This window comes from Nitrobacter sp. Nb-311A, assembly GCF_000152905.1.
In the GTDB taxonomy this organism is placed as follows: domain Bacteria; phylum Pseudomonadota; class Alphaproteobacteria; order Rhizobiales; family Xanthobacteraceae; genus Nitrobacter.
The window spans coordinates 1-96,675 of record NZ_CH672418.1 but is presented as its reverse complement, the minus strand read 5'-3'; the positions used below and the strand labels follow the sequence as shown (position 1 = coordinate 96,675).

Annotated in this window: 80 protein-coding genes, 1 tRNA gene and 3 pseudogenes; 34 read left to right on the top strand and 50 right to left on the bottom strand. The window is 59.9% G+C overall.

Annotated features, from left to right (window positions below; translation table 11 throughout):
• Positions 1–289: 289 nt before the first annotated feature.
• Together NB311A_RS13760 and NB311A_RS13755 are read right to left on the bottom strand one after the other, a co-directional pair.
• Complete coding sequence (locus NB311A_RS13760) at positions 290–1,069, bottom strand: ABC transporter ATP-binding protein (protein ID WP_009799209.1); 780 nt, start codon at positions 1,067–1,069, stop codon at positions 290–292.
• A gap of 2 nt (positions 1,070–1,071) precedes the next feature.
• Positions 1,072–2,202 carry an ABC transporter permease gene (locus NB311A_RS13755; protein ID WP_040675304.1) on the bottom strand — a complete coding sequence of 377 codons (1,131 nt, stop codon included), beginning with the start codon at positions 2,200–2,202 and terminating at the stop codon, positions 1,072–1,074.
• Positions 2,203–2,365: 163 nt separating this feature from the next.
• Here NB311A_RS13755 and NB311A_RS13750 point away from each other — a divergent pair, with 163 nt between their 5' ends.
• Positions 2,366–2,773 carry a hypothetical protein gene (locus tag NB311A_RS13750; protein ID WP_009799207.1) on the top strand — a complete coding sequence of 136 codons (408 nt, stop codon included), beginning with the start codon at positions 2,366–2,368 and terminating at the stop codon, positions 2,771–2,773.
• A gap of 36 nt (positions 2,774–2,809) precedes the next feature.
• On the opposite strand, the gene NB311A_RS13745 is transcribed toward NB311A_RS13750, so the two are convergent.
• The 3 genes from NB311A_RS13745 to NB311A_RS13735 form a co-directional block, all read right to left on the bottom strand.
• Positions 2,810–5,503: a bifunctional acetate--CoA ligase family protein/GNAT family N-acetyltransferase gene (locus NB311A_RS13745; protein ID WP_040675301.1), complete on the bottom strand. Its 2,694-nt coding sequence runs from the start codon at positions 5,501–5,503 to the stop codon at positions 2,810–2,812.
• Between the two features lie 172 nt (positions 5,504–5,675).
• A complete protein-coding gene (locus NB311A_RS13740; RefSeq protein WP_009799205.1) occupies positions 5,676–6,119 on the bottom strand; it encodes an HPP family protein in 444 nt (147 codons plus the stop codon).
• Between the two features lie 84 nt (positions 6,120–6,203).
• Positions 6,204–6,677, bottom strand: coding sequence for an Hsp20/alpha crystallin family protein (locus NB311A_RS13735; protein WP_040675398.1), 474 nt, complete (start codon positions 6,675–6,677; stop codon positions 6,204–6,206).
• A 164-nt stretch (positions 6,678–6,841) separates the two neighbouring features.
• Here NB311A_RS13735 and NB311A_RS13730 point away from each other — a divergent pair, with 164 nt between their 5' ends.
• Positions 6,842–7,825: a zinc-dependent alcohol dehydrogenase family protein gene (locus NB311A_RS13730; RefSeq protein WP_009799203.1), complete on the top strand. Its 984-nt coding sequence runs from the start codon at positions 6,842–6,844 to the stop codon at positions 7,823–7,825.
• A gap of 264 nt (positions 7,826–8,089) precedes the next feature.
• Complete coding sequence (locus NB311A_RS13725) at positions 8,090–8,932, top strand: CHAD domain-containing protein (RefSeq protein WP_009799202.1); 843 nt, start codon at positions 8,090–8,092, stop codon at positions 8,930–8,932.
• Between the two features lie 89 nt (positions 8,933–9,021).
• Here the strand turns inward: NB311A_RS13725 and NB311A_RS13720 are convergent, their stop codons facing one another.
• Complete coding sequence (locus NB311A_RS13720) at positions 9,022–9,849, bottom strand: universal stress protein (RefSeq protein ID WP_009799201.1); 828 nt, start codon at positions 9,847–9,849, stop codon at positions 9,022–9,024.
• Positions 9,850–10,105: 256 nt separating this feature from the next.
• Between NB311A_RS13720 and NB311A_RS13715 the strand changes: the two genes are divergently transcribed.
• The gene (locus NB311A_RS13715) at positions 10,106–10,834 is read left to right on the top strand and encodes a CBS domain-containing protein (RefSeq protein ID WP_009799200.1); all 729 of its coding nucleotides are present in this window, start codon (positions 10,106–10,108) and stop codon (positions 10,832–10,834) included.
• A 290-nt stretch (positions 10,835–11,124) separates the two neighbouring features.
• Here the strand turns inward: NB311A_RS13715 and NB311A_RS22055 are convergent, their stop codons facing one another.
• Complete coding sequence (locus NB311A_RS22055; protein ID WP_009799199.1) at positions 11,125–11,274, bottom strand: hypothetical protein; 150 nt, start codon at positions 11,272–11,274, stop codon at positions 11,125–11,127.
• 257 nt (positions 11,275–11,531) lie between these two features.
• On the opposite strand from NB311A_RS22055, the gene fixL reads away from it, so the two are divergent.
• The 3 genes from fixL (at position 11,532) to NB311A_RS13700 (ending at position 14,135) form a co-directional block, all read left to right on the top strand.
• Entirely contained in the window at positions 11,532–13,067 is a 1,536-nt protein-coding gene (gene fixL / locus NB311A_RS13710) for a sensor protein FixL (RefSeq protein WP_009799198.1), read from the top strand.
• Complete coding sequence (gene fixJ / locus NB311A_RS13705; protein WP_009799197.1) at positions 13,057–13,674, top strand: response regulator FixJ; 618 nt, start codon at positions 13,057–13,059, stop codon at positions 13,672–13,674. Before fixL ends, fixJ begins: the two co-directional genes overlap by 11 nt.
• Positions 13,675–13,739: 65 nt before the next feature.
• A complete protein-coding gene (locus tag NB311A_RS13700; protein ID WP_040675295.1) occupies positions 13,740–14,135 on the top strand; it encodes a response regulator transcription factor in 396 nt (131 codons plus the stop codon).
• Between the two features lie 125 nt (positions 14,136–14,260).
• On the opposite strand, the gene NB311A_RS13695 is transcribed toward NB311A_RS13700, so the two are convergent.
• Together NB311A_RS13695 and NB311A_RS13690 are read right to left on the bottom strand one after the other, a co-directional pair.
• Entirely contained in the window at positions 14,261–15,511 is a 1,251-nt protein-coding gene (locus NB311A_RS13695) for an MgtC/SapB family protein (RefSeq protein ID WP_009799195.1), read from the bottom strand.
• A 40-nt stretch (positions 15,512–15,551) separates the two neighbouring features.
• On the bottom strand, positions 15,552–16,295 hold the full coding sequence (locus tag NB311A_RS13690; RefSeq protein ID WP_009799194.1) for a CBS domain-containing protein: 744 nt from the start codon (positions 16,293–16,295) through the stop codon (positions 15,552–15,554).
• 8 nt (positions 16,296–16,303) lie between these two features.
• Between NB311A_RS13690 and NB311A_RS23215 the strand changes: the two are divergent.
• Positions 16,304–16,435 (top strand): annotated as a pseudogene (locus NB311A_RS23215) (hypothetical protein); the annotation flags it as partial.
• Between the two features lie 75 nt (positions 16,436–16,510).
• Here the strand turns inward: NB311A_RS23215 and NB311A_RS13685 are convergent.
• The 5 genes from NB311A_RS13685 to NB311A_RS13670 form a co-directional block, all read right to left on the bottom strand.
• On the bottom strand, positions 16,511–16,957 hold the full coding sequence (locus NB311A_RS13685; RefSeq protein ID WP_009799193.1) for a universal stress protein: 447 nt from the start codon (positions 16,955–16,957) through the stop codon (positions 16,511–16,513).
• A gap of 321 nt (positions 16,958–17,278) precedes the next feature.
• Positions 17,279–17,431, bottom strand: coding sequence for an aa3-type cytochrome c oxidase subunit IV (locus NB311A_RS20660; RefSeq protein WP_083780466.1), 153 nt, complete (start codon positions 17,429–17,431; stop codon positions 17,279–17,281).
• A 647-nt stretch (positions 17,432–18,078) separates the two neighbouring features.
• A tRNA-His gene (locus tag NB311A_RS13680) sits at positions 18,079–18,155 on the bottom strand.
• A gap of 279 nt (positions 18,156–18,434) precedes the next feature.
• On the bottom strand, positions 18,435–18,848 hold the full coding sequence (locus NB311A_RS13675; protein ID WP_009799191.1) for a phasin: 414 nt from the start codon (positions 18,846–18,848) through the stop codon (positions 18,435–18,437).
• 199 nt (positions 18,849–19,047) lie between these two features.
• Positions 19,048–19,428: a phasin family protein gene (locus tag NB311A_RS13670; RefSeq protein ID WP_040675291.1), complete on the bottom strand. Its 381-nt coding sequence runs from the start codon at positions 19,426–19,428 to the stop codon at positions 19,048–19,050.
• Between the two features lie 262 nt (positions 19,429–19,690).
• Here NB311A_RS13670 and NB311A_RS13665 point away from each other — a divergent pair, with 262 nt between their 5' ends.
• Positions 19,691–22,657 (top strand): PAS domain-containing sensor histidine kinase, encoded by a 2,967-nt coding sequence (locus NB311A_RS13665; RefSeq protein ID WP_040675288.1) that lies wholly within the window; start codon positions 19,691–19,693, stop codon positions 22,655–22,657.
• Positions 22,658–22,718: 61 nt separating this feature from the next.
• Here NB311A_RS13665 and NB311A_RS13660 read toward each other — a convergent pair whose 3' ends face one another.
• Entirely contained in the window at positions 22,719–23,369 is a 651-nt protein-coding gene (locus NB311A_RS13660) for a 3-oxoacid CoA-transferase subunit B (protein ID WP_009799188.1), read from the bottom strand.
• A 56-nt stretch (positions 23,370–23,425) separates the two neighbouring features.
• Positions 23,426–24,136 (bottom strand): CoA transferase subunit A, encoded by a 711-nt coding sequence (locus NB311A_RS13655; RefSeq protein WP_009799187.1) that lies wholly within the window; start codon positions 24,134–24,136, stop codon positions 23,426–23,428.
• Between the two features lie 298 nt (positions 24,137–24,434).
• On the opposite strand from NB311A_RS13655, the gene NB311A_RS13650 reads away from it, so the two are divergent.
• On the top strand, positions 24,435–26,378 hold the full coding sequence (locus NB311A_RS13650; protein ID WP_040675286.1) for an AsmA family protein: 1,944 nt from the start codon (positions 24,435–24,437) through the stop codon (positions 26,376–26,378).
• 34 nt (positions 26,379–26,412) lie between these two features.
• On the opposite strand, the gene NB311A_RS13645 is transcribed toward NB311A_RS13650, so the two are convergent.
• Genes NB311A_RS13645 through NB311A_RS13635 form a run of 3 tightly spaced genes read right to left on the bottom strand, consistent with a single transcriptional unit; the run spans position 26,413 to position 29,290 of the window.
• Entirely contained in the window at positions 26,413–27,231 is an 819-nt protein-coding gene (locus NB311A_RS13645) for an ABC transporter permease subunit (protein ID WP_207382387.1), read from the bottom strand.
• A complete protein-coding gene (locus NB311A_RS13640) occupies positions 27,231–28,145 on the bottom strand; it encodes an ABC transporter permease (RefSeq protein ID WP_009799184.1) in 915 nt (304 codons plus the stop codon). Before NB311A_RS13640 ends, NB311A_RS13645 begins: the two co-directional genes overlap by 1 nt.
• The gene (locus tag NB311A_RS13635) at positions 28,142–29,290 is read right to left on the bottom strand and encodes an ABC transporter ATP-binding protein (protein ID WP_009799183.1); all 1,149 of its coding nucleotides are present in this window, start codon (positions 29,288–29,290) and stop codon (positions 28,142–28,144) included. The genes NB311A_RS13640 and NB311A_RS13635 overlap by 4 nt, the downstream gene beginning before the upstream one ends.
• Before the next feature lie 153 nt (positions 29,291–29,443).
• Between NB311A_RS13635 and NB311A_RS13630 the strand changes: the two genes are divergently transcribed.
• The gene (locus NB311A_RS13630; protein ID WP_009799182.1) at positions 29,444–30,547 is read left to right on the top strand and encodes an NAD(P)/FAD-dependent oxidoreductase; all 1,104 of its coding nucleotides are present in this window, start codon (positions 29,444–29,446) and stop codon (positions 30,545–30,547) included.
• Positions 30,548–30,693: 146 nt separating this feature from the next.
• Here the strand turns inward: NB311A_RS13630 and NB311A_RS13625 are convergent, their stop codons facing one another.
• Positions 30,694–30,879, bottom strand: coding sequence for a YdcH family protein (locus tag NB311A_RS13625; protein ID WP_009799181.1), 186 nt, complete (start codon positions 30,877–30,879; stop codon positions 30,694–30,696).
• A 283-nt stretch (positions 30,880–31,162) separates the two neighbouring features.
• Here NB311A_RS13625 and NB311A_RS19770 point away from each other — a divergent pair, with 283 nt between their 5' ends.
• The 4 genes from NB311A_RS19770 to NB311A_RS13605 all read left to right on the top strand — a co-directional run bounded on the left by NB311A_RS19770 (position 31,163) and on the right by NB311A_RS13605 (position 35,296).
• On the top strand, positions 31,163–33,043 hold the full coding sequence (locus NB311A_RS19770) for a caspase family protein (RefSeq protein ID WP_131522915.1): 1,881 nt from the start codon (positions 31,163–31,165) through the stop codon (positions 33,041–33,043).
• 238 nt (positions 33,044–33,281) lie between these two features.
• Complete coding sequence (locus tag NB311A_RS13615) at positions 33,282–33,488, top strand: YdcH family protein (protein ID WP_009799179.1); 207 nt, start codon at positions 33,282–33,284, stop codon at positions 33,486–33,488.
• A gap of 210 nt (positions 33,489–33,698) precedes the next feature.
• Complete coding sequence (gene purE, locus NB311A_RS13610) at positions 33,699–34,187, top strand: 5-(carboxyamino)imidazole ribonucleotide mutase (RefSeq protein WP_009799178.1); 489 nt, start codon at positions 33,699–33,701, stop codon at positions 34,185–34,187.
• The gene (locus tag NB311A_RS13605; RefSeq protein WP_040675386.1) at positions 34,184–35,296 is read left to right on the top strand and encodes a 5-(carboxyamino)imidazole ribonucleotide synthase; all 1,113 of its coding nucleotides are present in this window, start codon (positions 34,184–34,186) and stop codon (positions 35,294–35,296) included. The genes purE and NB311A_RS13605 overlap by 4 nt, the downstream gene beginning before the upstream one ends.
• 242 nt (positions 35,297–35,538) lie before the next feature.
• On the opposite strand, the gene NB311A_RS13600 is transcribed toward NB311A_RS13605, so the two are convergent.
• From NB311A_RS13600 to aqpZ, 4 genes are all read right to left on the bottom strand, one after another.
• The gene (locus NB311A_RS13600) at positions 35,539–38,013 is read right to left on the bottom strand and encodes a TonB-dependent receptor (protein ID WP_165475265.1); all 2,475 of its coding nucleotides are present in this window, start codon (positions 38,011–38,013) and stop codon (positions 35,539–35,541) included.
• 140 nt (positions 38,014–38,153) lie between these two features.
• Entirely contained in the window at positions 38,154–39,134 is a 981-nt protein-coding gene (locus tag NB311A_RS13595; protein WP_009799175.1) for a FecR family protein, read from the bottom strand.
• Positions 39,135–39,229: 95 nt separating this feature from the next.
• Positions 39,230–39,730, bottom strand: a complete 501-nt coding sequence (locus NB311A_RS13590) for an RNA polymerase sigma factor (RefSeq protein WP_009799174.1) — start codon at positions 39,728–39,730, stop codon at positions 39,230–39,232.
• A 276-nt stretch (positions 39,731–40,006) separates the two neighbouring features.
• Positions 40,007–40,723: an aquaporin Z gene (gene aqpZ / locus NB311A_RS13585; protein ID WP_009799173.1), complete on the bottom strand. Its 717-nt coding sequence runs from the start codon at positions 40,721–40,723 to the stop codon at positions 40,007–40,009.
• Positions 40,724–40,986: 263 nt separating this feature from the next.
• On the opposite strand from aqpZ, the gene rpsU reads away from it, so the two are divergent.
• Entirely contained in the window at positions 40,987–41,274 is a 288-nt protein-coding gene (gene rpsU / locus NB311A_RS13580; protein ID WP_009799172.1) for a 30S ribosomal protein S21, read from the top strand.
• A 436-nt stretch (positions 41,275–41,710) separates the two neighbouring features.
• Here the strand turns inward: rpsU and NB311A_RS13570 are convergent, their stop codons facing one another.
• The 6 genes from NB311A_RS13570 to NB311A_RS13545 all read right to left on the bottom strand — a co-directional run bounded on the left by NB311A_RS13570 (position 41,711) and on the right by NB311A_RS13545 (position 47,782).
• Entirely contained in the window at positions 41,711–42,175 is a 465-nt protein-coding gene (locus tag NB311A_RS13570; RefSeq protein WP_009799170.1) for a DUF3606 domain-containing protein, read from the bottom strand.
• A 28-nt stretch (positions 42,176–42,203) separates the two neighbouring features.
• Positions 42,204–43,601, bottom strand: a complete 1,398-nt coding sequence (locus NB311A_RS13565; RefSeq protein WP_009799169.1) for an NAD(P)(+) transhydrogenase (Re/Si-specific) subunit beta — start codon at positions 43,599–43,601, stop codon at positions 42,204–42,206.
• Between the two features lie 158 nt (positions 43,602–43,759).
• Complete coding sequence (locus NB311A_RS13560) at positions 43,760–44,077, bottom strand: proton-translocating transhydrogenase family protein (protein WP_009799168.1); 318 nt, start codon at positions 44,075–44,077, stop codon at positions 43,760–43,762.
• Between the two features lie 117 nt (positions 44,078–44,194).
• Entirely contained in the window at positions 44,195–45,325 is a 1,131-nt protein-coding gene (locus tag NB311A_RS13555) for a Re/Si-specific NAD(P)(+) transhydrogenase subunit alpha (RefSeq protein ID WP_009799167.1), read from the bottom strand.
• Between the two features lie 95 nt (positions 45,326–45,420).
• Complete coding sequence (locus NB311A_RS20655) at positions 45,421–45,573, bottom strand: aa3-type cytochrome c oxidase subunit IV (RefSeq protein WP_009799166.1); 153 nt, start codon at positions 45,571–45,573, stop codon at positions 45,421–45,423.
• A 331-nt stretch (positions 45,574–45,904) separates the two neighbouring features.
• Positions 45,905–47,782: a M3 family oligoendopeptidase gene (locus NB311A_RS13545; RefSeq protein ID WP_009799165.1), complete on the bottom strand. Its 1,878-nt coding sequence runs from the start codon at positions 47,780–47,782 to the stop codon at positions 45,905–45,907.
• Positions 47,783–47,929: 147 nt separating this feature from the next.
• Here NB311A_RS13545 and NB311A_RS13540 point away from each other — a divergent pair, with 147 nt between their 5' ends.
• The 3 genes from NB311A_RS13540 (at position 47,930) to NB311A_RS13530 (ending at position 54,015) form a co-directional block, all read left to right on the top strand.
• Positions 47,930–49,426 (top strand): sigma-54 dependent transcriptional regulator, encoded by a 1,497-nt coding sequence (locus NB311A_RS13540; protein ID WP_009799164.1) that lies wholly within the window; start codon positions 47,930–47,932, stop codon positions 49,424–49,426.
• Between the two features lie 334 nt (positions 49,427–49,760).
• Entirely contained in the window at positions 49,761–52,160 is a 2,400-nt protein-coding gene (locus NB311A_RS13535; RefSeq protein WP_040675279.1) for a L,D-transpeptidase family protein, read from the top strand.
• Between the two features lie 271 nt (positions 52,161–52,431).
• A complete protein-coding gene (locus tag NB311A_RS13530) occupies positions 52,432–54,015 on the top strand; it encodes a DUF882 domain-containing protein (protein ID WP_040675381.1) in 1,584 nt (527 codons plus the stop codon).
• A 194-nt stretch (positions 54,016–54,209) separates the two neighbouring features.
• Here NB311A_RS13530 and pyk read toward each other — a convergent pair whose 3' ends face one another.
• On the bottom strand, positions 54,210–55,646 hold the full coding sequence (gene pyk, locus NB311A_RS13525) for a pyruvate kinase (protein ID WP_009799161.1): 1,437 nt from the start codon (positions 55,644–55,646) through the stop codon (positions 54,210–54,212).
• Positions 55,643–56,170 carry a DUF1036 domain-containing protein gene (locus NB311A_RS13520; RefSeq protein WP_009799160.1) on the bottom strand — a complete coding sequence of 176 codons (528 nt, stop codon included), beginning with the start codon at positions 56,168–56,170 and terminating at the stop codon, positions 55,643–55,645. Before NB311A_RS13520 ends, pyk begins: the two co-directional genes overlap by 4 nt.
• 234 nt (positions 56,171–56,404) lie before the next feature.
• Here NB311A_RS13520 and NB311A_RS13515 point away from each other — a divergent pair, with 234 nt between their 5' ends.
• From NB311A_RS13515 to NB311A_RS22045, 3 genes are all read left to right on the top strand, one after another.
• Complete coding sequence (locus tag NB311A_RS13515) at positions 56,405–56,707, top strand: DUF1244 domain-containing protein (protein ID WP_009799159.1); 303 nt, start codon at positions 56,405–56,407, stop codon at positions 56,705–56,707.
• A gap of 189 nt (positions 56,708–56,896) precedes the next feature.
• On the top strand, positions 56,897–57,166 hold the full coding sequence (locus NB311A_RS13510) for a DUF2312 domain-containing protein (RefSeq protein WP_009799158.1): 270 nt from the start codon (positions 56,897–56,899) through the stop codon (positions 57,164–57,166).
• Positions 57,167–57,401: 235 nt separating this feature from the next.
• The gene (locus tag NB311A_RS22045; RefSeq protein ID WP_009799157.1) at positions 57,402–57,563 is read left to right on the top strand and encodes a hypothetical protein; all 162 of its coding nucleotides are present in this window, start codon (positions 57,402–57,404) and stop codon (positions 57,561–57,563) included.
• A gap of 170 nt (positions 57,564–57,733) precedes the next feature.
• Here NB311A_RS22045 and NB311A_RS13505 read toward each other — a convergent pair whose 3' ends face one another.
• Entirely contained in the window at positions 57,734–58,405 is a 672-nt protein-coding gene (locus tag NB311A_RS13505) for a tetratricopeptide repeat protein (RefSeq protein WP_207382382.1), read from the bottom strand.
• A gap of 252 nt (positions 58,406–58,657) precedes the next feature.
• Positions 58,658–58,783 carry a type B 50S ribosomal protein L36 gene (gene ykgO / locus NB311A_RS13500; RefSeq protein ID WP_009799155.1) on the bottom strand — a complete coding sequence of 42 codons (126 nt, stop codon included), beginning with the start codon at positions 58,781–58,783 and terminating at the stop codon, positions 58,658–58,660.
• A 344-nt stretch (positions 58,784–59,127) separates the two neighbouring features.
• Here ykgO and NB311A_RS13495 point away from each other — a divergent pair, with 344 nt between their 5' ends.
• Both NB311A_RS13495 and NB311A_RS13490 read left to right on the top strand, forming a co-directional pair.
• On the top strand, positions 59,128–59,427 hold the full coding sequence (locus NB311A_RS13495; RefSeq protein WP_009799154.1) for a hypothetical protein: 300 nt from the start codon (positions 59,128–59,130) through the stop codon (positions 59,425–59,427).
• Positions 59,428–59,682: 255 nt separating this feature from the next.
• Positions 59,683–60,897, top strand: a complete 1,215-nt coding sequence (locus tag NB311A_RS13490; protein ID WP_009799153.1) for an EAL domain-containing response regulator — start codon at positions 59,683–59,685, stop codon at positions 60,895–60,897.
• 28 nt (positions 60,898–60,925) lie between these two features.
• On the opposite strand, the gene NB311A_RS13485 is transcribed toward NB311A_RS13490, so the two are convergent.
• Positions 60,926–61,225 (bottom strand): hypothetical protein, encoded by a 300-nt coding sequence (locus NB311A_RS13485; RefSeq protein ID WP_009799152.1) that lies wholly within the window; start codon positions 61,223–61,225, stop codon positions 60,926–60,928.
• A gap of 124 nt (positions 61,226–61,349) precedes the next feature.
• Here NB311A_RS13485 and NB311A_RS13480 point away from each other — a divergent pair.
• From NB311A_RS13480 to hemE, 3 genes and pseudogenes are all read left to right on the top strand, one after another.
• Positions 61,350–61,652 (top strand): annotated as a pseudogene (locus tag NB311A_RS13480) (hypothetical protein); the annotation flags it as partial.
• Between the two features lie 75 nt (positions 61,653–61,727).
• The gene (gene wrbA, locus NB311A_RS13475) at positions 61,728–62,327 is read left to right on the top strand and encodes an NAD(P)H:quinone oxidoreductase (protein WP_009799150.1); all 600 of its coding nucleotides are present in this window, start codon (positions 61,728–61,730) and stop codon (positions 62,325–62,327) included.
• 164 nt (positions 62,328–62,491) lie between these two features.
• Positions 62,492–63,544 carry a uroporphyrinogen decarboxylase gene (gene hemE, locus NB311A_RS13470; RefSeq protein WP_050752125.1) on the top strand — a complete coding sequence of 351 codons (1,053 nt, stop codon included), beginning with the start codon at positions 62,492–62,494 and terminating at the stop codon, positions 63,542–63,544.
• Positions 63,545–63,558: 14 nt separating this feature from the next.
• Here the strand turns inward: hemE and NB311A_RS13465 are convergent, their stop codons facing one another.
• Positions 63,559–63,852 (bottom strand): sulfurtransferase TusA family protein, encoded by a 294-nt coding sequence (locus NB311A_RS13465; RefSeq protein WP_009799148.1) that lies wholly within the window; start codon positions 63,850–63,852, stop codon positions 63,559–63,561.
• Positions 63,853–63,981: 129 nt separating this feature from the next.
• On the opposite strand from NB311A_RS13465, the gene mobA reads away from it, so the two are divergent.
• Positions 63,982–64,665, top strand: coding sequence for a molybdenum cofactor guanylyltransferase MobA (gene mobA / locus NB311A_RS13460; RefSeq protein ID WP_009799147.1), 684 nt, complete (start codon positions 63,982–63,984; stop codon positions 64,663–64,665).
• A gap of 80 nt (positions 64,666–64,745) precedes the next feature.
• On the opposite strand, the gene msrA is transcribed toward mobA, so the two are convergent.
• A complete protein-coding gene (gene msrA / locus NB311A_RS13455) occupies positions 64,746–65,288 on the bottom strand; it encodes a peptide-methionine (S)-S-oxide reductase MsrA (RefSeq protein WP_009799146.1) in 543 nt (180 codons plus the stop codon).
• 454 nt (positions 65,289–65,742) lie between these two features.
• On the opposite strand from msrA, the gene NB311A_RS13450 reads away from it, so the two are divergent.
• The 3 genes from NB311A_RS13450 (at position 65,743) to narH (ending at position 69,254) form a co-directional block, all read left to right on the top strand.
• Positions 65,743–65,973: a hypothetical protein gene (locus tag NB311A_RS13450; RefSeq protein WP_009799145.1), complete on the top strand. Its 231-nt coding sequence runs from the start codon at positions 65,743–65,745 to the stop codon at positions 65,971–65,973.
• Positions 65,974–66,617: 644 nt separating this feature from the next.
• Positions 66,618–67,391, top strand: a complete 774-nt coding sequence (locus NB311A_RS13445) for a hypothetical protein (RefSeq protein WP_009799144.1) — start codon at positions 66,618–66,620, stop codon at positions 67,389–67,391.
• Positions 67,392–67,712: 321 nt separating this feature from the next.
• Positions 67,713–69,254: a nitrate reductase subunit beta gene (gene narH / locus NB311A_RS13440; protein ID WP_040675268.1), complete on the top strand. Its 1,542-nt coding sequence runs from the start codon at positions 67,713–67,715 to the stop codon at positions 69,252–69,254.
• 44 nt (positions 69,255–69,298) lie between these two features.
• Here narH and NB311A_RS13435 read toward each other — a convergent pair whose 3' ends face one another.
• The 7 genes from NB311A_RS13435 to NB311A_RS13405 form a co-directional block, all read right to left on the bottom strand.
• Positions 69,299–69,493, bottom strand: coding sequence for a hypothetical protein (locus NB311A_RS13435; RefSeq protein WP_009799142.1), 195 nt, complete (start codon positions 69,491–69,493; stop codon positions 69,299–69,301).
• A gap of 163 nt (positions 69,494–69,656) precedes the next feature.
• The gene (locus tag NB311A_RS13430; protein WP_009799141.1) at positions 69,657–71,177 is read right to left on the bottom strand and encodes a GNAT family N-acetyltransferase; all 1,521 of its coding nucleotides are present in this window, start codon (positions 71,175–71,177) and stop codon (positions 69,657–69,659) included.
• Positions 71,178–71,241: 64 nt separating this feature from the next.
• The gene (locus NB311A_RS13425) at positions 71,242–72,588 is read right to left on the bottom strand and encodes an HlyD family type I secretion periplasmic adaptor subunit (RefSeq protein ID WP_083780479.1); all 1,347 of its coding nucleotides are present in this window, start codon (positions 72,586–72,588) and stop codon (positions 71,242–71,244) included.
• Positions 72,589–72,625: 37 nt separating this feature from the next.
• Positions 72,626–74,632: a type I secretion system permease/ATPase gene (locus NB311A_RS13420; RefSeq protein WP_009799139.1), complete on the bottom strand. Its 2,007-nt coding sequence runs from the start codon at positions 74,630–74,632 to the stop codon at positions 72,626–72,628.
• 42 nt (positions 74,633–74,674) lie between these two features.
• Positions 74,675–76,588: a hypothetical protein gene (locus NB311A_RS13415; RefSeq protein ID WP_009799138.1), complete on the bottom strand. Its 1,914-nt coding sequence runs from the start codon at positions 76,586–76,588 to the stop codon at positions 74,675–74,677.
• A gap of 134 nt (positions 76,589–76,722) precedes the next feature.
• Entirely contained in the window at positions 76,723–77,634 is a 912-nt protein-coding gene (locus NB311A_RS13410; RefSeq protein ID WP_009799137.1) for a hypothetical protein, read from the bottom strand.
• A gap of 279 nt (positions 77,635–77,913) precedes the next feature.
• Positions 77,914–78,474, bottom strand: a complete 561-nt coding sequence (locus NB311A_RS13405; protein ID WP_040675375.1) for a hypothetical protein — start codon at positions 78,472–78,474, stop codon at positions 77,914–77,916.
• 183 nt (positions 78,475–78,657) lie between these two features.
• Between NB311A_RS13405 and NB311A_RS13400 the strand changes: the two genes are divergently transcribed.
• The 3 genes from NB311A_RS13400 (at position 78,658) to NB311A_RS19765 (ending at position 81,391) form a co-directional block, all read left to right on the top strand.
• Positions 78,658–79,194, top strand: a complete 537-nt coding sequence (locus NB311A_RS13400; RefSeq protein ID WP_009799135.1) for a hypothetical protein — start codon at positions 78,658–78,660, stop codon at positions 79,192–79,194.
• A gap of 231 nt (positions 79,195–79,425) precedes the next feature.
• Positions 79,426–80,445: a response regulator transcription factor gene (locus NB311A_RS13395; RefSeq protein WP_050752118.1), complete on the top strand. Its 1,020-nt coding sequence runs from the start codon at positions 79,426–79,428 to the stop codon at positions 80,443–80,445.
• A gap of 154 nt (positions 80,446–80,599) precedes the next feature.
• Positions 80,600–81,391 carry a 4'-phosphopantetheinyl transferase superfamily protein gene (locus tag NB311A_RS19765; RefSeq protein ID WP_207382381.1) on the top strand — a complete coding sequence of 264 codons (792 nt, stop codon included), beginning with the start codon at positions 80,600–80,602 and terminating at the stop codon, positions 81,389–81,391.
• A 205-nt stretch (positions 81,392–81,596) separates the two neighbouring features.
• Here NB311A_RS19765 and NB311A_RS13380 read toward each other — a convergent pair whose 3' ends face one another.
• From NB311A_RS13380 to NB311A_RS13360, 6 genes and pseudogenes are all read right to left on the bottom strand, one after another.
• On the bottom strand, positions 81,597–82,901 hold the full coding sequence (locus tag NB311A_RS13380; RefSeq protein WP_009799131.1) for a lysine N(6)-hydroxylase/L-ornithine N(5)-oxygenase family protein: 1,305 nt from the start codon (positions 82,899–82,901) through the stop codon (positions 81,597–81,599).
• 22 nt (positions 82,902–82,923) lie between these two features.
• On the bottom strand, positions 82,924–83,985 hold the full coding sequence (locus NB311A_RS13375) for a GNAT family N-acetyltransferase (protein ID WP_050752123.1): 1,062 nt from the start codon (positions 83,983–83,985) through the stop codon (positions 82,924–82,926).
• A gap of 183 nt (positions 83,986–84,168) precedes the next feature.
• On the bottom strand, positions 84,169–85,869 hold the full coding sequence (locus tag NB311A_RS13370; protein WP_050752117.1) for a cyclic peptide export ABC transporter: 1,701 nt from the start codon (positions 85,867–85,869) through the stop codon (positions 84,169–84,171).
• Positions 85,866–86,123, bottom strand: a complete 258-nt coding sequence (locus NB311A_RS21575; RefSeq protein ID WP_131522913.1) for a hypothetical protein — start codon at positions 86,121–86,123, stop codon at positions 85,866–85,868. The genes NB311A_RS13370 and NB311A_RS21575 overlap by 4 nt, the downstream gene beginning before the upstream one ends.
• The gene (locus NB311A_RS13365) at positions 86,120–87,133 is read right to left on the bottom strand and encodes an alpha/beta hydrolase (RefSeq protein ID WP_245257000.1); all 1,014 of its coding nucleotides are present in this window, start codon (positions 87,131–87,133) and stop codon (positions 86,120–86,122) included. The genes NB311A_RS21575 and NB311A_RS13365 overlap by 4 nt, the downstream gene beginning before the upstream one ends.
• A pseudogene (locus tag NB311A_RS13360) lies at positions 87,130–96,654 on the bottom strand (amino acid adenylation domain-containing protein); the annotation flags it as partial. The pseudogene NB311A_RS13360 and the gene NB311A_RS13365, both read right to left, overlap by 4 nt.
• Between the last annotated feature and the right edge of the window lie 21 nt (positions 96,655–96,675).

Sequence of the window (96,675 nt, the reverse complement as noted above, 5' to 3'; positions counted from 1 at the left end):
GTCAGCTCGCACCGGCGTCGTCGATGTCACGGCAATTGCCGCATTGACGCGGCGCGGATCGTCCGGCGCAAGACTAAGCTCGGTCACCTCGCCAACACGAATGCCCATTGAAGAGGACGGCCGCTCCAACCAGCAAACCAGGCACAGAGCCCTCGAATTGCACGTGGTAGGTTGTTCGCGGACCAAGGCCGCCGGTGTTGTGGAGCCAATAGACGAAGCCGAAAACCGCGGCGATGGCAGCGAGCACGAAGGCGCCGATAATGACAAAGGGGGCACGGGTTTCCATCTTTCAACTCGCTTTCGGCTGCAGCATCAATGAGCGCTTGCCATGGAAATAGGCGCGAACCCACGGATGGTCGGATTGGAGCAGCTCGCGCATCGGCCCGATGGCGACAATGTTTCCGTCCGCCAGGGCCGCGACCCGGTCGCAGACTGTATTCAGACTGGCGAGATCGTGGGTCACCATGAACACCGTCAGGCCAAGGGTTTTCTGTAATGTCTTGATCAAGGCATCGAAATCTCCTGCCGCGATGGGATCAAGACCGGAGGTCGGCTCATCGAGAAAGACGATCGCCGGGTCGAGCGCCAGCGCCCGCGCCAGCGCCACCCGCTTCGTCATGCCGCCAGACAATTCGGAGGGAAACTTGTCGCCGTCCTCCGGGGTCAATCCGACCATTTCCAGCTTGGCCGTGGCTATCTCGTCCAGTAATGCGCTGGACAGAACAAGATTTTCACGCAGTGGAAACTGGATATTCTGCCGCGCGGTCAGCGAGGAGAACAACGCTCCCTGCTGGAACAGGATGCCCCACTTGCCGGCGGCCCGCTGCGTTCCAACGTCATGGGGCGAGCCGATCCTCGCGCCCATGACCTCGATCCCGCCGCTCCGTCGCGGGATCAGGCCGATGATGGTGCGCATCAGCACCGACTTGCCTCCGCCGGAGGCGCCTACCAGGCCGAGGATCTCGCCACGGCGCACATCAAGCGAGAGATGATCAAGAATGACGCGGTGCCCGAAACCCACGACGAGGTCGTTGACCCGAATTGCGAACTTTCCGACCGATGTATCCATCGCTACATTCCAATCGACGCGAAGAACACCGCGAACAATCCATCCAGCACGATCACCAGGAAGATCGACTTCACCACAGAGGTCGTCGTCTGCTTGCCGAGCGATTCGGCGCTGCCTTTTACGCGCAGACCCTCGCTGCAAGCGACGATGCCGATCACCAGGGCCATGAAGGGCGCCTTGATCATACCGACTTGGAAATGCGTCACGGAAACAGCGTCGTGCAGCCGCGCAATGAATATCGAGGGGCCCATGCCGCCGTAGAACCATGCGACCAGACCGCCTCCGTAAAGCGCGGCCATCGATCCGATGAACGTCAGGATCGGCAGCGCAAGAACCAATGCCAAGACGCGCGGCAGAATCAAAACGACGACGGGATCAAGTCCCATGGTGGAGAGTGCGTCGATCTCTTCGCGCATCTTCATGGAGCCGAGCTCGGCGGTGTAGGCGCTACCAGATCGGCCGGCCACCATGATCGCAACGATCAACACGCCGAGCTCGCGCAGCACGAGGATTCCGACCATATCGACGACGTATGAATCGGCGCCGAACTTGCGAAAATGAAAAAATCCCTGTTGAGCGATGATCGCGCCGATCAGAAAAGTGATGAGTAGAATGATAGGGATTGCCTGCCAGCCGACCCGATACAATTGATAAACCAGCGACGTGAGCCGCAGCGAACGCGGCTTGCGAATGATGCCGAGCAATGCGACGCAGAGAGAACCGAGCATCTGCAGGAACACGGCGACGTCTTCGCGGGAATTCCAGGCAGCGCGCCCGACCTCCTCCACTTTGGCAATCACGGGATTGCGCGCCTTGGGTGGCGGAAGATTGTGCCGGTTGACGTGCCGGACCTCCTCGATCAGGCCGGCGTAGTTTTCAGAAACCCCGACGATTTCAGCCGGATGACCGGCAATTTGGCGCGACAATTTTTCGAGCAGCCAGGCCCCCAGCGTATCGAGTTCGCTGAGGCCGCTCATATCCATTTTAAGCGACTTCGCACGCTCGACCTGCGGCGCAGCGGCATCTGCGAGTGCTTCCAGGACGGTCACATTCGCCGCGATCCAGAAGCCGTCGGGGCGCAGTTCGAGCGCATCACCTCTTGAGGTCACCGCCAATTGAGGTTCTGTCGCCAAATGTAAACCTCCAGCTCTTTACGCCGTCCATAGACTGCACCCCGGACGTCGACATTGACGCAAGTCAACGGCGCGCCGCGCTACGCGTATAGATTTTAGTTCGGCTGGGACAGGTAGAGCCGCGGACCGGCTCATCGTTCGAAGCCATCCAGACGCAAGGACCATGATCATGCATCTCAAACCGATCCTGAATACGTCTCTACCGCAGCAATTCCGGCAGATCCGCCTCGAGCTGGCGCGCGAACCCGATCACCCCCAAGGAGACAGCAGCGTCGGCTACATCGTTATCGCTCCGCTTACTCCCGATGGCCGCATCGACCATGAATTATGGAAGGATCATCGCGAGGCATGTCGGGTGACACGTTTACGGCCGGATGAAAATAATGATTCCGGCCACCTCATTCGTCGTCCCGGCGGCACCTGGGCATTCCGTTACGACGACGCGGCCAGGCTGCCCGACGAAGCCGGCTATCATTTCGCGGACGAGCATTTCGTGCCTGGTGAATATGTTTCAATCAACGAAGGAGGAACCATGCACACTTATTGTGTCAAATCGATCGCCCGCCTCTAACACAAACGACGACTGGACGTGGCGTATACGCCTCGGCTAAAGCACAAGCCTGACATGGCGAATATCGCGCTCGGCGGGATCGTCCGAGATCTCGAAACCGAGATCCCGGCACATCGCCAGCATCACCGTGTTCTCCGACAGCACATCGCCGTCAATGTATTTCAATCCTTCGGACTTGGCATACTCGATGATCAATTGCATCAGCGTCCAGCCTAGTCCTCTGCCCTTCAGGTCCGAACGAACCAGTATCGCATACTCTCCGGTCTCATAAATCGAATCCGAGTGGATTCGAACGGTCCCGACCATCTCGTTAGTCGTCTTGTCGAAAGCCACGAAGGCCATTGCGCGCGCGTAATCGAGTTGCGTCAACCGCGCAATGAATTCATGGTTTAACGGATTCATGGCAGCAAAGAACCGGGATCTCAGATCCTGCTTGGTGATGCGGCGCAGGAAGTCACAAAATAGCGGCTCGTCATCAGGCCGGATCGGCCGGACCATAATCGGCCGATTATCCTTCAACACAAGATGTCGTAGCCATTGCGACGGATACGGTCGAACAGCAAAGTTGACGTTTCCGGGACCGATAAACTTTCGCACGGGGGACCCCACCGCGACGCGAGCATCGACCGTAAGAGCTCCGGTCTCATCGGCGAGCAGCGGATTGAGATCCAGTTCTCTGATCTCGGGAACATCTGCCGCGAGTTGCGCCAGTTTCACCAACGTCAAAGGTATCTCGTCCTGTTTGACAGCAGGCACGTCGCGATAGGCGCGCAACAGCCGGGAAACGCGGGTGCGTTCGACAAGATCGCGGGCGAGCTTGAGATCGAGCGGCGGCAGAGCCAGCGCCTTGTCGTTGATCACCTCCACGGCGGTGCCGCCATGGCCAAATACAATAACGGAGCCGAAAGTCGGATCGCTGGCGATTCCCAGGATGAGTTCACGAGCCTTCGGCCGCAGGACCATCGGCTGCACCATGAAACCGTCAATCCTGGCATCCGGCAGCTTCGCCTTTGCCTTCGCAAGGATGCTGACCGCCGCAGCGCGAACCGAATCGACAGTCATCAGATTGAGAACCACGCCGCCGACATCAGATTTATGCAAAATGTCGCGCGAAAGCACCTTGAGAACGACGCTCTCACCGCGCGCGAGCAGGGCTTGCGCATGAGCAGCGGCCTCATCGGCATTGGCTGCCGCCTGCGTCGGAACGCTGGCAATCCCGTAGGCATCCAAGACGCCTACGACCTCAATCGGATCAAGCCACCGCCTGCCCTGCGCTACCGCCGACTCGACAATTCGCCGCGCCGCCGGGATATCCGGTACGAATTCATGTGTCAGGCTCGGCGGCACCGCCGCAAGCGATTCAACCACCTCGCGGTGATGAACGAGATGCATGAATCCACGCACGGCGTCATCTTCCGTCGCATAGTCGGGAATGCCTGCGTCGATAAACGTTTTCGAAATCTTTTCGTCGGCGCCGACCCATACCGCCAGCACCGGTTTAGCAAAAGCAGTATGCTTGCGCCGATCAGCGTCAACGACGCGGGTCACCGCCGTGGCGATGGCATCCGAATCAGCAATCGCCGTTTGCACATTAATGACGAGGATGGCGTCACTCTCGTCATCCGTCAGCAGAATCTCGAGCGCTCCGACATAACGCGACGGATCCGCATCACCAATAATATCGACCGGATTGGAGCCCGACCATGTCGTCGGCAAAATAGCGTCGAGCTGTTGTTTGACGATAGGATTGAGTGCCGCCAGAACACCTCCCAATTCGACAAGCCGGTCCACTGCGAGGATGCCAACGCCGCCCCCGTTGGTGAGAATGGCCAACCGCTTTCCAAACGCGAATTTGACTCGACTCAATGTCTCCGCACAATCGAACAACTCCCGGAGATCGAAGACCCGTAGTATGCCTGCGCGGCGAAACGCTGCATCATAGACGGCATCCGAACCGGCCAGCGCCCCGGTATGGGTTGCAGCCGCCTTGGCTCCTTGCGCCATGCGTCCCGACTTGACCACAACGACCGGCTTGACCCGCGCCGCCGCCCGCGCTGCCGACATGAATTTACGGGCATCCTTGACCGCCTCGATGTACATCAGGATCGCTTTGGTCTCGGTATCGAGCGCAAAGAAATCCAACAGATCAGCCACGTCGACGTCGAGCTGATCGCCGACCGATATGATTCCGGAAAATCCGACGTTACGGCGCGCTGCCCATTCTATCATCCCGGTCGCTATCGCACCGGATTGTGAGATCAGGGCCAGATTCCCCGCGCGCGGCATGTGAGCCGCAAAGCTCGCGTTCAGATCTATCGTCGGCATTAATATGCCGAGGCAATTAGGACCGATAAGCCTCATATGATGAGCGCGCGCTGCGCGCTCGGCAGCTTCCGCCAATGAGCCCGTTCCCTGGCCGAGGCCCGCGCTGATAATGACGGCACCAGCCGAGCCGATCCTTCCTGCTTCGGCAACAATCTCAGGAACGGTTGCCGCCGGCGTGGTGACGATGACCAGTTCCGGGACAAACGGCAGCTCAGCCAAACGCTTGACCGTCGATATACCTTCAATTTCCTGATAATGCGAATTGACGACGCCGAACGGGTTTTCAAAACGAGCTGCGCAAATGTTCTTTATAATCGCCCGCCCGACCGAGCCGCTACGCGTGCTTGCACCGACCAACGCCACCGAATTTGGCGCAAGCAAACTATTCAATCGATAAGTTGACATGGAGCCTTCATACCGAAAGATGTCTACGCAGAAATCTCAATGGCCTCTAGCGGCACATGATAACACCGTAATCGCGAGATTCGAGCTGATCTGTTCTCGAGTCCCGCACCGGCAGTCCTACGGTAATGACGTTCAGGATGACCAGATTAGCGCTGACAAACAGTTTCAGACGTTACACGGCAAGCTGCTCGCCACGCGTGCAGTCTCGCAAAGCTCGCATGACATCCTCGCGCGAGATAATGCCGACCAGATGCTGTTCCGTATCCATAACGGGAACGCTGCGAAGTCGATGCTCGACCATCAACTGCAACACACGCACCAACTTCGTCGTTGCGCTCACATAGATGAATTCGTGAACCATTGTATCGGAAACCGTTCGCTTCATAAGCTCGTCATAGCGCGGAACCATTGAGCTCAGCGTTAGGGCAAAACATTTGAGGAAATCGAACTTTGTCACCAGGCCTACGGCGTCCCCTTGGTCGTCGACGACCGGATAGGCATTGAAATCATCGCTGGCGAACAGATCATTGAGTTCTTGCATCGTAACGTCGCACGATACCGTCTTGACTTGGCGTGTCATATAACGGTCGACGGTTTGTTCGATAAATTGATACAAGATATCATTCCAATCTCGTTGCGTCTCGCGATAACGACCTTGGACGCGCGCAGGTCCATGCCACGCGCGCCCTAACCATTCAGATCACGCTGCCGTTTTGACTTCGATCGTTTTGGTCTGCGCGGGCGCCGGCTTCGGCACCGTGACCTTCAAAACACCCTTCGACATCACAGCTTTGATGCTATCGATATTCACACCCGGCGGCAGATCGACAGTTCGTACAAAGGAACCGTAGCTTCGCTCGACAAGATGATAGTCTTTCTCTTTTTCCTCTCGCTGATTCTTCTTCTCGCCGCGAATCGTCAAATGGTTATCTACGACGTTCAACTGCACGTCTTTCTCTTCCATTCCTGGCAGTTCCGCGGTTAGTTCAATCTCCTTATCAGTCTCGGCAAGATCCATGCTGGGCATCAACGCCCGTGACGTCAGACCGGTAAAGCTTCTGCTGAAGCCATCGATCAGACGGTCCATTTCTTGCTGGAACAACGCTAACGGATTTGCTTCGGTGCGCGTCAGGGAACTATCCCGCCCTACCGGGATGAGCGGCGACTTCATCATGATTGATCCTCCAAACAAGGGCTTTGAGCGGGTCATCTCACCACGGGCCAGCGGGAGTGTTTTGATCGAGGTCAAACCGGGGTAAACTATCGCGGTGCAATGAATACCCGAGTTACGTTCCGAGCTGATCGGACATACTGCGTCGCCTTGCTAGGAGGCATTCCATGCGCGCGATGGTGCTCCCGGCCTCAGCCACACCGCTCCAGATGCAGGAGCGCGACGATCCAATCCCTGGCGAGGGAGAGATCCGCGTCAAAATCGGTGCATGTGGAGTTTGTCGCACCGACCTCCATGTCGTGGATTCTGAACTCCCCGATATCCGCTATCCGATTATCCCTGGCCATGAAATCGTTGGCCGCATCGACCTGATGGGTAACGGCGTAACCGGTCATCAGATTGGTGACCGCGTCGGGATTCCCTGGCTTGGGTCCACCTGCGGCGTGTGCCGCTATTGCCGCCTCGGCATGGAAAATTTGTGTGACCGCCCATCTTTCACCGGCTACACGCGTGATGGCGGCTTCGCAACTCACACCATTGCCGACGCGCGCTATGCTTTCAGCATCGGTGGAACCGGCGACGACGTATCAATCGCGCCACTATTATGCGCCGGCCTGATAGGCTGGCGGTCGCTAGTCATGGCGGACAATGCCGAACGGCTTGGCATCTACGGATTTGGTGCAGCAGGTCATATCGTCGCTCAAATCGCCGTCTGGCAGGGACGCTCGGTATTTGCCTTCACTCGCGCCCGCGACATCGCGGCGCAAGACTTCGCCAGGCAACTCGGCGCCGTCTGGGCCGGCGCATCCGACCGGCGCCCGCCAGAGGAACTGGACGCCGCCATCATTTATGCGCCGGTTGGTGAATTGGTTCCTCTCGCCCTGCGAGCAGTTCGCAAAGGCGGCCGGGTTGTGTGTGCGGGAATTCACATGAGCGATATTCCCTCGTTTCCATATAGTCTCCTTTGGGAGGAGCGAAAGTTGCTGTCCGTTGCCAATCTGACGAGGCAGGACGGCATTGATTTCTTCAAGATCGTTCCTCAAGCCGGAATTCACATTCGTACGACGACTTTTTCCCTGGACAAGGCCAACGACGCCATTGCCATGCTGAGAGCAGGAAAACTGCTTGGAGCCGCCGTTCTTCAACCGTGACCGAATCCGGACATGACAAACCCGACCACACGAACGCAGTCATTCAACGGGAAGTCTTTTCCTTCCCGAGTCACCCTCGCAACGCCCAGGCAAACTCTGCAATGCTGCAAGCAAGAAAGAGCTTGGTATGATTGAAACCCACTATTTGCCAGCATCACTGGAGCCACCGTGACTGGCGCTCGACAATCTCGCTTGAACCGCTCACGCTCCAAGCAGCAACGGGGTAGGCATCGCTGTTACAAACTGCCGCGACTGTCTGCAACCATGACATGCCAGGAAGCATTCCGTGCGATTGCACGCGGTTGTCTCGATGATCTGGCGGCAAATCAACAAGCAACGTGCGAAGGAGATCCCGAAGCGCTACATCAGATGCGCATTGCGCTCACCCGCCTACGGACTGCGAGATCCTTCTTCTCTTCTTTCATTCCTTCTTCAGAATGGTCCAACGTGAAGGGTGAATTGAAATGGTTGAACAAACACCTGAGTCGAGCCCGCGACCTGGATGTCACGATTGCACGGCTGCTTTCAGCGGATGACAAGAGTCCGAAACAGTCGCTTGGTCGGGCTTGGCGAAAAACGTGGAGCACCAGCCATCGAAAACTAAGCCTGACGCTTCGCTCAAAGCGATACCGGATGTTGCTGCGCGATATGTCAATCTGGATTGAAAACGGAAAGAAATCGTCGGCGACCCCGCAATCATCAACCTCGCTCGCGACATATTCCGCCCGCCGTCTAGACCGATGGCATAAGAAACTCATCAAAAAGAGCCGCGCCTTTGAGAATATGAATTCAAGTCAGCGCCATCGACTCAGAATAAAAGCCAAACGACTTCGTTATATACTCGAAACCATCGAATCACTTCTCCCAAGTCAATCGCTCGGGAAAATACAGGAATTGCTGAAGTCCCTACGCAAGATACAAAAACTCCTGGGGCATCTAAACGACGCTGAGCAAGGCCACGCTATCGCAGCCACTTTTGTAAAGCCGACACATGACAACGGAAAGAGATGGCGCTCGCTGTTTCCGGCTGGCCAAAAATCCAGCAAACGAACGATCAAGGCTGCTGCACTCATTCTCCGGCAGATGGCGGAACTAAAGCCGTTCTAGCTGGGTTGCTCCCTTTCAAAATTTGATCACTCATGAACGCGGAGCGATTGATGGCTTATGTCGGCTCCGCAGACTCACGTGTCGCCAGATCAGCGTGATAGCAACACACAACGCGTCGATTCAGATGTAAGATGTCGCGTCACGCCGCCGAGTACCCACTCGCTCAATCGCGAATGGCCATAGGCTCCGGCTACAATTATCCCTGCTCCAACACTGGATGCAATTCTATTCAGCGCAACCCCGGCATGAGACTTTTCATCGGAAACGATTGCGCTCGCTGCGATGTTGTGATGCTTCAGCCACGTGACTACATCATTGGTGCGGCTCAACGCGGCCTCGCGACTGCCGTCTTCGACAATCTCGGCGATCGTGACGTCTTTGGCCTTGTGCAGGAGCGGAAGCGAATCAACGATCGCCCGTCGGGCTTCGAGGGTGTCTTTCCATGCGACCAGCACACTTCGCAGATCGAACGAACCAGCCTCTTCCGGAACAATGAGCAGCGGCCTGCCCGCCTGCATAACCAGATCACCCGGATTGACCCCGGAGAACGGGTCCGTAAATACGCCGCCTCCACCTTGCCTGATCACGATAATATCCGCGGCGCGCGCTTCGCGCGCAACAAACCGAAGAGGAATCTCCATGTTGGAGCGCCATTCGACGCGTTTCGCGCTTCTATTCATAGCTGTTCGGAACTCGGACTCCAGTTCTGACAACCGCGTCTTGATTGCGTTCCGTCCTTGCTCAATCATCTTGTCGGCTTGCTCACCGGTGGTGAAATAAAGCGGCGGACTGAACTCTTCGGCCGCGATTCCGATAGCACGAGCGTCAAATCGATCGACCATTTCGCTGGCAATAGCGAGACAACGCTTGTTCGACTGATCTGACGCAAGGCTAACCATGATCGTTGCGTAAGTCATTCGTTGCTCCTGCGGCTAGATCAATAATTTCAACAGGTGTTACGCGCCAGTATGCATGGATCTGAGATCTTGAATCGGAGATGATCCAGATCAAAATACTTGCAAATGATGCTGATGGGCTACGAACAAATAATCAGGCCTGTAGCCGCACCGAAGTACTCTGGTATTTTACGTCGGCCATTGCGTTTGACTTAGGTCAATCCGGTTCGATGCATTGGCGATAGCATTACGCTCATCCAAATACGAGGAGCTCAGCATGCGCGCTCATCAGATCATGACCAGGCGGGTCATCACAGTCCACCCCGACACGACCGTTGTTGATGCCGCCAACACCATGCTCAGACAGCACATCAGCGGCCTCCCAGTGGTCAACGCCGAGGGAAAGATGGTCGGCATCATTTCAGAAGGCGATTTTATTCGCCGCGCCGAAATCGGTACGCAACGCAGGAGAGCGCGATGGTTAGCATTTCTGCTCGGTGCAGGCAGGGACGCATCGGACTTCGTTCACGAGCAAGGCCGCAAGGTCGGTGAAATCATGACACCTGATCCCTACACTGTTTCAGAGGATGCATCGCTGGAAGACATCGTGACAATGATGGAACAGAAGCGCGTCAAGCGCTTGCCGGTGATGCGGAACGACCAGATTGTCGGAATCGTCACACGGTCCAATCTACTTCAGGCCGTCGCAGGGCTCGCCCGCGAGGTCCCAGATCCGACCGCGGATGACGACCATATTCGCGACCGCGTCATTACGTCCATCGAGAAGAACGACTGGTGTCCATTTGAATTTAGCGTCATTGTACGCGGCGGAATCGTTCATCTTAGCGGGATCATTACCGACGAACGGGCTCGACAGGCTGCCGTGGTCGCGGCAGAGAATGTCGCCGGCGTGAAGGAAGTGAACGATCATCTTTGTTGGGTAGACCCCATGTCGGGGCTCTGCTTGCTTTCTCCGAAGGATGAACAATTAGCAGTGACGGGTTGATTGCTCCTGAAAGTGAAACACTATTGTCGGTTGTGAGACGGATTGGACATTGGACCGCTGCCGGACCGCGCTCCGATGCAATCAAAAGAACGCACCTAAGGGAAGTTCACCGCTTCATGGATGCGGTGAAATACTCCGGTTGTTTGATTAGACCCGTCTTCTTCACGCGAAGCGGATTCCACGGCGCTTGGAAGCGCTATAGGTCATTCTGAACGGCAAAGTTGAGGCGCCGCCTTCGTCGACGCCCGCTGAGGACCGGCCTAGTAATCTGCAAGCCGATCAAGAACAACCTAGTTTCTCTCAGCAGAAAGAGGCTGCAGCTCTTTTGCTTCCTCCTCCGCCAGCAATCTTAAAATGATCTTTCGCTTTTCCTCATCCGTCGTTTCTGCAAGCAGCTTGCGGCAGAGAAGAATATTTTCCTCGCGAACATAGCGTTGCATTGGAAAACTCCTTGCACGGGAGCGAAAGCAAACCAGCGGGTTTGTCGGCAAACGCCGGAGCCGGTTACAACGATGACGGATTTTAATAATGTTCTTGAGCCGGATAAAGCTTTATCATTCAGCTTTCAGAGCCAATGCTCCTACCATGGGTAGCGGTCACGATCCCGGGTAGCCTCATTAGCTGGGAAAACGAGGCAATACGGGGATACAGTAGATTTTTTAGCTAAGCTTTCCTTGCCGTGCCGGGAAGTGAAACCGTGTCGAGTAACGATCAGTCGTCGTCAAACAGCCTGTTCCGTGATGAGGAGTTGCAACGCGGAATTGACAAATCCGGGGTTGGCATCTGGGATCTCGATCTCTCGACCCGGAATCTGTTCTGGTCCAGCCCAGCGCGCATGCTTTTTGGAGTCTCGGAAAATGCTCCGGTCAGTTACGATCTTTTCCTCTCCCTGCTCCAGCCGGAGGATCGCGCGCGCACGGAATCGGCTATTCAGCGCTCGATCAAGACCGGGTGCAGGTTTGATCTCCAGTACCGGATCCTCGGGGCATCGGAAAGAGATCGCTGGATTCGAGCACGGGGTGGCCTCGTCACCAACGAGGGCGGAGTACCACGGCGCCTGAGTGGCGTGATACTCGACATTGACGATCAGAAGCTGATTGAAGAAGCTCTGATTGCGCGTGAGGATCACTTGCGCTCGATACTCGATACCATTCCCGATGCGATGATTGTTATTGATGATCACGGCATCATGCAGCACTTCAGCAGCGCAGCCGAACGTCTGTTCGGCTATTCAGAACGCGAAGTCATTGGCCGGAATGTCAGCATTTTGATGCCTGAACCGGATAGCAGCCGACACGACCACTATTTGGCCCGCTATCAATCCACCGGCGAGCGGCACATCATCGGCATCGGACGGGTTGTCACCGGAAAACGTCTGGATGGGGCCACCTTTCCAATGCACCTGTCCGTCGGCGAGATGCATTCAGGCGGAAAGCGGCATTTCACCGGATTTGTCCGCGATCTTACAGAGCATCAGCAAACCCAGGCAAAACTTCAAGAATTGCAATCCGAACTGGTTCACGTATCTCGCTTGAGTGCGATGGGCGAGATGGCATCTACTCTCGCACACGAATTGAACCAGCCGTTGGCCGCGATCAGCAACTACATGAACGGAGCTCGTCGCCTGTTGACCACCGATGCAGATCGCAACATCACGAAGATCGAACGGGCGCTGGATTGCGCTGCGGATCAGGCCATCCGTGCCGGTCAAATCATTCGACGGTTGCGTGATTTCGTCTCCCGGCGGGAGTCAGAGAAACGCGTCGAAAGCCTGGCGAAGCTGATGGAAGAAGCCGGAGCTCTCGGTCTCGCAGGCGCCCGCGAGCAGAACGTCATGCTGCGGCTTGAACTAGATGCGGAATGCGATCGTGTCCTGGTCGACCGCGTCCAGATTCAGCAGGTCCTGGTCAATCTCTTTCGAAACGCCCTGGAAGCAATGGCGGAATCACCAAAACGGGAACTTACCGCCTCCAGCAAGAAGTTGTCAGACGAGATGGTTGAACTGTCCGTATCGGATACCGGACATGGCTTCAACGAGGCTGCCGCTGAAAGCCTGTTCGAGACTTTCTTCACGACCAAGAAAACCGGTATGGGCGTGGGTCTCCCCATCAGCCGGTCGATCGTGGAGGCTCATGGTGGCCGGATGTGGGCCGAAACGAACGACTCCGGTGGCGCCACCTTCCGACTGACTTTGCCTATAGCGGCAACCGGGGATTTGCCAGATGTCGCATAGGGGAAATGTCTATGTCATCGATGACGATCCAACGATGCGGGACTCGCTCGATTTCCTGCTTGGCTCGGCAGATTTTAACGTCACGCTGTTCGATACTGCCGCCGACTTTCTCGATGCTCATTCCGGTCTTCTTTTTGGTTGCGTTTTGTCTGACGTTCGCATGCCTGGCATCAATGGAATGGATCTGCTTCGACGCCTCAAGGCCAGTGCTTCGCCCCTGCCCATCATCATCATGACCGGGCACGGGGATATCCCCCTCGCCGTCGAAGCGATGAAGTTAGGAGCGTTCGATTTTGTCGAAAAGCCGTTTGAAGATGAGCGGCTGATTGGAATGATTGAGGTCGCTCTCCAACAGAACCCGAATCATACGAAAAGTGACACTGTCTCGGCGGAGATCGCATCAAGACTAGCGACTCTCAGTCAGCGCGAACGTCAGGTCATGGACGGCCTCGTCGCAGGACTATCCAACAAGCTGATAGCCCGTGAACACAATATCAGTCCCCGGACGATCGAAGTTTACCGCGCAAATGTTATGACCAAGATGCAGGCACATAACTTGTCGGAGCTAATCCGGCTCGCCTTGCGCGCCGGCATCTTAAACGATTGAGATAAGTCAAGTCGCCCCATCCCTACAACCGTATTGTAGGTGATCATTGGGCTTCGTGGCATCAAATGACAGGGTCCACAATCATAAAGCACAGAGTATGCATTCTCGATGACGATCCTGCAGTGCTTCGGTCAATGCGATTTCTTCTTGAAATCCATGGGTTCACGGTTCGCACGTTCAGCGCCGCCAGGACGTTATTGGCTTCCATTGGTCCGGACGATGTCGACTGCCTGGTGATCGATTACAAGCTGCCCCAGATGAATGGACTGGATGTGGCAGCGCAACTCCGTCAACAGAATGTCGCGGTACCGATCATTCTCATTACCGGCTACCCCCCTCAGCATATGGCGGAGAAGGCCGCGGTCGTCGGAATAGACTATATTCTATTCAAGCCTCATCTCGAGGACAGCCTCGTGATGCGCATTCGGGAAGCCATTTTCCGCCAACGTCAAAACCACTAGAACTCCTCGCGGGGAAACTAAAGTCCGCCTTCGGACATTCCCGCTACCAAAAGAAGGAAGCGGGGCGAGCTATTTGTAGATAAGAGGAACGGCCGGATAAAATACATATCCCCAACTTCTGGCATTCAGGCCTCCCAGGCAGCCAAAACGAGTCCTCCGGCAAGCGCTACAGCGCTGATTCCTCCAACCAGCAGCCCGACTCTCCTGTTTCCTACCCAACCGGCCATGATCGCCTTGGAGATGGTGTTGACTGCAATTGCGACCATGATAGCATGAGCCGCTGTCTTCAAATCTACATCGCCCCCGGCCATGCGAGCGATCGAGATCGTGAGGGCGTCGACGTCCACGATTCCGGAAAGCGCGGCCACAACGAAGATGCCGACGCCCCCGAACATTCGACGCACCAGTTCCACGGCCAGCATCACGGCTACAAGCACCGCGGTCAACTTGATTGCGGTTCCAACGGCGAGAGGATTTTTGATCTGGAGTTCAGGCGTCTCCTGTTGGACGTTTCTGAACAAAAAGATAGCGGCCCCGATGCCGAGCACAGCGGCGGTGGTCAAGAGCGGCGGCAAAAGCGATACTAGCAGCGCGCCATTGAGCGCCACTGCAATGACGCCAGCACGCAGCATCATGACGACGCCAGCGACCAGAATACCTGCGCTCAGCAATCCGGACGATGATGGATGCTCGCGAGCCAGCTTCGCCAAAGCAAGAGTGGTGGCCGTGGATGATGCAAGCCCTCCGGCAACAGCCGCCATGACGACTCCAAGCCGATTTCCGAATGCTTTAATTCCTACGTAACCGGTAAATGAAATTGCCGCGATCATGATCGCGAAAAGCCATGTCTGATAGGGATTGATCGCTTTCCACGGATCGATCGTCCGATTTGGCAGTAGCGGCAACAGCAGGAATGACATCGCGAGCAAGGTCAGCACCGCCCGGATTTCCTGCCAGTTCAACGAACTGATCCACCGATGCAACGGCTCGCGTAACGCCAGCAGAACCGTCATGCCGACGGTGCAGGCGATGGCAAGTTGCAGATCTCCAACAACTGCCATGGTGCCGAGCAGGAACGTAAGCATTCCCGCGACAACCGACGTCACGCTGACACGGCCTTCGTTCCTGGCTTCCAGCCAATGAAAGGCCGTGAATGCTGCGATATATCCCAGAAAAACCCACCCGATGACCGAAGCGGTCGTTTGAAGCGCGATGACACCCGCAACGCCACCCAGGAGTCCGGAAAGCGCGAAAGTACGAAAGCCAGCGGCCCGCCGATTGTCTTCCGCATCGCGCCTTTGCCAGCCGCGCTCCAGGCCGACAAGCAGCCCAATGGCCAGGGCAACCGTAAGGCGACTCAGAGCTTCAGCATCCATGCCGGTCAACTTTCGCCCGAATCGACCCGGTCTCCATCGCTCAAAGCGGCAGCTCATCTCTGAGTTTCAGATGATCCACGATCCGCTCGGCCCCTGCAACATTCTCAATGAGCGCCTTCAGCGCCTTGCGTTGATTATTGTCGACAATCACACCCCATATTTGGACTTCACCGTTCGTTACCACGACGTCAACGATAGCTCCTGCCGCCCAGCGTTCCTTCCGAATCGCAGCAAGAATGTTGTCGCGGACACCTTGGCCGATATGGATGCTTTGATCGAACCTGCGCGCCACCGTTGCAAGGAGTTCGGCTTTCGAGATCATTCCCAGGACAGCGCCTTTAAGGACGACAGGAATCTGCGCAACGTGATGGCTCTCCATCAACGCAATCGCTTCGATTAGATCTGCATCCGGCGCTACGCACATCGGGTCTCGCGTCATAATCTCATCGACGCTTCGGCCATACGCGCGCGCAAAAGCCACTGCGCTCTCTCCTATCCCAAAAAATGCGTCGAACCATGGCCGATCTGTTGGCTCCGTCTCAAGTTCAACACGACGCAAAAAGTCGCCTTCCGACACAATACCGACGATAATGCCGGAATGATCGACGACCGGTAGCCCCCTCCGATTGGTTTCCATCAGGAGCCGAGCCGCATCAATCACCCGACAATTCGGCGCGACAGTTACCGCTGGCGCTCGCATCACTTCCGAAGCCTTCATGTGGACAACCCAACCATCGTTTTCTTTGCTTATCCGGCACGACGAGGCTGACGTCTTGATCCACATCAACGCGCATGCGCATGGATGGAAAGACTTTACGACGTCTTGAGCCTGAGCGCCGAGGCACGAAACTTTCGGATCATGGGCCGGACGAAACCGCCTCAAACTGGCTCGACGCGGTGTTCGAGGCAACTGACGCGTCTGGATGGAGCCCACCGAGCCTTTACGATACGCATCTGGCTCAGGACGTCCGTGTCATGGATCCTGAGCGAGCATCTCTGTTAGTGGACCACCAGAACCGGAACGTGCGCAGTAGCAACGACCTCGGCAGTCTGGCTGCCCAAAAGAACCCTCTTGATCCCACGGTACCCATGGGAGGCCATGACGATCAGGTCGCACCCCTGCTTCTTCGCCGCATCAACGATAGCCGCGGCCGGTAAGGCATTCGGGATATGGAGTGTCTCGACGGTCAGTCCCATTTCTTCTGCCGCCGCTTTCGCTGCGGAAAGAATAGCTTTTGCATGCCGCGTGTTGGCATCTTCGAACCGATCCGGGTCCATACCTGCCATACCCCACCTGCTTGCGCCAATGGAGGGAACCGGAAACTGCTCCGTCACAGTGATGATTGTAACCTTGCTGCCGTTTTCGTCGGCCAACGATAGACCATGGTCGACACCTTTCCACGCCAGCTCAGAGCCGTCAGTGGAAATAAGAATGTGAGTGTACATGGTACCTCTTCGCATTCAGCAATCCTGCGACGATCATAGCAATCACATCTGACCTCAACAAGAAGCCGCTGTGCCGTCCGCTTGGTTGTCGCGGTTTGACAATACGCCATGCAATGCCATCGCCTTATTGCCGCGGCCTCGTGCTCCTGCGTGTGTAGCCGGGGCGTTCTGACGAAAATTGTTTGAACCTTTTATCGGGCTCGAGTGCCTCATCATTACTGGGAATTTCAGAACCCAGTGCGTATTAGCCAGCGCCGCGCGGCGAACATAGTTCGCCACGCGGCGTTGTGCGTTTCGGATATGAGAATGACGATCAGATCATCAGATAAGAAAAATCGCCAACAGCACGACAATGGTGGCGGCGATACTCGCGAAGATTGTTCCCAATTTGATGAAGGCCTTATACGTTCTTTCGTGTTCCGGATAATCCATGCCTTCCGCCGTCGAATACACAGCTTCACTATGATCAGCCATTCACGTCTCCCGAAGTACGGTTGATCTTGCGTCCCTTCCGGCAGTGACCGGCGTTCCTGCGGCCGCCACCATGCGACGAGCCAATGATACATACATTTATTATGTATGTTTTGTTCTAGCACAAAGACACCAGTCGCCCTTCTCTCGCTAAAAATAAAAGGGGAGTTGAAGCCGTTGATCTCTTCATAAACGGCAGGAAAAATTCAAATGGCGATGGCGACTAACCCCGCTTCGGCGAGATTACTTCTGGCAACACCTACGTCGGCTAGATGATGCGACCATAAATGAGATCGCGACGGAAAAGCATCCGGCTTGGATCTTCCGGTTCGCATATCTTCCCGATGCGCGAACCGATAGACGATGACGAAAGTGGGGCTGTGGACATCGAAGCTGGATCGTCGCTCGATTTCCTCCAAACAGTCTACCGCGATCCATGCCAGCCAATCTCGCGACGGATGCGAGTCGCTGTTGCTGCGCTTCCGTTCGAGCTTCCGAAGTTGGCTGTCACGGCGACCCTGGGTCCGAATAGCGGATTTGCCGCTAGGTTCGAAGAGGCCATCGCACGAAGCGCGAAGAACTCAACCCGAGGATGGGGTAGCCATACAAATCTCGGGGCTTGTAGAATTTCAGTAAGCATTTGATTTCGTTGGTACAGTTGGGTGGGCTCGAACCACCGACCTCCTGTTCCACAGACAGGCGCTCTAACCAACTGAGCTACAACTGCATCCTGCTCGCGCACCCCAAAAAAAACAGTGCGAACGGGGCGGAAACTAGGTGCAACACTCCGCTTTGGCAAGGCCACAACGATCCGTTATCGCGGTGCCGCTTAGCCAATTTTATTTAGCGAAGGAACCCCGCCCTTTTATACCTGAATCTTATCGCGAGCTTGAGTCCCGCAGCGATCAGGCGTGGCTGGTCCAGCCGGTTTGGATCGGCAGGGAGGCGACACTGAAATAGTAAACCCGGGCCGAGAAGCCCGGGTTGGCAGCGGACGGCCGTTGGATCACGCAACCGGCTGAAACAGTTTCGACGCGCCAGTCCTGATCGGCTGGGCCGTTTCAACCGCGATTTTCTGAGTCAGTTCAGTCAATTCCTTGGCCTGGGCTGCAAATGTTCCGAATTGATTGCGGGCATGGGCGCTCCATAATTCGGTCGCGTCAGACAACGACTTGGCGCCGACCAGTGCCTGCAAGAAATCGAAGCCGGCGTTGGTGTTGGCCTGACCGAAATCGAGCAGTTTGGTGGAATAGGCATGAGCGCCTTTCGTTGCAGCGTTAAAAACGGCCTCGATAGCGCCGTTGCCGTCCTGCGCGGCTTCCTTGAACTTCGCGTAGTTATCGCGCGCCTGCAGGACACCCTTCTCGGCGAATGCACGCACCTCCTCGGGAACTTCAAAAGCATCGGTTGGATTAGCCATGTCAGTAATCCTTTTGCAGCTGTGAACACAGTGTGGCCTTGCAAACAACGATCGCCCTGCATCTCGGCTTGATTGCGAAGTGACGAGGCCAAGCACCTGCTTACCATGACATCTTTGTGCGACGCAATAATATATTGCGACGCAAAACATACCCGCCCGGCAAAAATCCTACGTCGGGATTTTGCGGTCTTGGACGCTCTTAAGCTTGAGGCTTCCCGGCTCCCAGGGCGGCCTGGCCCATCCTCTGCCCTATTTCGCTGGCCTGCTCGGTCAGGGCCTTCATTTGATCCCGCACATACTCGGTATTCAGCCGCATCACCTCCGATAGGTCCCTCGCGCGGAGGAGTTTCTCAGCATAGTCCAGTGACGCGGTCATATTCTGCTGGGCAAAGGAGATTGCCTTGCTGCTGATATCCCGAACGCTATCGCGAACCGCCTCGTTGCGCCCATCGATCGAATTGGCCGTTTGCTGGGCGCCGTCGAGAAAACTTTCAAGCGCCCTGCGCGCCTGCTCGAAACCCGCCTCTGCCATCGACTGCTTCTCGTTCGAACCTTCAAAATGCCGTCCCTGCTCACTCATGGTCGCCCTCTCCCTTTGTGGCTGTTTTTCCTGGATTCCGGTCCTCCGGTCTCCTGCACCACTCAACGTGCCGCCGACCCTGGAGGTCCATGACAACAGCCGAATTAAGGTTATCCCGGCTTTGGCGGGGATTGTGGGGCGCGAGCCGTGGACCTGAGCCGGGCCGGACGCGATACTGACGGTCTGTTAGGACTCCGGCCAATGAAAGCCGACATACGCAGCCGCGGAAGGCAAAACCTGAGACATTTCACGCGCGGTGCCCATGACTAGCGCCGACTTCCAGTTGCAGGGCATGATTGACCCACGGCTGGCCGCTCATGCAGCGGGCGCGCTGCCCGCATGGCTATGGTCGCCGGACGGCGCCCGCATCCTGTGGGCCAACCCGGTGGGAGTCTCTATTGTCGGAGCAATCAACGCCTCCGCTCTTGCTTCGCGAAACTTCGAGCCCGGCGATCCTCGCCGATGGCAGGTCGCGCAGCTCGCAAGCCGGCTGTCGCCCACAGGCGCCGAGCGGCTCGAACGAATGCGGGGCTATGCCGGGCTGGGAAACCTTCTCACCTGCGCCTGCTCGCGGCTCGATTTTCCGGGGATCGGCAGCGCCATTCTGGTCCGGGCCGTAGAGCCGGCCGGTCGCGGCATGCCGCTGGTCGAGCGATTGCAGCGGCTCGTGGACGGCGTCGATCGGCCTGTGGCGGCATTCTCGCGCGACGGCCTGTTCCTCGCCGCCAGCGACGCGGCACGGCCACTATTCGGCTTCCGCAGTCTCCCCGAGGCCGGGCTGGACAGCTTGCGCGATAACGCGCTACGCGAGGGGCGCGCCGAGACCTCGACCGGAGTGTGGCGGTTAGTGCTGCAACGTGTCGGAAGCGACGGCGATATCGGGCTTGTCGCCCTGCTGGAGCCGAACGTCCCGGGTCGTTTCTCGACTCACGCGCCAGCAGGGTTGACTGAACCGGAGGCCGAGCTTCCATTGCCGAACAGCGCGACGGTTTCACCGATGCGAGCCGTGGGGCCACGGCCCGAGCCGGACCATCGCCCATTGCGTGATTCTCCGCTGCGGAGGCGTCATCCCTTGCGCTTCATGTGGCGGATGGATGCCGAAGGCCGCTTCTCGTTCGGATCCGACGAATTCACCCGCATCATCGGAATGCGAACAACATCAGTGTTCGGCCGGTTGTGGAGCGAGATCACGGAGATATTCGGATTCGATCCTGAAGGCCGTGTCGCAAAAGCGGTTGAAACCCGTGAGACCTGGAGCGGCATTTCGTTGCTTTGGCCCGCGGATGGATCGGACACAGGCCTGCGTGTCGAACTGTCGGGGCTTCCGGTCTACGACCGCGCGCGCAATTTCGTCGGCTATCGTGGCTTCGGCGTCTGCCGCGATCGTGAAGGCTTGGCTCGGCTCGCGGCAAACCGGCGCAACGATTTTCTGTTCAGCGAAACCTCCCATCCGGCGCCGGCAAACCCGGCGACTTCCGCCGACGCCCGCCCCTCCGAACCCCTTCAGCAACCAGCAGAACCGGACACCACCGTGGAAACGCCCAAGAATGTCCTGCCGTTCAGGCCTCCGGTCGACTTGAACCCGCCCCCCCTCACGCCTGTCGAAAACAACGCCTTCAACGAACTGGCGCGCCAGCTCTCAGCCCGACTGGAGGGCGAGGCCGACGATGCCGCCGCGCCTGGAACGGACGCCGAGCAGCCGGGTGTGTCCGAGCCGCCCGACGCCAGCCGAGAGCAATCAGCGACCGAACCCACACCGCAAGCCACCCTCGCGAGCGACAACCTGATCTGCGACCTGCTTCCAAGCGGCGTGATGATCTACCGAGCCGGCCGCGTGCTATACGCGAACCCGGCGTTTCTCGCGCAGGTCGGCTACGGCAGTTTTCAGGCGCTGCAAGAGGCGGGCGGGCTCGATGCCCTGCTGGTGCAGGCCGACATGCCCGACGCCGTCAACACGCCGCCCACAGGCTCTCACGTCACGGTCTCGGCAACGCCGCCGTCGGGCGCGCCGCAACAGCCGATCACAGCCCGGCTTTTCGAGGTCTCCTGGGATGGCGAGCCCGCGAACGCCTTGATATGCGGCGGCACATCAGCGCCCTCTCGTATCGGACATGCGAACGCCGAGGAGCTTGCCACCATCGTCGACATCGCGGCCGAAGGCATCCTGATGTTCGACGACGGCGGACGCATCACCGCTTGCAACCGCAGCGCTGAAACGCTGTTCGGGCATTCCGGCGACAATCTCACGCAGCACAATCTTGTCGATCTCTTTGCGCCCGAAAGCCAGGGCGCGGTTCGGGATTACCTCAAGAGCCTCATGCACGACGACGACGCAAGCCTGCTCGATCATGGCCGCGAGGTGTTAGGCCGCGCGCGCGAGGATGGCCTGATCCCGTTATCGATGATAATGGGCCGGACCCAAGCTGAGGGCCCCAACTTTTTCGCCGTGTTCCGCGACCTCTCGCAGTCGAAGAAAGCCGAGACCGAGCTTTCACAGGCGCGACGTCAGGCCGAGCGCGCGGCGAACGCCAAGGCCGACGTGCTGGCGCGGATCAGCCACGAAATCCGGGCGCCACTGAATTCCATCATCGGGTTCGCCGAGGTGATGATCGATGAAAAATTCGGCTCACTCGGAAATGAGCGTTATGTCGAGTACATGAAGGACATTCGCGCCTCGGGCGAACGCATCATCGCCTTCATCGACGACCTGCTCGACCTGTCGCGGATCGAAACCGGCAAACTCGATCTCGCCTTCGTGAATCAGAATCTCAACGAGATCGTCGAGCAATGCGTCGCGGTGATGCAGCCGCAGGCCAATCGCGAGCGCATCATCATACGGACCTCGCTCGCGCACACGCTGCCGCCGGTCGTCGCCGACGCACAGGCGCTGCGTCAGATCACGCTTAACCTGATCGGAAATTCGATCCACCTGGCCAACGCCGGCGGACAGGTCATCGTCTCGACAGCAATCACTGATTTCGGCGACGTGGCATTGCGCGTCCGAGACACCGGACAGGGCCTCAGCGAAAACGAGCTGGCCGCGGCGACGGAGCCGTTCCGCACGCCCGCGCCGAGTGACCAGGCTTCGAAGAGCGCGGGCGTCAGCCTGTCGCTCACCAAGGCGTTGGTGGAGGCCAATCGCGCTCAGTTCCATATCAAAACCGGACCACACTCCGGCACCCTGATCGAGGTGGTTTTCGCACAAACGGACGCGCCGGCCCGGAGCTGAACTCCAAGTTGGATGCGTTTTCTCGCAAATCCCTTGTAGCGCCGCTGTCGCGTCCCCGTCCTCAAGCGCTCTTCAGCGCGACGCGATATTCAGCTTCGGTCTTGGCCCTGACCTCATCCAGCGTGACGCTGTCGGCGAGTTCGATCAGCGTCATGCCATCCTCGCCATGCTTGTCGATGGTGAACACCGCAAGATCGGTAACGACCATATCGACAACCCTTTCGCCGGTCAGCGGCAGCGTACACCGCTTGAGCAGCTTGGGACCATCCTTGGCGGAATGCTCCATCACGACGACGACGCGCTTGACACCGGCAACGAGATCCATCGCGCCGCCCATGCCCTTGACCATCTTGCCGGGGATCATCCAGTTGGCGAGATCGCCGTTCTGCGCCACCTGCATCGCGCCGAGGATCGAGAGATCGATATGGCCGCCGCGCACCATGCCGAACGAGTCGGCTGAAGAGAAGTAGCTGGTGGTCGGCAATTCCGTGACGGTCTGCTTGCCCGCGTTGATAAGATCGGGATCCTCCTCGCCTTCATATGGAAACGGCCCCATACCAAGCATGCCGTTCTCGCTCTGGAGCTGAACGTCGATATTGTCGGGAATGAAGTTCGACACCAGCGTCGGAATGCCGATTCCGAGATTGACGTAATAGCCATCGCGCAATTCCTTGGCGGCGCGCGCCGCCATCTGCTCGCGGGTCCAGGCCATGGGGCTCTCCTGTCACCTTGTCATCATTGCAAGGAGCTTAGCGTGCTTCCCGGGGATCATGCCGCCGCCGGGCGTGGACGGGTATTGCGGAATTCGATGTGCTTCCTGGCGCCGCCGACCTCGACGATGCGCTTGACGAAGATGCCGGGAGTATGGATGTGATCGGGATCGATCTCGCCTGCGGGCACCAGATGTTCGACTTCGGCGACGGTCACCTTCGCGGCGGTCGCCATCATCGGGTTGAAGTTCCGCGCCGTCTTGCGATAGACCAGATTGCCGGCAGTGTCGCCCTTCCAAGCGTGGACGATGGCAAGATCGGCGAACAGCCCTCGCTCCATGAGATATTTCTCGCCGTCAAATTCCTTCACCTCCTTGCCCTCGGCAATGAGAGTGCCGACGCCGGTTCTTGTGTAGAATGCCGGAATGCCGGCGCCACCCGCGCGAATGCGCTCAGCCAGCGTCCCCTGCGGATTGAATTCAAGTTCCAGATCGCCTGCGAGATACTGCTGGGCGAAAAGCTTGTTCTCGCCGACGTAGGACGAAATCATCTTCCTGATTTGCCGGGTTTCGAGCAAACGGCTCAGTCCGATACCATCGACGCCGGCGTTGTTCGACACGAAGGTGAGTTCCTTGACTCCTGAGTCACGAATGGCATCGGACAGCGTTTCCGGGATGCCGCACAAACCGAATCCGCCGGACATGATCATCATGCCGTCTCTAAGGAGGCCATCGAGGGCCGATTTGGCGTCAGGGTAGACTTTGTTCATGAGCTGCGACCTGCAAGGAGGAAGGCGCCATTACCGGCGCGGGGCAGGATTAGAGAGGAGTATTAGGCAAAATCCTACTGGGGCGTCAATTGGAGGCAGAACCGTCCTGGGGGAACGAATTCGACATCCGTATGCCCACATTGCAGCAAATCCCGGCAGGCGAACGTATGTATAAATGTCAAAATCGAACTATTGGTGGCCTTGAAAGCGTCAAGAAAACCAATCAAATTGCGGGCGCTGCAGGACGGCGTCGGACCGGTCTTGCGACCGTCAACCAACTCCGGACATGTCATTGACGATGGCCCAAGGAATGAAGCGCCTGGGAATATCGGTCGCGGCCATTCTGGGAGTTGCGGTGATCGGCCTGACGGCGCTGATCTCCATGTCGCGGCTGCTCGACCACGACGCCTTGCGAGACGCCGTCGAAAGTCAGATCCGCACGGTGACGGGGCTCGACTTCATCGCAAATGGCCGCATCGACGTCTCGGTTTTTCCCGCCAGCTATGTTTCCTTCCATGATGTCCGCATCAAGGGCAGCGACGCCGATGCTCCGGCGCTCAGCGTCGAGGTGCTGACCGCCAATCTGCGCCTGCTTCCGCTGCTCATGCAGCATTTCCAGATCGCCGACGTCATGTTGCTGCACCCTTACATCCGCGTTAAGCGCGCTGCCGACGGCCGCAGCAACTGGACTCCCTTTGTGGAAACGATTGCCCGAAACATGAAGCCGGGCGCCGACAGCCCGGTCTCGTTCTCGGAAATCCAGATCCAGAATGGCGAACTCAGCTATGAGGATGCCGCCGGTGAGATTTCCGAAAACCTCGGCGGTATCGACCTGTCACTGGCGTGGCCGTCGATTTCCCGCTCATTCGCAGCGACTGGACAGTTCGACTGGCGCGGCGAACGCGTCGACGGCAGCATCGGCCTCAGTGATTTTCTCGCAGCGCTATCTGGCGAACGATCCGGCCTGAAGATCAAGGTCACCAGCCCCCGGCTGAAATTCGCGTTTGAAGGCACGGTCGCCAATCCGATCAGCCTCATGATGGAAGGTACGCTCTCCGCCGATAGCGCTTCCTTGCGCGAGGCGTTGCGCTGGATCGGACGGCCTCCTCCCGGCAGCAGCGGGTTCGATCGCTTCGCTCTGAAGGCGCGCGCCAGCTTGATCGGCTCGTCGCTTGCGCTTACGAACGTCAACCTCGAGATCGACGGCAATGTCGCCGAAGGCGTGATGACCTACGCCAACAACGGACGGCAGACCCTGCAGGCCACGCTGGCTGCCGGAACGCTGGATTTCACGCCCTATGTCAAAACGATCCGGCTGCTCGCCGGAGGAGCCCGCGACTGGAACCGGCAGATGTTCGATCTGCAAGCGCTGTCGGCGACTGACCTCGATATGCGGCTTTCGGCGGCGAAAGTCATCGTCGGCTCCACCAGGCTCGGCAAAACCGCGCTTGGCGCCAATCTCCGCAACGGATCGCTGGCGCTCAGCATCGGCGAGGCGCAAATCTATGACGGTATCGCGAAGGGATCATTCGGCATCTCGCATGCCGAGGCGGCCGCCGATGTGAAGGCGCAGTTTCAGCTTATCGATGTCGATCTGCAAGCCTGCGTCAGCGATCTGTTCGGCACCGGCCGGCTCTCCGGGCGGGGAAACCTGAATGTTTCGCTAGAGGCCAACGGATCGAGTCCGTATGGGCTGGCGCAATCGCTCGACGGAACAGCGACTTTAACCGGTCATGACGGCGCCATCAGCGGATTCAATGTCGAGCACCTGCTGAAGCGGCTGGAGCGGCGGCCGCTTTCCGGCGGCGGAAATTTCCGCAGCGGAAAGACGCCGTTCGACAACCTCAGTATCGCCCTCAATTTCAACGACGGTGTCGCGGTCGCGACCGACGTGCGCGTCGAGGGGCCGAAGGCGCGTCTCATCCTAACTGGCACCGCCTCGGTGCCCGCGCGAGACTACGATCTCAAGGGCATCGCGAGCCTGACGTCATCAGCGGGCGCCGACAGTTTCGAACTGCCGTTCGTGGTTCAGGGACCATGGGATGATCCGCTGGTCTTTCCCGATCCGGAAAGCCTGATACGGCGATCCAAGGCGTCGGCGCCGCTGCTCGACGCGGTCAGGGACCGCAAGACCCGCGACGCGGTCCGCTCGGTGATCGAGCATCTGACGGATCAGAAGGCGGTCCCCGCGGCAGCCGTTCCGGATTCCCCGACCGGAGCCGGAACATCGCGCGCAAACTGACGTTCCCCGCAAGCTCTTTTCCTCAAACTGACATCTACAGCGGTGCGGCGCTTTCACCCTGCCGGCTCGAGAGCTTTGAAGCCAGCGACGCCGCCACGATGATGACCGCGATCGATCCGACGATGAGTGTGCAGATCGCATTGATCTCAGGCTTCACGCCGAGGCGCACCTCCGAATAAATCCGGATCGGGAGCGTCGTGGAGCCGGGGCCGGTGGTGAAGCTCGCAATCACCACGTCGTCCATCGACAGCGTAAACGCAAGCATCCAGCCCGCGACGACCGACGGAAGGATCAGCGGCAACGTCACTTTGACGAACGCCCGAAAGGGGTCGCAGCCGAGGTCCATCGCAGCCTCCTCCAGGCTTCGATCGAGCGATCCGAGTCGCGACTGCACCACCACGGCGACGAAGCACATGGTCAGCGTGGTATGAGCAATCGTGACCGTCCAGAAACCGCGCTGCGCATCGACAGCAACGAACAGCAACAGCAAGGACAGTCCCGTGATCACCTCGGGCATCACCAGCGGGGCGTACAGCATTCCCGAAAACAGCGTGCGTCCATGGAAGGCGCCGGCACGCGTCAGGGCCACGGCAGCCAGTGTTCCGAAAACCGTCGCGGCCGTGGCCGACACCGCGGCAACGCGCAGGCTCATCGCAAGCGCTGACAACATTGCCCCATCGTTGAAAAACTCAACATACCAGCGCACCGACCATCCGCCCCAGACCGTCACCAGCCGCGACGCATTGAACGAATAGATCACGAGAATGACGATAGGCAGGTACAGAAACGCCAACCCGAGCGCGAGCGAGGTAATGTTGAAAGGCGACAGCCTGGCGAGCGCGGACGTTGCCATCATTGCGCCCCTTCCAGCCGGCGACGTTGAACTCGCTCGTAAACAAGAAGCGGCGCCAGCAGCAGCACCAGCAGCACGACGGCGAGCGCCGACGCCACGGGCCAATCGCGGTTGGTAAAGAATTCCAGCCACAGGGTCTGCCCGATCATCGGCGAAGCCGACCCCGCGAGCAGATCCGGAATCACGAACTCCCCGACAATCGGAATGAAGCACAGCAGCGCGCCCGCGCCGATCCCCGGAAGCGACAACGGCGCCGTCACCAGCCAGAACGTCGTCAGACGCGAGCCGCCGAGGTCGGCGGAAGCCTCAAGGAGCGCGGGATCGATCTTCGCCAATGTCGCGTAAAGCGGCAGGATCATGAAGGGCAGATAGGAGTAGACGATTCCGACATACATCGCGGCGTCGGTGGACAGCCACACGAGGGGGGCGCTGACGAGGTGCAGCGCCACCAGCACCTTGTTCAGGATGCCGTCGTGCTGGAGAATGTTGATCCACGCGTAGACGCGGATCAGAAAAGAGGTCCAGAACGGCACGATCACCAGGATCATCGCAACTGGTTGCGAGCGCGCCGGCAGGCGCGACATGCCGTAAGCAATCGGATAGCCGACCGCGAGCAAAATCGATGTCGAGACCAAAGCGACGACAACGCTTCGCAGGTAAGACAGGGCATAAAAATGATCCGACGCCAGCAGCCGGAAATTGTCGAGCGACAGCGCCGCGATGGCTGCCTTGAAGGCGGCCACTCCTCCGGCCGGATCGAACACCGGCAGATAAGGCGGCTGCGCTATCACCGCGTGCGACAGGCTGATCTTCAGCACGAAGCCGAACGGCAGCAGGAAAAACAGCAGCATCCACAGAAACGGCGCAAGCGCCGCCCTGCGCGCGGGAACGGAAAAAAGACGCCGCCCGCTCATCGGTCGAGCACCATGCAATCGTCTGGCGCGAAATACGCCACCACGCGCTGCGCCGTATCGTAAGCATTGGTCTCCAGCCGGACGGTGTTGGCGACCGACGCATGCAGCAGCGCGCCGCGATCAAGCCTGATCTGATAGCGAGTCTGACCGCCAAGATAACTGATGCCGGCAATGACGCCTTCCATGCGGTTGATCCCATCCGCATGGCCCGCATCGGGTGTCGCCTCGCCTCGCGACAGGCGAACCTTCTCCGGGCGTATTGCGACGCAGACCTGATCCGTCGTCAGCGCCTGCAAGGGCACTGCCGCCGTCACCTGTCCGGCTGCCTGCGTTGCGACCGTCACGCGGCCGGCGACGCGCGACTCCACCTCGCCATCGATGATGTTAATTCCGCCGACGAACTCGGCAATCCAGCGGGAATTCGGCGCCTCATAGAGCTGTCGCGGCGTCGCCACCTGTTGCAGACGCCCCGCATTCATGACCCCGATACGGTCCGCCATCATCATCGCCTCCTCCTGATCGTGGGTGACGATGATGAAGGTCATGCCGAGCTGGCGCTGCAGCCGCATCAATTCGGCTTGAGTGTTCTCGCGCAGCTTCTTGTCGAGCGCGGCCAGCGGTTCATCGAGCAGCAAAAGCCGTGGGCGCCGGGCAAGCGCGCGCGCCAGCGCCACGCGCTGCCTCTGGCCGCCGGAAAGCTGCTCCGGCTTGCGCTTTTCCATGCCCTCCAGACTCACCAGCGCCACCATCTCCGCGACGCGCGCATCGATCTCGGCACGCGGCAGGCTCGCACGCCTCAGCCCGAACGCGATGTTGTCCCGCACGGACAGATGAGGAAACAGTGCGTAGTTCTGGAACATCATGTTGACCGGACGCCGGTGCGGCGGAACATTGGAGATGTCCCGACCGTCGAGAAGGATGCCCCCGCTATCGAGCGTCTCGAATCCGGCAAGCATCCGGAGCAGCGTGGTCTTGCCGCAGCCGCTCGGCCCCAGCAGAGCAAAAAACTCTCCCGCCTTGATATCGAGCGACAGACGATTGACCGCGGTAAACCCGCCAAAGCGCTTGACGACCGCATCGACCTGTAACAACGGCAGATCGGCCGGTGCGGCCGCTTCAGAGCCATGTCTTGCCTCGTTCGTCATTCCATCCCGTCTCGTTCGCAATGAAGGCTATAGCGTTTTCAAGCGAAGCATGTCTTTGGGTCAAGCCTGAGGACATGCTTCACCTGAAAACGCTATAAATGACGGGCCGGCGCGAATCGCGCTCCGGTGATCGGAAAACAGTCCGGATTACAAATGGACAGGGTTGAGTGTGTGGTCGTGGGCGCAGGCGTGATCGGGCTTGCGGTCGCGCGGCGGCTCGCGCGAGCCGGCCGCGAGGTTGTCGTTCTCGAAGCTGCGGACAACATCGGAACGGCAACGTCGTCGCGCAACAGCGAGGTGATCCACGCCGGCATTTACTATCCCGCCGGCAGCCTGATGGCGCGGACCTGCGTCAGCGGCCGCCCGGCCCTCTACACTTATTGCCGGGAGTACGGCATTCCACACCGCATTTGCGGCAAGCTGATCGTCGCGACCACCGAATGCGAGGTCGACAGGCTGCGGGCCATCAGAGCACACGCGGAGGCCAATGGCGTCAAGGACATCCAGCTCCTGAGCGCTGACCAGGCTCGTGCGCTCGAACCGGCGCTGCACTGCGTCGCCGCGCTGCTATCTCCGTCGACGGGCATTATCGACAGTCACGCCTTTATGCTGGCCTTGCGCGGTGACGCCGAGCGGGACGGCGCGACGTTCGCATTTCTGACCCCCTTATTGAGCGCCAGGGCGACGCCTCATGGGCTGGAAATCGAAACCGGCGGCGACGCGCCGATGACGCTCGCCTGTGATCTGCTGATCAATGCCGCCGGCCTGAGCGCTCCGGCGGTGGCGCGCCGGATCAAAGGCATGCCCGTTGGCCGGATTCCGCCGGCCTATCTCGCCAAGGGAAGCTATTTCAGTTGTAGCGTCCGTGCGCCGTTTTCGCGCCTGATCTATCCGGTCCCCGAACCCGGCGGCCTTGGTGTGCATCTCACGCTCGACCTCTCCGGCCAGTCCCGCTTCGGCCCCGATGTCGAATGGATCGAGATACCGAATTATGACGTCGACCCGGAGCGGGCGACCCGCTTTTACCCGGCGATCCGGCGCTATTGGCCTGAACTGCCTGACGGCGCCCTGATCCCGGCTTATTCTGGAATTCGCCCCAAGATCGTGCCGCCGGCGGTGGCCGTGCAGGACTTCATGATCGAGGGACCCGCGGACCATGGCTTGCCCGGGCTGATCAATCTGTTCGGAATTGAGTCGCCCGGCCTCACCTCGTCACTTGCGATCGCCGATCATGTCGCTGCCTTGGCCGTGAAATAGCGGACAAAGCAGGCGACAATTATCAGACGGAGCCGTCCCCCTGGGCGATAGCTGGCACTATCGTCCGGGCGGCTCTGCCCGTGCGAACGGCAGCAGCAGCAACGACGCTCCTGACTCCGCGACCCTTGAAGTGAGAGGCTGGGAGTTTAGTGGACGGTCCCCGCCGTGCAGAACTTGAGTCTTTCGATCTCGTCCTTAAGCATCAGTTTTCGGCGCTTCAACTCGGCAATCCTCAGGTCGTCGGTGGAAAGGTGCCTGAGAGCATCGTGCAATTCGCTGTCCAGGATTCGATGTTTCCGTTCCAGTTCAGCGAGATGCGCCTGAATTGCCATTCGAACCTCCTCGGTGAGATGAGACCTCAGATTCGCCCGGAACGGTAAAGTCTACATGAACCGCGACGACTGTCGATAGGCCAAAAAAGCCCACCAATCATATTTGCGGGATTGTGAGAACACGCCACCGGCTAAAGCCGGTGGCTTCGACGAGCGAATTTAGCGCTCAGAATTTTATACGCATCCACAACGAGTTCAGTTGACGCCCGGCTGCTACCTCCAGGATTGCATCTCAACAGTTGGCCGTTATGAAATGCTGGTGGTCGGGCGAGGGAGGTGAGCGTTGATCGCGGTAGGAACTGGGTTGCGTTGCGGTCTCGCCGGGATGTTGGTGGGACTGGTCCTGGCGGGCGGAAACATGGCAGCACGGGCGGCCCCACCGGGCGCGTGCAAGCAATCAACTAACATAGACAAGAAAATCGCAAGCTGCACGGCGTTTCTCGCGCGCAAGACCAGCGTGCTCGACCGCATTCTCGCGCTTGATTGGCGGGCAAATGCGTGGGTCGAAAAATCGCAATACGATCGCGCCATCGCCGACGTAACCGAAGCGCTGGCGCTGGTGCCGCGCACGCGTGGACTGCGCGGTCTCCACGTAATCTACGCAAAACGCGGAGAGGCATTCGCAGGAAAGGGCGACCTTGAAAGTGCCTTGCAGGATTATGGAGCTGTCCTGCGGCTCAAGCCAGGCGATTATGGTGCACGTAACAATCGCGCGCTTATCTACAGGCGGCAGCGCAAATTCGCCTTAGCGCTGGCCGATTACGATGCCGTGCTCAAGGCGAATCCGCGCTATGCGATCGCTTTCAATAATCGCTCCATTGTTCACAATGAACTTGGAAATTTTGAGAAGGCGATTGCCGACGCAACGCGGGCCATTCGCATTGATTCGAAATTTGGAAATGCTTACGCTAGCCGCGCCGGGTACTTTCAGCGCCAGGGCGACCTCGTGCGGGCGCTGGCGGACGCCGATCAGGCCGTCAAATTGCGGCATCCCCGCGCCAGTCATGGTCGCGCACAGGAGGGGGCGCTAGCGACGCGGGCCGATATCCATCGGACGATGGGGAATCTGCCGCTGGCGCTGGCCGATTGCGAGCGGATGCAAGCGATCGACGCGGACTACGTTCCCACGCTGGTCTGCTTCGGCAAGACCTATGAGAAGATGGGGGACATCGACCAGGCGCGGACCTGGTATGAACGGGCCATCGCCTCGCGAAACGAGCGCCGGTTTGAGTCAACGTCCACAGATGATCGTAAGGATGCCGAAGCGCGTCTCGCCGCGCTCAACAGCGGCGTGCCGCCACCCGCTCCTGTTGTGACCTCGGCGCCCGTGACGAAGATGCCGGCCAACGCCAAGAGCGTGGCCACGGCTCCAATCACTGCCAAGATCGTCAACGAGCCGATTGCCAACGAGCGGCTGGAAACCTCTGCCCGACAGGGCCGGCGCGTCGCGCTGGTGATCGGCAATTCCGCCTATCGCAGCGTCTCGGCGTTGACGAACCCGAAAAACGACGCCACTGTCATGGCGGCGGCGCTGCGCAATATGGGGTTTGCGTCCGTCACACTTGCGCTCGACGCCACGCGCGAGACCATGGTGGATCATCTGCGCCGCTTTGCTGAGGAAAGCGAGACCGCTGACTGGGCAATGGTCTACTACGCCGGCCATGGCATCGAGGTGCAGGGCCAGAACTACCTGATCCCGGTCGACGCCAGGCTTGCTGCCGACCGCGATGCACAGTTCGAGGCCGTGCAACTCGATCAGGTCATGGGCGCGATGGAGAGCGCGAAGAAGCTCCGACTGGTGATCCTCGATGCCTGCCGCGACAATCCGTTCGCGGCAAAGATGCGCCGCGTCGCCGCGCCGCTGGTCGCCTCGGTACGCGGCGCGGTCGGGGTTGCGCGGGGCCTTGGCGAGGTGTCGGTGAGCGGCGCATCACTTGTCGTCTTCGCCGCCAAACACGGCCAGACCGCGCTCGACGGCGACGGAGCCAATTCGCCGTTCGCTTCGGCCTTGGTCCAGCGTATTGCGACGCCGGGCGTCGAGATTAACAAGGTTTTCCGGCTGGTGCGTGACGATGTGCTGGACGCCACCGCCGGCCGGCAGGAGCCTTACACTTATGGTTCACTGCCTGGACGCGAGGATTTCTTCTTCGTCGCGGCGAAGTAGGATCCCCAATCGGGGCATCGCCGTTCTTCCTTCGACGCTGTCGATCCATACCTCCAAAGACATAGCGACGTGGATCTGGATCAATAGAGCGTCGGGTTGATCCCAGAAAAGGGACGCTAAAAATGAGCCGGGCGCAGGGAACCCGCCAACTTGCGCGCGGCGCGAGCAAGGGAGATAATTCGCGAGCTGGAATTCCAACCCTTCGCAAACCGTTCGCGATTCGAGTCAGTACGTCATCATGACCGACGAAGAAGAGCGCGAACTCGGAGCTGAGCTCGCGCGGCTGCAACAGGAACACCGCGACCTGGACGCCGCCATTGATGCACTGCATCAATCGCCTGCGCCCGATTTGCTGCGGCTACAGCGGCTGAAGAAGCGCAAGCTGCAGTTGCGCGACCGCATCTCCTTCATCGAAGACCAGATCACGCCAGATATCATTGCCTGAACGGCCCCGCTCGTTCCGCTCTCACTCGTTCCGCCGCCGTTGCGCCTTGCGACGGTCGGGGACCTAGCCGCTTTAGGTGTCTTTTTCATCATTGCAAGGCTTGCCGCCGTTCACCAAGAAGGGATAGTTCATTCCCGGCTGGTTGCCTCGCCAAAACGCCTTCCCGTAACCCGAATCAGTTTCTGGATTCCCGACGAAACAAATAAATAAATGACCGCCGTTGTCGCCATCATCATGGGAAGCCAGTCGGATTGGGAGACCATGCGCCACGCCGCGGAAACATTGGCCGCGCTCGGCGTCGCCAGTGAAAGCCGGATCGTCTCCGCGCACCGCACCCCTGACAGACTGTTTGCATTCGCCAGGGGCGCCAAGGCCGAGGGGTTCAAGGTCATCATCGCGGGCGCGGGCGGCGCGGCGCACCTTCCCGGCATGACGGCATCGCTGACGGAGCTTCCGGTGCTCGGCGTGCCCGTCGAATCCAGGACGCTTGCCGGGGTCGATTCACTTTATTCCATGGTGCAGATGCCGGCCGGCGTCCCGGTGGGAACGCTCGCGATCGGCAAGGCCGGCGCCATCAATGCGGCACTGCTGGCGGCGAGCGTGCTGGCGCTCAATGACCCGCCGCTCGCCGGCCGCCTCAAGGCATGGCGCAGGCGGCAGACGGATGCGGTGGCCGAGCGCCCGGAGGAATCAGCGTGAGCGGTTCCCGGCGGCTGGCTCTAAAACCGGGCGGCACCATCGGAATTCTCGGTGGCGGCCAGCTCGGCCGGATGCTGGTTCTGGCGGCCGCACGCCTCGGCCTCAAGTGCCAGGTGTTCTCGCCGGACCCGGACTCCCCGGCGTTCGACGTCGTGCAGAACGCCACCTGCGCCGAATACGCCGACGTCGAGGCGCTGGAGTTGTTCGCGGCCGACGTCGACGTCATCACCTATGAATTCGAGAATGTTCCGGCGGCGACCGCGATGGTCCTCGCCGCGCGCCGGCCGGTGCTGCCGGATCATCGCATCCTGGAAACCGTGCAGGACCGCCTGCTTGAAAAGAATTTCGTCACCGGCCTCGGTATCGCAACCGCCGCCTATGCCGCCGCGGCGTCGGCGCAGGGGCTTCGCGAAGCCGTCAAAGCCGTCGGCCTGCCCGCCGTGATCAAGACCCGCCGCTTCGGCTACGACGGCAAGGGCCAGGCCATCATCCGCGCGGGCGACGACCTGGACCAGGTGTGGAGCGATCTCGGCACCAAGTCGGCGGTCGTGGAAGCCTTCGTGCCGTTCGAACGCGAGATTTCCGTGATCGCCGCGCGCGGGATCGACGGCGGCGTCGAATGTTTCGACGTGACCGAGAACGAACATCACGATCACATCCTGAAATATTCGCGCGCGCCGGCCGCAATTCCCGATGCGCTCGCCGCGCAGGCGCGCGACACGGCCGGGAAAATTGCCGCCGCGCTCGATTATGTCGGCGTGCTGGCGGTGGAGATGTTCGTGGTGCCCGGCGCGAGCGGGCCGACGCTGCTCGTCAATGAGATCGCGCCGCGCGTCCACAACTCGGGCCACTGGACGCTCGACGGCGCCTCGGTCTCGCAATTCGAGCAGCACATCCGCGCGGTCGCCGGCTGGCCGCTCGGCAAGCCGGTCCGGCACGGCAGCGCCGTCATGACGAACCTGATCGGCAAGGAGGTCCTCGATTACGGGAAGTGGCTCACCGTGCCCGGCGCCGCCGTTCATATCTACGGCAAGGGCCCCCCGCTCCCCGGCCGCAAGATGGGCCATGTGACCGAGGTGCATGTGACGGAGGCCGAGGGCCGCGACTGACAATGGTGCTCACGCTGAAACGCTCGTCATGCGCGGACAGGTCACCGGCTCTCACGGATCAAGGATGATCGGAGCGAACGGCAGCCGATGTTGGTGACGACGGCGCGGAATGAGACTGGCGCGACAAGGTAACGGAAACCATCATTCCTGTACGGCGTTTTCGAGCAGAGGGATACCGGTTCGCGTGAAGAAAACGCGTCAAATCAAAAAGCGAGAGTCTTTCACCGTTTCCGTGAAGGATTTTAGAACTGGAACGTCGTCGACAGCAGGAACGTGCGCGGTTCGCTCAAATTCATGTACCATGTGTTTGAAGTTGCCCAGTAGTTCCTGTCGAGAACGTTGCGGATGCTTGCCCGGACGATGATCGGTTTCCAGCCCGGCTGCCTGATCGTATAGCGCGCGTTTAGATCGATCCGGTACCAGCTATCGACCCTCTGGGTGTTCGGCGCGTCCCGGTATGTGAACGATTGCCATTGTCCCGATGCGCCTACGGCTAGATCTTTGATCGGCGTATCCCAATCCAGGCTAAGCGTCGCGCGATATCTGGGCAAGCCGGGAAGCCACTTACCGACATTGGTTCCGTCGGGAGTTTCAACCAGCATTGTATCGAGAAACGTGAAACCGCTGATGAAGCGCAAGCTCTCGGTGGCCTCACCGAAGGCGGCCACCTCGATTCCCTGATAGCGGACCTTGCCCGTCTCACCGAACATGAATGTGTTGGGATCCCGAGCATAGGTCGGCTGTGCCGTGGTGAAGGCGGCGAGCGTCGCCGCGATGCGGCCGAAATCGATCTTCGCGCCCACTTCCTGCTGTTTTGTCTTGAACGGCGCAAAGATCTCGCCGGCATTCAACGCATTGCTCGGCGCGATCTGGCCGGCCTGCAGCGCTTCCATGTAGTTGACGTAGAGAGAAACGTTCTCCAGCGGTTTGAAGATCAGCGCGGCTGCCGGCGACAGAGCGTCCGCATTATAGAGCGTATTGCTGAGGAAGGACTGCTGCTTCACTTTCTGATGCCTGATGCCCAACATCAATTGGACGCGCTCGTCCAAGGTCGAGATGGTGTCGGCAAGCGCGAAGCCCAAGTTCTCGTTGCGGCTTGCGCGGGGCGCTTCCGCGGGCGAAGCGAACACACCGAAATCCGGCTGGGGAAGAAAGACAGGATTATACAGGTTTGAGTCCGGAAGCGTCGACGAATACCTGTACTCGCTCCCGACCTCCTGGGTTCCCCATCCCGCCGCCAGCGCCAAAGCATGAGTCACGGGACCGGTCTCAACGCGCCCCCGCAGCCCAGTCTCCGCAGCGCTGCTCTGCATGTAGTAAGTGAACGCATAAGGACCATAGGGATTCGACAACGTGCCCGCGGCATCTTGAATCGACATGGAATTCCACGCGGCCCTCTCGCCTGCAACGCTGCGCCCGACCGCGGCATAGGCGGTGAGGTTCTCGGTGATGTCCCACTCGGCGCGCGTCGCAGCATACTTGGTCTCGATCTTGCTGAACTCCCACGGCTGCGACCAGTTGATGCGGCTGTCCGGCGGTCGCGGAACCGGAATATTGTCCGCAACCGACAACGAAGTCCGGAGCCCCGTGACGTGCTGATAGTGATAGCCGACGTCGGCGGACAGCCGGAAGTTCTCTCCCCGATAATCAATGCCAAGCGTCGTCAGTCGGGTCTCACGCCACTGGTGGTTGATGGGAGTGTCGCCATTGCGATACACGCCGTTGAAGCGGATGCCGAATTCCTTGTTGTCGCCGAAGCGCTGAGCCGCGTCCAGGTGCCCGCCGAGCTGACTGTTCATGGCGTATTCCGGTGTGAAGGCGATCAGCGGCTCGTCGCCGGCGCGCTTCGGCACCAGGTTGACAGTACCAAGGCTCGCGCCCTGACTCGGCGGAATGCCGTTGAGCAGCGCGCTCGCGCCCTTCAGCACCTCGACCCGCTCCAGCGATTCCACCGCTACGGCGCTGGTCCCTGTCCCCATGATTCCGTACAGGCCGCCGAAGGAAGTGCTTGCGGCGTTGCTTCCGATTCCCCGGATGAACCATTGATCGCGACTGAATCCGCCGCTCGAGTCATACAGCTTGGCCACCGACGGGTCGTTATTGAGCACATCGCCGATGCTTCTGGCCTGCTGGTCCTGGATCAGTTTCCGCGTGTAGCTGGTCTGATTGAACGGCGTGTCCATCATATCCCGGTTGCCGAGTATGCCGAGCTGGCCGCCGCGCGCCACTTGTCCGCCGGCATAGGCCGGAGGTAGCGACATCGTGGAGTTGGGATTCCCGGCCCCCTCCACATCGATCGTATCAAGCGCGATCGCGCCGGCCGGCATCGATCCTCCACGGACCGAGCCGCCTTGCTCTCCCGTATCGATCGTGACCGTGCGCGGGTTGGTAAAGCGGTAGGTGATGCCGGTCCCCGCCAGCAGCGCGGCGAGCGCCTGCGAGGACGTGAGGTTGCCTTGCACAGGCCGGCCGGTGACATTGAACGGCCGCTTGCCCGTGAAGACCACGGCAAGGCCGGTCGTGCGTCCGATTTCGTTCAGGGCCTGAGGCAACGGCTGCGCGGGAATATCGAAGCGGAACAGCCCGGCAGCGCCGGATTGCCGGGGAGCTGTACGCTGCTGAGCCTGCGCAGCGACGGACACAGACGCCGCCGCCATAATCGCCAACGTGGTTGCAAGCAAACCGCGCGCGCGTCCCCCAAACTTCGATCGCCCCATGTCTCGTTCCCGCTCGTGAATCATCGCCCCGGCCGATCGCGCATGGCGTCGGCTCTCATTCTGATTCACGGGCGAGCAGGCGATTACCTTACCCCGTCGCAGATATTTTTAGGCAGGAGGGCGACGCCGTCGGACGAGCGTCAGCGCAAGACCGTGAGACGGCCCAGAATGGAATAGGTCTCGAAGTTCACTGTCGACCGGAGGGATTCCAGCGCCGCATCGGGATCATCCAGCGTAAAGCTGCCGCTGACCCGACTGTCGGCCAGCGCCGCGCTGGCGATGACCATGCGGCCCGGCCGATAACGTTGCAGTTCTCCGATGACATCGGCGAAACGCGCCTGGTAGAAGACGAAGCGGCCCTCGTGCCACGCCATGGATGCCGCCAGGTCCGCGTTCCGCACGGGACCGACGCCGACCTTGTCAAACGTCACCTGCTGGCCGGGCTCCAGCAAAGCGCGTTGCATACTTGGAGACGTTACGGCGACTCGACCCTGCGCCACCGTCACCACGGTATCATCGTTCGATAACCGCACGTCGAATTTGGTGCCGAGAACCTCGACCGTTCCGCTGGAGGCTTCGACGACAAAGGATTGCGCGGCCTTCACGACGGAGAAGTAAGCGCCGCCGCGCAACAGAACGACACGGCGCTCCCCGTTCGTGAAGCGCTGCGTCAGGGCGCTGTCGGCATCGAGCAGAACCGTCGATCCGTCCGGAAGCTCAATGGTCCGCCGCTCGCCGCGGGCCGACACGGCATCCGCCCGCATGTCCTGGAACAGATTGGGCCGCTCCAGTGCGATGACGCCGCCGAGAACGGCCAGCCCCACGATAACGGTCGCCACACCGCGCTTCCTGGCTTTGCGGCGAGTCTTGGCGCGGTCCATTGCGTCGAGGTAGGCGGACAGGTTTTTGCTCTCTTCCTGTGCGACGCGCACGCCCGGAGATTCCGCCGCCGACCACAAGCTCTGAACACGGCGAAACGCCTGGCGGTGACTGGGGCTGGCCGCGACCCAGCGCTCGAACGCCGCGCGGTCGGCCGCCGATGTTTCGCCGCGCAGGCGCGTGAACCACTCCAGCGCCGTATCGTCGATATCCGTGGGCTTCGTGCGGGACTCGCGATCCATGGCGCGGAATTCTGAAGTTTGAGAGTTACATGGTGCGAAATGCGGCCGTTCTATCAGATCTGACGGGCGGCGGCGTCAAAACCTCATGCCGGGCGTCAGAAATCCTCGGCGCCGGCTCGGATCGCTTTCAGGGCGCGTATCATATGCTTCTCGACTGCGCCTGTGGAGATGCCAAGGGTGCGAGCGATCTCCCCGTAGTTGCGGCCGTGGATGCGGTTGAGAAGAAAAATGTGACGGCTGCGTTCCGGCAGCGCCCGGATCACATCGTCAATGTACCGTAGATGATCGCGTGCGGCGACGATGTCATGCGGCGAAGACGGCATGACGAAGCGTTGCTCAGGGACGGTGCGCTCGATGTATTGGGCGCGGATCCGCTCACTGCGTAGATGATCGATCGCAGCATTGCGGGCGCTCTGGCTGAGATAGGCCGAGGCTTCGTTCATCCCGTCCTGCTTGCGCTTCCACAGGCGCAGAAAGATATCGTGGACGATGTCCGAAGCTGTCGTGCGGCAACCGACTATCCGGCTGATCCGGCGCTGTAAACGACCACTCTCAGCCAGATATAGTTCCACGAACTGGGCAGCCGAATCTTTCATCCAGCACTCGAAGTTCCTGCCTGGCCGCCGTCTGTGACATCCGCCCAAAGCATCCCGCCGACGCCGCCTTTCAGGCGCGTCGTGCTGATCACCGGCTTAAGGGAGCCGAAACCTTATCGCAATCGCAACGGCTTAGATTTACTCTAACTGAATCTCTCGAAGCAGGAGCGAGCGGCCCGCTCTGACTGCGATCCCTTATTTGGTTGCTCCGGATATCTCCCCTCCCAAAACGACGGATTGCCGGGTCTGACCCGGCAATCCTTACGACGGGTAACGCTACTTCTTCCCCGCGACGACGCCTTCCGGCTCGCTGCTGAGCCCACGATAGACCACGCCGCCGATAACACCGCCGATCAGCGGCGCCACCCAGAACAGCCAGAGCTGCTCCAGAGCCCAGCCGCCGACGAAAAGCGCCGGCCCCGTGCTGCGCGCCGGATTGACCGATGTGTTGGTGACGGGAATGCTGACGAGATGAATCATCACCAGCGCGAGCCCGATCGCCAGCGGCGCGAAACCCGCCGGGGCCTTGCCGTGGGTCGATCCCATGATGACGAACAGGAACATGGCCGTCATCGTCACCTCGGTGATGAAGCCAACCGTGAGATTGTAGTGACCGGGCGAGTGCTCGCCATAGCCGTTCGACGCGAAACCCTTGGCGACATCGAAGCCCGCCGCCCCGCTGGCGATCACATAGAGCAGTGCCGCGGCGGCGACTGCCCCGATCACCTGAGCGATGACATAGGGAATTACCTGCCCGGCCGGAAACCGGCCACCAGCAGTCAAACCCACCGTGACCGCCGGATTGAGATGACAGCCTGAAATATGCCCGATCGCATAGGCCATGGTGACGACGCTCAAGCCGAAGGTCAAAGCCACGCCCAAGAGCCCGATGCCGACCTCGGGAAAGGCCGCCGCGATGACGGCGCTGCCACATCCCATAAAAGTCAGCCAAAAAGTGCCAATCAGTTCGGCCGCGTATTTCCTGACATCCATGACACGCCTTCCTTTGTTGACGAATCAACCACCCCGAGCAGGCTTATAAAACTCCGATGTGAGGTGTTCCTGAACCTCAATCACGCATCTTTGGGGAAATTCCACCCGAATTTCGGTGTCTTCGGCGAGCCAAACGATCGTCTAACATTGGACATCCGCGCCTTGAACTGGTATATGGGCGGCCTTGACGCTGAGGCCTGGCCTTTGTCGGCCCTTCACTGTCTGACAAATCTCACTCTGTTTAATTGAAAAGAGGATGCCGCGTGCAGGTTCTCGTTCGCGATAATAACGTCGATCAAGCCCTCAAGGCGCTGAAGAAAAAGATGCAGCGTGAGGGAATTTTCCGCGAAATGAAGCTCCGCGGCCATTACGAAAAACCCTCGGAAAAGAAGGCTCGTGAAAAGGCCGAGGCCGTGCGCCGCGCCCGCAAGCTCGCACGCAAGAAGATGCAACGCGAAGGCCTGCTGCCGATGAAGCCGAAGCCGGTTTTTGGCGCGGGACCCGGCGCTGGCCGGGGCGGCCCAGCCGCTGGCCCTCGTGGGCCGCGCTGAACAATCACTTGCAATCGACATGGAATTTGAGCGCGGACTTCGGACCCGCGCCGTGCGTGCTGTAGCGTTTTCGAGCGAGGCATGTCCTCCGGCTTGACCCGAGGATGGAATCCGGTTCGCATCAGGAAAACGCTATAACTGGCATTCTGTTGACCGCCGCGGCAACACTGTCCGGAAGACCAATTTCGTGGCCGAAACATATCGTCGGCGTTCAGGCTGAACTCGCGTCGCATGTGGCCTTAAGATCGAACGGCCGAGACGCTTGCCGGATGTTTCAGGAGAACTGGCAGCCCGTGGACAGGCGGTTTGGGTCAAAAGACATCCCTCCCCTGATCCGGTCGGATCAAATCCATTTGTTTCGATACCGGACGCGAAACGACCAGCGCGGTGAAATCCACGCTGACCGCGACGTTGATAAAGACTCTCAGGGATAGGGCTATCTGGCGCGCTTACCGGCGCCCTTTTTCGCTTTCTTCGCCTTCGCTGCCTTCGCTTTTACTTTCTTCGCCTTGACCTTCTTCACCGTCGTCTTCTTTTTGACGGTGGTTTTCTTTTTGGCGGTTTTCCTGGCCGCGAGAAAGGCACCAACGTTCTTCGAGGAACGTCCGACCTCGCCGACCGCGGCTCGAAGCCTTGCCGGCGTCACCTTGAACTTCTTCGACCAGTAGCGGACTTCATAGGGCTGGGTCAGCGCGATCAGCGCCCGGTCGTTGGTCCCGCGCTTTTGCAGCTTGAGGTAGGCTTCGACTGTCCTGGCAGAGCGGCCGACGGCCTTGACTGCGGCCTTCAGCTTCAACGGCGTGACCTTGAATTTTTTGGACCAGTAACGGACCTCATAGGCCTCACGCAACGCGATCAAACGACCATCACTTCCGCCGCGCTTCGCCTTGTCATCCGCCATGCTGGCCTCCACAATTGAATACGCCGAGTTACATCCCCTTGACGATATTCTCCGTCATCTTCTTGGCGTCGCCAAGCAGCATCATGGTGTTATCCCGATAGAATAGTGGATTATCGATGCCGGCATAGCCGGATGCCAGCGAGCGCTTGATGAACATCACCGTGCCCGCCTTCCAGACCTGCAACACCGGCATGCCATAGATCGGCGATGACTTGTCCTCCTCCGCCGCCGGATTGGTAACGTCGTTGGCGCCGATGACGAACGCCACGTCGGCCTGAGCGAATTCGGAATTGATATCCTCCAGTTCGAAGACTTCGTCGTACGGAACGTTGGCTTCCGCCAGCAGCACGTTCATATGGCCGGGCATTCGCCCCGCCACCGGATGGATCGCATATTTGACCTCGACGCCTTCCTTCTTCAGCGCGTCCGCCATCTCGCGCAGCGCGTGCTGCGCCTGCGCCACCGCCATACCGTAGCCCGGCACGATGATGACTTTCGAGGCGTTCTTCATGATGAAAGCCGCGTCGTCAGCCGAGCCGAGCTTCGCCGGCTTCTGTTCGCCGCCGCCACCGCCCGCCGCCGCGGTCTCTCCCCCGAAGCCACCGAGGATCACCGAGATAAAGGAGCGATTCATCGCATGGCACATGATGTAGGACAGGATCGCGCCGGAGGAGCCGACCAGCGCGCCGGTGATGATCAGCGCCGAATTGCCGAGAGTGAAGCCGATGCCGGCCGCCGCCCAGCCGGAATACGAGTTCAACATCGAGATCACGACCGGCATGTCGGCGCCGCCGATCGGAATGATCAACAGCACGCCGATCACCAGCGCCAGAACCGTGATCAGCCAGAAATCGAGCACGCTGCCCGACACCACCAGCCCGTACATAAAGAAGACCAAGGCGAGAGCGAGCGCGATGTTGATGATGTGACGCGCAGGAAGGAGGATCGGTGCGCCGCTCATCCGGCCCGACAGTTTAAGGAAAGCGATCACCGAACCTGTGAATGTCAGCGCGCCGATGGCGACGCCGAGCGACATCTCGATCAGGCTCTGCGCATGGATATTGCCGGGTGTGCCGATTCCAAAGGCCTCGGGCGCATAGAATGCGCCGGCGGCCACCAGCACCGCCGCCATGCCGACCAGCGAATGGAACGCCGCGACCAGTTCCGGCATCGACGTCATCGGGACCCGGCGCGCGATCACCGCGCCGATGCCGCCGCCGATCGCAACACCAAGGATCACCAGCACCCACGCTACGGCGTCGGCGGGCGGATGCGCGGCAAGGGTGGTCGCGACCGCGATCGCCATGCCGGTCATGCCGAGAAGATTGCCCCGGCGGCTCGACGCCGGACTCGACAGCCCGCGCAGCGACAGGATGAACAAAACACCTGCGACGAGATAAAGCAGCGCGGAAAGATTGGCGTTCATAGAGGAGCCCCGACGTCTCGTCCCGGGCGCGACGCAACGTAGCGCGATACGTCGCAGAACCGGGACCGTCCCAAATTGTGGCGGTCCCGGATCGGCGATTCAGCACGGCGTGCCGCATCGCATCCGGGACACTGGAAGTAACCCTGCATCGAAGAAATCTACTTCTGCTTCTTCTTGTACATCGCCAACATTCGCTGGGTGACGAGAAAGCCGCCGAAGATATTCACACAGGCGAAAACGAGGGCAACGAAACCGAAGGCCCGCGCCCAACCGGAGCCTTCCGAGATCATGGCGACGCCAACTGCGAGCAGCGCGCCGACCACGATCACCGACGAGATCGCATTGGTGACGGACATCAGCGGCGTATGCAGCGCCGGCGTCACCGACCACACCACGAAATAGCCGACGAATACGGCCAGAACGAAAATCGACAATCGAAAAACAAAGGGATCGACGGCCTGCACGACATGTTCCATGGAGGCATTCCTATTCGTCGTTTCCAAGCGTGCGAGAGGCGTGAACGGCAAACCCGGAGCCGAACGCGCACGTCGTGTTCTCCGGAACAATCCGCTGACCGGCTGGGCTCGTGATCATCATGCGCTTTTCGGCAGGAAGTTCGGATGGATGATCGCGCCATTCCGGGTCAACGCGGTGGCCTTGACCAGTTCGTCGTCCCAGTTCACCGCAAGCGCCTTGGTCGTCTTGTCAACCAGCGTCTCAATGAACGAAAACAGGTTGCGGGCGTACAGACTGGACGCCGAGGCGGCGACGCGGCCGGCGACGTTGGTGAAGCCGATGACCTTCACGCCGTTGAGATCGACGACCTTGCCCGCCTGGACCCCCTCGACGTTGCCGCCGCGCTCGACCGCGAGATCGACCAGCACCGAGCCCGGCTTCATCGAGCGCACCATCTCCGCAGTCACGAGCCTCGGCGCGGGCCGTCCGGGAATCAACGCCGTCGTGATGATGATGTCCTGCTTCTTGATGTGGTCTGCGGTCAGCGCCGCCTGCTTAGCCTGATACTCTTTCGACATTTCCTTGGCATAGCCGCCAGCGGTCTGCGCGTTCTTGAACTCCTCGTCCTCGACGGCGAGAAATTTGGCGCCGAGGCTTTCAACCTGTTCCTTGGTCGCGGGGCGAACATCGGTTGCGGTAACGGCGGCGCCAAGACGGCGCGCGGTGGCGATCGCCTGGAGGCCAGCAACACCAACACCCATGACGAATACTTTCGCGGCGGGCACGGTGCCGGCGGCGGTCATCATCATTGGAAATGCGCGGCCAAACGCCTCGGCCGCCTCGATAACAGCCCGGTAGCCGGCCAGATTGGCCTGGCTGGACAGCACGTCCATCACCTGCGCGCGTGTAATTCGCGGCATCAATTCCATGGCGAAGGCCGATACGCCGGCATCCGCAATCTTCTTCAGCGCCGCCTCATTGCCGTAAGGATCCATGATCGCGATCACCAACGCGCCACGCTTGTAGCGCGCCAGTTCGGATGCCTCGGGCCGCCTTACCTTGATAATGACGTCGGCGTCTTTCACGGCCTCGGTGCTGACCTCCGCTCCGGCGGCGATGAAGTCCGAATCCGGCACACCCGATTTGGTCCCGGCGCCCGGCTCGATTGCGACATCCGCGCCGAGCGCCTTGAACTTCTTCACTGTATCGGGTGACGCGGCCACCCGCGGTTCCGACTCATCGATTTCTTTCGCTATGGCAATCTTCATGATGCCTCCCGCAGCCGACGGCCACGCATGACTAAAGCACCAGCCACATTGCTAGCGAGCGGAAATCCAGAACGGCCGGAACGATAGATTGACAATCAGGTGAGGAAAATTGCCATCAACGAGACGATGGTGACCACAATCACCGTGCCGACCGTCCCGAATTTGATGAAAGCTTTGTACGTATTCTCGTGCGCCGGGTAATCCATGCCTTCCGCCGTCGAGTAAACGATTTCACTATGATCTGACACGTCAAGTCTCCAGCCAGGGTTGATCTGCACTTGAGGAATTAGCGCAATCGCGCGGACAGAGCAACGGTGTGGCGGTCACCTTGGCAAAGTCCTCGTCTTTTTTGACGTTCAAAAAATATACAAGCTCCGCCTTTTCCATTCCGGGGCCGCCAAGTTTTCCCGGCTCACGGCCCGCCCTGGTCGCCCCATGCATCCGTCGTAGCAGGCCGCGCGCCTGAAATTCGCCCCGCGGGAAAATACACGCTGTGATTGTAATTCAACCTCGCTGACGGGGCTCCCCGATACAGACTGCGCCATTTTGCCGCGCAGAACCTGAGCCGCCCGCAAGAACCTACCCCATCCTCTCAAGCTCATCGATCATTCCGGCGATGACCGACAATCCGCCATCCCAGAATTTGGGATCCCTGGCGTCGAGGCCGAACGGGCTCAGCAATTCGGAATAGTGCTTGGTGCCGCCGGCCGCGAGCATGGCGAGATATCGCTCCGCGAATCCCTCGGCGGCGTGCTCATAGACCGCATAAAGGGAGTTCACGAGGCAATCGCCGAAGGCATAGGCGTAGACATAGAACGGCGAGTGGATGAAGTGCGGGATATACATCCAGAACGTCTCGTAGCCTGGCTTGATCTCGATCGCGGGCCCAAGGCTCTCGCCCTGCACGCTAAGCCAGAGCTGTCCGAGCCGCTCCGCGGTCAGTTCGCCGTTCTTGCGCTCGGTGTGGACGGCGCGCTCGAACGTATAGAAGGCGATCTGCCGCACCACCGTATTGATCATGTCCTCCACCTTGCCGGCCAGAAGCGCCTGCCGCTGCTTCGCGCTCTTCGTCTGCGCCAGCAGCCGCTTGAAGGTCAGCATCTCGCCGAAGACTGATGCGGTTTCCGCAAGCGTCAGCGGCGTCGGCGCCATCAGCGCGCCCTGCTTCGCCGCCAGCACCTGATGCACGCCGTGACCGAGTTCGTGCGCGAGCGTCATCACGTCGCGCGGCTTGCCCTGATAGTTCATCAGCACATAAGGGTGCGCGGACGGCGTGGTCGGATGCGAGAACGCTCCAGGCGCCTTTCCGGGACGCACGGGCGCGTCAATCCAGCGGTCGGTGAAGAAGCGTTCGGCGATGCCGGCCATGACAGGCGAAAATTCGTCATAGGCAGTCAGAACCATCTTGCGCGCATCGTTCCACGAAATGGCGCCGGTCGCCGCGAACGGCAACGGCGCGTTGCGATCCCAATGCGCGAGCTTCTTCTTTTTGAACCAGCGCGCCTTCAGCGCATAGTAACGATGCGACAACCGCGGATAGGCCGCGCGCACGGAAGCCACCAGGGCGTCCACCACCTCGCGCTCGACGCGATTGTTGAGATGGCGTGAATCCGCGACGTCCTGAAAGCCGCGCCAGCGGTCGGAAATGTCCTTGTCCTTGGCAAGCGTGTTGGTGATCAGCGCGAAGGTTCGCTCATTGGCCTTGAACGTCTTCGCCAGCGCCTGCCCCGCCGCCTTGCGCTTCTCCGGCGAGCGATCCTGCAACAGATTCAGCGTCGGCTCGATCGCAAGCTCTTTTGCGCCGACCTTGAAGCGCAACCCGGCGATAGTCTGATCGAACAGCCTGTTCCATGCCGAGTAGCCGGTCTGCGACTTCTCATGAAAGAGCTGCTCGAGACGATCCTCAAGCTGGTACGGCTTGTCCTTGCGGCTATCCTCGATCCATGGGCGATAATGTGCGAGCTCGGGCGCGTGCATGGCGCGCTCGATCACCTCGTCGTCGATACGGTTGAGTTCCAGCGGAAAAAACAGCAGATGCAGCGACGCGGCCGTCAGACGCTCCGAGACGTCGCCATAGAACTTCGAGATCGCGGGATCGACGCTGTCGCCGGCATGGGCCAGTCCGGCGTAGGAGCCGAGCCGGCCGGCGAGATCGTCGATCGCCTCATAGCGGCGCACCGCCTCCGCCAGCCATGTGCCCCCTTCGGGGTTCGACGTTTCCGTCGCGAGCTTGCCTTTGTAATCCGCTTCAAACGCCTTACACTCAGCATCGATCCTGTCGAGATCGCGCACGACCTCGGGCGCACCAATCCCCGCATAAAGATCCGCGAGATTCCACTCCGGCAAACCGCCCGCACCCGATTTCACGGCGGCCGCCTTTCTGGCCGGCTTGCGGCGGAAGGCGTGTTTGCGAACAGTCGCGGGTTTGCGTGAGGCGGAGGAAGTACGCGCAGCCATTATCGATCCAGACTTTCTCTATGAATATCGATCAACAGAAGAGCAGTTGCGACATGACGGCGCGAAGACAAACCTTAAGGACGCATTAATCCCCGTCCGCCAAAGTGCCCCGATTCAATACAGATAAGTTGTAGTGCGAGGAATGCCATGACTGCCACCATTTTGATCGTCGACGATGACGCGGTGCAGCGTCGTCTCGTCGAGAACATGGTGCGGCGGTGCGGCTATGAAACGATGGTGGTCGAAAGCGGCGACGCCGCCGTCGCCGCGGTGACGGCAAGCGACGGACCGGCGATCGATGCTCTTGTCCTCGACCTCGTGATGCCCGGCCTCGACGGCATGGGCGTGCTGGCGGGGATCCGCGAGGCCGGCCTCAACATCCCCGTCATCGTCCAGACTGCGCATGGCGGTATCGACAATGTGGTTTCGGCCATGCGGGCCGGCGCCCATGACTTCGTCGTCAAGCCGGTCGGCATCGAGCGCCTTCAGGTCAGCTTGCGCAATGCGCTCAATGCCAGCGCGCTGAAGAACGAACTGCAACGTGTCCGCCACAGCCGCGAAGGTCGCCTCACATTCGCCGACATCATCACCCGCAGCGAGACCATGGCCGACGTGATGAGGGTCGCGAAAAAGGCGGCAAATTCGTCGATCCCGGTGCTGATCGAAGGCGAATCCGGTGTCGGCAAGGAGCTGTTCGCACGCGCCATTCACGGCACCAGCGACCGCAGCACCAAACCGTTTGTTGCGGTCAATTGCGGCGCTATCCCCGATAGCCTCGTCGAATCGATCCTGTTCGGCCACGAAAAGGGATCGTTCACCGGCGCGACCGAGCGCCACACCGGCAAGTTCGTCGACGCCTCCGGCGGCACGCTGTTTCTGGATGAAGTGAGCGAGTTGCCGCTGGCCGCGCAGGTCAAACTATTGCGCGCGTTGCAGGAAGGCGCGGTCGAAGCGGTCGGCGGTCACAAGCAGGTCAAGGTAGATGTCCGCATCATCTCGGCCACCAACCGCCGCTTGCTCGATCGCGTCAAGGCCGGACATTTCAGGGAAGATCTATTCTACCGCCTGCACGTGCTGCCGCTGACCATCCCGCCGCTTCGGATGCGACGCGGCGATATCCCCAATCTCCTGCGGCACTTTCTGGCGCGCTTCTGCGCCGAGGAAAACCGGTTGATCAAGGGCATCAGCGGCGAGGCAATGGCTGCCCTGTCGCAACTCGACTGGCCCGGCAACATTCGCCAACTCGAAAACGCCGTTTACCGCGCCGTCGTCCTGAGCGAGGACACGCACCTTGGCCCCTCGGATTTTCCGTCCATCGGCCAGCAACCCGCCACGGGTGATCACCGGGCTACGGACGCCGAAGCTGGCGAGCCCCTTATCATGGAGCCGATGCCGCAGCGAACAGCCCCGGACAGGGTTCCCGGTAATGAAATACCTCTCGCGCCTGCGCCAGATGCGGGCAGCCTGCCATTGTTCGCTCAAGATGGCGAAGTCCGCCCGCTCGAGGAGTTGGAAGCCGACATCATTCGCTTCGCAATCTCGCATTATCGCGGACAAATGTCCGAAGTGGCGCGTCGATTGAAAATCGGACGATCCACACTCTACCGCAAACTCGATGACATCGCCGCGAAAGAGGAACAGTAACAGGCTGGATCGCGTTCACGTCGCAAAGGTGCACGGCATGCATTGCCCTCATCACGTGAGAGTGCGCAGGTGAGGATGAACCGTTGCGGCGTAGTGACAGACCAACGGAAAATACGCGTCAAAACAACGGATCGCGTTGCCAACGGCGTCTTTTGAGGTCAGTTTGTCGTGAGTTGCCCCTTGCGGCGCTGGCTGCCGGAATCACGTGTGCGTGGTTTATCCGCGTGTCGTAAAGGCCGAATCAAAACCTCGGCGGACGCAGGACAAAAATTCACCAGCAAATTGTTCCGTGAGGACAATTTCACCTGAACAGTTTCACCCGAGGGGTGCGAGAATGCGAGACTACCCGACTAACCGGACAGGATTTGATCGCATCCTGTCAGTGCTTGCAGCCACCTTTTTAGCGGTTTCGACCTCGGCCGCCTTTGCTCAGGCGGATACAGCAAAGAAGAGCGCGGCAGAACTCGCGATCGACGCAGCGGTGCCAACGCCAGAGCCAGCCAACGTTCCGCCCCCCACGGCAGCCGATCTCAAGACCGATGACGCGCAGCCCGCACCGCCCGTCGTCAGCGAATCGAAGCCGGACGACCAAAAGACCGACAGGAGCGCAAACGATACAAGCGCAGCCGATCCGAAGCCTGCGGATACAGCGGCGGCCGCCTCGAACTCCGATACGTCTTCAAACGCAACGTCTTCGAACGCAACGGCGCCGTCGAACGAAACAGTTTCTTCCGATTCGAGCTCTTCCGATTCGAAGCCCTCGGGCGTTCAGCCGCAGTCAAGCTCCAAGCCCGAGATTGCCGAAACCAAGTCTGGCGAGCCCAAGCCGGGCGAGCCGGAGGCTACTGACGCCAAGCCTGCCGATGTCACTGCGGCTCCATCGGACGGCATCAAGACAGGCGAAAAGCCAAGCGAAGCAGCAAAGGATGCGACCGCGACGATTCGTCCCGATGTGACGCCTCGCCCAGAGGCCGGCGCCGCGGCAAACTCCGAACAGCCCGGCGAACCGGTCAAAGCCGCAAGCCACGTCCCTCCGGCGGATCAGCCGGCGGCCGAAAAACTGCATGAATTGCTCGATGCCAATGCAACCAAGCTTTTTTCCCGGAAGGCTGAGCGGGCGGCGGTTGAAAAATTCTATACCGCGCGGAGCTACGCGCCTCTCTGGACGGCAGGCGGCACGCTGAATACGCAGGCTCAAGGCGTGATTGCGCGTCTCAGGGACGCGGCAGCCGACGGCCTTAACTCTTCCGACTATCCGGTACCGGATTTTGCGGCGGCGTCATCGCCGGAGCAGCTTGCAGAGGCCGACCTGAAGCTGACCGCAAGCATGATGGACTACGCCCGTCAGGCGCAGAGCGGCAGGATGCACTGGTCGCAGGTCACCGCTGATGTTCAGTATCCCGAACACCCCATCGACCCCGAGCAGGTTTTGACGAACGTCACCACCGCCAAGGATTCCTCCGCGGCGCTCGACAGCTACAACCCGCCGCATGAGCTTTATCGGGAACTGAAGCAGAAGCTCGCCGAACTGCGCAAGGCGTCCGAAGGACCCCTCATCGAAATTGCAAACGGTCCGGGTCTGGTATTCCGCAAGAATGCCGTGATGGAGGATCCGCGCGTGCCGCAGATTCGCGCACGATTGGGCATGACTCAAAATCCTGACGACACCCGTTTCGATGCCGACGTCGCCGCCGCGGTGCGGGAATTCCAGGCTCGCCATCATCTCAAGCCCGACGGCATCCTGGGCAACAATACGGTCCGCGCCCTGAACGGTCCGAAGAAGGATCACACCATCGACACCATCATCGTCAACATGGAGCGCTGGCGCTGGCTGCCGCGCGAGCTTGGGGCTCCATCGCTGGACGACGCCTATGCCATCCTGAACATCCCGGATTATTCGCTCAAGGTGATGCAGCATGGAGCGCAGATCTGGAGCACCCGCGTCGTCGTGGGCAAGCCGGGACTCCATGCGACGCCGCTTCTGACGGAAACGATGAAGTACATCACCGTCAATCCGACCTGGAACGTGCCGCCCTCGATCATCTACAAGGAATACCTTCCCGCCCTGCAACAAGATCCGACCGTGCTGTCGCGTATGGGCCTCAAGCTGGAGCGCGACCGCAACGGCGGCATCCACATTTCGCAACCGCCAGGCGAACGCAACGCGCTGGGCCGCATCCGCTTCAATTTTCCAAACAAGTTTCTAGTGTACCAGCACGATACGCCGGACAAACACCTGTTTTCAAAAAACAAGCGCGCCTTCAGCCACGGCTGCATGCGGGTTCAGAACCCGGATCAGTACGCCGCCACGTTGCTCAACATCGTTCTTCCGCAGGAGCACTACACGCCGGAAAAAATCCGGAGCATGTATGGGCGGAACGAGTTCAACATCAATTTCCCAACTCCGGTTCCGGTGCATATCACCTATCAAACCGCGTTTGTGGATCAGGCCGGTAAATTGCAGCTTCGCGCGGACGTCTACGGCCGCGACGCCAAGATGCTGGCCCTGCTCCGAAACTCCAATGGACGCGATCTCGAGACGGTTGTCGCTCACGCCCAGCCGAACTATTCCCGTCCCCGGGGCAATATTCCGCAAGGAATGGCCTTCAATGAAAACCGCGGGTTTGGAGGCGGTTTCGACAATGGCGGCCCATCGTTCTTCGAGCGGCTGTTCGGTTTCCAGACCCCGCCTCCGCAATACGACGACCGCCGCCGGCCGATATACCGGCGCTAATTTCCTTCATGCGTTGTCTAAAACTAGATTACTTGATTAAAAACAAGGGCTTCATCGCGTGATGAAGCCCTTGTAACGTTAACCCTTATCCACCCCTCCTCAACCACCTGGCTCTTTTTTGCCACAGTCAGCGAGCTAGTTATATTCTAGAGCAGGACGGTAAGATAAATCTGCGTTAACCCTCCTGCCCTACGACTTGGGTTTATGCCCTTTCACATGGGGTTTTGTGGAAGGGCCTTCCGACTTGATCGTCTTCCGGGTGGGCTCATACGTGCTTGCTGGTTTTGCACGCGGCTTGAAATCGTTGTCGATTTCACGGACCGGTTATCGCATCGGTCTGTCGTCGCTTCTTCTGCTTGCGGGCGCTGGATCGGTGCATGATGCCGCCGCGCTGAACGAAACGCGCACCCTGTCGTTTCATCACACCCATTCCAAGGAGAACCTCACGGTCACCTTCAAGCGCGACGGCCGCTATGACGAAGGCGCGCTGAAACAACTCAATCATTTTCTCCGCGACTGGCGCAGCCAGGAGCAGACCACCATGGATCGTCATCTCTTCGACATCCTCTGGGAGGTCTATCGCGACGTCGGCGCAAGGCAGCCGATCAACATCATTTCCGCCTACCGCTCTCCGGCCACCAACGCCCTGCTTCGCCGCCGCTCCAAAAACAGCGGCGTCGCGCGATTCAGCCAGCACATGCTGGGCCACGCGATGGACTTCTTCATTCCCGGTGTGCAACTCGAAAAGATCCGGTTCGCCGGACTTCGCCTCCAGCGCGGCGGCGTCGGCTTCTATCCTAAATCGGGTTCGCCGTTCGTCCATCTGGATACCGGGCATGTGCGACACTGGCCGCGCATGACCCATGATCAACTGGTGCGTGTCTTCCCGAACGGCCGCACCGTGCACATTCCCTCGGACGGCAACCCGCTGCCGGGCTATCAGATGGCGATGGCCGATATCGAAAAGCGGCGGCGGCACGGCGGTGAGGAAAGTGCTGCAAACAGCAGTCCATCGAACTTCCTGATGGCGCTGTTCCGCGGCAAGTCGGCCGACGAGGATGACGAATCTGACGACACCCCGGCTGCCCCGCCGGATCAGATGATCGCTACCGCCGTACCCGCAGCCTCAGCAAACCCGATCCCGCTGCCGCGATCGAAACCGGGAGCTTTCAAGCTGGCGGCCGCCGACGCGCAACCAATTCCGCCGTCGCCGCCCGCGAAACTGGCGACCGACAGCAAACCCCAGACCCCCGCCGATATCATCAATTCCCGCGGGTTCTGGGATGAAATCCCGTCGGCCCCGAATCAGGCTACGCCCAAGCAGATCGCAGCCGCCGTCAGCGCGCGCCAGGCGGTCACCGCAGCCGACCGGCACCCGACCGGCAGTGTTTCCGATCCCTTACAGGCATTGGCCTATGCGTCGGAGAAGGACATCCGCCGCACGCCCATCATCGCCGCGACCGCATCGATCCCGCCTATCCGGCCGGCGGCGCGCCCCGCGCGTAACCCGATGGCGGTGGACAGCGTGACCACCGTCATTGCCAAAGGCGCTCAAGGCCAAAAGTCCCCCGTATCGATATCCCGCCGTTTAGCACCGGCAACAGCACGCCACGGCGATGCCTGGATGCGGGCGATGATCCTCTCCCCAAGCGCGAGCCGCACAATGTTGGCGACTGCCATGGGCGAACAGGACATGACCCTGATGCAGGTCTATTTCGATAAGCCGGACCGAATGATCACGATGGCTTTCTCCGATGATTCGCAGATGGGCATGGTCTGCGATCGATTTACCGGATCCGCTGTTGCCAGGTTGACGACGACCGCGCTGGTGGCGCGCGCGGGCTCGCCGCGCTAGAGCATTTTCCGGCGAAGTGGGCACCGGTTCGCGTGAAGAAAACGCGACAAAACAAAATCATAGAGCCCGCTTGTGATTCTATCAGAAGCGGAAGGGCTCGAGAGTCTGTTTCAACTGCGTTGAAGGAGCGTGATCTTTTCCGAAAACCGGTTTCCACTTTGCGCTGGCGCGGCCCTTCGGGTCGGGATCATGCTCTAAACACCGGTTTCACCGTTCGGACCGACGAAGGCGATGCGGACCATGTTAGTCGCGCCCGGCGTACCGAGCGGCACACCGGCCACGATGATGATGCGCTGGCCTGCCTTGGCAAATCCATCGCGGAAAGCAATTGAGCCGGCTCGGTCGACCATGTCGTCTTGGTCGTGAGCGTCTTCCGCCACCACGCAATGCACGCCCCAAGCCACGGCCAGCTTGCGCCCCGTCGCAAGGTTCGGGGTAATGGCCACCACCGGCGGCTTCGGGCGCTCGCGTGCCATACGCAACGCTGTCGAGCCTGAGCTGGTCCAGCATATGATCGCGGAGAGATCGAGCGTCTCTGCGATCTGCCGGGCGGCGTCGGCGATGGCGTCCCCGACGGTAGGCTCCGGCTCGGCGCGCTGCGCGTTGAGCACGCCCCGATAGATCGGGTCGCGTTCCACCTCTTCGCCGATCCGGTTCATGGTCGAGATGGCTTCGACGGGATATTTTCCGGCCGCTGATTCGGCGGAAAGCATGATGGCATCCGCGCCTTCGTAAACCGCGGTGGCGACGTCGGAGACTTCCGCGCGGGTGGGCACCGGCGACAGGATCATGGATTCCAGCATTTGCGTCGCGATCACCACAGGCTTGCCGGCGCGCCGCGCCATCCGTGTCATCTGCTTTTGCAGGCTGGGAACCTGTTCGAGCGGCAATTCGACGCCAAGGTCGCCGCGCGCGACCATCAGGGCATCGGCCATTTCGATGATTTCGGGCAGTCGGTCAATCGCTTGCGGCTTTTCGATCTTGGCCATCACCGACGCACGGCCGCGGATCACCTTCTTGGCCTCGGCGACATCGTCCGCTCGCTGCACGAAGGACAATGCAATCCAGTCGACGCCGGCTTCCAGCGCCGCATCGAGATCGGAGCGGTCCTTGGGTGTCATCGCCGACACCGGCAAATCGGTATCGGGCAGACTGACTCCCTTGCGGTCGGACATCCTGCCGCCGACGACGACGCGTGTCACTGCGCGCTCGGGCGAAGTTTCTTCGGCGATCAGACGCACCTTGCCGTCGTCGAGCAGCAGAGTGTGACCGGGACGCAGCGCCGCCAGGATTTCTGGATGCGGAAGGTGAACCCGGGTTTTGTCTCCGGGACTTTTGTCGGAATCCAGAACGAAGGTTTCTCCGTTGCTCAACTGGATCGGGCCGTCAGCGAATGAGCCGAGCCGGAGCTTGGGTCCTTGAAGATCGACCAGAATGCCGATCGGACGACCGTAGCTGCTTTCGACGTTGCGGATCGTCGCTACCAGTTCGCGCATCTTGTCATGCGTGGTGTGGCTCATGTTGATGCGGAAAACGTCCGCTCCAGCCTCGAACAGGCGGCGCACCATCGCGCTGTCGGATGAAGCGGGCCCGAGAGTGGCGAGTATTTTGATACGGCGCAGGCGTCTCATGGCTTGCGTCCGGGCAACGCGCCTGGCGTCAGTCCAGACGCGCCCGGAGGCGGGCCGCCAGTGGTGTCGGACGCACCAGGCATTTCACCTTGTGCAGGCAGCCCGGGCACGCGCTGCGGCCCGTGTTCGCCGGACTCCGTCAATTGTACAGTCCATGCGCGCTGGTCTCCGGTATCGATCTCGAAGAAGCCGGTGCGGTCAAAGCCCCGCGCGAGACAATTGTCGGTGCCTTTGATTGTGAATTCTTTATCGCGCGAGCACATGAAAGCCTGTCCCGACCATTCGCCGCCGTGGTCGTAATCTAGAGCATAAATATAATAATAACGTGCGATGAGCGTGCCTCGCAGCAACGTCTCGCAAGCATGCGATGAGACATTCCACCAGCCCTCCGTGGTCCAGCCATCTGCGTCCTTGTAGCCAAGGGCGATGCCGACGCGGCTGGAGGTATTATTGCAAAGCCGGAAGTCTGCGGCTGCGGGCGCCGACCACAGACAGACGACAAGGATGCCGAGAGCGGGCAACATGCCCGCGATGCTCGCGCGCCGCGAGAATGTAGGAAAGAGGGGGTGGTCTGATATGGTCATTAGTCGGGCAAATCGTTTCGCGCTGATTTCGCGTGACCCGCCGCGCCTGTCAACGGTCGGAGCTGGCTTTTCATGTCAAGGTGCTCATTTTCCGGCCTGAGAACTCCTTTTTTGCCCCACGATATGGTAAAATCTGTGAAATGCTCCACTCACAGGCGATGGCGAGATCAGTCCATGACCATTGATGACAGAACGAGAACCGAACTGGAAGCGGCGGTATTCCGTCGACTGGTCGAGCATCTGCGATCCCGTAGCGACGTTCAGAATATCGAGCTGATGAATCTGGCCGGTTTCTGCCGCAACTGCCTGTCAAACTGGCTCAAGGAGGCCGCTGACGCCAAAGGCGCCGTCCTGACCAAGGACGAAAGCCGAGAGGCGGTGTATGGCATGCCCTATGAGACCTGGAAGGCGAAACATCAGAGCGAGGCGACGCCGGAGCAACTCGCAGCGATGAAGACGAATCCTGGCGGTCATTGATTTCATTGGCGATGGCCCGATGGGTCGCTGTGGATGAGGGTCGCTGTGGATGAAAGCGATGGCCGCCTTGACGCCGGGCGCGCCGCTCGGGAGTGTCGGCCTTCAAATGTGACCGGCGGCGAGCTTGTCCGGGCTCACATTCCCCGACGTCGTCTTTCATATCAGTCATCGTTAATCAGGAGTAACAGGATGGCCACCGCTGTCGCCGCCAAGGAAGAGCCCGCGACCAGATTCGCGAAGGATCAGCTCAGGGCCATCATCGAGCGCATCGAGCGGCTGGAAGAAGAAAAAAAGACCATTTCCGACGACATTCGCGACGTCTACGCCGAGGCCAAGGGCAACGGATATGACGTCAAGGCGCTGCGAACGATCGTGCGGATGCGCAAGCAGGACGCCAATGAGCGTCAGGAGCAGGAAACAATCCTCGAAACCTATATGCATGCCCTCGGAATGCTGTGAGGACCCGGCGCGGGAAGCTGCCGATCCCTGACTGGCAGGATAATTGAGTCAAGTATCTACGCTGGCATTTTAGGAAGCATATGCGGAATTCCATCCTGGCCTAATGGATCAGGATCGAATCGGTGTGCCTCGACCTCGTCCGCTTATCCTCATTATCCACAGGAACCCGAATCGGCTTGCAGAAATTATTCACGTTCTTGATGGAAGGTGGAGGACTTCAACCGGAGTGGATCAGATGAGTTTTGAAGCAGGCGAAGCCGTTATAGACGAGATCGTGGCGTCATGCGACGGCGACATTCGCGGCGCGCTGATGGCGCTCCTGATGATTAACGAGCAACTGGAGGATGAGTTACAACGGCTTTATGCGGCAGTTCGCGAAGGCAATACGCTGCATTAGTAGCCGTCCTCATTACCGACCTTCACATGGGCTGTCAGTCGTCGATCCGGGGAAGCTTGACGTTGGCCAGGATCGCGCGTCAGCCAAAATTGTTTCCAAGACTCATGACGACCCTGGTTAATTTCAGCGCCGGAGCATACTGACACGTCCTTGCTATTACAGGCTCGCGATCAAATATCGCGCCCTTCGACCTTTTCGGTCAAGCTCTTGACCAGTTCCTGCACTCTCTCGAGATGAGGATTGACCGCGAGCGCCTTGCGAAAGGCGTCAAGCGCGCGCCTGTCATCGCCGAGTTCCTGCATGATCATGCCGAGACCTGCAAGCGCTCCGAAGTGGCGCGGCTCGCGGATCAGGACCTGCTCGATGTCCTCAAGCGAACGCTGATAGTCGTTGCGCATGTAGTGCAGGGTCGCGCGCCGGCTCCAGCCCTCGATGTAGTCGGGCCGCAGTTTCAAAACCGCGTCGAGCAGTTTGAGCGCGACCTCGAGTTGTTTGGCGTCCGTCGCTATCTTCACGCGCTGCATCAAAAGTGAAGTCGTGTCGCTCGAAGACCGACTCCACAGCGCCAGAATTTGGGCCTCCACATGCCTGGCGCTCTCCCGGTCCGGCGCGGCCTTGAGGGCTCCGAACAGGAAATCGAGTCCACGAGCCGTCTCTTTCGGGCTTCTCGGCAGGCTCGATGGCGGGCGCGGCAGATCGCCCGGCTGAGCGGCTTCAGGCGGCGTGGTCTGCGGAGAATTGCGCGGTGGCGACTGCGCGGACGCGACGGCCGGCGCTAGAGTCGCTGCGAAAGCGAGCAGCGCTGAACAAAACCAACCGACCGCGGCCATTCTCTGTAGCATTCACAAGCTCCGGAAATCACGCGAGCTTTCGAGCCTACACCACGGCGGTTCTCCGTTCCACGGATCGATCCCGCTCCGGCGTCATGCGGGGGTTCGATTCCATCCACAGTGGCGGATCAGATCAGGACGTGACGGAGATGTTTCGGTCACCGCAAGAGGCAGCAGACACAATAAACCCCGGCAAGGCCGGGGTGCATCAAGGAACTGTGACAACGGATTATGGACGATCTGCCGCGGCGGGATGCGCGTGGATCAACCCTGACGGGCCTTGAAACGGCGCTGGGTCTTGTTGATCACGTAAATCCGGCCCTTGCGGCGGACCAGGCGGTTGTCACGATGGCGCGAACGCAGCGATTTCAGGGAGTTACGGACCTTCATGGGAATGTTCCTGGTTTTCCAAAGGCCGTATGCGACAGGCCGAAAATACACATCCTCCCGACTCGCGGCCAAACCGCCCGGGATGCGCGGTTTCTAGGCCATGGCGCACCGAACTGTCAATCCGAACAACCCCCTGCATGTGAAATTCCGCCGTCCTGATCCCAGTTGGGTGTCAGGCTCACACAAGGGCAAAGCTCCGCGTGTGCGAAACGGGCAGCCACGCGGCCGCAAAAACGCGATTGAACGGAGGGCTTTCTCGGCGTTAACATTTCAAGCGCACACCGAAGGCAGCGGCAGCGAGAGAACATCGCGAGGCCCAGACGGCAACGGACACATATTGGAGGATGAAATCGCAACGACTTCCCTTTGAAAACAGATGGACCAACGGCGAGCGCGCCTGGCAGTGGCATTGCGAACTGGAGCGGCTGGGAGTGTCCACAGTCAGGACCATGTTCGCCGAGCATGTAACACATCAAAGCAGAAGGCAGGCGGTCGTCTACGATATCCCGCCGGAATTTGTCCGGGACTGGCTGGCATTCCACGACCGGAACGAAGCGAGGCGGCAGCGCCTTTGGCAATTGAGTTTCGCGGCAGCGGCGATCATCGCGCTGGCGGTCGCGACCGCGGCCCTCCTGCGGACATGACTCGTCGCGGACTTCGTCCGGTGCAGGCTCGCCTGCCCCTGGCCCACGTCGCCCCTTGCGGATTCGTGAGCCCGGCATAGGACTGTCTTGCGGTTCAGACTTCCCGGTTACCTTTCGATTCAATCTTGAATTGCTTTATCAAGGTTAACGATGCGCCGACATTCTCCGGTGCACGAGCAGTGCATTACGACAACGAACCCTGATGGAGCCATAAGAAAGAGTTCACGTTGGCGTCCCGCCAGCGAGGACTCAAGTATGACGGATATAGCCAAGCCGGACGCCCGAACCGCGGAAGCGCCTTTCGGCAAGCGAAGGATGAAACCCCGCGCCTGCATTGTCGAAAGCAAGTATCACGTACGATCATTGCTCTGCGAAGCGCTCGAAGAACAGGGTTTCATTCCGCATGCTTGCGCAATGCTGGACGACCTTGATGCTTCGTTGCGTTCCGATTTCCCCGACATCATTGTCATCAGCTTCTCGATGAACGGCCTGTCGGTTTCGGACATCTTGAATCTGCTGGCGGTACGGGCCTGCGCCGCAAAGGTGCTGCTGATCGGACGGCCGGATACGCCGGCCGTCAAGGCCGCCCGGGAGCTTGGGGAAAATCTGGCGCTCGACTTGTTGCAGGTGTTGCCGACGCCCTTCAGCGACAGGGATTTGCACGCGCGCGTCGCCGAACTGGTGCCGGCCGAACCTCCATCGCCGCCGGTCGACGTAGCCGAAGCGCTCGGCGCTGGATGGCTCGAACTCTGGTATCAACCGAAAATCAACGCGCGAAGCCTTTCGCTGGGCGGCGCCGAAGCATTGATTCGAATGCGCCACCCGAACTGGGGAATCGTCCCGCCGGCCCACTTCATTCCCGATGAAGATGATCCTCATTTTCGCGCCCTGTCGGACTTCGTCATCGGCCGGGTTTTCCAGGACTGGCGCTATCTCGTTGCCAAGTCGGGCAGCATTCACATCTCCATCAATCTGCCGCTTGCCTTCTTCACGGACTCCAATGCCGTCGAGGACCTGCGCTTGCAGCTCCCGAATCATCCAGCCTTCGATGGCTTGACCGTGGAGGTCGACGGCAGCGAAGTCGTGCAGAATCTACCGCTTGCGGTTGAAGCTGCGCATCGGCTGCGATTCCACAATATCGGCCTGTCCATTGATGATGTGGGCACGGAATGGCCGGCACTGGCCGCGCTGAATAAATTTCCATTCGCCGAGATCAAGCTCGATCGTAAATTCGTGGACGGTAGCTCGTCCGCGCGCCTCAAGCGGTCGGTCTGCCGCCAGATCGTCAATCTGGCCAAGAGCCACGGCGTCAAAACGGTAGCTGAGGGCGTCGAGACCCGCGACGATTTCCTCGCGATGCATGGCATCGGCGTCGATTTCATCCAGGGGTTTCTATTCGGCAAGCCGATGACAACCCGGAAATTCGCAAGCAGCAGCCGTCAACGTCCGGCCTTCGTTCCCGTGGCCTGAGAGCGGCGTCTGTCGGCTCAACCGGCGACTATTGGTCACCGCCTGCCTTCACCGCTTCTCCGTTTGACCTTGCCGCGATGTCATCGCCGGCCGCTTGGGCGTTGGACTCGAACACCGCGCGACACGGCCCGCCGAGCTGAGTCTGATTCTGCCGCAGGCAGGTAACGATACGGCCGACGTCCGGAATTTCGCTTCCGCATAACCTGAAGACATCAGGCGTACAGGCCATCCTTTGGGCGAACGTGCCGCGATATTCTTCCGCGTGCGCGCCTGCTGCGATGCACCCCGCGAGAATTCCGGAAAACAGGACAACTCCGTGCTTGAGCATGTGTCACCTCGTCAAATGCGTCACACGCCGATACCTCCTCAAACCTTTGAGGCGACAGAAAGGTTCGTTTCAGGCAATAAAAGGGGGGTAGCGTGACTTTGTCGCGCGACGAGACACACTTCACCCGTTTCCGAAAGGGGATCGCCCAGGCAGGCTGGTCACGCTCGCCAGCGGATTTGAGACCGACAGCGACGCGCTGCCGATCCGCGCCGATGCGCGCGTGCTCGCCACCACGCTGAAAGCCGGCGAGAGCGCAAGCTACGCGGCGAGCAAAACGCGCAACCTGTATCTCGTCCCCGCTGTGGGCGCGGTCGAAGTCAACGGCGTGCGCGTCAACGCCCGCGACGGCGCGGCCATTCGTGACGAGGCGACGGTGAGCATCACCGCGCTGGAGGATTCCGAAGTGGTGCTGGTCGACGCGGCGTAAGCCGTCCACCCAACACAGCAAACGCGATGCGCGGCCTGACCGCCGCGCATCTTCCCTCAAAAGCGGAGGCCAAAAATGGCAAAGGTTCTCGTTCTCTATTATTCCGCCTACGGGCATATCGAGGCGATGGCGAACGCCGTCGCGGACGGCGCTCGGGAAGCCGGAGCCACGGTCGACGTCAAGCGGGTGCCCGAACTCGTGCCCGAAGCGGTTGCCAAGGCGAAACACTTCAAGCTCGACCAGGCCGCGCCGCTGGCGAAAGTCGATGACCTCGCCAACTATGACGCGATCGTCGTCGGCACCGGCACGCGGTTCGGACGGATGTCGTCGCAGATGGCGAGTTTCCTCGATCAGGCGGGCGGCCTGTGGGCCAGGGGCGCGTTGCACGGCAAGGTCGGCGGCGCCTTTTCATCGAGCGCGACCCAGCACGGCGGCCAGGAAACAACGCTGTTCTCGATCATCACCAACCTGCTACATTTCGGCATGACGATCGTCGGCCTGAACTACGGCTTCGCCGGCCAGACCGGCGTGAAGGAGGTCACCGGTGGAGCACCCTATGGCGCGACCACCATCGCCAATGGCGATGGCAGCCGCCAGCCGAGCGCGAACGAACTCGCAGGCGCGCGTTATCAAGGCAGGATGATTGCGGAGACGGCGGCGAAACTGCATGGCTGAAACAACAATCCAGAGCTTCGCTTCTGATTCAATCAGAAGCGAAAAATGCTCTGGTTCGCAGCCCCTCACGCTGAACGGCGGCGGGGGCTGCCGATGCCGTGGCCAAGACCCTGCCGGTCGTGTATCAGACCTTGAGAAACCACAGCCACATTACGGAATACGCCTTGGTCCAGGATCCAACGAACAAGCCATTTCTCGAGGTTCTTTCAGGCCGTCGCCAGGCCGTACCACCGATCTGGATGATGCGGCAAGCGGGCCGCTATCTGCCGGAATATCGCGAGTTGCGCGCCAAAGCCGGCGGCTTTCTCGATCTCTGCTTCACGCCGGAATTCGCCGCCGAGGTGACGTTGCAACCGGTCCGCCGCTTCGCGTTCGACGCAGCGATCATCTTCTCCGACATTCTCGTCATTCCCTACGCTCTCGGGCGCACGGTGCGCTTCGAAGCCGGGGAAGGTCCGCGGCTCGATCCGCTGGATACGCCGGACAAGATAGCCGCGCTTTCAAGCGAAGCCGACATGACGAAGCTTGAGCCGGTGTTCGAGGCCCTGCGCCGCGTCAAGCGCGAACTCGATTCCAAAACGGCATTGATCGGGTTCTGCGGTGCGCCATGGACGGTCGCCACCTACATGATCGCCGGACAAGGCACGCCCGATCAGGCGCCGGCACGGATGATGGCCTATCGCCACCCCGACGCCTTCGCAAAGGTCATCGACGCCATCGTCGACAACTCGATCCGCTATCTGCTCGGCCAGCTCCAGGCGGGCGCGGATGCGCTGCAAATTTTCGACACCTGGGCGGGGGTGCTGCCGCCACGCGAATTCGAGCAGTGGTCAATTGAGCCGACCAAACGCATTGTCGCGGGCGTGCGCAGGCAAGTTCCGGACGCCAAAATCATTGGATTCCCCCGCGGCGCGGGCGCCCTGCTGCCCTCCTATATCGAAGCGACCGGCGTCGATGCCGTCAGCATCGACTGGGCCGCCGAACCGTCCCTGATCCGGGACAAGGTGCAGAACCGGGTGGCCGTGCAGGGCAATCTCGATCCGCTGGCACTGATCGCCGGCGGTGCGGCGCTTGATCGGGCGGTTGACGACGTGCTGACGAATTTTGCCGCTGGCCGGCTGATCTTCAACCTCGGCCACGGTATTCAACCGGAAACCCCGATCCCGCATGTCGAACAGATGATTCGCCGGGTGCGCGGTAACGGCTTACGCCAATAGAGGCTCCGGTAGCCTCACTTCGTATAGGGACACAAGGACCGCAGCGACAACGATCCGAAGCGGTCCTCCAGCGAGGAGGACGCTCCCGCTTTTTTGATGAGGAAAACGATCCGCCGCTCCGCGCGTTCGGTGATTTCCACGGAATCGCCGGTCTCCCGGATCAGGTTGGGAATATCGATCACCGAGAGCGGGTCGGTGCAGTGCACCTCTAGCCGCTCGCCAGGCGTCAACGATTTCAAGGCCTTACGGGTCTTGAGCGCCGGCATCGGGCACTTCAACCCGGTCAGATCGAGTTTCGATATCAGCATGGGGCAAACATGGCGAATCCCGATTGGACCGTCAACCGGCGGACGGCGCCTTTATCTTACATTGGCTCCAATCCTGACCCGGTTCGGGGGATGTTTTCCGGCTGATCACGTCCTATTGTTGTGGGTCCCATGACCCGTATCGATGCAGCCTTCCCTTCAGAATATCCGCCAACTCCCGCGGTCATTCTCGCCGGGGGGCTTGCACGGCGCATCGGGGGCGGCGACAAGCCGATGCGCGAGATCGGCGGGCAGACCATCCTGAACCGCGTCATCGCGCGCCTGGTCCCCCAATGCCGCGGTCTCGTCCTCAACGCCAATGGCGATCCGGCGCGGTTTGCGGCGTTCGGTCTGCCGGTGGTCGCCGATAGCGTGGCGGATTTTCCTGGGCCGCTCGCCGGAATCCTCGCCGCTCTCGACTGGGCGGCGCAGCAGCGATCGGGCATTCAATGGATCGTGAGCGCCCCGGGCGATTGCCCGTTCCTGCCGCGCGATCTGGTGGCTCGGTTGCATGACGCGCGGAACCAACAGGATTCCGAGCTTGCAGTCGCCGTTTCGGGAGAGCGGACGCATCCGGTGATCGGACTGTGGAACGTGACGCTGCGCGACGAACTACGCCAGGCGCTGACGGCGGAAGGCATCAGAAAAGTCGATCGCTGGACCGCGCGCTACCGGCTTGCCGCAGTGTCATGGCCGACCGCACCGTTCGATCCGTTCTTCAATATCAACACGACCGACGATCTCGCCGAGGCCGAACGGCTGGCAAAGTTGGACGGCACCGCCGAGCGTTCGACCGGCTCTACCGGCCGCCCCTGAGACCGTCAGACCAAGGTTCTTTTACCCGAAGTTCTGCAACCGGGCGGCTCTCCGAGCAGATTTGGGAATTTCCGCCATCCTCAACGCACGCCGCTGTCCGTCGTGGCCTGACCGGCCTCCTGCTTGCGCGGCAGCTTCCAGTTCGGCCGGACGAAGTGACACGTATATCCGTTCGGAAACCGTTCCAGATAATCCTGATGCTCGGGCTCGGCTTCCCAGAACGGCCCAGCCGGCTCAACCTCGGTGACAACATAGCCAGGCCAAAGACCGGACGCATCGACATCGGCGATGGTTTCCTCGGCAATCCGCTTCTGCTCGTCGCTCGTGTAGAAGATCGCCGAACGGTAGCTTACGCCCTGATCGTAACCCTGACGGTCCTCCGTGGTTGGATCATGAATCTGGAAAAAGAACTCCAGCAGTTGCCGGTAGCTGGTCACTTTCGGATCGAAGTTGATTTCGATGGCCTCGGCATGATCGCCGTGGTTGCGATACGTGGCATTCGGCACGTCGCCGCCGGTGTAGCCGACCCGGGTCGAAATCACGCCGGGATGCCGGCGCAACAAGGCCTGCATACCCCAGAAGCAGCCGCCGGCAAGAACCGCACGTTCCGTGGAAACCGTCATATCCGTCCTTCTCCCTGTTGCGGCCGGTATCGTTCTGAAATTCTCTCCGGGACACCATCCTTATCGAATCCGAAACTCGCTTCACGGCGTAGCGCCTTCCGTCGGACTTTCGGATTCGGGGTATCAGCTGCCATGCACGGTTGCATTCGATCTGGATATGGGCCCGCCTGCGATCAAGCCGGTCCGCTGACTGCGGCGGCAACCCTGTGTTTGGGCGTGCAGCTTCCGCCGGTTCATTGCAAGCCGGTCTTACATGTCATCACGCAGGCGCGAGCGCTTAAAGCCACGTCAAGGCGCACCCTAACACGGCGGCAGGACGGACTATCCTGCCCATCGCATATTCAAGCTATCCTCGCAACCCGGATTCCCCAGTTGCATCACGGCACTGTACCGAGCTATTCGGAGTGTCCTCGAGACTTATTGTTTGAGCCTTCAAATCAAAATGAGGACTGGGATGCCGATCAAGCTGGACGACACGAAGTTTGCCTTGGACGATCACGCCCCTTTCGGGAAGCTGTGGGGCAGACTGTTAATCGAGGTCGTGGATAAAGAAACCGACATCAGACAGACCTTGCACCTCGAGGTTCTTCTCGATAACGGCGAAAGAACCAACTTTCTCCAGTATGAAAAGCTGGCGCGTGCAGAAGCCAAGAAGCTGCTGACCCAGGTGGCGGAACAGCTGTAACCCTTGATCGTCCGCTGAACGGATCGTCTCCGCTTGAGCGCGCCGGGCCGGCGTTTTCATTCAGCACATCCGGGCGATCTTCGGAGCGATCTTCACAATCGGCTTCAATGTAATGCGCTACCCTGCATTGCTCAAATGCTTGCCGCGTTTGGGCGCTGTTGTTCGTGCCCGAGTCTCGTGACGCGCGGACAAATCTCCGAGGAACGCTTCTCCCCGTTCCATCTTTTGCGCTGCGCCAGAGTCTTTCACCGCTTCACGGAAACGGTGAAAGATTCTGGGTGTTTAATCCTGGTGCGGTGTCGGGACTGGACACGAGTGCTGAGGATGGCAGCGGAGCTGAACTCGTCATCGGCGGAGCTGTCTTCAAATAGGAACGCGACGAAACACGCGCTGCGACCTGGATCCGCGGTCGGTTCCCCGGCATCAGTCCCACTCAGCGATAGGTCCGTTCACAGCGGCAAGCCGCATTATATCCAGATCGTAAAATCCGTTACGCCCGATCGATCTGCATCAGGGGTAACTTGTGAGGTCCATGCCGGAAAATTGATTGGTATTAACGGCGGGAAGGCGAGAGACTTCAGGAACTAAGTGTGCACTTTGATGTTAAGGCCGCAAATGTGTGATGCGAATTTGAGGAGCCTTTCATGTGCGATTACAGCCTGCATCACGTCTCCTCGCGCCCCGCCAGGGTAGCCGACAAACTGGTTACGATGGAGCTTGCGCGATCGAAGGCGCGTGGCTTTGCCGCCGTTGGCGAACTTGGAACCAAACTTGTCGTTCATGACGACACGCCCCAGGTGGCGGTCTGCCTGCTTCCGGGAACGGAACTCGCCTTTGATGCCGCCGTTCAACATGATCGCACCTTCAGTCCCAAAATTTTTGGCGTGCGAATTTTTGGCAGCGCCCAAGTGAAATATAAGGTCGCCAGTTTTCGGCAGGTGGACCTCGATGATCCGTACGTTCAACATGACGCTTTGGAATTCCCGAACGGGCAGGTTGTAAAGATCAACCGCCTGATTGAGGGTCAAACCGCTACGGTTCTACAATTGCCGGCCGTCTTGCCGCGCAATGACAACGACCATGAGCATGCTCACGCCAAACCTGCTGTCCCTTCGCATGCCTCACGCCTCGTTTTGAACCGGACATTGCCGGAGTCCGGAGTAGCGTCGTTCCTGGTACCGAACCAGGGCATGGCGACGTTATGGGACGCTTTCCGCAGCGCGGCTATCAGTCTCCAGGTCGGACTGGCGCAAGCCTTCCGGCGCATGACTGCTCGCAAGCCTGATCTTGAGGGTGCATTACCCGACGCGGGCCTCCGTACCGGCATGCCCGTGGTGACGCCACGGCAAAAAATCGCGGATCAGATGTCGGACAAAAAGACCGAAGTCAGATCGGCTGCCGAGTTGCCTTCGGCCTAATTCGCGTCAAGACGTGGACTGAGGCGCGACTATAATTCTTCGGGGTAAACCTGCGCCCCGAAGACATTGCAGCAAGAAATCGCAGGAACCGCAGCGAGGCGATCGTCGTCCAAGCTGCACCAACTACCAAAAGCAAACCCGCGGAGCCGGGGACGGGGGTATTGTGGCGCATCTCAGCGAGATGCGCCGCGTGAGCATTGATAAAGACGAGAACCGCGCAAGCACAAGCATGAAACCACAAGCACGATCCCAGGCCGCCAAGCTCGAACGATAACAAGAGGGAACGATAAGAACGAGCCATAGGAACGAAGGAGTATACACATGGACATCCGAGCTCAAGTTTCGATGGTCTTTCACCTGGACAAGTGCATCGGTTGCCACACCTGCAGCATCGCGTGCAAGAACATCTGGACCGATCGCAAGGGCACCGAGTACATGTACTGGAACAACGTGGAGACCAAGCCGGGTACGGGTTACCCGACACGTTGGGAAGACCAGACCAAGTATCGTGGCGGCTGGGTGGTTGACGGTCAGCGGCAGAAGAGCCTGCGGCTGCGGCTGCAGGGCAAGTGGGGCACGCTGACGAACATTTTCTACAACCCCTATCTGCCGACGCTCGACGATTATTTCGAGCCCTGGACCTACGACTACCAGAACCTGATCAATGCGCCGCTGGCCGACGAGCAGCCGACTGCGCGGGCGATCTCGATGGTGACCGGCAAGTACATGGACACGATCGAGGCGGGTCCGAACTGGGACGACGACCTCGGCGGTTCGCAGGTTTACGCCAACAACGACCCGAACTTCGACGGCGCTTCCGACGAGGAGATGCGCCAGATCAACGAGATCAACAGCACGGTGTTTTTCTATCTGCCGCGCATCTGCAACCATTGCCTCAATCCGGGATGCGTTGCGGCGTGTCCGCAGGGCGCGCTCTACAAGCGCGGTGAGGACGGCGTTGTGCTGGTGAGCCAGGAACGCTGCCGCGCCTGGCGCATGTGCGTTTCCGGCTGCCCCTACAAGAAGACCTACTTCAACTGGTCGACCGGCAAGGCCGAGAAGTGCATCCTGTGCTATCCGCGTCTGGAGAGCGGCCAGCCGCCGGCGTGCTTCCACTCCTGCGTCGGACGCATCCGGTATATCGGCCTCGTGCTTTACGATGCGGATGCGATCGAGGAGACCGCGAAGTCGCCGCAGGACCAGCTGGTGATGGCTCAGCGCAACATCATCAAGGATCCGTTTGATCCGGAGATCATCGCCGCCGCGAGGGCGAACGGGATTCCAGATGCGAAGATCGAGGCTGCGCAGAAGTCTCCGGTTTTCCAGTTCGTGAAGAAATGGGGCATCGCGCTGCCGTTGCATCCGGAGTTCCGCACGCTGCCGATGCTGTTCTATGTGCCGCCGCTGGGGCCGGTTCTGGCCAAGGTGGAGAACGGGGTCTATGACAACATAGCCAATGAATCGCGGCTGGGACCGTTGATGAGTTCGCTCGAGCGGTCGCGTATTCCGCTTCGCTATATGGCGAGCCTGTTGGCGGGCGGTAATGAGGAGATCATCCGCGACGTCTACAAGAAGCTGGTTGCGGTGCGCGTCTACATGCGTTCGAGGAAGGTCAAGGACATTCCGGACGAGGAGGTGCAGCGGGCGCTGTCCGAAGGCAAGACCACCGCGGCGGAAGTCGAGGCGATCTGGCGGCTGACATCGATGCCGACCTTCGAGGAGCGCTTCGTGGTTCCGCCGATGGAGCGTGAGACGGCGGTTGACGCCCTGTTCCCGCAGCTCGACCCGGTCTCGCACAACTATCCGATCCGCAAGGGTGCGGTCGGCGTCGGCTTCCACACCGATCCGGCAAGAGGGCCATAGGCTTCTCTTTACCGTATGGCAAAAGGCGCGAGACGGTTTCGATGTTATGTATTCGGATCCGTCTCGCGCTTGGTTCGTTCACGAATGCGATAGCGTTTTTGAACGAGGCGGTTCGAGGAATGCAGGTCGGCGGCCAGCGTTTCCTTGGTCGCGGTTTCCTTGGTCGCGTGAGTGATACGATATTCGCTGTTTATATCGACCGTCCAACAGGCATCGACCGCGCGCGCAACAGGCGACACAACGTCTGAGGCCTGTTGGCATCGCATTCGCCTTAGAAAATCGAAATCAGTCCGATGTCGTCGGCGGTGAAGCGATCAGCCATTCTAAAGTCATTGGCAAGCGCCCTGCTCCGTCGACCCTGGTGTCAAACCGCAACGGAGATAAAGCCTCGGTCCTGGTGGTTCAGTGAATGCTGAACGATGCACCGCCCTCATCGCCTGTAACCGCGACTCCGTAGCTAGCCGTGAGCGCCTTGCGTGCGTCTTCAATCCGTCCGGCCTTAAACAAAACGTTTGCGAGTTTGCTGAAAATATTCGGAACGGCCGGTTGCAGTTGAATCACCTGGCGATACGCTTTAGCGGCATCGACGTACTGACCCATGGCCTCGCAGGATTGCCCGAGCAAAAGCCACGGCTTGTAAGTATCAGTTCTCATCCTGGTGAGCAGCTTGAACACGCGTTTTGCCGCTGCGTGATCATTCTTCTTGGCAAGAAGCTGACCGTAACGATGAAGCGTGTTTTCATTCCGCGGATCGATCTCAAGAATCTGACGATATGCCCGCTCTGCTTGATCGATTTTGCCTGCTTGATGCAGATTCGTCGCTTCCCTCAATGCGGCTGCGACGGTCCGCACGTCAAGTCTTCCTCCCAGATTTCGACCGCTTCGCGTCGCGATAACGTAGCAATGAAGCCGCTGTTCCTTGACGCCGAACGAGTATTTGTAACGCTCGTTTCCACGCAGAAAATCATAACGCTTCATTCCACGGGAAATGGCGTAGCGAATGCTGTGGCTGTGCAGAATAAGCCCAGGCTGCGGGCCCTCAAAGCTCTCGTCTCGTCCCGCTATGTAAAATAGGAATGATTTTTTCCGCTCATCCAACAGGATCGCAAGTGCAGCAAGAGGACGATCGCCGATCCACAGCGTAGGCAAGAAGAGCAGTCCGCGTTCGAAGCTGCGCGAAAGCATGGTATGTAGCGAATGGACAATCCTATCTGTAGACTTTCCTTTCCTGGATCGCCATTTGATTTCCCAAAAGCGGAGAAGCGTATTCAGATCGGCCGCCACCGTTTCCTTGGTCGCGTGAGTAATGCGATATTCGCTGTTGGCATCGACCATACGCAACAGACGGCGCAACTTCTGCCGCGTATTAGCACTGATGGTTTCCAGATACGTGTCCCAATGTTCCGGTAAATCCACATAGTGACAAACAGCGTTGTCAATCTGATCGGCCTTGTTGACACGATCCATTTGGTTGATCGCGAACTTTGATTGAGAGAAGCAGGATACCAGTTTGCTGTACCGAACATCGGGACCGCTGAAGTTGCTGAGAACAAAGTCGGCCCAGTTCATACGCTTGATTTTCTGCGCAAAGGCAGTAATCGCATCGGTCTCCGACTCAGGAATGGAAATCAGCCCAGTGTAGTCAGCGGCGTTGCTGCCGGCCATTTTAAGATCGTTGGAAAAACACCCTGCTCCGTCCACTCGGGTGTCGAACCGCAACGGGAAAAAAGCTACGTAGCGAGCAGCTGATCCGTATTCCTTGGCCGCGAGAACGATCCACGGCGTTGAAAGATCCTCCAACCAGGAAGAAAGCCAGTTCCAGGACAGGAACAGGGTTGCATGCGGATCGGCATCATAGACTTCATCCCAGTTTTCTCTCAACCGGTTGAAAGTCTCCATGTCCTCAATGACGTCGATATGCATGTGAACCCTCTTCGCGTCTTTTGTGTCGCCGGCTTCCGCGCTTCTGCGCCCCTTCTATGCTCCTCTATCGCTCGCGGAATGCCCGGGACATGCTGTCCTCGATCGGTTTCATGATGTACTGGAAGAACGTTCGTTCAGTAGTCTTGACGAAAACTTCAGCGGGCATGCCTGGCGTCGGATGGAAACCAGGAATCCTAGCGACTTCAGCGTTATGAAGCCGCACGCGAACCACATAGATATCGCTCGGCCCGGTCTGTTGTGATTTTTTCTCGTCGGCGACGGTATCGGCGGAAAGATAGATAACATCTCCCGATACCATCGGCGTGACACGCTGGCTGAGCGCTGTCAGCCGAACCATCGCTTCCTGACCGTGCTTGACCGAGTCGATATCCTGCGGTCTCACTCGGGCCTCGATAATCAACGGCTCGTTGAGCGGCAATAGCTCCATGATGGGCTTGCCGGGCTCTACCACACCGCCGCGCGTATGAAAGCGCAACTTGACGACGACACCCTTGACCGGCGCGCGGATCGTGGTCCGGTCTAAAACACCCTTTGCGCTCTGCATCCGTTCGCGGACATCGACCAATTCACCACGCACTTCGTGCATTTGCTCGACTGCCGTTTTAATGGCGGTCTTTCGCACACCGTTGATTTGCTCCATCGCGCGGGATATTCGTTCTTTAGCGTCTCCGATCTCGCCCATAATGCGGCCTACCTCGCCTTCGAGATTGGCCTGATTGCGTTGCAGAAGAAGAACATCAGGCTTGCGCACGAGCCCAGCCGCCAGAAGATGTTCCTTGGTCTTGATGTCCTCCTCGACGAGCGCGATCTGCCGCCGCACGCCACTGAGTTGAACCTTGGATCCCGCAATACGCTCGTTCAGAGCTTTGATGCTGTCCTCAATTCCGGCAATCTCGCTGTTCGTATTGTTACGCTGAGCAGTGAAGGCGAGAAGCTGAGCGCTGACGATGCTGCGTATTTGCGGATCCTTTGAATCGGCCGCCAACTCAGGCGGAAAGCGAACTTCCGATTCCTCGCGGACCTGCGCCTGCAGGCGTGCATCGACGGCCGTGAGCCGCGCGTTGCGAAGGAAAAGCCGCTGCATCTCGGCTTTTGCCGTGGTCCGGTCCAGTTTAACAAGGATCTGGCCGGGCTCAACGGTATCACCTTCGTGAACCTTGATCTCATCGATCATGCCGCCTTCCAGGTGCTGGATGATCTTGTTCTGGCCAGTCGCCACGAATACGCCAGACGCAACGACCGCACCCGCGATCGGCGCCGTATTGCCCCAGACACCAAATCCCAAGACCGTCGCTGCAATAACCACCATTCCTGCTATGGTGAGACCACGTGTCGAACGCGGCAGATCGACGTGCCAAGAAGGCTGTTCGCCTACCGTTGTCATGCTCATGATCGCTTCTCCGGGCTCATGTCTGTGCGACCGACGATCACGCGTCGAGCATTGGTGCGGCAGCAGCGCCTGATTTTTTCCGGCCACTCACCAACGGAATCACCTCGTCGCGCGCTCCGAATGCCTGCACGGAGCCGTTCGCTAAAATCATGATTTTGTCGACGCTCTGTAGCAGCGCCGGCCGCTGCGTGATGGTAACCACCGTCATCCGTTTCTCTTTGGCGCGCATCAATGCTTTCGCCAGTGCGCGCTCGCCGTTCGCATCCAGATTTGCGTTCGGTTCGTCCAATACGATCAACCGAGGATTGCCGTAAAAGGCCCGCGCGAGACCAATCCGCTGCCGCTGCCCGCCCGATAACGGACTGCCATCCATGCCGATCACGGTCTCGTAGCCTTGAGCCATCTCCGAGATCATCTCATGAACGTCCGCCGTTTCCGCCGCATCGAAGATGTCTTCATCGACCGCGTCAGCGCGCATTCGCGCAATATTCGCCTTGATCGACGCCGGAAACAGTTGAACCTCCTGCGGCAGATAACCGACGCTTTCGCCAAACTGGCGCGGATCCCAATTGCGCAGGTCCATCATATCGAGGCGGACATTTCCGGCGGTCGGAATAATTGACCCGACCAACATTCGCGCCAGCATGGTCTTTCCGGTTCCCGAAGGTCCTACGATCGCCAGGGACTCGCCTGGTTCGAGCTGGAAGCTGATCCCATTGAGAATAACCTTCTTGTTTGGTGGAGGGACATACAGGATACGCTCGACGCTGAGACGGCCCTCAGGGCGCGGCAACCGCAAACGATCGAGGTTGAGCGGCGAACTCTGGAGCAGGCTCTTGATGCGAGCGTAGGCCGAGCGGGCTTGTACGAATTGACGCCATCCTTCGATCGTCCCTTCCAGCGGCGCCAGAGCGCGGCTGGCGACGATCGATGCAGCGATGATCATACCTCCAGTCAGTTCGCTTTCGAGCGCGAGATAGGCGCCCCATCCGAGTATAGTGATTTGAGTGCCAAGACGCAGGAACTTTGAAATGCCGGTCATGATGATGTTGAGGTCGTGACCGGCAACCTGAGCCTTGAGCGATTCCACGGTCTCCTGTCCCCAAACCTGGACGCCTTCCGGAATCATGCCCATCGCATTGATGACCTGGGCGTTGCGCGCCATCGCTTCGGCTTGCAGATTCGCGCGAGTTCCATACGCACTTGCCCGCGTAAAAGGCACTGCCGTAACGCGCTGGTTGATGAGCGCGACCCCGATCAGCGAAATGCTCGAGGCGAGCACGATCAACCCGAGTTGCGGGTTAATCAGAAAGACAACGGCGAGATAAGCGGGCGTCACCGGCGCATCGAAGATCGTCAGCAGAACGGAGCCCGTGATAAAATGGCGCAAATGCTGGAGGTCCGCCAGGGTTTGAAATTCCCGGCTTGATCCGCTTTGTGCGGCCTTAGCCGCGGCGCTCAGGACGGGGCCGCCCAACCGCGCCTCGGTTTCAACGGCAATCCTCATCAGGATGAAACGGCGCAACATGTCCATCACGACATGAGCCCCGATGGCCAGAACAACAATCGATGACAGCATGATCAACGTGTCGACACTTCGGCTGGTCAGCACGCGGTCCGACATATTGAAAAGATAAATAGGAATCGAAAGAACAAGAAGGTTCACGACAAGTGAGAAGATTCCGACGGTGATAAGATTGCGTCGTGCGGAGGCCAACCCCTTACCGAGAACATCGCGGAATTCATTGTTGCCTGAGCGCTTTTGCAGTTGGGGATTGCCGCCACCGCCGCCACCGGTGAGATTTCCCTTGTTGTTATCATTCTTACCCCCGCTCGCCGGCGCCAAAGGGAGTTCCGCTCCCTTACGATCCTCCACGACAGGCGCTGGCTCCGCTCTTGCGTCAAGCGCTTCCGGAGACTTGGCGGGCGATACGAGGTTCGACTGGCTGTCTGGGGCTTGCGACGTTTGCGACAGCTCGAATTCAGTTCGTTCGTCTACGGTCGCGGGCGGATTGGACGTGGCTTGGTTGTCGCTCAGACTCATTGCCGCTCTCCTCAACCGACAATTACGATGCTTGATCTACGACTAGTGGAGAACGTTAGCCATAGGGTCGTCGTGCGGAATCGGTGCAGGCGCGTGTTGTTGCTGATCTGGGTTAATTGTCGTGTCGTCCGACCCGACGAAGGCGATTACCTCGGGGACGAGAGCTTGGGGATCCGTTTGAGTCACGTGATCCGAATTCTCCTCCACGAGATTAGCCTGGATCAGAATGGAATCGCCGTAGATCTGTCCGCCTACATGGAGATTTGTGCTTCCCACGTCGACGATAGCGGCATCGTTGCTAAGGACGTTGCCGCCTGTCGCGACATTCTGGGTGATCATGCTGTCGCCGTAGTAGCCGGCCGTGACTGGCGATGGCGACCCCTGGAGTTGAATCGCCAGGTTCGCGTCCGAGACGATGTTTGTCTGCCAGATCGCATTCACGTCGTAGTAGTCGCCCGTGATATAAAGGATATTGAGCGTCCCGCCGTTGCCCGCGATCAATTCTCCGAACGAAGGGTCCAGTTCCGTTACGCCACCCGAGATATTGTGGATGAGATCATCCAGGCCTGAATTCCACGCCAGAGCCTTGCTGCCGCCGTAGCTTTCGATCGTGGCCGTGTTGGTGAGCTGATTATCTCCCGTGGACACCGTCTGGTTCGGGTCGACTCCGTCACCGGTGATTTTGACCGTATCGTTATTGTAGAGAATGTTGTTCTGGTAAATCACGTTCATGCCGTGATAGCTACCGCCGACAACGATCAGGTCGTAATTGAAATCCCCATCGTTGATCAGCACAAAGTTTCCGAGCTCATTCTGGCCCGCATGAACCTCAAAATGCGTGCTCGAGCTATTCTGCATCGTGACGTCGTTGTCGGATAAATAATTGGTCTGGACCAATGCTCGAATGTTAAAGTAATCGCCCTTCACAACATCGACGGACCAGTTCGAACTGGTGTAGCTCGGCAAGGATTCGTACACGCCAGGATGCTCGATAAAGTCGGCGATGTTGGTGGCCTGGTTGCCACCGGTCGTGACATTGGCTCCGGAGCCCCCGACCGTCACATGGTCGTTGTCCATGTACGAATTGGTCTGAACGATCGCATTGGTCTTATAATAGTCGCCCGCCACGACCATCGTTCGCGCCGAGTTGGTCAGATCGATGATATAGGCGCCGTTGCTAGCCGTATTTCCGCCGTCGAGCGCCCACTGCCCCGGACCTTTGCCGAGGTCTGGCTCCGGAGCAGGATCGGCAGCGGGAAGATCGGGCGGCCTGTCCTGGAGTACGCCGTTCACATAATAGCCGGACTGGACCGAGTGAGCGTCGGCCGCGCCGCCGCCATCCGCCCAGGCCTGATCGTGCGCTGCGACGAAAGCCGGAAGCGCAGCCGTATTTTGTGGAGCATGCCAATCGGCCGGAACAGCCGCATCTGCTCCGGCGATCATCTGGGAAAGTGCATGGCCGGCTTCCACGCTCAACGCGACCAAAAGGTTCGCATCCTGCGTTCCGACCAACGAATCGTTGTCATGCATCAAGTTGAACTGGTGCGTCTGGATTTCGCTCTGCGCACCGTTCTCTTGATAGACAACCTTGATGACCTCAACTCCGCCGCCGCCGGCGGCGGCGGCGCCGCCCGCATTGACTGGCGGCAGAAAGCCGGCCGAGTGCGGTGGACCGAATCTGTCGGGACCGTCGTCCGGCGCAGGATGAGAATGCGAACGCGGCGCGTAGCCCCCTCCCCCCCCCATTGCCGGAGGATTCTGGATGGGAGTAGGCCGGGTATACATCTCCTCGTCGGTCGGCGTGAACTCAAAATGAGGCCGATGAGTCGTATAATCCTCGGTATGGGACCGATACGCACCCTCGTCAGGCGGTTCGCGGAAGCGGGCAATGTCGTCGAAAATCTTAAGGTAGCCTGCGAAATGCCAGATGATCTCGGTTATACCGCCGGGCACCATGGGAGCCTCCTGCCTTCAGGCACGCAAAACATCCCCATTCCGCGAGCGCCCATTGCAGTCTCAGAAATCGGAGCAGTATTGATTAGCCGGTAAAAAAACCTGCGCGGCGATTGCCGCGCAGGCCGAAAGGCTAATTAGCCGAGGTCATGGCTGTCCGTGAAGTCATGGCCAGCAGTGATCTCCTGGCTGTTGAACTGGATGTTTGCACCCATTGTGATGGTCTGGTTGAAGGCCGACTGATCCACCACGGTGTCGGCGCTGACACCAACGCTGCCGTGATCGAGGGCGCCCATCGCGCCATTGATCGTAGCCGTGGCGCCATGAACATGCGCATCCATCTCGAACCCGCCGCCGCTGAGCGGATCGTGGCAGTCATACCCACCTTCACCACCGTTGAAGGTCACGTTCGGGTTGCTGAGGTGATCGTTATCCACCAGGTTGTTGACTTGGTCGATGTTGAACATGTTTCCGTTGTTCATCGCCTGATTCACAACATCAGGCATGATCAGCGAATCTTCGATGCCGTGGATCCCGCTGAGGTCGATCACCGGATTGGCGAAGCTGCTGGCATCCAGATCCAGGTCGACCTTGACGTCGACGTCCACCTTGGTCTCGACGTTATTCTCGACGGTGTTTTCGATCTTGTTGTCGAGGCTGTTGTCGATCTTGTTGTCGAGATCGTTATCGACCTTGTTGTCGAGACCGTTATCGATCTTGTTGTCGAGATCGTTGTCGACCTTGTTGTCGTTCTCGTTCTCGTTGCCGTTCCAGTTGCCGTTCGCGTTGCCGTTGCCGTTCAGATTGAGATTGCCGCTCTCAGCATAAAGGCCCTGAACAGCGGTCTGATTGGCATACTGGGACTGACCCTGATCCTGGCCTTGACCCTGGCCCTGTCCTTGACCCTGCAGATTGGCCTGACCCTGCAACTGACCCTGCAGATTGGCTTGCAGATTGCCCTGCGCCTGGCCCTGACCCTGGCTCTGCGTCGGGTCGTTGTTATCGTGGTCGCGGTCGTGGTCGCGATCGTCTCTACCTCTACCAGACATGTTAGACTCCTAATCGAAGGAGCATCGTCGCCACCAAAGCGCGCCAATCTTCTACGTCAGCGGCCTTGCAGGAAAGCGATGCCAGTTGTTTCGCCGGTTCTTCCGGCGACGAGATCAGCACGGATGCCGATTTCGCACGGCAAGGCTCGCGCAATGGCTTTCCCAGGGCTAGCTACCCTTACGGAGATTTCCAATCGCCTTGAGGAGGGGGTACAATTATCCAAAAGGAGTAGCTCTCTACGGCTTTCAGATTATTTGCATGCCGCGATTGGCTTAAGATCAGCCGCCGTTCCGCAAATGAGCTTCGAGTCGCGGCAGAAAATCCCAAATTTCCCGGTTTATTCGTGCCATTTCCCGCACAGCGTCCGACATCTCATGAATGCGAACATCGTCCAACGGCTTGACCTCACCGAAGCGAAGGGCATTGCGAGTCTGGACCAGTCGCATGGATTGCGTATGCGATATCGCGCCGGCGCTATCGACTGTATACATGCAGTGATTGAGTTCGTTTCGGATGTGCGTGCCGTCGTTGAACCGGTCGATCAGGCCATTGAGTTCCTTGCTGAGCGCTTTGTCCTTGATCCTGATTCGCGCCAGCCGCTGGATGAGATCGAGCCTTGCGCGGGTAGTATTCAGAGTCGCGAACACGATCGCAGCCGACGCCTGATCGACCCTTAGAAGCAACATCAGGACGTAGATAAACAGGCTTTCGTTGTTGGACCAGTTGAAGACCAGGCTGCCGATCAGAGACAGGACGGTCGTCCGGCGATCCGCGGATTCCGGCGCCGCCGCCTCAAGAGCAGCAAAATCGGGTTTTTGAGGAAGGTGGCTGGCGGTCATGTCGGCCATCGCACGTTAAAAGCAGGCTCTTCGCGGCAACATCAAGGACGCCGAGGCGTTAGTCAACGACCGCGGCGGGGCGATAAGCGCTCTGTCCTGCGGCGCCATCGTCTCGTAGGATAGGATGGAAGACAAGTCTCCACCGCTCGGAAGAGTTCGGGGGAATGTGATCGGGAGGCCAGAATGCTGCGTTGGGCGGTTGCAATGGCGGAGATCAGGAGAGGACGTCGGGCGGCAGTGACGACGATCGGTCCGCTGGTTGAACGAAGTCGCGCCGCTCTGAACGGCATCCCCGATATCGCGTGGCGCGATCCTTACCTCGTCGGATTCATGCTGACACTCATTACCATCGTCGCGCGAGTCGAGAATCCTGGCTTGCCGGACCACGACCTGAGCCTCGTCCAATCGCAAGCCTGGGGAGCGATCACGGGCATGGACGCTGATCTGCTCGGAGAAGAGGCGTTGACGCTGAGCAAATTACATCCGCGGGAATTCCAGCATGGTTCTTACAGCGCGATGATGGTGGCAACACGTCTGTGCGGCCCTGCCGTCGCTTCGATCGGTTATGAACCGTGGCAGATAACGGAAACTCTGTCAGAGCCGGATGCGTCGGTGAACGATGACAGCAACATCAGCAAGTCATTGAACCCTGCCACAGGCAACTGGGCAGACGCTTTCGACACCTACATCGCTGGACTTCCCCTGGCGAAACTACCTTGATATCGCTCCCTGAAATTTCGGGAGAACCGGGTCATGGTCACGGTTTCGTAATGAAAATGCTATGGTCCGATCGCTAAAATTGAACTAAAGTTGGCGGGCTTCAGAAAGGGACGATCTAAGTTAGAAGTTTGAATTTATTTCAGAAGGAGGCTGCAAGCGGAAAGGTTTCGACGGATAGGGGTGGACCGGCCTGTCTGTTTCAGCGTTCAAGATTGATTGGTAGGAGTACCCATGAGCGCGGAAGAGCGTTGTTCTGACAGCATTTATTTTTCCAATTGTTGGGCGAAGGATCAGAGAATCCACGCGATATCCAACCCGGCCCGAACAGCTTATCCAAGTCCTTCCCACAATCTCCGACCGCAGCTAAATGTCGGAAGCGCTTCATGCGGAGCCTCGCCCCCCACGAGCCAGTGCAGGCAGGGACACCTGCAAAATGCTGTTACGGTTAATGTGGATCCGCCTTGGCAGGCGCGTCCAAAGGCTCCCGCAGCCGGAATCTCCCCGATTCCTATAGCGCACGCCGCAGATGGCGGTCACGAGGGCCAGAGCGCACAAAGCGTCAACGGAACGAAAGATTCATTCGACGCCAAGACGAAACGTGCCCGGAACGTAGTTATCATTATTGATGAAAGAGCACTTGTCCGCGATTGCTTGGTGTATTGTTTGCAAGCCAAGTATGACAGTCCCGCGGTTTTTTCGTTCGCAACTTTGTCAGATTGGATAAAGGTAGAGGATGATTTCCCCGTCCCCTCTGTGATCCTTCTCGGCAGTCAGACCGGACAAAAAAAGGCATTGAACGATTCCGACGACGTCGAGAGCCTCGCGCACGTCGCCATGAACGCGCCCTTGATCATCGTGTCAGATGTCGAGGACGGTTCACGAATCAAGCGTGCGATCGAGAGCGGCGCGCGGGGTTATATTCCAACGAGTATGACCCTCGGCGTCGCGGTCGAAGCAGTGCGTCTGGTGGAAGCGGGTGGCACCTTCGTGCCCATCAGTGCAATGTCGTCGTTTCGGAGTGCGGGTCAGGATGAAAGCCAGCTTTTCACCGCACGGCAGATCATGGTGATCGAGGCGCTGCGCCGCGGCAGAGCGAACAAGCAGATCGCATACGAGCTTGGCATGTGCGAAAGCACCGTGAAGGTCCATATCCGTCATATCATGCGCAAGCTGAAGGCCCGGAACCGGACAGAGGTTGCGATGATGGCGAGCGGCTTGTTTGACAAGCTGGAACAAGATCGGCCTGATTGATTGGATCCTATCAAGGAGCGATCATCCAAGATTGCTGCTTGGGTTTGATATCCGTCAGATCATCTGGAGAACTTGACATCGGTCGATGTATGCTGGCCCGCGGGTGTTCGTGGAAAGGCCACGAGCCCCGCATCACGGCAGAATGTTGGAGACGGTGAAAGAAGAGACGCCCCCCTTTGCAAGCTCAATCTCAATAGGACTTGCAGGCAGGACATTTGCGTGGTCGATCGCCGTCAAATGCGCAACTTCGCACAATCAGCCGCGGGTGCGCTCTTTGCGCGATCCCCACCTGCGGGAACTTACCGCGCTGCGCAATGCCAATGAGATCGTATCTTGGATGGGAGCGACAGGTAACACCCGAGACGCCCTCCCCGATCGTCAGACACCCAGCATCAACCATGCCAGGTCGCTTCTCGACGCCGAGGAAGCCGATCGCCTGAGGCGCTTTATTCATACTGAAGATCGGATGAGCTATCTGGCTGCGCACGCTGGCAGCCGGCTCCTGCTCGGTGCCATTACGAAACGCAAAGCAGAGACGCTGCGATTTGAGCGATCTGAATTCGGTAAGCCGGTGCTTGTGGATGCTCCCGCCGACCTTGATTTCAGCATGAGCCATGCGAGAGGCGCCGTAGCTGTTGCGGCGGCATATATGCCAATTGGGGTGGACATTGAGCCACTGCGGGACGTTTCGGATAGGAATGAGATCAGCGAGATCGTCCTCGCATCGGAAGAGCGGCGGATATTGGCAAACACTCCGGAGGCACGTCAGTCCGAGCTTTTTCTACGCTACTGGACGATCAAGGAGTCAGTTCTCAAAGCGGCCGGGGTTGGCTTCACCCTTTCGCCGAACACATTAATCGTCGATGCCGGATCATCTCCTGCCGTGCTCTCCGCGCCGGCTGAGCTCGGGCCTCCGGAGCAGTGGCGCGTGATCGCTCCTGCCTGACGAGTTCATCAATGAGACGCTCTGACGCGCTCCCACCGGCCGTCAGGTCCCCGCCTCGCCGGCTACCGCATTGCCGACCTCTATGAGCAGGCCGGCGAAATCAAGCATCCAGACCGTCGCTGAAATGTTGGGCGACCCGAAGAACTGACGTGCTCCTACGTTCTTCCCACGCCGCCCTTTGTCCGACAACTGACAGAGAAACAGTTCAAGCGGAAGCGACGAGTTCACGCTGGGAGACTGTGGAAAGCAACGACTCGGCGATCTCCTGCGAGCGTGCGGCAAGAACCGAAAGCAAGGTATCGCTGAGGCCGTGGGACGATTCAGAGTATCCCTGAAGATGGATCTGCGGCCGGAACGCGGGACTGGTAACGAGCTTGTAGTGACGATCCAACACCTCGTCTCGAACGTAGCGGCGGATCGATCCGAGAAATGCGTGAGGTGTTTCCCTGTCGTATCCGGTCGCCAGGACCACTGCATCATAGGACGAGCGAAAGCTCCCGCCTTCGAATTTGTCGACAGCGCTGATCTCTATTCCCGCTGAATCTGCATCTACATTCACGATCTCGCTACGCGGATGCAACGCGACCTTTATGTCTCCGCTGACGCGCTGCTGGTAGAGCAACCGATATAGCTGATCGAGCAGATCGGAATCGACGACCGCATAGTTTGTGTTCCGAAAGTTGCGAACGATCGCCTCTCGGCTTTCGCAAGACTGCGCGTAGATGAAATCGGTGAAATTCGGATTGAAGATTTCGTTGACGAACGGACTACTGTCGGACGGCTTCAAGGCGTGACCACGGAAGATCAAATCGATCCGGGCGTGCGGAAATCGGTTATGAAGGTCGAGCGTAACCTCGGTTGCGCTTTGTCCCCCGCCAACGACGGCCACCCTCGTTGCTCGACCTCTCAGCCCGACACGCTCGATCCGATCGAGGTAACGGCTGGAATGAAGCAACCTGTGATCGTCAACAACCTTGGAAAACGTCTCCGGGATATACGGCTTACCTCCGACCGCGACCACGAGATTCTTTGCGAGACGGATCACCTCTCCGCCGGCGAGCGTGCGAGAATGAACCCGCAGGGACGTCACCGTCTGACCAACCGTCACGGGTTCAATCGCAACTATCGTTTCGCCATAAGCCGTCTGCGACTTGAACGTGGCGGCGACCCATCGGAGATAATCGTTAAACTCCAGCCGGCTTGGATAGAACGTTCGGCAATTGATGAAATCCAACAGACGCCCCGTCTTGTGCAGATAGTTCACAAAGGTAAAGGGGCTAGTTGGATCGCGCAACGAAACGAGATCCTTGAGAAACGAGATTTGCATATCGCTGCCCGGCAGCAGCATGCCGCCATGCCAGGTGAATTGCGGCTGCCTCTCCACGAACATGGGAGAGAACTTAAGGCGTGACCGCGTCGCGCACTCGTCCAACGCAATCGCAAGGGCAAGGTTGGACGGTCCGAATCCGACGCCGATAACGTCATGCTCGACTGCAAATTGATGGGACATGAGCCGCACTCCCGCTCGTAGCTTAGGAAAGGACCACCGGACTACCGGGCGCCGGAAGCCAGAGCCGGTCGCCAAAGAAGCGCTCGCGCAGCAACATAACCAATGTTGCGCGCTTGTGGGCGAAATCGAAATTCTTGATCTTCGCAAATCCGGATCGTTCGAGATTCCGGATTTGCTGAGAATGCGCAGCCGCGGGCTCGCCAACGATCCGCTGCGTGCGACAATCGTCGAGAAACATGTAGTGCAGCAGTGAGGGCAACCACGCGCTGATATAGGAGCGCCCGCGGAAAGCATCATTGCCGACCACGACATGCCAGCCCCGGTCATAGTCGTCGGCGTCATAGAACGGCGCGATACGATTTTCCTTGGCCCAGTAAATTTCGAAATAGCCGAACGGCTCATCGCCGAAACAGCCAATCATGGGAAGCATGTGTGGATCAGCCAATTTGTCCGCCAAATAACGCCGATGCTTCTCTAGATCACCAGCCTCGTTCCAGAACGCATCAACCCGAGGATCGTTCATCCAACGGTGCAACAAGTGAAGATGATCGTCGATGTCAGCGATCTGAAACGAGACAGATTGCGCAAGCCATGGAATGTATCGGCTGTACACCTTGCCAGTTGGCTTTGGAGCACGGCGCGGATGCCGTTTGCCGTCCGTCATGACATGAAGCTGGGGCAATGGCTGCCGCTCCGGGTTGACAAGCCAGTTATCCCGCCTCTGCATGACCATCTCGGGAACTAGAACGAGTCGATCTTTCGCGATGGTCGCAACGCCGCTGGTGATAAGGTCTCGTACGATCGAATCCTGACCCACGACATCCAAGACAAGTCGATCAAGATTGGGCCGCCACGCGAAGAGAGCTTCGGCAGAGGCCGACATTGCCTGCGTCGTAAGCTTCTGATCGTCCGACGCATACAACACATGGAGATGATCGACTTCTCGATCAAGCCGCAACTCCAGCACAGTCACGTCGTCAGCAACGACACGAAGACGATCATCCGCCTGAAGGACAGTTAGCGCAGAATTCGGTCCGACCAAAAACGTGCAGGGTCCATCTCCGGATTGTGAAGCCTTGTTCATCCGGCCCCTCGCATCTTGGTCGTCGTTATGCGCGATGTAAATCAGTCCTGCATCAGATGACAAGGAATGCAGCCGCAACTCGATTTAGATTCCCTACAAAGTCAAAAATCTTGTTCAATCCGGGTCTAACGCCGTGCGGAACACGCAAACTATCGTCTTATATGTGTCGCAAATCCGGACATTCTAAAGCGATGCGTTTGTTGGCACTGCTGGAGCTACGATCATGTCGTGAATCTTCTCCGCGCTCGTGACAATTTTGCCTTCTCGCAGCCGTACGAGATGGTCCGCTATTCCGAAGTAGCGATCATCATGTGAGATGACGATGATGGTTTTTCCGATGCGCTTCAGATCCGGGAGCAGCTCGGTGTAGAAGATATGCCGGAAGGTCGGATCTTGATCCGCAGCCCACTCATCAAACACCAGGACAGGCCGTTCCTCGAGCCACGCGTTCATCAGGGCCAGTCGCTTGCGTTGCCCGGTCGATAGATCGGTTGTCGTAAAGGCGCCATTCTCCACAGAGACCTTGTGTGCGACTTCCAGCCGCTTCAGGTATCGCTCGGCGGCGTCAGGAACCACGCCGTCTCGCTGCATGATGTCCTCAAACAGATAGTAGTCGGAGAAAATGGTCGTAAAGAGCTGACGATAATCGTCTCGCGTCTCGGTCGAAACGGCCACGCCGTCCCGAAACACGGTGCCGCTGTGCGGAGCGTAGAGGCCAAGAAGCAGCTTTATAAGCGTCGTTTTTCCGCTTCCATTCTCGCCAACGATGAAAACGGTATCCCCCTTTCTGATATGCAGATCAACCGGACCAAGCACAAAGGGAGCTTTGCCTGGCACACCTCGAAATGCATAAGTTACATTTCGAAGTTCGATTGATTCAATCGCGTCTGTTCGTTGCCCGACGGGACGAGCGGTCAACAGATCATGTTCAGGCGTCGAGAACTGCTCGGAAAGCTCGGCGATACGGCGCATCGCGACCTGAGCCCGGCTGAGCGCCGGCAGGACGCCGATGATCTGATCAACGGGACCACGCATATAGAGCAGCACCAACACGAAACCGCTGGACACCGCAGCAGGGCTGTCCGGCCACAGGAAGGGACGCAGCGTCAGCGCCACGCCGATCACGACAAAGAACAGCATCGTGCCCAGGGATCGCGCGGTCACGAAAAGATTTATCGATTTGATCTGCACCTTGCTGATCAAGTCAACGGTGCGCTGAATCTCATCGGCATATACGCGCTGGCGGCGGATGCGGTTCAACCGCAGCTCCTTTGCCCCTTCAGCAATCGCGCGATAATGTTTGTGAAGCCGATCTTCCGCATCGCGGGCGACGTTGAACCCGTGAACGCCTCGCGTCCTTGCGTACCCATGCGCTAGCGAACCGAGGATGATGACGGCGCCCGTTATCAGAAACAGTGGCCAGGATAGTATCGCCAGGTAAACCATACAGCCCAGCGTAATCACGAGCGATACGAAAAAGGGCGAAAAGAAGAAGGCAAAATCGCTGATGGTGTCGACGTCATGCGTCAACACAGGGATCAGCCTGTGCGTCCGGTAAATCTCGATCTGATCGATCGGAGCAGCTAGAATTTTTGCGGCAAGCGAGCCACGAAGGCTGGCGATGATCCGCTGCCCAACATAATTTGCGCTGATGTCGGCGCCGATAGAGCCCACCAGAATCAAGAGACACAGAGCGGCGAACGCCATGACAAGCGTTACAACATCGGCTTGGGTTGCATAGAGCCCCCGATTGACGACCGCGAGCAGCCCCGCAACGCTTCCGCCTCCCACGAGGCCGAGCATGACGCCCCCAAGGACGATCGGCCAATAGGGCCGCAGCAGGTGCATGATTTGTGCCGTCAGGCCGCTTCGTGAATGCATCATGAGTGCCGCGTGCTGGAGTGAGGCCATAGCAAGCCAATATGATGCGAGTACATGATGGCGCTCCTCCCCTGCAAAAGCTTATTTGCAGCAGTTTCTACGGATTCTAAGTTGTGAACCGATGCTCTTTTAATAATTAAAATGTGAGCATCGTCCGCCTTTACGTCGCAGCCGATGACCGGGTGGCGCGTCAGCGGCTGAAGTTCATCAAGCACCATCCGCTTCGAAGGGCGCGCCGCAACTGCATCATCATTCACGGAGTGGTTCCACACCGCGCCGCTCGCTCGCTTTCCGTCATGCGAAAAGCGGCGGCCAGTGCCTCCCCAATCGCCGCTCGCGCCTGAAGTGCATCCGCCACGACGTTTCCCATGCGCAGGAATTCATGAATCATTCCCCGATATATCCTGAGATCGACGTGAACACCGGCGGCGCGGAGTTTCGCCGCATAATCGCGCCCTTCGTCCACTAAAGGGTCAAGTTCGGCAAGCACGATAAACGCCGGAGCTAGCCCTGCAAGGTCGGGTGCGGCAAGCGGCGCAAAGCGCCAATCCTCGCGGTCACCATCGTCGCGAAGATACTGTCGGAAAAACCAATCGACGGTGCTGCGTTCCAACAGATAGCCGGAACCATACTTCTCGTACGAATTGGAGGTTTGCCGGGAACTCAGCCCCGGATAGGCGAGAACCTGCAGCACCGGTCGCGGCAGGCTTCCATCCTTTCGGGCTTCAATGGCAAGCGCTGCCGCAAGCGTCCCTCCGGCGCTGTCGCCGCCGACGGCTACGCGATTTGGATCCAGTCCGGCCGCAGGTCCCTCGCGCCCGATCCAGGCCAGCGCATCGACGGCATCCTCGAAGGCGGTTGGAAACTTGTGCTCCGGTGCAAGCCGATAAGCGATCGACAACACTGCCGCGCCGCTGTCTTCCGCAAGACCGCGGCACAACGGCTGATGTGAATCAAGGCTTCCGACGACGAAGCCGCCTCCGTGCATATAGAGAAGGACAGGAAGCGGATTGCGGCCATCAGGATTCTCCTGCGCATAGAGCCGCGCCGCAATTACCGCGCCGTCACGCGTCGGCAGGGAAAGCTGACGCTCGCAAGCCAGCGCCGGCGGATCGACATCGAGCAGCGGCGAGGATGCGTCGAAATCGGCCCGCGCCTGCCCGGCCGTCAGTTGCGGAAACGGAACGCGCGCGCCGCTTTCAGCGCCTGCCTGCACCATCTCGAGCAGCGCCGCGATGTCCGGATGAAGATTCATGGCAGCACTCATTCGGCCGGCTCCGGGATCGCATCCTGCAACGCAATCGATGCAGCCTGCGGAGCCAGCAGGATGCAAAGTTCGTCCAGCAGACGCTCGTTTTTGAGAATGGAGAAATGGTCGTCTCCGACGATTCCGCGATCGGCGGCGTTGGGCAGTTGCGCTTTCAGCCGATCGCGCTGCGCCAACCGGCTCGATGTCCACCAGCACAATGGCGTAGCCGCGAGATGGCGCGGAGGAGTGGCGCTGCGGGTCAACGTTCTCAAGCAGCGTCCTACGGAGAATGCGCTCGCGATATCGTCTTCACCAAGCACCTGTTCGCCGATCGATATTCCGCTTGCCTCTCCCATGATCTGGGCGACCAGACTCCGGATGTTCTCGCTGGTCTCGGGGCTGCCCTTGCTTATGGCTGCTTCGATATGCCTGTCGATGTGAGCGGCCGCCGCTCGCGGAAGCACGGCCCACAGCAGTCCCGCAAGTTCATCGGCCCAGTGAACAGCCGCCTCCCCGCTCAATTCAGCTTGCGGCTGCACTACAAAACTATCGACCAAAGCAAGGCGATCGACGCGCTCGCCGCAGCGTTCAAGCTCGGCGGCAACGAGGGCGGCGACAAGTCCACCGAGCGACCAGCCAATCAGGCTGTACGGCCCGTTCGGCTGCACTCGCCTGATCTCGGTCGCATAGTCGGCGGCCATAGCATCCAGCGAACGCTCGCGCCACGAGCTGTCGACCAGCATTCTCGATTGCAGCCCGATCACCTGCCGGCGTCCCTCCAGACGGCGCGCCAGCGCTCCGTAATCGAAAACGGTGCCGAAGCCGCCATGCACGCAGAACACTGGTTGAACATCGCGAACCGGCGCGTTCAACGGCAGCAGCGCCGATGGCGCCGGCGCGGATGCCGAAGCTGTGGAGCCGTTGCCGGCAAGCAGCGCGCGGATCGTCGGCTTCTGCAACAAATCGCGGAGCTTGACCTCGATGCCGAAGGTCTTGTCCTGGCGGAGTCGCGCCACGATCCTGAGACAAAGGATCGAATTTCCGCCGAGTTCGAAGAAGTTATCGGTCACGCCGACCTGCGGCACCTTGAGGACGTCAGCCCACAAGCGCGCCATCGCGGTTTCGACAGGCCCTTGCGGAGCGACGAAGCTTCGCGCGGTGGCATCGGGCAACGGCAGCGAGCGCCGGTCGACCTTGCCGCTCGACAACACCGGTAGTCGCTCAAGCACAACGATCCGCGCCGGCACCATGTAGGCCGGCAAGACCTGTTTCAAGAACGCGGCCAATCTTTCGGCCAGCGCGTCGGCGGCATCTCCGGATGCATGCGTTTCCGCCTTCGGCGCAACATAGGCAACGAGTTGATTGCCTTTCGCGCGCGGCAGCGCCACTACTGCCGCCTGCTCCACCTCCTTATGGCGAAGCAGCGTGGTCTGGATTTCTCCAAGCTCGATCCGGAAGCCGTTGACCTTGACCTGATCATCGCTACGGCCGAGATATTCGATGGTGCCGTCTTCACGCCATCGCGCGAGATCTCCGGTGCGGTACAGCCTGGCGCCGGGCATTGACGAAAAAGGATCGGGCACGAATCGCTCGGCGGTCATGCCGGCCTTATCGTGATAGCCGCGTGCCTGCCCCAAACCGCCCAGATAAAGCTCTCCGGCGACCCCTGCGGGAATGACATTGAGCGAGCCATCAAGAATGTAGGCGTGGCGATCGCCCACCGGCACGCCGATCGGCGCATAAGGCGTTTCGCATTCGGCGGCGCCATCGACTTTCCAGACCAGCGGTGTAACGACTGTCTCTGTCGGCCCGTAGCCGTTGATCAGGATCTGCGGCTTCAGAATGCGTCTGACCTTGTCGAAGCCCTCCTTCGGCATCGCCTCGCCCCCGAAGGAGTAAAGCCTGACCGGCGGCGGATTGCCCGTCTGTTCGACCACTTCGGCCACCTGCTGCAGATAGGCCGGCGGCAATCCAATATGACTGACCCGATGCGCGTGCAGGCTCTCCACGGTCTGTTCCGGCGTCCACAGTTCGTCGTCGCGCATCACCAGCCGCGCTCCGTGAGACAGGACCGTCAGCCAGCGTTCATGGGCACCGTCGAAGGCCAGCGACAGGAAATGCAACTCGCACGAACTCTCATCGATCTCATACAGATGGCCGGTGACCTGGCAATGCATGGCGAGCGGCCCATGGGCAACGGCGACGCCCTTCGGCAATCCCGTCGAGCCCGAGGTGTAGATCAGATAAGCGAGGTTCCCGGCATGCAACTCCGGTTGCGGCGCATGATCCGGTCCCGCATCAAAGTCGAACGATGGAAGAGAGATTCTTTCCATCCCATCCGAACCGCCTTCCACATCGAGTTGCCCCGTCAGCAGGAACGAGATCCCGGCATCGCGCATGACGAATGTGCGCCGCTCCAGCGGAAGCTCGGGATCGAGCGGAACGTAGGCCCCGCCTGCTTTCAGGACGGCGAGCAGCGCGATCATCGTAGCCTCGGTCCTTTCGACCACGACGCCGACGCGCTGCTCTCGCCTGAGCCCGCGGGCGATCAGGTGATGCGCAAGACGATTGGCCCTTGCGTCGAGCGCACCGAACGAGAGCACCGTGTTGCCGATGATAAGCGCCGTTCGCGCCGGATGCCGCCTCGCATAACCACTGATCGTTTCATGCACGGGTGGCAGCAGGGAGCTTGCCGTCGCGTGACGATTGCAACTTTCGGCAAAGGCAGCGTCGATAGAAGTCACCGGATTAATACTGGCGAGACGTCTCGACGCGTCCTGCGTCATCGCGACAAGAATGTGCTCGAACTGCACCCTGATCTGATCCGCCTGCGACGCCGTAAAATGGCTTGGCATATAGGTGTATTCGATCTGAAGAGTGTCCTCGACGAGAACCGACAGGTCCATCGGATAGTTCGTCACGTCAACGTTCTTAAGAGCGCCGAATTGAAGCGAGCCGTCGCCGTCTCGCATGCTACGTTCGATTGGATAATTCTCGAATACGATGATGCTGTCGAACATTGCCTGACCGGAGCGCTCGGCCCAGCCCTGGATGTCGTAAAGCGGTGTATGCTCGTAGCCGCGGATCGCCGCATTGCGATCCTGGATGGTGCGCAGCCATTCTCCGATCGGACTGGCGAACGAAGGTGTTTCGATCACGGGCAGCGTATTGATGAAAAGCCCGAGCATCTGCTGCGACCCGTTAAGGCTGGCCGGCCGGCCGGCAACGGTAACGCCGAACGTGACGGTCCGCTGGCCGGTGTAGCGTTGCAGCAGCAGCACCCATACGGCCTGAACGATGGTGTTGAGCGTGATTCGCTCACGGCGAGCGAATGCCTTGAGCTTCGCGGTCGCGGCCTCTCCGAGCCGCGTATAGCAGCGCGCATGTCCGGATGCCTGATGGCGGCGCACGCCGAAAGCGTCGGCGAGTTGCGTCGGCTCGTCGAACGCCTTGAGCTGTTCGCGCCAGAATTGTTCCGCGGCGCCGGCATCCTGCGCCAGCAGCCAGGCGATATAGTCGCGATAGCGAGCAGGCTTCGCTGCGGACGCGCGCCCGTAATAGCATTGCAGTACGTCGCCAACGAACCGGGCCGAACTCCAGCCATCCATCAGAATGTGATGATAGGTCCAGATCAGCCGATAGCGATGATCGTCAAGCCGCAGCAACCGCACGCGCTGCAGTGGCGGCGCGGAGAGATCGAACCCGGCGGCGCGTTCATCCGCAAGCGCCGCCGCGATCCGTTCCTCGCTGACCGCCTGTCCGCGCCAGTCGTCCTCTTCGAATGGAGCAATCACGTCGCGATAGACGACCTGAAGCGGTGAACCTGATAGCTCGCGCCACAGGAAGCCGGTTCGAAGAATCTGATGGCGTGCGGTCACCTCATTCCATGCCCGGCCCAGCCGGCCGGCGTCGAGGCCGCGAACCTCGACGCTGATCTGGTTGACGTAGACGCCGCTGTCGGCATCGCGCAGGCTATGAAACAACATGCCCTGCTGCATCGGGGACAGCGGATAGACGTCCTCGATGCAGCTCGGATCCAGACCGAGCCGTTCGAGCTGATCATCCGATAACTCCGCGAGCACATCGTGTGCCGGCTCGGACCGGTCCTCGGCTACATCGTTGTCGCGGGACAATGCCGCCAGCGCCTCGATCGTCTGATGCTGGAAGACATCGCGCGGCTCGATCAGGACGCCTTGGCGGCGGGCGCGGCTCACCATCTGCAACGAAATGATCGAGTCGCCGCCAAGCTCAAAGAAATTGTCTGTGACGCCGATGACAGGCTGGCCGAGAAGCTCCGCCCAGATCGTCGCGAGCGCGGCTTCCGCCGGCGTGCGCGGCGCGATGTGCTCGGCCGAAGCCGCAAGCCGGTCCGGCGGCGGCAGCGCCTTGCGGTCGATCTTGCCGTTCGGCGTCAGCGGCAGCCGCTCCAGCACCACGATCCGCGCCGGCACCATGTAGTCCGGCAATGACGCCGCCAGCGCAGCCTTCAGCGCCGCAGCATCCAGAGCCTCGCCGCTGACATAACCGACAAGCTGGCGTCCCGTCCCGGCCTCGCGCGCCACCACCACCGCCGCACCCACGCCCGCCTGCGCCGCAAGCCGCGCCTCGATCTCGCCAAGCTCGATCCGGAAGCCGCGGATCTTCACCTGATGGTCGGCGCGCCCGACATACTCCAGCACCCCGTCCTCGCCCCATCGCGCCACATCGCCGGTGCGATAAAGCCGCGCTCCGGGCAGGCCGAACGGATCAGGCATGAAGCGCTCCGCCGTCAGCGCGCCGCGCCGCCAATAGCCCCGCGCCAGTCCCGCACCGCCAATGTAAAGCTCGCCGGCAACCCCAACAGGTGCAACGTTGAGATCATGATCCAGAACGTACAGCGTGGTGTTGCCGATCGGGCGGCCCAGCGCAGGGCGGGCGTCCGCCGCATCCAGGCGATGACGCGCCGACCACACCGTGGTCTCGGTCGGGCCGTACAGGTTCCAGACCTCGCCCGCCTGCGCCACCAGCCGCCGCGCCAGGTCCGGCGGCAACGCCTCGCCGCCGCACAGCACCCGGCAGCCCGACGGAAGCGCCCCCTCGTGATCGAGCAGCATCCGCCAGGTCGCGGGCGTCGCCTGGATCAGGCTCACCTCATGCGCGGCCGCGAGCGCCTTCAGCCGGCCCGGATCCTGCGCCGCGGCGCGATCGGCCAGCACCACCCGCGCCCCGACCGTCAGCGGCAGCCACAGTTCCAGCACCGCGATGTCAAACGACAGCGAGGTCAGACCCAGCACGCGGTCCTTCTCCGTCATGCCCGGCTGCTCCGCCATCGTCGCCAGGAAGTTCGTCACCGCATCGTGGCGGACCATCACCCCCTTCGGAACGCCGGTCGAGCCCGAGGTGTAGATCACATAGGCCAGGCTCTCGGGAGGCACGGCGATGGCCGGGTTGCTGTCGTTCCCTCCCTCGGGCTGCGCATCGATCAGCCAGGCCTCGGCGCCGGTCTCCTCCAGCACCGCCGCGAACCGGCCGCGCAGCGCGCTTTGCGTCAGCACCAGCGCCGCGCCGCTGTCGCGCAGCATGTGCGTCAGCCGCTCCTGCGGATAGTCCGGATCCAGCGGCAGATAGGCCCCGCCCGCCTTCAGCACCGCAAGCAGCGCCACCATCATGCCGACGCCGCGCTCGCACCACAGCCCGACAACAACATCGGTCCCGACCCCGCGAGCCCGCAGCCGCCACGCCAGCCGGTTCGCACGCCCATTCAGCTCCCCATAGCTCAGCGCCTCCTCACCAAACACCAGCGCAATCGAACCCCAACAACGCCGAACCTGCCGTTCAAACTGTTCGAGAATGCTCCGGCGCGGTTCATCGCGGCCCGTGCTGTTGGCGCTGGCGAGCAGTCTGTCATCTGCGGGATCATGATCCGCGATCCTGCCGACCGGCCGGTCGGCATCGATGCTCAACGCCTCCATGATGCGCACAAAGGCATGTTGCAGCCGCGCGATCTGCGCCTCATCAAAGTGCCTGCGCTGATAGTTGAATGTCAGGCGGAACCGCTCATCGATACCGACGCTCGCGAACAGCGGATAATTGCTGGTCTCGACAATCCGGGTCTTGCCGACACGGACCTGGCGGTTTTTGCCCGTCAGAGCACGGTCGATCGGATAATTCTCGAACACCAGGATGCTGTCGAACAGCGGCCGTCCGGGGCGTCCCGCCAGACGCTGGATCTCATGGAGCGGCGTCCAGCCGAAGTCGCGCAGGGCCAGATTGTGATCCTGCAACTCACGCAGCCACGCGCCAACCTTCCGCTGCGGAGCAACGCCGTCGACAACCGGCAATGTGTTGATGAACAGGCCGACCATCTCGTCGGCTCCCGTGAGCTCCGGCGGCCTGCCCGACACCGTGACGCCGAAGCAGACCGTGCCCTGCCCGGTATATCGCCGCAGCAACTGCGCCCATGCAGCCTGCACCAGCGTGTTCATCGTGACCCGCTCGCGTGCTGCGAACCGCTGCAGCCGTCCTGTCAGCGCCGCATCCAGCTCCAGCGCGAGCATGCCGTGGCCGCACGATTCCGCGTCCACACGCTCGGCCAGAAAGCTCGGCTCATCCAGCCCGGCCATCGCATCGCGCCAGAACGCCGCCGACACATCGCCATCCCGGCTCCGCAGCCACGCGATATAGTCGCGGTAGCGATGCTGCAATGCCGGCAGCCGGTCTTCGCCATCATGCTGCATCACCTCGGCGATCAGCCGCGCCGAACTCCATCCATCGAACAGGATGTGATGATGGGTCCACAGCAGCCAATGCCGGTCGTCCCCAAGCCGTATCAGCCGCACCCGCTGCAAAGGCGGCCGCGACAGGTCGAAACCCGCAGCCTGCTCACCTTGCGCAACATCGGCCAGCGCAGCCTCCAACCGGGCTTCGTCCCACCCTGTGGCCCGTGCACGCCAGTCATCTTCGACAAACGGCACCTCGACATGGCGATAGACAATCTGCTGCGGCGAGCCGGACAGACCGCGCCAAACGAAACCCGTTCTCAGAACCGCATGGCGATCACTGACCGATTGCCAGGCGCGGCGCAGCGCTTCCGCATTGACGCCGTGCAATTCCGCGGCAACCTGATTGACATAAAGCCCGCTCTCACCATCGTGCATCGCGTGGAACAGCATGCCCTGCTGCATGGGCGACAGCGGATAAATGTCCTCGATCTCACGCCAATCCAGGCCAAGATGATCGAGCTCGGCCTGGCCCAGGCCGGACAATGCCACATCCGACGGCGTCAGACCGCAGGCGCCGCTGGTGCAGTGATCGACCAGCTCGCGCACGGCGCCCTCATAAGAAGCAGCCAATCGCTCAATCGTTTCTCGGCGATAGCGCTTCCCGCCAAAGCTGAACGAGAGCCGCAATTGTCCGTCTTTGACCTGGCCGTTGATGCTCAGCCAGCGGCCGAGCGGCGCGCTGCCGCTGCGCCCGGGCCCGGCGCTCTCGGGCGCGAGCCGGAACGGCGCGCCTTCACCGACGCTGGAATCGAACTGGCCGAGATAGTTGAAGACGATGCGGGGCTCGGGAAGCTGAGCCAGCGCCTCGGCTTGCGCTTCAGTCCCGCGATAGCGCAATATGCCATAGCCAAGCCCGCGGTTCGGAATCGCGCGAAGCTCCTCCTTGATGGATTTGATCAGCGTCTCATCGTCCGCCGACCCGCCCCGCAGACGCACCGGGAAAGCGGTGGTAAACCACCCTACCGTCCGGGAGATATCGACGCCCGCGAAGATATCCTCGCGGCCGTGTCCTTCGAGTTCAACGACGATCTCCTCGATTCCACTCCAGCGCGCGACTGCCCGCGCCAACCCCGCGAGCAGAAGATCATTGACCTGCGTCCGGTAAGCCGAAGGCGCCTCCTTCAGCAGCCGCGCGGTCAACTCGGCGTCGAAGGCGAGCAAAACCTCCTCACTGTCGGCGGCCCGGTCGATGCCCGGATCGTCGTCGCACGGCAGCTCCGTCCCCGCTCCCCGTTCAAGCCAATAGGGCAGTTCCGCCGCCAACTGCTCGGTCTGGGCATAGGTCTGCAGCCGCGCGCCCCAGGACGCATAGGAATGGCTCCGTGCCAACGCGACCGGCAACCTGCCCTGCCGGGTCTGCTCGTAGGCCGCCGCAAAGTCTTCGAGCAGGACGCGCCACGACACGCCATCGACGACAAGGTGATGCACGACCAACAGGAGCCGCTGGCTGCCGTCGGCGAGATCCATTCCAACCAGGCGCAGGAGAGGCCCGGTCAGCGACAGGCTCGCCTGAGCCTCGGAAGCGACTGCGGTGACTTCGGCCGAATCGCCAATGCCGCTTCGAAGCCAGAACAGTTCCGAGGGCTCGGGCGCGGCGCCATAACCCGCACGCCATCCCCCTTCGATCTCCTCGAAGCTGAGCCGCAAGGCCGCGTGATGCGCCACGATCGCAGCTATCGTGGCCTCCACAACCGCCCAATCGAGCCGTGACTGCGGTATCAACAGAACGGCCTGGTTCCAGTGATGGCGCTCCCCGGCATCCTCGCTGAAAAAGCGCGCCTGAATCGGCACAAGCGGATGTTCGCCGCCTTCGATATCCCCCTCGGGCGCAGCTTCGCCCTCGCTCCGTTCGTTGCGCGCAACTCGCGCCAGTTCCTGTAATGTCTGATGCTGGAAGACATCGCGCGGCTCGATCAGGACGCCTTGGCGGCGGGCGCGGCTCACCATCTGCAACGAAATGATCGAGTCGCCGCCAAGCTCAAAGAAATTGTCTGTGACGCCGATGACAGGCTGGCCGAGAAGCTCCGCCCAGATCGTCGCGAGCGCGGCTTCCGCCGGCGTGCGCGGCGCGATGTGCTCGGCCGAAGCCGCAAGCCGGTCCGGCGGCGGCAGCGCCTTGCGGTCGATCTTGCCGTTCGGCGTCAGCGGCAGCCGCTCCAGCACCACGATCCGCGCCGGCACCATGTAGTCCGGCAATGACGCCGCCAGCGCAGCCTTCAGCGCCGCAGCATCCAGAGCCTCGCCGCTGACATAACCGACAAGCTGGCGTCCCGTCCCGGCCTCGCGCGCCACCACCACCGCCGCACCCACGCCCGCCTGCGCCGCAAGCCGCGCCTCGATCTCGCCAAGCTCGATCCGGAAGCCGCGGATCTTCACCTGATGGTCGGCGCGCCCGACATACTCCAGCACCCCGTCCTCGCCCCATCGCGCCACATCGCCGGTGCGATAAAGCCGCGCTCCGGGCAGGCCGAACGGATCAGGCATGAAGCGCTCCGCCGTCAGCGCGCCGCGCCGCCAATAGCCCCGCGCCAGTCCCGCACCGCCAATGTAAAGCTCGCCGGCAACCCCAACAGGTGCAACGTTGAGATCATGATCCAGAACGTACAGCGTGGTGTTGCCGATCGGGCGGCCCAGCGCAGGGCGGGCGTCCGCCGCATCCAGGCGATGACGCGCCGACCACACCGTGGTCTCGGTCGGGCCGTACAGGTTCCAGACCTCGCCCGCCTGCGCACCAGCCGCCGCGCCAGGTCGGCGGCAACGCCTCGCGCCGCACAGCACCCGGCAGCCCGACGGAAGCGC

What these genes read in the sequence shown, in the direction of transcription:
- NB311A_RS13760 (WP_009799209.1), bottom strand. Translation starts at nt 1,069, where the DNA reads ATGGATACATCGGTCGGAAAGTTCGCAATTCGGGTCAACGACCTCGTC.
- NB311A_RS13750 (WP_009799207.1), top strand. Translation starts at nt 2,366, where the DNA reads ATGATCATGCATCTCAAACCGATCCTGAATACGTCTCTACCGCAGCAA.
- NB311A_RS13745 (WP_040675301.1), bottom strand. Translation starts at nt 5,503, where the DNA reads ATGTCAACTTATCGATTGAATAGTTTGCTTGCGCCAAATTCGGTGGCG.
- NB311A_RS13735 (WP_040675398.1), bottom strand. Translation starts at nt 6,677, where the DNA reads ATGATGAAGTCGCCGCTCATCCCGGTAGGGCGGGATAGTTCCCTGACG.
- NB311A_RS13730 (WP_009799203.1), top strand. Translation starts at nt 6,842, where the DNA reads ATGCGCGCGATGGTGCTCCCGGCCTCAGCCACACCGCTCCAGATGCAG.
- NB311A_RS13725 (WP_009799202.1), top strand. Translation starts at nt 8,090, where the DNA reads ATGACATGCCAGGAAGCATTCCGTGCGATTGCACGCGGTTGTCTCGAT.
- NB311A_RS13720 (WP_009799201.1), bottom strand. Translation starts at nt 9,849, where the DNA reads ATGACTTACGCAACGATCATGGTTAGCCTTGCGTCAGATCAGTCGAAC.
- NB311A_RS13715 (WP_009799200.1), top strand. Translation starts at nt 10,106, where the DNA reads ATGCGCGCTCATCAGATCATGACCAGGCGGGTCATCACAGTCCACCCC.
- NB311A_RS22055 (WP_009799199.1), bottom strand. Translation starts at nt 11,274, where the DNA reads ATGCAACGCTATGTTCGCGAGGAAAATATTCTTCTCTGCCGCAAGCTG.
- fixJ (WP_009799197.1), top strand. Translation starts at nt 13,057, where the DNA reads ATGTCGCATAGGGGAAATGTCTATGTCATCGATGACGATCCAACGATG.
- NB311A_RS13700 (WP_040675295.1), top strand. Translation starts at nt 13,740, where the DNA reads ATGACAGGGTCCACAATCATAAAGCACAGAGTATGCATTCTCGATGAC.
- NB311A_RS13695 (WP_009799195.1), bottom strand. Translation starts at nt 15,511, where the DNA reads ATGGATGCTGAAGCTCTGAGTCGCCTTACGGTTGCCCTGGCCATTGGG.
- NB311A_RS13690 (WP_009799194.1), bottom strand. Translation starts at nt 16,295, where the DNA reads ATGTGGATCAAGACGTCAGCCTCGTCGTGCCGGATAAGCAAAGAAAAC.
- NB311A_RS13685 (WP_009799193.1), bottom strand. Translation starts at nt 16,957, where the DNA reads ATGTACACTCACATTCTTATTTCCACTGACGGCTCTGAGCTGGCGTGG.
- NB311A_RS20660 (WP_083780466.1), bottom strand. Translation starts at nt 17,431, where the DNA reads ATGGCTGATCATAGTGAAGCTGTGTATTCGACGGCGGAAGGCATGGAT.
- NB311A_RS13675 (WP_009799191.1), bottom strand. Translation starts at nt 18,848, where the DNA reads ATGGCTAATCCAACCGATGCTTTTGAAGTTCCCGAGGAGGTGCGTGCA.
- NB311A_RS13670 (WP_040675291.1), bottom strand. Translation starts at nt 19,428, where the DNA reads ATGAGTGAGCAGGGACGGCATTTTGAAGGTTCGAACGAGAAGCAGTCG.
- NB311A_RS13665 (WP_040675288.1), top strand. Translation starts at nt 19,691, where the DNA reads ATGACTAGCGCCGACTTCCAGTTGCAGGGCATGATTGACCCACGGCTG.
- NB311A_RS13660 (WP_009799188.1), bottom strand. Translation starts at nt 23,369, where the DNA reads ATGGCCTGGACCCGCGAGCAGATGGCGGCGCGCGCCGCCAAGGAATTG.
- NB311A_RS13655 (WP_009799187.1), bottom strand. Translation starts at nt 24,136, where the DNA reads ATGAACAAAGTCTACCCTGACGCCAAATCGGCCCTCGATGGCCTCCTT.
- NB311A_RS13650 (WP_040675286.1), top strand. Translation starts at nt 24,435, where the DNA reads ATGGCCCAAGGAATGAAGCGCCTGGGAATATCGGTCGCGGCCATTCTG.
- NB311A_RS13645 (WP_207382387.1), bottom strand. Translation starts at nt 27,231, where the DNA reads ATGGCAACGTCCGCGCTCGCCAGGCTGTCGCCTTTCAACATTACCTCG.
- NB311A_RS13640 (WP_009799184.1), bottom strand. Translation starts at nt 28,145, where the DNA reads ATGAGCGGGCGGCGTCTTTTTTCCGTTCCCGCGCGCAGGGCGGCGCTT.
- NB311A_RS13635 (WP_009799183.1), bottom strand. Translation starts at nt 29,290, where the DNA reads ATGACGAACGAGGCAAGACATGGCTCTGAAGCGGCCGCACCGGCCGAT.
- NB311A_RS13630 (WP_009799182.1), top strand. Translation starts at nt 29,444, where the DNA reads ATGGACAGGGTTGAGTGTGTGGTCGTGGGCGCAGGCGTGATCGGGCTT.
- NB311A_RS13625 (WP_009799181.1), bottom strand. Translation starts at nt 30,879, where the DNA reads ATGGCAATTCAGGCGCATCTCGCTGAACTGGAACGGAAACATCGAATC.
- NB311A_RS13615 (WP_009799179.1), top strand. Translation starts at nt 33,282, where the DNA reads ATGACCGACGAAGAAGAGCGCGAACTCGGAGCTGAGCTCGCGCGGCTG.
- purE (WP_009799178.1), top strand. Translation starts at nt 33,699, where the DNA reads ATGACCGCCGTTGTCGCCATCATCATGGGAAGCCAGTCGGATTGGGAG.
- NB311A_RS13600 (WP_165475265.1), bottom strand. Translation starts at nt 38,013, where the DNA reads ATGGGGCGATCGAAGTTTGGGGGACGCGCGCGCGGTTTGCTTGCAACC.
- NB311A_RS13595 (WP_009799175.1), bottom strand. Translation starts at nt 39,134, where the DNA reads ATGGATCGCGAGTCCCGCACGAAGCCCACGGATATCGACGATACGGCG.
- NB311A_RS13590 (WP_009799174.1), bottom strand. Translation starts at nt 39,730, where the DNA reads ATGAAAGATTCGGCTGCCCAGTTCGTGGAACTATATCTGGCTGAGAGT.
- aqpZ (WP_009799173.1), bottom strand. Translation starts at nt 40,723, where the DNA reads ATGGATGTCAGGAAATACGCGGCCGAACTGATTGGCACTTTTTGGCTG.
- NB311A_RS13570 (WP_009799170.1), bottom strand. Translation starts at nt 42,175, where the DNA reads ATGGCGGATGACAAGGCGAAGCGCGGCGGAAGTGATGGTCGTTTGATC.
- NB311A_RS13565 (WP_009799169.1), bottom strand. Translation starts at nt 43,601, where the DNA reads ATGAACGCCAATCTTTCCGCGCTGCTTTATCTCGTCGCAGGTGTTTTG.
- NB311A_RS13560 (WP_009799168.1), bottom strand. Translation starts at nt 44,077, where the DNA reads ATGGAACATGTCGTGCAGGCCGTCGATCCCTTTGTTTTTCGATTGTCG.
- NB311A_RS13555 (WP_009799167.1), bottom strand. Translation starts at nt 45,325, where the DNA reads ATGAAGATTGCCATAGCGAAAGAAATCGATGAGTCGGAACCGCGGGTG.
- NB311A_RS13545 (WP_009799165.1), bottom strand. Translation starts at nt 47,782, where the DNA reads ATGGCTGCGCGTACTTCCTCCGCCTCACGCAAACCCGCGACTGTTCGC.
- NB311A_RS13540 (WP_009799164.1), top strand. Translation starts at nt 47,930, where the DNA reads ATGACTGCCACCATTTTGATCGTCGACGATGACGCGGTGCAGCGTCGT.
- NB311A_RS13535 (WP_040675279.1), top strand. Translation starts at nt 49,761, where the DNA reads ATGCGAGACTACCCGACTAACCGGACAGGATTTGATCGCATCCTGTCA.
- pyk (WP_009799161.1), bottom strand. Translation starts at nt 55,646, where the DNA reads ATGAGACGCCTGCGCCGTATCAAAATACTCGCCACTCTCGGGCCCGCT.
- NB311A_RS13520 (WP_009799160.1), bottom strand. Translation starts at nt 56,170, where the DNA reads ATGTTGCCCGCTCTCGGCATCCTTGTCGTCTGTCTGTGGTCGGCGCCC.
- NB311A_RS13515 (WP_009799159.1), top strand. Translation starts at nt 56,405, where the DNA reads ATGACCATTGATGACAGAACGAGAACCGAACTGGAAGCGGCGGTATTC.
- NB311A_RS13510 (WP_009799158.1), top strand. Translation starts at nt 56,897, where the DNA reads ATGGCCACCGCTGTCGCCGCCAAGGAAGAGCCCGCGACCAGATTCGCG.
- NB311A_RS22045 (WP_009799157.1), top strand. Translation starts at nt 57,402, where the DNA reads ATGAGTTTTGAAGCAGGCGAAGCCGTTATAGACGAGATCGTGGCGTCA.
- NB311A_RS13505 (WP_207382382.1), bottom strand. Translation starts at nt 58,405, where the DNA reads ATGCTACAGAGAATGGCCGCGGTCGGTTGGTTTTGTTCAGCGCTGCTC.
- ykgO (WP_009799155.1), bottom strand. Translation starts at nt 58,783, where the DNA reads ATGAAGGTCCGTAACTCCCTGAAATCGCTGCGTTCGCGCCATCGTGAC.
- NB311A_RS13495 (WP_009799154.1), top strand. Translation starts at nt 59,128, where the DNA reads ATGAAATCGCAACGACTTCCCTTTGAAAACAGATGGACCAACGGCGAG.
- NB311A_RS13490 (WP_009799153.1), top strand. Translation starts at nt 59,683, where the DNA reads ATGACGGATATAGCCAAGCCGGACGCCCGAACCGCGGAAGCGCCTTTC.
- NB311A_RS13485 (WP_009799152.1), bottom strand. Translation starts at nt 61,225, where the DNA reads ATGCTCAAGCACGGAGTTGTCCTGTTTTCCGGAATTCTCGCGGGGTGC.
- wrbA (WP_009799150.1), top strand. Translation starts at nt 61,728, where the DNA reads ATGGCAAAGGTTCTCGTTCTCTATTATTCCGCCTACGGGCATATCGAG.
- NB311A_RS13465 (WP_009799148.1), bottom strand. Translation starts at nt 63,852, where the DNA reads ATGCTGATATCGAAACTCGATCTGACCGGGTTGAAGTGCCCGATGCCG.
- mobA (WP_009799147.1), top strand. Translation starts at nt 63,982, where the DNA reads ATGACCCGTATCGATGCAGCCTTCCCTTCAGAATATCCGCCAACTCCC.
- msrA (WP_009799146.1), bottom strand. Translation starts at nt 65,288, where the DNA reads ATGACGGTTTCCACGGAACGTGCGGTTCTTGCCGGCGGCTGCTTCTGG.
- NB311A_RS13450 (WP_009799145.1), top strand. Translation starts at nt 65,743, where the DNA reads ATGCCGATCAAGCTGGACGACACGAAGTTTGCCTTGGACGATCACGCC.
- NB311A_RS13445 (WP_009799144.1), top strand. Translation starts at nt 66,618, where the DNA reads ATGTGCGATTACAGCCTGCATCACGTCTCCTCGCGCCCCGCCAGGGTA.
- narH (WP_040675268.1), top strand. Translation starts at nt 67,713, where the DNA reads ATGGACATCCGAGCTCAAGTTTCGATGGTCTTTCACCTGGACAAGTGC.
- NB311A_RS13430 (WP_009799141.1), bottom strand. Translation starts at nt 71,177, where the DNA reads ATGCATATCGACGTCATTGAGGACATGGAGACTTTCAACCGGTTGAGA.
- NB311A_RS13425 (WP_083780479.1), bottom strand. Translation starts at nt 72,588, where the DNA reads ATGAGCATGACAACGGTAGGCGAACAGCCTTCTTGGCACGTCGATCTG.
- NB311A_RS13420 (WP_009799139.1), bottom strand. Translation starts at nt 74,632, where the DNA reads ATGAGTCTGAGCGACAACCAAGCCACGTCCAATCCGCCCGCGACCGTA.
- NB311A_RS13415 (WP_009799138.1), bottom strand. Translation starts at nt 76,588, where the DNA reads ATGGTGCCCGGCGGTATAACCGAGATCATCTGGCATTTCGCAGGCTAC.
- NB311A_RS13410 (WP_009799137.1), bottom strand. Translation starts at nt 77,634, where the DNA reads ATGTCTGGTAGAGGTAGAGACGATCGCGACCACGACCGCGACCACGAT.
- NB311A_RS13405 (WP_040675375.1), bottom strand. Translation starts at nt 78,474, where the DNA reads ATGACCGCCAGCCACCTTCCTCAAAAACCCGATTTTGCTGCTCTTGAG.
- NB311A_RS13400 (WP_009799135.1), top strand. Translation starts at nt 78,658, where the DNA reads ATGCTGCGTTGGGCGGTTGCAATGGCGGAGATCAGGAGAGGACGTCGG.
- NB311A_RS13395 (WP_050752118.1), top strand. Translation starts at nt 79,426, where the DNA reads ATGAGCGCGGAAGAGCGTTGTTCTGACAGCATTTATTTTTCCAATTGT.
- NB311A_RS13380 (WP_009799131.1), bottom strand. Translation starts at nt 82,901, where the DNA reads ATGTCCCATCAATTTGCAGTCGAGCATGACGTTATCGGCGTCGGATTC.
- NB311A_RS13375 (WP_050752123.1), bottom strand. Translation starts at nt 83,985, where the DNA reads ATGAACAAGGCTTCACAATCCGGAGATGGACCCTGCACGTTTTTGGTC.
- NB311A_RS13370 (WP_050752117.1), bottom strand. Translation starts at nt 85,869, where the DNA reads ATGATGCATTCACGAAGCGGCCTGACGGCACAAATCATGCACCTGCTG.
- NB311A_RS13365 (WP_245257000.1), bottom strand. Translation starts at nt 87,133, where the DNA reads ATGAGTGCTGCCATGAATCTTCATCCGGACATCGCGGCGCTGCTCGAG.